The organism is Amycolatopsis mediterranei (genome assembly GCF_026017845.1).
Lineage (GTDB): Bacteria > Actinomycetota > Actinomycetes > Mycobacteriales > Pseudonocardiaceae > Amycolatopsis > Amycolatopsis mediterranei.
In genome coordinates this window covers 1,226,835-1,342,177 of record NZ_CP100416.1, presented here as the reverse complement: position 1 = coordinate 1,342,177, position 115,343 = coordinate 1,226,835, and the positions used below count along the sequence as shown (strand labels likewise).

The 115,343-nt window shown below is 72.2% G+C and carries 99 protein-coding genes, 1 other RNA gene and 1 pseudogene (1 of these 101 only partly in view); 25 read left to right on the top strand and 76 right to left on the bottom strand.

Features of this window, described 5'->3' with window-relative positions:
* Positions 1 to 12: 12 nt before the first annotated feature.
* Positions 13 to 741, top strand: a complete 729-nt coding sequence (locus ISP_RS06435; protein WP_013227204.1) for a GntR family transcriptional regulator — start codon at positions 13 to 15, stop codon at positions 739 to 741.
* Between the two features lie 69 nt (positions 742 to 810).
* Here the strand turns inward: ISP_RS06435 and ISP_RS06430 are convergent, their stop codons facing one another.
* Positions 811 to 1,716 carry a DUF1963 domain-containing protein gene (locus ISP_RS06430; RefSeq protein WP_013227205.1) on the bottom strand — a complete coding sequence of 302 codons (906 nt, stop codon included), beginning with the start codon at positions 1,714 to 1,716 and terminating at the stop codon, positions 811 to 813.
* A 318-nt stretch (positions 1,717 to 2,034) separates the two neighbouring features.
* Here ISP_RS06430 and ISP_RS06425 point away from each other — a divergent pair, with 318 nt between their 5' ends.
* Entirely contained in the window at positions 2,035 to 3,489 is a 1,455-nt protein-coding gene (locus ISP_RS06425; RefSeq protein ID WP_230468382.1) for a hypothetical protein, read from the top strand.
* A 35-nt stretch (positions 3,490 to 3,524) separates the two neighbouring features.
* On the opposite strand, the pseudogene ISP_RS06420 reads toward ISP_RS06425, so the two are convergent.
* Together ISP_RS06420 and ISP_RS06415 are read right to left on the bottom strand one after the other, a co-directional pair.
* A pseudogene (locus ISP_RS06420) lies at positions 3,525 to 3,684 on the bottom strand (IS630 family transposase); the annotation flags it as partial.
* Between the two features lie 75 nt (positions 3,685 to 3,759).
* Positions 3,760 to 4,599 (bottom strand): hypothetical protein, encoded by an 840-nt coding sequence (locus tag ISP_RS06415; protein WP_013227207.1) that lies wholly within the window; start codon positions 4,597 to 4,599, stop codon positions 3,760 to 3,762.
* Positions 4,600 to 4,653: 54 nt separating this feature from the next.
* Here ISP_RS06415 and ISP_RS06410 point away from each other — a divergent pair, with 54 nt between their 5' ends.
* Positions 4,654 to 5,112 (top strand): GNAT family N-acetyltransferase, encoded by a 459-nt coding sequence (locus ISP_RS06410; RefSeq protein ID WP_013227208.1) that lies wholly within the window; start codon positions 4,654 to 4,656, stop codon positions 5,110 to 5,112.
* A 72-nt stretch (positions 5,113 to 5,184) separates the two neighbouring features.
* Here the strand turns inward: ISP_RS06410 and ISP_RS06405 are convergent, their stop codons facing one another.
* The 8 genes from ISP_RS06405 to ISP_RS06370 form a co-directional block, all read right to left on the bottom strand.
* A complete protein-coding gene (locus tag ISP_RS06405) occupies positions 5,185 to 5,673 on the bottom strand; it encodes a hypothetical protein (protein ID WP_013227209.1) in 489 nt (162 codons plus the stop codon).
* A 100-nt stretch (positions 5,674 to 5,773) separates the two neighbouring features.
* On the bottom strand, positions 5,774 to 6,370 hold the full coding sequence (locus ISP_RS06400) for a hypothetical protein (RefSeq protein ID WP_013227210.1): 597 nt from the start codon (positions 6,368 to 6,370) through the stop codon (positions 5,774 to 5,776).
* The gene (locus tag ISP_RS06395) at positions 6,367 to 12,837 is read right to left on the bottom strand and encodes an RHS repeat-associated core domain-containing protein (RefSeq protein WP_014467256.1); all 6,471 of its coding nucleotides are present in this window, start codon (positions 12,835 to 12,837) and stop codon (positions 6,367 to 6,369) included. Before ISP_RS06395 ends, ISP_RS06400 begins: the two co-directional genes overlap by 4 nt.
* A 399-nt stretch (positions 12,838 to 13,236) precedes the next feature.
* Positions 13,237 to 14,754 carry a GMC oxidoreductase gene (locus ISP_RS06390; protein ID WP_013227212.1) on the bottom strand — a complete coding sequence of 506 codons (1,518 nt, stop codon included), beginning with the start codon at positions 14,752 to 14,754 and terminating at the stop codon, positions 13,237 to 13,239.
* 34 nt (positions 14,755 to 14,788) lie between these two features.
* A complete protein-coding gene (gene rfbA / locus ISP_RS06385; protein WP_013227213.1) occupies positions 14,789 to 15,670 on the bottom strand; it encodes a glucose-1-phosphate thymidylyltransferase RfbA in 882 nt (293 codons plus the stop codon).
* Between the two features lie 447 nt (positions 15,671 to 16,117).
* Entirely contained in the window at positions 16,118 to 17,794 is a 1,677-nt protein-coding gene (locus tag ISP_RS06380; RefSeq protein ID WP_013227214.1) for a non-ribosomal peptide synthetase, read from the bottom strand.
* The gene (locus ISP_RS06375; RefSeq protein ID WP_013227215.1) at positions 17,779 to 18,510 is read right to left on the bottom strand and encodes a thioesterase II family protein; all 732 of its coding nucleotides are present in this window, start codon (positions 18,508 to 18,510) and stop codon (positions 17,779 to 17,781) included. The genes ISP_RS06380 and ISP_RS06375 overlap by 16 nt, the downstream gene beginning before the upstream one ends.
* Positions 18,511 to 18,558: 48 nt before the next feature.
* A complete protein-coding gene (locus ISP_RS06370) occupies positions 18,559 to 20,025 on the bottom strand; it encodes a condensation domain-containing protein (protein ID WP_013227216.1) in 1,467 nt (488 codons plus the stop codon).
* Between the two features lie 217 nt (positions 20,026 to 20,242).
* On the opposite strand from ISP_RS06370, the gene ISP_RS06365 reads away from it, so the two are divergent.
* Positions 20,243 to 20,692: an enediyne antibiotic chromoprotein gene (locus ISP_RS06365; protein ID WP_013227217.1), complete on the top strand. Its 450-nt coding sequence runs from the start codon at positions 20,243 to 20,245 to the stop codon at positions 20,690 to 20,692.
* Between the two features lie 75 nt (positions 20,693 to 20,767).
* Here the strand turns inward: ISP_RS06365 and ISP_RS06360 are convergent, their stop codons facing one another.
* Entirely contained in the window at positions 20,768 to 21,937 is a 1,170-nt protein-coding gene (locus tag ISP_RS06360; protein WP_013227218.1) for a nucleotide disphospho-sugar-binding domain-containing protein, read from the bottom strand.
* Positions 21,938 to 22,170: 233 nt separating this feature from the next.
* Between ISP_RS06360 and ISP_RS06355 the strand changes: the two genes are divergently transcribed.
* Positions 22,171 to 22,386, top strand: coding sequence for a hypothetical protein (locus ISP_RS06355; protein ID WP_013227219.1), 216 nt, complete (start codon positions 22,171 to 22,173; stop codon positions 22,384 to 22,386).
* A gap of 99 nt (positions 22,387 to 22,485) precedes the next feature.
* On the opposite strand, the gene ISP_RS06350 is transcribed toward ISP_RS06355, so the two are convergent.
* The 7 genes from ISP_RS06350 to ISP_RS06320 all read right to left on the bottom strand — a co-directional run bounded on the left by ISP_RS06350 (position 22,486) and on the right by ISP_RS06320 (position 29,609).
* Positions 22,486 to 23,538: a tryptophan 2,3-dioxygenase gene (locus tag ISP_RS06350; RefSeq protein WP_230468383.1), complete on the bottom strand. Its 1,053-nt coding sequence runs from the start codon at positions 23,536 to 23,538 to the stop codon at positions 22,486 to 22,488.
* The gene (locus tag ISP_RS06345) at positions 23,538 to 24,566 is read right to left on the bottom strand and encodes a methyltransferase (protein ID WP_014467257.1); all 1,029 of its coding nucleotides are present in this window, start codon (positions 24,564 to 24,566) and stop codon (positions 23,538 to 23,540) included. The genes ISP_RS06350 and ISP_RS06345 overlap by 1 nt, the downstream gene beginning before the upstream one ends.
* Positions 24,567 to 24,586: 20 nt before the next feature.
* Positions 24,587 to 26,008 (bottom strand): NDP-hexose 2,3-dehydratase family protein, encoded by a 1,422-nt coding sequence (locus ISP_RS06340; protein ID WP_013227222.1) that lies wholly within the window; start codon positions 26,006 to 26,008, stop codon positions 24,587 to 24,589.
* 98 nt (positions 26,009 to 26,106) lie between these two features.
* Positions 26,107 to 26,748: a response regulator gene (locus ISP_RS06335; RefSeq protein ID WP_013227223.1), complete on the bottom strand. Its 642-nt coding sequence runs from the start codon at positions 26,746 to 26,748 to the stop codon at positions 26,107 to 26,109.
* A complete protein-coding gene (locus tag ISP_RS06330) occupies positions 26,745 to 27,923 on the bottom strand; it encodes a sensor histidine kinase (RefSeq protein WP_013227224.1) in 1,179 nt (392 codons plus the stop codon). The genes ISP_RS06335 and ISP_RS06330 overlap by 4 nt, the downstream gene beginning before the upstream one ends.
* 8 nt (positions 27,924 to 27,931) lie before the next feature.
* Positions 27,932 to 28,765, bottom strand: coding sequence for an ABC transporter permease (locus ISP_RS06325; RefSeq protein WP_013227225.1), 834 nt, complete (start codon positions 28,763 to 28,765; stop codon positions 27,932 to 27,934).
* Positions 28,758 to 29,609, bottom strand: coding sequence for an ABC transporter ATP-binding protein (locus ISP_RS06320; RefSeq protein ID WP_013227226.1), 852 nt, complete (start codon positions 29,607 to 29,609; stop codon positions 28,758 to 28,760). The genes ISP_RS06325 and ISP_RS06320 overlap by 8 nt, the downstream gene beginning before the upstream one ends.
* Positions 29,610 to 29,771: 162 nt before the next feature.
* Here ISP_RS06320 and ISP_RS06315 point away from each other — a divergent pair, with 162 nt between their 5' ends.
* Positions 29,772 to 30,533, top strand: coding sequence for an NAD-dependent epimerase/dehydratase family protein (locus tag ISP_RS06315; protein ID WP_013227227.1), 762 nt, complete (start codon positions 29,772 to 29,774; stop codon positions 30,531 to 30,533).
* Between the two features lie 43 nt (positions 30,534 to 30,576).
* On the opposite strand, the gene ISP_RS06310 is transcribed toward ISP_RS06315, so the two are convergent.
* From ISP_RS06310 to ISP_RS06285, 6 genes are read right to left on the bottom strand one after another with little or no spacing between them, the layout of a single operon-like run.
* Positions 30,577 to 31,725: a class I SAM-dependent methyltransferase gene (locus tag ISP_RS06310; protein ID WP_013227228.1), complete on the bottom strand. Its 1,149-nt coding sequence runs from the start codon at positions 31,723 to 31,725 to the stop codon at positions 30,577 to 30,579.
* Between the two features lie 7 nt (positions 31,726 to 31,732).
* Positions 31,733 to 34,801 (bottom strand): AMP-binding protein, encoded by a 3,069-nt coding sequence (locus ISP_RS06305; RefSeq protein ID WP_013227229.1) that lies wholly within the window; start codon positions 34,799 to 34,801, stop codon positions 31,733 to 31,735.
* Between the two features lie 36 nt (positions 34,802 to 34,837).
* Positions 34,838 to 36,022: a nucleotide disphospho-sugar-binding domain-containing protein gene (locus ISP_RS06300; RefSeq protein WP_230468954.1), complete on the bottom strand. Its 1,185-nt coding sequence runs from the start codon at positions 36,020 to 36,022 to the stop codon at positions 34,838 to 34,840.
* Positions 36,022 to 37,224, bottom strand: a complete 1,203-nt coding sequence (locus ISP_RS06295) for a nucleotide disphospho-sugar-binding domain-containing protein (protein ID WP_013227231.1) — start codon at positions 37,222 to 37,224, stop codon at positions 36,022 to 36,024. Before ISP_RS06295 ends, ISP_RS06300 begins: the two co-directional genes overlap by 1 nt.
* Before the next feature lies 1 nt (position 37,225).
* Positions 37,226 to 38,353, bottom strand: a complete 1,128-nt coding sequence (locus ISP_RS06290) for a glycosyltransferase (protein ID WP_013227232.1) — start codon at positions 38,351 to 38,353, stop codon at positions 37,226 to 37,228.
* 43 nt (positions 38,354 to 38,396) lie between these two features.
* Positions 38,397 to 39,557, bottom strand: a complete 1,161-nt coding sequence (locus ISP_RS06285) for a nucleotide disphospho-sugar-binding domain-containing protein (protein WP_013227233.1) — start codon at positions 39,555 to 39,557, stop codon at positions 38,397 to 38,399.
* A 136-nt stretch (positions 39,558 to 39,693) separates the two neighbouring features.
* On the opposite strand from ISP_RS06285, the gene ISP_RS06280 reads away from it, so the two are divergent.
* Positions 39,694 to 40,827, top strand: a complete 1,134-nt coding sequence (locus ISP_RS06280) for a glycosyltransferase (RefSeq protein WP_013227234.1) — start codon at positions 39,694 to 39,696, stop codon at positions 40,825 to 40,827.
* 224 nt (positions 40,828 to 41,051) lie between these two features.
* Here the strand turns inward: ISP_RS06280 and ISP_RS06275 are convergent, their stop codons facing one another.
* From ISP_RS06275 to ISP_RS06255, 5 genes are all read right to left on the bottom strand, one after another.
* The gene (locus ISP_RS06275) at positions 41,052 to 41,861 is read right to left on the bottom strand and encodes an ABC transporter permease (RefSeq protein ID WP_013227235.1); all 810 of its coding nucleotides are present in this window, start codon (positions 41,859 to 41,861) and stop codon (positions 41,052 to 41,054) included.
* Positions 41,858 to 42,835: an ABC transporter ATP-binding protein gene (locus tag ISP_RS06270; RefSeq protein ID WP_014467261.1), complete on the bottom strand. Its 978-nt coding sequence runs from the start codon at positions 42,833 to 42,835 to the stop codon at positions 41,858 to 41,860. Before ISP_RS06270 ends, ISP_RS06275 begins: the two co-directional genes overlap by 4 nt.
* Positions 42,835 to 43,665, bottom strand: a complete 831-nt coding sequence (locus ISP_RS06265; RefSeq protein WP_013227237.1) for a class I SAM-dependent methyltransferase — start codon at positions 43,663 to 43,665, stop codon at positions 42,835 to 42,837. The genes ISP_RS06270 and ISP_RS06265 overlap by 1 nt, the downstream gene beginning before the upstream one ends.
* A gap of 10 nt (positions 43,666 to 43,675) precedes the next feature.
* Positions 43,676 to 44,854 carry a nucleotide disphospho-sugar-binding domain-containing protein gene (locus ISP_RS06260; protein ID WP_013227238.1) on the bottom strand — a complete coding sequence of 393 codons (1,179 nt, stop codon included), beginning with the start codon at positions 44,852 to 44,854 and terminating at the stop codon, positions 43,676 to 43,678.
* A 176-nt stretch (positions 44,855 to 45,030) separates the two neighbouring features.
* Complete coding sequence (locus ISP_RS06255) at positions 45,031 to 46,176, bottom strand: nucleotide disphospho-sugar-binding domain-containing protein (RefSeq protein WP_013227239.1); 1,146 nt, start codon at positions 46,174 to 46,176, stop codon at positions 45,031 to 45,033.
* 230 nt (positions 46,177 to 46,406) lie between these two features.
* Between ISP_RS06255 and rfbH the strand changes: the two genes are divergently transcribed.
* Positions 46,407 to 47,714 (top strand): lipopolysaccharide biosynthesis protein RfbH, encoded by a 1,308-nt coding sequence (rfbH, locus tag ISP_RS06250; protein WP_013227240.1) that lies wholly within the window; start codon positions 46,407 to 46,409, stop codon positions 47,712 to 47,714.
* 487 nt (positions 47,715 to 48,201) lie between these two features.
* Positions 48,202 to 50,055 carry an AfsR/SARP family transcriptional regulator gene (locus ISP_RS06245; RefSeq protein ID WP_013227241.1) on the top strand — a complete coding sequence of 618 codons (1,854 nt, stop codon included), beginning with the start codon at positions 48,202 to 48,204 and terminating at the stop codon, positions 50,053 to 50,055.
* A gap of 163 nt (positions 50,056 to 50,218) precedes the next feature.
* On the opposite strand, the gene ISP_RS06240 is transcribed toward ISP_RS06245, so the two are convergent.
* The 18 genes from ISP_RS06240 to ISP_RS06155 form a co-directional block, all read right to left on the bottom strand.
* Positions 50,219 to 51,331 (bottom strand): nucleotide disphospho-sugar-binding domain-containing protein, encoded by a 1,113-nt coding sequence (locus ISP_RS06240; RefSeq protein ID WP_013227242.1) that lies wholly within the window; start codon positions 51,329 to 51,331, stop codon positions 50,219 to 50,221.
* Positions 51,332 to 51,362: 31 nt separating this feature from the next.
* A complete protein-coding gene (locus ISP_RS06235; RefSeq protein WP_013227243.1) occupies positions 51,363 to 53,720 on the bottom strand; it encodes a PEP/pyruvate-binding domain-containing protein in 2,358 nt (785 codons plus the stop codon).
* Entirely contained in the window at positions 53,717 to 54,703 is a 987-nt protein-coding gene (locus tag ISP_RS06230) for an NAD(P)-dependent oxidoreductase (protein WP_013227244.1), read from the bottom strand. Before ISP_RS06230 ends, ISP_RS06235 begins: the two co-directional genes overlap by 4 nt.
* 5 nt (positions 54,704 to 54,708) lie before the next feature.
* Positions 54,709 to 55,092: a SchA/CurD-like domain-containing protein gene (locus ISP_RS06225; protein WP_013227245.1), complete on the bottom strand. Its 384-nt coding sequence runs from the start codon at positions 55,090 to 55,092 to the stop codon at positions 54,709 to 54,711.
* Positions 55,093 to 55,108: 16 nt separating this feature from the next.
* Positions 55,109 to 55,828 carry an SDR family NAD(P)-dependent oxidoreductase gene (locus tag ISP_RS06220; RefSeq protein WP_013227246.1) on the bottom strand — a complete coding sequence of 240 codons (720 nt, stop codon included), beginning with the start codon at positions 55,826 to 55,828 and terminating at the stop codon, positions 55,109 to 55,111.
* A gap of 10 nt (positions 55,829 to 55,838) precedes the next feature.
* The gene (locus tag ISP_RS06215) at positions 55,839 to 56,267 is read right to left on the bottom strand and encodes an anthrone oxygenase family protein (RefSeq protein ID WP_230468384.1); all 429 of its coding nucleotides are present in this window, start codon (positions 56,265 to 56,267) and stop codon (positions 55,839 to 55,841) included.
* Between the two features lie 134 nt (positions 56,268 to 56,401).
* Positions 56,402 to 56,707 carry an antibiotic biosynthesis monooxygenase family protein gene (locus ISP_RS06210; RefSeq protein WP_013227248.1) on the bottom strand — a complete coding sequence of 102 codons (306 nt, stop codon included), beginning with the start codon at positions 56,705 to 56,707 and terminating at the stop codon, positions 56,402 to 56,404.
* Positions 56,704 to 57,036: an antibiotic biosynthesis monooxygenase family protein gene (locus tag ISP_RS06205; protein ID WP_013227249.1), complete on the bottom strand. Its 333-nt coding sequence runs from the start codon at positions 57,034 to 57,036 to the stop codon at positions 56,704 to 56,706. The genes ISP_RS06210 and ISP_RS06205 overlap by 4 nt, the downstream gene beginning before the upstream one ends.
* A gap of 11 nt (positions 57,037 to 57,047) precedes the next feature.
* Positions 57,048 to 57,782: an SDR family NAD(P)-dependent oxidoreductase gene (locus tag ISP_RS06200; protein WP_013227250.1), complete on the bottom strand. Its 735-nt coding sequence runs from the start codon at positions 57,780 to 57,782 to the stop codon at positions 57,048 to 57,050.
* 19 nt (positions 57,783 to 57,801) lie between these two features.
* Entirely contained in the window at positions 57,802 to 58,251 is a 450-nt protein-coding gene (locus ISP_RS06195; protein ID WP_013227251.1) for an anthrone oxygenase family protein, read from the bottom strand.
* 4 nt (positions 58,252 to 58,255) lie between these two features.
* Positions 58,256 to 58,723 carry an SRPBCC family protein gene (locus tag ISP_RS06190; RefSeq protein WP_013227252.1) on the bottom strand — a complete coding sequence of 156 codons (468 nt, stop codon included), beginning with the start codon at positions 58,721 to 58,723 and terminating at the stop codon, positions 58,256 to 58,258.
* A gap of 1 nt (position 58,724) precedes the next feature.
* Positions 58,725 to 58,970 carry an acyl carrier protein gene (locus ISP_RS06185; RefSeq protein WP_013227253.1) on the bottom strand — a complete coding sequence of 82 codons (246 nt, stop codon included), beginning with the start codon at positions 58,968 to 58,970 and terminating at the stop codon, positions 58,725 to 58,727.
* A gap of 24 nt (positions 58,971 to 58,994) precedes the next feature.
* Positions 58,995 to 60,233, bottom strand: a complete 1,239-nt coding sequence (locus ISP_RS06180) for a ketosynthase chain-length factor (RefSeq protein ID WP_176742108.1) — start codon at positions 60,231 to 60,233, stop codon at positions 58,995 to 58,997.
* The gene (locus ISP_RS06175) at positions 60,230 to 61,489 is read right to left on the bottom strand and encodes a beta-ketoacyl-[acyl-carrier-protein] synthase family protein (RefSeq protein ID WP_013227255.1); all 1,260 of its coding nucleotides are present in this window, start codon (positions 61,487 to 61,489) and stop codon (positions 60,230 to 60,232) included. Before ISP_RS06175 ends, ISP_RS06180 begins: the two co-directional genes overlap by 4 nt.
* Positions 61,486 to 61,905: a cupin domain-containing protein gene (locus ISP_RS06170; protein ID WP_013227256.1), complete on the bottom strand. Its 420-nt coding sequence runs from the start codon at positions 61,903 to 61,905 to the stop codon at positions 61,486 to 61,488. Before ISP_RS06170 ends, ISP_RS06175 begins: the two co-directional genes overlap by 4 nt.
* The gene (locus ISP_RS06165) at positions 61,905 to 62,201 is read right to left on the bottom strand and encodes a TcmI family type II polyketide cyclase (RefSeq protein ID WP_014467263.1); all 297 of its coding nucleotides are present in this window, start codon (positions 62,199 to 62,201) and stop codon (positions 61,905 to 61,907) included. Before ISP_RS06165 ends, ISP_RS06170 begins: the two co-directional genes overlap by 1 nt.
* 176 nt (positions 62,202 to 62,377) lie before the next feature.
* A complete protein-coding gene (locus tag ISP_RS06160) occupies positions 62,378 to 62,932 on the bottom strand; it encodes a PadR family transcriptional regulator (protein WP_013227258.1) in 555 nt (184 codons plus the stop codon).
* A gap of 123 nt (positions 62,933 to 63,055) precedes the next feature.
* Positions 63,056 to 64,534, bottom strand: a complete 1,479-nt coding sequence (locus ISP_RS06155; protein WP_071831502.1) for a peptide MFS transporter — start codon at positions 64,532 to 64,534, stop codon at positions 63,056 to 63,058.
* A 174-nt stretch (positions 64,535 to 64,708) separates the two neighbouring features.
* Here ISP_RS06155 and ISP_RS06150 point away from each other — a divergent pair, with 174 nt between their 5' ends.
* Positions 64,709 to 65,725, top strand: a complete 1,017-nt coding sequence (locus ISP_RS06150) for a methyltransferase (RefSeq protein WP_013227260.1) — start codon at positions 64,709 to 64,711, stop codon at positions 65,723 to 65,725.
* The gene (locus ISP_RS06145; protein ID WP_013227261.1) at positions 65,722 to 67,317 is read left to right on the top strand and encodes an FAD-dependent monooxygenase; all 1,596 of its coding nucleotides are present in this window, start codon (positions 65,722 to 65,724) and stop codon (positions 67,315 to 67,317) included. Before ISP_RS06150 ends, ISP_RS06145 begins: the two co-directional genes overlap by 4 nt.
* A gap of 64 nt (positions 67,318 to 67,381) precedes the next feature.
* On the opposite strand, the gene ISP_RS06140 is transcribed toward ISP_RS06145, so the two are convergent.
* Both ISP_RS06140 and ISP_RS06135 read right to left on the bottom strand, forming a co-directional pair.
* Positions 67,382 to 68,947 (bottom strand): FAD-dependent oxidoreductase, encoded by a 1,566-nt coding sequence (locus ISP_RS06140; protein WP_013227262.1) that lies wholly within the window; start codon positions 68,945 to 68,947, stop codon positions 67,382 to 67,384.
* Positions 68,944 to 69,927, bottom strand: a complete 984-nt coding sequence (locus ISP_RS06135) for a tyrosine-protein phosphatase (RefSeq protein WP_230468385.1) — start codon at positions 69,925 to 69,927, stop codon at positions 68,944 to 68,946. The genes ISP_RS06140 and ISP_RS06135 overlap by 4 nt, the downstream gene beginning before the upstream one ends.
* A gap of 229 nt (positions 69,928 to 70,156) precedes the next feature.
* Between ISP_RS06135 and ISP_RS06130 the strand changes: the two genes are divergently transcribed.
* From ISP_RS06130 to ISP_RS06115, 4 genes are read left to right on the top strand one after another with little or no spacing between them, the layout of a single operon-like run.
* Entirely contained in the window at positions 70,157 to 71,023 is an 867-nt protein-coding gene (locus tag ISP_RS06130) for an LLM class flavin-dependent oxidoreductase (RefSeq protein ID WP_013227264.1), read from the top strand.
* Positions 71,020 to 71,676: an SDR family NAD(P)-dependent oxidoreductase gene (locus ISP_RS06125; RefSeq protein WP_013227265.1), complete on the top strand. Its 657-nt coding sequence runs from the start codon at positions 71,020 to 71,022 to the stop codon at positions 71,674 to 71,676. Before ISP_RS06130 ends, ISP_RS06125 begins: the two co-directional genes overlap by 4 nt.
* Positions 71,677 to 71,684: 8 nt before the next feature.
* Positions 71,685 to 72,896 carry a cytochrome P450 gene (locus tag ISP_RS06120; RefSeq protein ID WP_013227266.1) on the top strand — a complete coding sequence of 404 codons (1,212 nt, stop codon included), beginning with the start codon at positions 71,685 to 71,687 and terminating at the stop codon, positions 72,894 to 72,896.
* The gene (locus ISP_RS06115) at positions 72,890 to 73,843 is read left to right on the top strand and encodes a Gfo/Idh/MocA family protein (RefSeq protein ID WP_013227267.1); all 954 of its coding nucleotides are present in this window, start codon (positions 72,890 to 72,892) and stop codon (positions 73,841 to 73,843) included. Before ISP_RS06120 ends, ISP_RS06115 begins: the two co-directional genes overlap by 7 nt.
* 78 nt (positions 73,844 to 73,921) lie before the next feature.
* Here the strand turns inward: ISP_RS06115 and ISP_RS06110 are convergent, their stop codons facing one another.
* The 3 genes from ISP_RS06110 to lysX form a co-directional block, all read right to left on the bottom strand.
* A complete protein-coding gene (locus ISP_RS06110; RefSeq protein ID WP_013223116.1) occupies positions 73,922 to 74,512 on the bottom strand; it encodes a DinB family protein in 591 nt (196 codons plus the stop codon).
* Between the two features lie 73 nt (positions 74,513 to 74,585).
* On the bottom strand, positions 74,586 to 75,152 hold the full coding sequence (locus ISP_RS06105; protein ID WP_014466640.1) for a hypothetical protein: 567 nt from the start codon (positions 75,150 to 75,152) through the stop codon (positions 74,586 to 74,588).
* 63 nt (positions 75,153 to 75,215) lie between these two features.
* Complete coding sequence (lysX, locus tag ISP_RS06100; protein WP_013223114.1) at positions 75,216 to 78,539, bottom strand: bifunctional lysylphosphatidylglycerol synthetase/lysine--tRNA ligase LysX; 3,324 nt, start codon at positions 78,537 to 78,539, stop codon at positions 75,216 to 75,218.
* 238 nt (positions 78,540 to 78,777) lie between these two features.
* On the opposite strand from lysX, the gene panB reads away from it, so the two are divergent.
* Positions 78,778 to 79,647, top strand: a complete 870-nt coding sequence (panB, locus tag ISP_RS06095) for a 3-methyl-2-oxobutanoate hydroxymethyltransferase (protein ID WP_013223113.1) — start codon at positions 78,778 to 78,780, stop codon at positions 79,645 to 79,647.
* A gap of 8 nt (positions 79,648 to 79,655) precedes the next feature.
* Here the strand turns inward: panB and ISP_RS06090 are convergent, their stop codons facing one another.
* Together ISP_RS06090 and ISP_RS06085 are read right to left on the bottom strand one after the other, a co-directional pair.
* Positions 79,656 to 80,504 carry a cytochrome c oxidase assembly protein gene (locus ISP_RS06090; protein WP_013223112.1) on the bottom strand — a complete coding sequence of 283 codons (849 nt, stop codon included), beginning with the start codon at positions 80,502 to 80,504 and terminating at the stop codon, positions 79,656 to 79,658.
* 1 nt (position 80,505) lies between these two features.
* Positions 80,506 to 81,432: an undecaprenyl-diphosphate phosphatase gene (locus ISP_RS06085; RefSeq protein ID WP_013223111.1), complete on the bottom strand. Its 927-nt coding sequence runs from the start codon at positions 81,430 to 81,432 to the stop codon at positions 80,506 to 80,508.
* Positions 81,433 to 81,910: 478 nt separating this feature from the next.
* Here ISP_RS06085 and pip point away from each other — a divergent pair, with 478 nt between their 5' ends.
* Complete coding sequence (gene pip / locus ISP_RS06080) at positions 81,911 to 82,855, top strand: prolyl aminopeptidase (RefSeq protein ID WP_013223110.1); 945 nt, start codon at positions 81,911 to 81,913, stop codon at positions 82,853 to 82,855.
* 12 nt (positions 82,856 to 82,867) lie between these two features.
* On the opposite strand, the gene ISP_RS06075 is transcribed toward pip, so the two are convergent.
* The 5 genes from ISP_RS06075 to ISP_RS06055 all read right to left on the bottom strand — a co-directional run bounded on the left by ISP_RS06075 (position 82,868) and on the right by ISP_RS06055 (position 88,293).
* Complete coding sequence (locus tag ISP_RS06075) at positions 82,868 to 83,665, bottom strand: ABC transporter permease (RefSeq protein WP_320109496.1); 798 nt, start codon at positions 83,663 to 83,665, stop codon at positions 82,868 to 82,870.
* An 8-nt stretch (positions 83,666 to 83,673) separates the two neighbouring features.
* Positions 83,674 to 84,504 carry an ABC transporter permease gene (locus ISP_RS06070; RefSeq protein ID WP_013223108.1) on the bottom strand — a complete coding sequence of 277 codons (831 nt, stop codon included), beginning with the start codon at positions 84,502 to 84,504 and terminating at the stop codon, positions 83,674 to 83,676.
* Between the two features lie 75 nt (positions 84,505 to 84,579).
* Complete coding sequence (locus ISP_RS06065) at positions 84,580 to 85,782, bottom strand: ABC transporter substrate-binding protein (protein ID WP_013223107.1); 1,203 nt, start codon at positions 85,780 to 85,782, stop codon at positions 84,580 to 84,582.
* 10 nt (positions 85,783 to 85,792) lie between these two features.
* Positions 85,793 to 86,863 (bottom strand): ABC transporter ATP-binding protein, encoded by a 1,071-nt coding sequence (locus ISP_RS06060; RefSeq protein ID WP_034286312.1) that lies wholly within the window; start codon positions 86,861 to 86,863, stop codon positions 85,793 to 85,795.
* Between the two features lie 8 nt (positions 86,864 to 86,871).
* A complete protein-coding gene (locus ISP_RS06055) occupies positions 86,872 to 88,293 on the bottom strand; it encodes a gamma-aminobutyraldehyde dehydrogenase (protein WP_013223105.1) in 1,422 nt (473 codons plus the stop codon).
* A gap of 110 nt (positions 88,294 to 88,403) precedes the next feature.
* Between ISP_RS06055 and ISP_RS06050 the strand changes: the two genes are divergently transcribed.
* Both ISP_RS06050 and ISP_RS06045 read left to right on the top strand, forming a co-directional pair.
* Positions 88,404 to 89,138 (top strand): FadR/GntR family transcriptional regulator, encoded by a 735-nt coding sequence (locus ISP_RS06050; protein WP_013223104.1) that lies wholly within the window; start codon positions 88,404 to 88,406, stop codon positions 89,136 to 89,138.
* A 34-nt stretch (positions 89,139 to 89,172) separates the two neighbouring features.
* Positions 89,173 to 89,901: a cache domain-containing protein gene (locus tag ISP_RS06045; protein ID WP_013223103.1), complete on the top strand. Its 729-nt coding sequence runs from the start codon at positions 89,173 to 89,175 to the stop codon at positions 89,899 to 89,901.
* On the opposite strand, the gene ISP_RS06040 is transcribed toward ISP_RS06045, so the two are convergent.
* Both ISP_RS06040 and ISP_RS06035 read right to left on the bottom strand, forming a co-directional pair.
* Positions 89,877 to 90,275 carry a hypothetical protein gene (locus ISP_RS06040; RefSeq protein WP_230468718.1) on the bottom strand — a complete coding sequence of 133 codons (399 nt, stop codon included), beginning with the start codon at positions 90,273 to 90,275 and terminating at the stop codon, positions 89,877 to 89,879. The two genes, ISP_RS06045 and ISP_RS06040, sit on opposite strands and share 25 nt — an antisense overlap.
* A 25-nt stretch (positions 90,276 to 90,300) precedes the next feature.
* Positions 90,301 to 91,764: a PucR family transcriptional regulator gene (locus tag ISP_RS06035; protein WP_013223101.1), complete on the bottom strand. Its 1,464-nt coding sequence runs from the start codon at positions 91,762 to 91,764 to the stop codon at positions 90,301 to 90,303.
* Between the two features lie 101 nt (positions 91,765 to 91,865).
* On the opposite strand from ISP_RS06035, the gene gabT reads away from it, so the two are divergent.
* Complete coding sequence (gene gabT / locus ISP_RS06030; protein WP_013223100.1) at positions 91,866 to 93,221, top strand: 4-aminobutyrate--2-oxoglutarate transaminase; 1,356 nt, start codon at positions 91,866 to 91,868, stop codon at positions 93,219 to 93,221.
* Complete coding sequence (locus ISP_RS06025; RefSeq protein WP_013223099.1) at positions 93,218 to 94,645, top strand: aldehyde dehydrogenase family protein; 1,428 nt, start codon at positions 93,218 to 93,220, stop codon at positions 94,643 to 94,645. Before gabT ends, ISP_RS06025 begins: the two co-directional genes overlap by 4 nt.
* Here ISP_RS06025 and ISP_RS06020 read toward each other — a convergent pair.
* Positions 94,617 to 95,393, bottom strand: coding sequence for a helical backbone metal receptor (locus ISP_RS06020; RefSeq protein ID WP_013223098.1), 777 nt, complete (start codon positions 95,391 to 95,393; stop codon positions 94,617 to 94,619). The two genes, ISP_RS06025 and ISP_RS06020, sit on opposite strands and share 29 nt — an antisense overlap.
* A complete protein-coding gene (locus ISP_RS06015) occupies positions 95,390 to 96,796 on the bottom strand; it encodes an RNB domain-containing ribonuclease (RefSeq protein ID WP_013223097.1) in 1,407 nt (468 codons plus the stop codon). The genes ISP_RS06020 and ISP_RS06015 overlap by 4 nt, the downstream gene beginning before the upstream one ends.
* Before the next feature lie 126 nt (positions 96,797 to 96,922).
* On the opposite strand from ISP_RS06015, the gene ISP_RS06010 reads away from it, so the two are divergent.
* Positions 96,923 to 97,867, top strand: a complete 945-nt coding sequence (locus ISP_RS06010) for an ATP-binding protein (RefSeq protein ID WP_013223096.1) — start codon at positions 96,923 to 96,925, stop codon at positions 97,865 to 97,867.
* Here ISP_RS06010 and ISP_RS06005 read toward each other — a convergent pair.
* The 12 genes from ISP_RS06005 to ISP_RS05950 form a co-directional block, all read right to left on the bottom strand.
* Positions 97,864 to 98,049 carry a hypothetical protein gene (locus ISP_RS06005; RefSeq protein WP_013223095.1) on the bottom strand — a complete coding sequence of 62 codons (186 nt, stop codon included), beginning with the start codon at positions 98,047 to 98,049 and terminating at the stop codon, positions 97,864 to 97,866. The two genes, ISP_RS06010 and ISP_RS06005, sit on opposite strands and share 4 nt — an antisense overlap.
* 3,176 nt (positions 98,050 to 101,225) lie before the next feature.
* Positions 101,226 to 102,212, bottom strand: a complete 987-nt coding sequence (locus ISP_RS06000) for a C40 family peptidase (RefSeq protein ID WP_413462983.1) — start codon at positions 102,210 to 102,212, stop codon at positions 101,226 to 101,228.
* A 17-nt stretch (positions 102,213 to 102,229) separates the two neighbouring features.
* Entirely contained in the window at positions 102,230 to 102,832 is a 603-nt protein-coding gene (locus tag ISP_RS05995; protein WP_013223092.1) for a hypothetical protein, read from the bottom strand.
* Positions 102,833 to 102,835: 3 nt separating this feature from the next.
* The gene (locus ISP_RS05990; protein WP_013223091.1) at positions 102,836 to 104,920 is read right to left on the bottom strand and encodes a hypothetical protein; all 2,085 of its coding nucleotides are present in this window, start codon (positions 104,918 to 104,920) and stop codon (positions 102,836 to 102,838) included.
* Positions 104,917 to 107,871, bottom strand: a complete 2,955-nt coding sequence (locus tag ISP_RS05985) for an ATP-binding protein (protein ID WP_013223090.1) — start codon at positions 107,869 to 107,871, stop codon at positions 104,917 to 104,919. Before ISP_RS05985 ends, ISP_RS05990 begins: the two co-directional genes overlap by 4 nt.
* Before the next feature lie 3 nt (positions 107,872 to 107,874).
* The gene (locus ISP_RS05980; RefSeq protein ID WP_013223089.1) at positions 107,875 to 108,411 is read right to left on the bottom strand and encodes a hypothetical protein; all 537 of its coding nucleotides are present in this window, start codon (positions 108,409 to 108,411) and stop codon (positions 107,875 to 107,877) included.
* Between the two features lie 12 nt (positions 108,412 to 108,423).
* Positions 108,424 to 108,690, bottom strand: coding sequence for a hypothetical protein (locus ISP_RS05975; RefSeq protein ID WP_004562703.1), 267 nt, complete (start codon positions 108,688 to 108,690; stop codon positions 108,424 to 108,426).
* 457 nt (positions 108,691 to 109,147) lie between these two features.
* Entirely contained in the window at positions 109,148 to 110,002 is an 855-nt protein-coding gene (locus tag ISP_RS05970; protein ID WP_013223088.1) for an SCO6745 family protein, read from the bottom strand.
* Positions 110,003 to 110,222: 220 nt separating this feature from the next.
* Positions 110,223 to 110,627: RNase P RNA component class A (gene rnpB, locus ISP_RS05965), an RNA gene on the bottom strand.
* Between the two features lie 20 nt (positions 110,628 to 110,647).
* Positions 110,648 to 111,883: an NAD(P)/FAD-dependent oxidoreductase gene (locus ISP_RS05960; protein WP_013223087.1), complete on the bottom strand. Its 1,236-nt coding sequence runs from the start codon at positions 111,881 to 111,883 to the stop codon at positions 110,648 to 110,650.
* On the bottom strand, positions 111,880 to 112,692 hold the full coding sequence (locus tag ISP_RS05955) for a ferredoxin (RefSeq protein ID WP_013223086.1): 813 nt from the start codon (positions 112,690 to 112,692) through the stop codon (positions 111,880 to 111,882). Before ISP_RS05955 ends, ISP_RS05960 begins: the two co-directional genes overlap by 4 nt.
* Before the next feature lie 8 nt (positions 112,693 to 112,700).
* Positions 112,701 to 113,369, bottom strand: coding sequence for a DUF4142 domain-containing protein (locus tag ISP_RS05950; RefSeq protein ID WP_013223085.1), 669 nt, complete (start codon positions 113,367 to 113,369; stop codon positions 112,701 to 112,703).
* A 248-nt stretch (positions 113,370 to 113,617) separates the two neighbouring features.
* Between ISP_RS05950 and ISP_RS05945 the strand changes: the two genes are divergently transcribed.
* The 3 genes in view from ISP_RS05945 to ISP_RS05935 are tightly spaced (at most 31 nt apart) and all read left to right on the top strand, a layout consistent with a single transcriptional unit that may run on beyond the window.
* Positions 113,618 to 114,196 (top strand): sigma-70 family RNA polymerase sigma factor, encoded by a 579-nt coding sequence (locus ISP_RS05945; protein WP_013223084.1) that lies wholly within the window; start codon positions 113,618 to 113,620, stop codon positions 114,194 to 114,196.
* Positions 114,193 to 114,600 carry a hypothetical protein gene (locus ISP_RS05940; RefSeq protein WP_013223083.1) on the top strand — a complete coding sequence of 136 codons (408 nt, stop codon included), beginning with the start codon at positions 114,193 to 114,195 and terminating at the stop codon, positions 114,598 to 114,600. The genes ISP_RS05945 and ISP_RS05940 overlap by 4 nt, the downstream gene beginning before the upstream one ends.
* 31 nt (positions 114,601 to 114,631) lie before the next feature.
* A protein-coding gene (locus ISP_RS05935; protein WP_013223082.1) for a helix-turn-helix transcriptional regulator crosses the window boundary here: on the top strand, positions 114,632 to 115,343 show its 5' portion. The gene runs 2,114 nt beyond the window's last position; 712 of the gene's 2,826 nt are visible here — the first part of the coding sequence; its start codon is at positions 114,632 to 114,634; its stop codon lies beyond the right edge, outside the window.

Below are 115,343 nucleotides of genomic sequence, written 5' to 3'. Positions count from 1 at the left end.
TAGAGTGACGCCATGGCAAGTGAGACGTTGAAGGGCCTGACGCCCGACACGCTGGCCGACCGCGCCTACCGCGCCATCCGCGACGCGGTCACCACCGGCGAGCTGCGGCCGGGCCAGAAGGTCACCGAGCGCGGGCTCGCCGAGCGGCTGTCGGTGAGCCCGACGCCGGTGCGGGAGGCCATCCGGCGCCTCGAGCAGGACGGTCTCCTCGAACGGACCGGACCGCGGACCGTCCAGGTCGCCGCGTTCGGGGACGCCGCGATCCAGGACCTCGCCGAGGTGGAGGTGGCCCTGCGGGGGATGGTGGCCCGCTTCGCCGCGCGGCACGCGACCACGGCCCAGCTGGACCACCTCGACGCCGTCCTCGACGAAGCCGACGACCTGCTGATCGTCATCAAGCAACGGCAGCAGGCCGGGCAGGACATCGCCCGGCACCTGGACCGGCTGCTCGACGCCATGCAGCGTTTCAACGAAGTCGTCGAGGCGTGCGCCCACAACCCGGTGCTGGTGCGCCTGCTGGGCCAGACGCGGGTGTTCTCCTGGCCGGAACGGCGGGCGCGCCTGATCGAACGCATCGCCGGGAACGACCGCTTCGGCCTCGATCGCTACGGCAGCCACCGCGCGCTCGTCCGCGCGTTGCGGGCCGGCGACCCGGCGGTGGCCGAAGCGCTCGTCATCGAAGACGCCCGTGGCGGGCTGGGAGACCTGCTCGCCGCGCCGGCCGCCGTCGCCCCGGCGTGACCTGCCCACGCAAAGCGGACGGCGGAGGCGCGCCGCCCTTCCGCCGTCAGCTCACTGCGTCGGCATCGTCTACTCCGTGAACATGGTCAGCGACCGGGCCAGGTCGAAGCGCCGGGCGGCCAGGTCTTCATGGCGGATCAGGAAGCGGCCGACGTGGACCTGGTCCTCCAACTGGAACTGGGCCAGCGGTATCCACTCGCTCATCAGCCGGACGGTCTCTTCCTCCACAAGCCGGTCGCGGTTCGGCGAGTCGTGCGCGATCGCGTCCTCCGCCATGCCGTACTCGGCGTTTTCGCCGATGCCCAGCTCCATCGAATAGCCGCCGAGGTAGAGGTCGGCGCCGGTGGTCACCGGCGACCAGAGCTCCTTGAACAAGCTGCGGAGATCTTCGAGGTGGGCGGTGTCGCCCACCTGCAGCTGGACGACGTCCGACTCGAACTCGAGGTTTTCGGGTTCGTCGAACCAGCCCGGCATCTCCGGCTGGACCAGAGCGACCAGGTCGGACGGCGGCCGCAGGAAACCCGATTCGAACCAGTCCTCGTCATGGGGCGGCGCCTGTTCCACCTGCACGGTGGCGGTGCCGGCCGGAAGGTGCACGACCCGTGCGAACTCCTGCTCGTCCGACGCGTGCAGAGCGTGCTCGTGCGCCAAGAAGAACAGCAGCGACCCGTCCGCCGGGAGCTCGAGCCCCTCGGCCCGCGGCAGCTTCGCGCAGTCGAGCGAGGCGATGAACGGCAGCGGCAACCGGCCCAGGCCGCTGATGTCGGCGTACGGCCATTCCGTGCCGGCCGGCAGGCGGGGCAGTCCGCCGTTCTGTCCGACCACGCCACCGTGCCGCTCGGCCGATCCGATGCCGTACCGGTTGGCGTTGCACACCCAGATCGCCACCCGGAGAAAGCGGCCGATCCGGTCGGCCGCTTCGGCCGGGATGCCGCGCTCGATCGCCGTACTCCGAAGCTGTTCGAGATGGTTCATGGCCGAGCACTCTCGCACATCCGCCGGTGCTCATCCGACCAGGCCAAGCGGAAGAGCAAACCGCGTGGGCTCCGCGACGGCCGAAAGGTACCCGCGTTGCCGCCTGAGCTTGCGCCGGAAGAACATGTTTCCAGGCTATCCCGTCCGCATGGGTCCGAGTAGCGGATGGTGCCGCAGTCGATCTTCGTTCAGATTTCTGACACATCATCGTCAATTGATCCCTGGTTCGACCGGCGTCCGCGAAGAAGGCTCAGGCTGCCCCCGCGGTCGCCTGAAAGGGCAGCCCCACGGATGTCCTGCGCCAGTATTGTGGTCGAGGTGGACCACGCGCCGGGCGACCGTGTCGGTCGCCGAGATCTCGATGTGTTCCGGATCCGTCGCCGAGCGGAGTCCGGGCAGGTGGTCGCCGCGCCGAATCCGGTTCGGACGCGGGAAGCCTGGCGACCTGACGGCTTGGCCCGCCTGCAGCGAACCGCCGGCAACGAGGCGGTCGCAGCGATGGTCCGGGGCGCGTCTGAAGCGCGGCACCAGCCCGCCGCGGTCCAGCGCTACGAGGCGTTTGAACACGCGACCGAAGGGGACCGCACGCCTGGATCGCGAACCGCGACCGCCGGTGAGAGTGACGATCTGCTGTACCCGCATCCGGGTGTTCGGCTGACCTCCGGCGAGATCGACGCCTTGGCCGACATGTACGGCAGCCCCGACGACCTCTTCAGCGCATCGCCCGATGAGATTCGGGCGGTGGTAGCTTTGGTCCATCGCCAGCAGGCCCGACCGGGATCGGTTCAGGAGTCGGAATGGGACGCCGCAACCGGCGGCCGTTATACGCGGCTGAACCTGCGTAACGCCGCACACTTCGGCCCCAGCAATTCCGCTCTCGTGCCCGTACCGGCGGGCGCTTCGCCCAGCAGCGTGGACAATCGGGAGAATTTCCGGCGCTATTACAGCGAGACGATTATCAATGCGTCCGAGGCATTTCACCACCTCGGCCTGCCCAGCGCCGAACACACCCAGCGGTTTCTCAGCCGGGCGACGATCTCCGCCGGGTTCGCGGAGCACTACCTGCTCGACGCGTTCTCCGCCGGGCACCTGTTCAACAAGGAGGACTTCACGGCGCTGGCCCAGCGCAACCTGAACGCTCTGCCGCGATCGCAACAGCAGGCGTTGCTGCATCGCGTCGGCCACGGGGTCCTGGCCAACCCGGGCGCCCGGGCCCTGCTCGGGCAGTACGAGGCGGTCGAGCTCACCTTCGGCTTCCTTCCGCGTCCGAACTTCGACAACGAAACCGCGTTCAACACCCTGCTCGAGCGCCTCTACGATGATCCCGACGGTAGGCAGGCCGTGCTGAGCGCACTGGTCAAGGTGGTGCACGACCGGCTGGACCACAACGACGCCGGCGGCGGAGCGATCGGCGTGCCCGTGGAGAACAACCTCGGTGCCTGGGTCCTCAGCGGCGACAAGACGCTGGCCACGAGCCCACAAACCCAGCAGATGATCGAGCGGGCGATCACGGAGTTCCGGACCCGGATGCAGCCGTACTTCGCCGGCCCGACCCCGCCAGGCACGGGCAGCGGTTACGCGCCGGGCAGCGAAGAGGTGATCGCGTTCTTCCCGCGGACCACCGCGGACTCGACGCGCATGATTGCGCAGTTGATCCGGGATGTGACGAACCCGGCCGGAGGCATGGCCAACGCCCTGGTTTCGATCATCATCGAGGAGTTGCCCTCACTACTGGAGGGATTGGTCCGGCACGGGGACATCCACCGCGCATAGCCGGTGAGTAGCCCGGAGTCACCAAACCTGCACAGCGCCACCGTGGCGTCCCCGATGCCGAGGTGGCGGCCCCGCAGCCGGCTCGACCGGTGCCTGACCGCCAACGCCTCCGGTGGCGGCTCGAGCGTGGCCGCGATGATCCCGGCTCGTCTACGGTTTCGATAGGCCGGGACGCGGCTCGTCGTCCACCCCCGCCGGGCCGTTTCCGCGGTTCCGTGCCCGCCCGCGACTCCAGCAGCGCCCGGTCCTCGTCACTGACGACGCGCGACACTAGGTGGTCGGGACGGGCAGCAATTCGTAGCCGACGGTCGACAGCGTTCCGTCCGGCTGGGTGAGCACGGCGGTGCCGACGATGTCTCCGGCGTCGTTGATGCCGGTGGCGCCCGCCAGCCGCACGTTCGGGGTCGGTGCGATCAGCGAGTTGAGCTCGGTCGCGTGGCCGTTGCGGTAGACGAAACCGTTGCCGAGGCCCGACACGTCGGGGGAAACGGGGTCGTCGCCGACGATCACGCCGCTCGTGTTGATCGCGGTGGCGTGCGCTGGGCCCGGGTTGACACCACGTGGCACGTTCAGGTCGATCGCCTTGCCGCCGCTGAACTTCACCGCGTGTGAGTCGAGGAGCGAACTGCCGGCGGGCGACGCCGAACCCACGGCCTGGCCGGCGGTGTTGATGGCCAGCGCCTCGCTCCAGGCGCCCCCGTTGAGCCGGCCGAGCGTGCTGATCTTTCCGTTGACCCACGCCACCGCCGCCTGGTTGCCGCCGGGCAACGTGCCGCCGGCGACCGCGGCACTGCCGACGACCACTCCGTTGCCGTTCTCGCCGAGGGCCTCGGTGTCGTCGGAGTCACCGAGCGGCGGCAGGGTGGTCACCGTGGTGCCGTTCCGCAGCCACGGCGTGATCGAGGCGCGGCCGCCCTGCCAGCCCACGATCTGCTGATTGTCGTTGATGCCGAACGCGTCCGCCGACCCGGTGGGATTCACGCCGAGATCCGATCCGGCGCCGCCGGGGCCCGGCCAGATCGCCGGCCGGGTGATCTCCCTGGCGGGAAACGCCAGGTTTTCCAGATAGTTCCCCACAATCACGCCCTGGTCGTTGATGGACCGTGGCACGGCGTTCTGGTTGCCCGTGCCAGGGTCGAGGTCGGTTCGGGGTGTACTGACGGTATGACGATCACACCTCGCACACTGCGCGTCGCCGGTCCCGATGATCTGGCTGCGGTGTTACCGCTGGCCGTCGAATTCTACGCGGAGGACGGTTTCGCCACGGGCGAGCACGCGCTGCGGCGCAACCTCACGGCGCTGCTCGCCTCGCCCGCGGCGCGAGTCGCCGTGGTGCACTCACCGGACCGGCTACTCGGCTTCGCCGTCACCACCACCAGTTTCGGTCTGGAAAACGGGCTGATCGCCGAACTGGAGGGCCTGTTCGTGCTCCCGGCAGCCCGGCGCCGCGGATTGGCCGGCCGGCTCATCGAGGACAGCGTCGCCTGGGCACGCGAACAAGGTTGCCGGCACCTGGAGCTCGTCATCGCGCCGAACGGCCGCGATGCCGGGCACCTGGTCGACTACTACCTCGCCCACGGTTTCCGAGACGACGGCCGCCGCCTCCTCAGCCGCTCACTCTGATTCCCGCCACCCGCACATACCGCCGAGCGGTGGCCGGCCTCTCGGGTGCAGAGCCCTCGAGTCTTTTCCCGACTACGCGTCGTCCCAGATCTTCATCGCCTGCGGCTCCGGCGCGAAGTGGTTCCGGACCTCCTTCGTGGCCAATATCGGCAGCAAACTCAGCAGCACGAGTCCCTGCACGCCCTGGATCACGCGGTACCACACCGGGAACTGCGAGATGAGGATCAGATAGGCGAGCGCGCCCGCGCCGATGATCGCGACGGCGACGAGCCGGTAGTAAGTGCGTCGCAGGCCGAGTTTCAGCCGCGCGACGAAACGGACGTAAACGACCGAGACGACCAGGATCGACAGCGGCCGGATCCAGAGCGTGCCCTCCAGCACCCCACGCGTGGCCGCCTCCCGGCCCGGTGCCACCTTCCCGGCCTCGACCATGTGCTGGACCTGGTAATCGAGTACGGAACTCTTGAACACGAAGGTCAGCACCGTGAGCAGGACACTGATCCCCACGTTGATGTACAGCAGGACGACGATCGGTCTGAGCGTGCGCTCGACAGTAGCCATGGAACTCCCCCTCTTGCGGTCTCCGAGAGGATACCGGGACCCGACGGACGGAATGAGCAAGCGCACGGTCGATGAGGGATGAGTTGTCCCTCCGCGCGGTTCACCGCCCCAACACGCGCTCGCGATCCTTGATCAGCCAATCCACCGTGACCGTGCGACCGGTGAAGCAATCGTGGAACGACTCCGTCACCGGGTCCAGTTCGACGCTCGCGTCCAAGACGCTCGCGGTCGCCGCTTCGTACTCTCGGCGGGCGCCGGCGTCGTCGCCGGCCGCGTGCAGGGCCCAGGCCAGCCTCTGGTGGTTCAACACCCACGCCGGCTCCGCCGACACCGAGAGCCGCAGGAGGGCGATGTCGGGCGGCAGCTTCGGGTCCAGCCGGCGGCGTGCCTGGTCGAGCAGCATCGGCGCCGCACCCAGCTCCTCGCCTCGGTCGATCACCCCGGCGAGCATGGCCGCCGCCTCGGCGATGTTCTCGTCGAGGAGCCAGTAATGCAGGCAAACGTAGCTGTGCAGCAACACAGCGCGCGGTTGGCCGGGCTCGCGGACCAGCACGTCCAGCGCGAGCCGGTCCGCCTCCTCGTCGTCGCGCAGTGGCAACAAGGACAGCTGCGCCAGGTCCAGCGCCGCCGCGGTGTTCGCGGGGTCGGCCCGGAGGAGGTCTTCCAGCCGGGCCGCTTCCCGTTCAACCGAGGTCATGGGGTGTAAGCCGTTCCGATCTTGAAGACGCCGTCCATCATCCTGCCCCTGATGTGCACCAAGTGCCCGTTCACCATACGCTCGATCTCGTTGCCCTTGCCGTAGATGCCGTCCGGCACGTCACCGATGCTGTCGATCATGTCGGTCATCGCCTGGTCCTCGCTGCCGCAGCTGTCGACCAACGGCCCCAGCTTGTGGTCGTTGCGCTTCGGCCGGAACACGTGGTCCATGTTGTCCGGATGGTGCGCGTCGTCCTGTGACTGCTGCCGTTTGGACGGACCGGCGTCTCCGTCACCCGAATCGTCGAAGTCCCAGTTCGGCCCGGAACCGCCGGAGGCGACCATCGCCGCGCCCGCCGCCGCCGACACCGCACCGATCCCGAACATGGTCATGCCCGCGCCCGCCGACACGGCCCCGGCCCCGGCCAGCGCCAGGCCGCCGCACGGCTCCAGCACGAAGCAGCCGACCGCCGCCGCGGCGATGCCGGCGACCATCAGTCCCGCGCCGAGGCAGCTCCAGAAGCTGCACTTGCCGGTGGGGTCGGTGTAGTTGACCGGGTTGTCGCCGGCGTAGGCGTACGGCGCCCGGGTGGTGTCGACCATCGGGTCCAGCGTCAGGAACAACGCCGTCGCGGGGTCGTAGTAGCGGGCTCGCAGGTACACCAGGCCCGACTCGGCGTCGGTGTACTGGCCGGTGTAGCGCAGCGGGGTGCCGGCGCTGCCGGTCGCCGTGACCGTTCCGTACGGACTGTAGGAGTAGGTCGCGGCCACCGCGCCGGTCGAGTCGAGCAGCCCGATGGTGGAGCCGACCTGGTCGTGCACGAACCAGAAACTCGCGGCGCCGATCTGCTCGATGGGCAGCCCGCCCGGCCCGTACAGGTAGCTGTTCACCCCGTCGGACAGGAGGTTCTGCGTCGGGGCGCTGTCCCACACGAAGGTCGTCGTGACCCCACCGACGGTCTTGCCGGTCCGCATCCCGTCGCCGTTGTAGGCGTAGGCGGCGGAGTTCGCCCCGGTGTACGACGTGAGCTGCCCGGCCTGGTTGTAGCCGTAGGTCGTGGTACCGGCCTTGGTCCGCTCCCCCAGCACGTCGAACGTGTCGGCGGTGAGCTGGCCGGCCGCGTCGAAGGTCTGGGTCGTCCCGCCGACGGTGACCGGGTTGCCGGCGGCGTCGTAGGCGAACCCGGTCGACCCGGCCGAGGTGAGCTGCTCCCGCGGTGAATAGCCGAAGTTCTGCGTCACACCGGAGACCGTGCGGGACGAGGCCTGGCCGACCGGGTCCCGCCCGTAGCTCGCCGACAGGGCCGGACCGGCCGTGGTCCCGGTCAGCAGATCGTTGTCGTCGTAGGAGTTCGCGACGGTGACGCCGTCCGGGTAGGCGGTGCTCGCGACCTGGCCGTCCGGGGTGTAGCCGAAGGTGGTCGTGTTGCCGTCCCAGTCGGTGACGGTCTTCAGCCGCTCGGCGTTGTCGAACGTCCGGGCCACCGGCGTGGCGTGGCCGGGATAGGTGATCGACGTCTGGTTGCCGGCACTGTCGTAGCCGAAGGACACGCTCGCGCCGGAGCCCTGCGTCTGCGCCACGATCTCGCCGAAGGTGTCGTACGCCCAGGTCGACTTGCCGGTGCCGTCGGTCATGGACAGCCGTTGCCCGACCTGGTCGTAGGTGTAGCCGACGTTCGGCGTCACGCCGTCGGAGAAGGTTTCCGAGGTGGGCCGGCCGGCGTCGTCGTAGCCGAAGCCGGTACTGCGACCGGCGGCGTCGGTCACCGAGGAGATCCGGCCTGCCGCGTCCAGGTGCGTTGTGGTGGCCCGGTTGCCGGGGTCGGTGCGCACGGTGCGGCGCCCCTGGCCGTCGTAGCCGTAGCCGGTCTTGCCGCCGAGGCCGTCGGTGAAGCCGGAAACGGTGCCGTCGGGGTTGTAGTCGGCGACCTGCGTGGTGTTGTCGGCTTGGGTGACCTTCACCATCCGGCCGGCCGGATCGTAGGCGTAGCCGGTGACCCGGCCGTTGCCGTCCGTTGTGGACGTCTTGTTCCCGTCGGCGTCGTAGGTCGCCGAGGTCACGTGCCCGAGCGGGTCGGTGGTCTTGGTGACCGAGCCGAACGGGTCCCGGTCGAAGGTGGTGGTCTTGCCGCTCGCCTGGGTGACCGAGGTCGTCCAGCCGGTGGCGGTGTCGAAGCCGTACTGGGTCTTGTCGCCGGCCGGGTCGGTGACTGTCGACTTGTCGCCGAAGGCGTCGTAGGTCGTGGTGGTGGTCTTGCCGTTGGCGTCCACGGACCGGGTCAGGTCGGCCGGGTGCGCTGCGTCGTCGTAGAACGACTTCGCGGTGCGGGTGGGTGCGGGCCCGAAGTTGCCGGTGGTGGACTCGACGACGTTGTTGGCCTGGGTGACGGTGGTGGAGGCCGGCTGCAGCGTGTTCGGGTCGTAGGTGGTGACCGTGGCGACGCCGTTGGGGTCGATCGTCTCGACCAGGTCGTCGTTGGTGTCGTAGGCGAAGTTGGTGGTGGACCCGAGCGCGTTCGACGCCGACGTCTTGTTGCCGTGGTCGTCGTAGGTGAACGTCTGGACCTTGCCGTCGGGGTCGGTGGAAGTCGTCACGCCCAGCGTCACCGGGTCGTAGGTGTAGCTGCTGGTGCCCGCGTCGGGCGTGCCGTAGCCCTTGGTCTCCGAGACCAGCAGGCCGTTCTGGTAGGTGTCCAGTGTCCGGTGGCCGGCCGGGTCGGTGACCAGCACCTGGCCCCCGGACTGGTAGCCGAAGGTGGTGGTGTGGCCGTTCGGGTCGGTCTGGCTGGTGACGCGCTCGGCGCTGTCGTAGACCATCGACGTGACCGCGCCCGCCGCCCCGCCGTAGTTCCTGGGCGAGCGCATGGCGGTCATCAGGTGCGCGGAGTTGTAGCTGTACTGGGAATGCCCGCCGCCCACGTCGATGACGTCGGTGAGGTCGCCGTCGGTGTCGTAGACGTACGAGACCGTGCGTCCGGCGGTGTCGGCCAGACCGGTGACATGAGCACCGGTCCAGGTCAGCGTGTACTGGCGGCCGGCCGGGTCGGTGACGGTCGACAGGTGGCCGCCGCCGTCGTAGGCCAGGCTGGTCTGGTACGGCGGGTTCGCCTTGCTGCCGGCGAGGTCCGTCTCCGCGGTGAGCCGGCCGCCGGCGGCGTCGAAGGTGAAGATCTCCTGGCCGCGCCGGGTGTAGACGTAGCTGGAGCCGCTCTTCGCCAGCACGGCGTCGAAGCGCGGGACGGCCGTCGTGTACGTACCGGACGAGTCGACGAAGGCGACCTGGGAGCCGTCCTCCTGCGTGATCGTCACGTTGCCGTTCGCGGCGGTGGTCGCGTTGAGGTTGTACGAGTCCGTCCAGCCGCGGCCGAAGGGCCCGTCGACGGCGAGGGATCCGTTGGGGCCGTTGGGATCCGCGATGCCCTCGGCGTAGCTGCGGGTGAAGCTGAGCGGCATGCCGCGACCCGGCGTCGTCAGGTCGGTGAACTCCTGGCCGAAGTAGCCGGTGGACGTGTCGACCGGGTCACCCGCGGTCCGCCGCGCGCAGCCGCAGGCAATGAAGGCCGGGTTGGATCCCCGTGGGGCGTCGATGACGCCCACCGGGCCGCCGATCGGCTGGCCCGGCGTGCCGCCCTGCGGCACGAACGCGACCGCGTCGAAGGCCACGTCGAAGTCGGAGTAGCCGAAGCCGCCCTGGTCGACCGAACTGCCGTTGTTGGTCAGGGTGACGTTGCCGCCGTTCTGCATGGCGAACGTGCCGATGGTGACCCACTGCTCGGAGTTCCAGGCCTGGTTGACCCGGATCTTCCACGGGGAGACCCCGCCGCCGGGGTTGATGTTGTAGACGACGTTGGTCGCCTGGGCGCCGAGGCCGGGCAGGTGCAGCTTGACCTTGTAGTACTGCAGGGAAGGCAGGTTCGGCGTCCACACCCCGGTGTTGATGAGCGCCGGGTTCGAGCCGTTCTCGGTGTGGGAGAACAGGACGCGGCCGCCGAGGCCGGTACCGAGCTGGTGGGTGTCGATCGCGCCGATCGGGTCGCCGGCGGAGCTGGTGCCGTAGGTGTAGCTGAACGTGCCGTTGTCCGACCAGTTCGCCGACCCGCAGCCCTGCAGGTTGAGCCGGTTCGGCTCGTCGTCGACGATGATCGAACCGCTGGGCACCTTCGAGGTGTCCTGGCCGCACGTCGGCGGGTTCTGCGTCGGGTTCGCCGGTTCGGACCCGCCCGACACCGCGTACGGGCTCGTCGCGCACGTCGTGGCGCAGGTGGGGATCCACGTCACCGGGTTGTGCCACCAGCACTGGAAGTCGTCGAGCATGCAGTGGCTGGCGCCGGGGTTGGACGTGTTGGTGGCGTTGGGGTCGCACTGGTTGGCCGACAGGGCGCACATCGCGGTGTACGGCGCGGGCTGGACCCAGTGCTGGCCGCCGTTGTACGTCGGTTTCGGGTAGGCCGGGCTGCCGTAGCGGATCAGCGGGCTCGCGGTCCAGCCCAGCACACGCTCCTGGTACGGCCAGCTCGCCGGGTGGGCCGCGTCGGCGTAGGTGTCCTGCAGGTACGGGTCGCGGTTGGGCGGGTAATCGAGGTTGGCCGGGTTGTTCGTCCAGCCCAGGCCCCAGGTGCCGTGCGGGCCGGTGCAGGACGGCCCGGGCGTGCAGCCGGTGGTGTTGCCGTTGGCCGCGTTCGGCTGGATGCCGGAGTTGTACGCCCAGGCCGCGAAGTACCAGTTCTCCAGGTAGCGCGGGTCGGCGTTGTTCGCGGTGATCCCGTCCGCGTACAGCTGGTTCCAGGTGCTCTCCAGGATCTGCAGGCCGGCGGCGATGTTCTCCTGGTAGTCGACCGCGACCTTCCACTGACCGTGCTCGGACAGGGAGTGGTCACCGATGTGCATGCCGTCGGTGACCTGGCTGATCCCGTACCCGCAGTCGGAAGCGGCGTAGTTGATGGAGACGATGTCGCCGCCGGCGCCGTAGTAGCTGGCGATCAGCGGGTCGCCCGCGGTGCCGGCCGGGGCGTGCCACGACGCCTGGGACCAGTTCGACTCCTGGGCCATGATGCCCTCGAAGATCGACCGCGGCACGGTGTTCGTGCCCCCGGACGGGTGCGAGAGCGGGATCAGCGGGAAGTCGCTGTTGGGTGCGTACCCGACGAGTCCCATGTTCGCGAAGTTCGCCGGGCGCGTGTACGCGCTGCCGGTCAGCAGGCCCTGCTCGGCCAGCTGCACCGCCCAGTTGACCTGCGCCGGGTTCGGCTGCATGACCTGGCGGTTGGCGTTCAGCGGCGGCACCGCGCACTTCGGCGACTGCGCCTGCGTGGTGTTCGGCGCGGCGTTGGCCGCCGGAGCCGCGTCGGCCTTCGGGCTCAGGCGGTTCGCGTGCGGTGACTGCCCCGTGGTTCCCGGAGCCGCCGAGTACGTGGGGACCGCCGTGGCGGCCCGGGCGGAGCTCGGCGGGACGGCCGGCGAGAAGACTTTGCCCGTCTTCGTCGCCAGCACGGCGGTGGTGGTTTTCTGCCCATCGGCGTCCGGCCCGAGAAGCGCGTCACCGTCGAGCGATGCCGTCGAAGCTCCCCGGGCGAGAGGGGTGTCCCCGACCGCCGTGATGCCGGCCGCGGCCAGCACCCCGGCGTCGGCCGCGGTGGCGCCGGACAGGATGGCGTGCCCGGCGCGACCCTGGGACAGCTGCACGCGGGTGAGGTCACCGGTGCCGAGGGTCGTGACGGCACCGCCGTGCTCGTGGGCCGCGGTCGCGACCTTGGCGCCGGGTGCGGTGTGCAGGAAGCTCACGCCGCCGTCGGCCGAGGGGCGAACGTCGTACACCGCACCGGTGACGGAGGCGATGACGGCCGGGCTTCCCATCGCGGGCACGGAAACCAGCCGGTTGCCCGCGGCACCGACGATGCCGGTCCGGGTGGGCACGGCCGAAGTGATCTGCCCGGGCGCGGTGACCGAGCCGGTGATCTTCCCCGCGGCGAGGTCCGCGGTCAGCAGCTTGGTCTGCTGGTCGATCGCGACGGTGAACACGGCCTCGTCCCCGGCCCCGCAGCCGGGCGAGTAGTACTTCAGCCCGACGCCGCCGGCGAGCGCGTGCACCGTGCCGGAGGCGAGGTCGACGGAGTAGGCGAAGGCCCCGTGGTCGCGGGCGTCCTGGATGTTCACCGCGGAAGCGGGCAGGATGGCCAGCGCGGCGAACCGGCCGTCGCCGGAAAGGCATTGGTAGCCGGTCCAGGAGGAGTCGTCGAAACCGGCGGGATGGATCAGCGCGGCTTCACGCCAGGCGAACCCGCTGCTCTCCCGGCCGGCTTCGAGGTGGTAGCCCTGCGCGTCACCCCATCCGTCGACGGCGATGTCCGCGGAGTTCGCCGCGTTCGAACCGAAGTCGGCCGGTTTCGCCGGCGCCGCGGGACCAGGCCTCGCGGCGGGCGACGCCAGCGCCGGTACGGGCGAAACCACGCCGGCCGTCAGGGCGACCACGCTCAAGAGAAGGGTGAGAACTCGGGCAAATCGGAGCGAAAGCCAGGTAACGGATCTTTTGTGCGCGCCGACGAACAAACCGGGCATCGGAACCTTCCCCCAGGCAGCCTGCAAGAGGCGCTCAAGTCAGCCTGCCCGGGAATCCGGAGCCGCAGACGAAATCTAACGCGCCTCGAGACGACGCCAATCAGCCGTTGGAGTGAAGTTTTCTCGACGGATTCAAAACATGTGATTCATATACATTAATTCATCTTTACCTTTCGCGTGGTCGGCAGCACCTGTCCGACGGGCCGGGCACCGGAAAGGGCAACCCCGTGGAACGGCACCACGCGGAACGAGAAGCGCATTCCCCCAGCGGGACAATTGAGGAACTCACCGCCGGGACCCACGTCCGCTGACTCAGGGACGCGGATCGCCGCCGAGTTCGGCCGCGATCCGCGTCGCCGCCCGCCAAGCCAGCGCGACCGTGGTGAGCGTGGGGTTCGACGCGGTCGCGGTCGGGATGACGCCATTGCCGCCGACGTACAGGTTCCGCACGCCCCAGACCTTCAGGTCGGGGTCGCAGACCGAGCGCCCGTCGTCGGTCGCTCCCATGCGGACGGTGCCCTGGTAGTGCAGTGACGCGCCGCCGGCCGCCAAGGCGGGCTCTTCGGCGAGGGTGCCGACCAGCTCCGCGCTCCGGTGGGAGAGGCCGCGCATGGCCTCGATCGTTTCGAGGTCGCGGGCGGTGTGCGAGTAGCGGATGGACATGCGCGGCATGCCGTAGTGATCGGTCTCGGTTTCGCTGAACTCGACGGCGTCGCTGCGCTGCAGGTCCTTGGCGCCGTACCAGCTGACGACGCCGAGCCGGTCGTCGATGCGCCCGCCGGCGCCGAACCCGTACGGCGAGTTCGCGATCGACATCACGCCGCCCTGGATGGGCCGGTCGTCGGAGAAGGGGATCAGGACGTAGCCGAGGCCCTCGATGCCGGCCGCCTCGCCGCCCACGAAAGCGTCGTCGAGGCGGACGAAGGACACCATCTGCAGGTGGTCGTTGAGGTAGCGGCCCAGCGCGGGCGGGCGCACGCCCGAGGCGAACAGGACCTGCGGGGTGCGCAGACCGTCGGCGCAGACGACGACGTGCCGGGCCCGGACCACCGACACCTCGCCCGTACGCCGGTCCTCGAGCTCGGCCCCGGTGGCGACCCCGTCCTCGACGACGACCCGGCGCGCCAGCGTCTCCGCGCGCAGCTCGAAACCGGGTGCGGTCTCCTCGAGGTCGCCGAGGATCGCGCCGGTGCCCGAGAAGCGCAGCTCGGCGCCGTCCCACCGGGCGGCGATCGGCATGAAGCCCACCGGTGGCAGGCCCGGCCCCTCGAACGCCTCGGCCATCCTCTTGCGCAGAGCACCGGCGACGCCCTGGTCGCTGCCGAAAGCCGTCACGCCGAGCAGGGCTTCCGCGTGGTCGAGCGCGGCGTCGAGTTCTCCGGTCGCGATGCAGGGGACGCGCTCGGACTGCCGCGGGCGCGGGCATCCCCCGGCCCAGTGGACGCCCATCCCGCCGACACCGCTCGCCATGCTGGCGGCCGGCAGCCCCACCTCACCGTCGGCGAGCACGGGCCGGGGGTCCACGAAGAACAGGCCGGGCAGCACGACCTGCCGGAACTCCATCGACGGGTCGGCGCCCTCGGCGATGCCGGCCAGCGCCGTCGCCCGCTCGATCCCGGCGTCCGGTCCCTGGGTGAGCAGTTCCGCGGCCCGCCGCTCGGCACGCGGCAGGTTGTGCGTGTGCTCGCCACGCCGTCCCGGCAGCCGCGGACCGACCTCGGCCATCAGGATCCGGGCACCCGGCACCGCGTCGCCGATCGTCCGCGCGTAGGTGGCGCCCGCCGGGCCGCTGCCCACGATGAGGACGTCGACGTCGGGAGTTGCAGTCATCTCGGGAAGCCTTTCGCTCACCGCGCCACGACGCTCAGGGCGCCACGGACATCGATTCCGCCACGCTCATCACGTATTCGCCGTAGCTCGACTTCGCGAGCTTCTCCCCCAGGGCGTGGCAGTGGGCGGCGTCGATGTAGCCCATGCGCAGGGCGATCTCCTCGACGCAGGCGATGCGGACACCCGTGCGGTCCTCGATCACGCGCACGAATTGACCGGCCTCCAGCAGCGAATCGTGGGTGCCGGTGTCCAGCCAGGCGAAACCCCGGCCGAGGTCGACCATCCGCGCGCGGTGCTGCTGCAGGTACCGGCGGTTGACGTCGGTGATCTCCAGCTCACCGCGCGCGGACGGCTTCAGCGAGGCGGCGATGTCGAGCACGTCGTTGTCGTAGAAGTACAGTCCGGTGACCGCCCGGTCCGACCGGGGCCGGGCCGGCTTCTCCTCCAGGGAAAGCAGGTTTCCCGCCGCGTCGACCTCGGCCACGCCGTAGCGGTGCGCGTCCTTCACCCGGTAGCCGAACAGGACGCAACCGTCCAAATCGGACTTGGCCTGCTCGAGCACGCCGGAGAAGCCCGGGCCGTGGAACAGGTTGTCGCCCAGGATCAGCGCGACCGGGGAATCGCCGACGAAGCGGCGGCCGATGACGAACGCCTCGGCGAGGCCGTTCGGCTGGTACTGGAGCGCGTACTCGATGTTCAGCCCGAACTGCTCACCGGCGCCGAGCAGCCGGCGGAAGCTGGGGAGGTCCTCGGGCGTCGAAATCAGCAGGATTTCGGTGATGCCCGCGAGCATCAGCACCGAGAGCGGGTAATAGATCATCGGCTTGTCGTACACGGGAAGCAGCTGTTTCGACGTCGCCTGGGTGATCGGGTGCAGTCTCGAGCCGGTCCCGCCGGCGAGGATGATGCCTTTCACGGTCTCTCCAAACCTGGTGCACGGAGGGCACACTGTGCCAGCGGCTCGTGGAAGATGGCTCAAACCCCGTCCGAGCGGAGTCCAAGCATCGCCGGCATGGGTACTGTGCCGATCGGTACTGACCCGACCCCCAGCCACGGCCGATGACTTTCGCAGCAACAGTTACGTGCCGTCTGGGGGTCGGCCTACTTTTGGCCGGCTCAGTACCAGCCACGAGCCGTCCCCCGCCGGGCTCCGGCGCGACCTGCGGCAACGGGTCGCGGAGCTGGCGGCGGCACGAAGCGACCTGCTCGCCGGCCCCTCGCCGGGCGCCACCGAACAGCAGCACGCCAAGGGAAAGCTGACCGTCCGCGAGCGGCTGGAGATGGACCTGGCCGCGTCCGCGGGCGCGCGCGTCCGCGCGCGGCGCCGGCGCCCGGACGGCGCCTGCTTGGGTGCGGGAGAGCTTCACCGCCCCGGGCTCGTGGACACGGGGCTGATCAGCGCCGTCAACGCACCGAGGGTCTGGTGCCGCAGCACCGCCGTGGGGGTGAGCGGGATCCCCGCACCGGCAGCCAGCTCCGCGACCCGGACCGCCAGCAACGACGTGCCGCCGAGGTCGAAGAAGTTGTCCTCCTCGGCGACTTCGTCCAGCTCCAGCAGGAACCGCCAGATCCCCGCCAGCCGGTCACCCGGCGTCCCCTCGAACACCGGCGCGGCGAGGGCCCGGCGGTCGAGTTTGCCGCGGCGGTTGACGGGCAGCGCGGTGGCGGTGCGGATCACGGCGGGCACGCAGTACGGGGGCAACGTACCGGCGAGGTACCCGCGGAGCTCGGCCGCCGTCGGTGGTGGCCCGTCCGGGACGACGGTCGCGACGAGACGGACGTCGCCTGCCGGGTCGGTCTCGGCCGTGACGACGGCCTGTGCCACGGCCGGGTGCCCGGCCAGCGCGATCTCGACCTCGGCGGGCTCGACCCGGTACCCGCGGATCTTGACCTGGTCGTCGAGCCGGCCGGCGAACACGAGATCGCCCGACGGCAGCCGCCGTCCGGCGTCGCCGGTGCGGTAGCCGCCGTCGGTGAAGCGCTCGGCGGTCAGGCCGGGACGGCCGAGGTAACCGCGGGCGATGCCGGTGCCGCCCAGCCAGATCTCGCCGGTGGCGCCGTCCGGGACCGGGGCGCCGTCGGCGTCGAGCAGCCGGATCTCGGTGCCGTCGATCGGTCGGCCGATCGGCACCGGCGTGTCCGGCCAGCACCGCGCCCGGGCCGCGTCGATCGCGAACACGCAGCGGCCGACCACGCCCTCGGTCGGGCCGTAGTGGTTGTACAGCAGGGCATCCGGCGCGACCCCGGCCCAGGACCGCAGGAGATCGGGCGGGAGGGCTTCCCCGCCGATGACGTAGGCGGCACTGCGCAACCACCGTCCGTGCGCCTCGGGCAGCAGGAGGCGCAGGTGCGTCGGCGTGAGCCGGACGAAGCCGTGCGGACGCTCCATCGCCGACAGCAGCTCGCCGAATCCGGCGCCTTCCGGCAGCAGGGTGATCGACTCACCGCGGACGAGCGGGACGAACAGGCTGGTGAAGGAGAAGTCGAACGACAGCGGCGAATGCAGGATGCTCCCGGCCGCCGCGCGGGGAAGCGTGCGCGCGGCCCAGCCGACGTAGTTGGTGAGCCCGGCGTGCTCGACCTCGACGCCCTTGGGCTTCCCGGTCGAGCCCGAGGTGTACAGGACATACGCCAGGTCGCGCGGCTCGGGAAACGAAGTCAACGGCCCGGTGGGGGCCGCGGACGCGAGCGGCAGCACCGGCACGCCGGCCACCGGTGGGTGGCCGGCGGTCGCCAGCACGGCCACGGCGCCGGAGTCTTCGATCTGGTGCGCGACCCGGGCCTCGGGCAGGGTGACGTCGACCGGGACGAAGGCGCCACGGGCCCGCAGCACGGCCAGTATCCCGATCACCGCTTCGATGCCGCGGGGTGCGCAAACCGCAACGCGCCGGCCCGGGGCCACGTCGAGCGTGGTGGCGAGCGCGTCGACCCGGGCCACGAGTTCGCCGTAGCTCACCCGGGTGCCCCGGCACTCCAGCGCGAGCGCGCCGGGCGCCTCCTTCGCGCGGTCCGCGATCTGCTCGATCACCGTCGCGGGCACGGGAGCTCCTCGGACACCAGGCCGGCCAGCTCGGACCAGGCCCCGTTCGGGAAGAGCTGCCGCGCGCGGACGCCGGCCAGCCGCAGCGGCCGGGTCGTCTCGCGCTGCCAGTCCGTCCACCGCGCCGGCGTGGCCGCCAGGTCCTCCTCGGTGGCCACGACGGTGACCGGCACCGGTAGCGGCGGCTCGCTCTCGTACGCATAGGACCGGCTGAGCGCGAGGTCGGCGAGCACCGGCGGCGCGAGCACGGCGAGCAGGTCCGGATCGCCCAGGATCCGCGGATCGGTGACGCCGTTGCCGGCGAGCTCGGTGCGGAGGTCGCCGATCGGGCGGGGGCCGGTCAGCCGCCCGGGCGCTTCGCAGGAGGCGACCACGAGCCGTCCGGGCAGTTCCCCGCCGCGCCGCCGCAGCTCGCGGACCAGCTCGAAGGCGAGCAGGCCGCCCGAACAGTGTCCGAACAGGACCGTCGGCAGATCGGGCAGGGCGTGCAGGTCGTCCGCGAGGCCCGAAACCGCCGCGGCCAGATCGGCGGGCGGCGGGTCGTCGAGCCGGCTTTCGCGGCCGGGCCAGCGCACGGCCAGCAGTTCGGTGTCTGGGGGCACCAGGTGCCGCCACTCGCGGAACGGCCCGGCCCCGCCACCCGCCCACGGCAGGCAGACCAGCCGGGCCCGCGGCTGCGCCGGCCGCGTCCAGCGCGCGATGCTCGTACCGGGCATGTGCACCTCTCCTGTCGGTTCCGGAACGGGACGGACGCCGTCGGCGGCTCAGTGCGCGGCCGCGCCGACACCGAGGTCGCGCCGCTGCAGCCGTCTTGTCCACGCCGTGGCAAGCCGCCGGGCCTCGCCGTCGCTCAGCACGTCCGTGCGGTACCGCAGCTGGGCGCGGGCCTCGGGCTCCGGCCAGACCTCCAGCGCGACGTCGTGCCACGTCTTCGCCGCGCTCAGCCGTTCCCGGCCCGTGCACCGCACGCCGGGGAGGCCGAACTTCGCCACCGCGTAGACGTGGAACTCGAAAGTGGCCTGCAGCAACGGAGATCGCGGCACACCGGCCGGCGGCTGGTAAAAGGCGCTGATCGGCATCGGCGGGGACGCGAGGGCGGCCCGCAGCCGCTCCGCCGCGGTCTCGACCAGTTCGCCTGCCGGCGCGGCGGCGTCCGGGAACCGCACGGCCGCCGCCCACGGGAAACAGCCGATGACGTTCTCGACCTCGGGCACCGAGCGCCCGGCCACCGGCACGTTGACCAGGACGTCACGAGCGCCGGTGACGTCGTGCAGCGCGCCGGCGTACGCGGCCAGCAGTTCCGCGGCGGTGGCGCTCCGCCCGCCGGGAAGGGGCACCGGGACGGCGACGCCCGGACCGACGTCGTCCCGGGCGCCGCCGAACGGCAAGGCCGTGGCGCCGGCCAGCTGCTCCCGCCAATAGCGCCGAGCCCCGCGGAGCTCGGCGGCCTGACGGCTTTCCTGGACGGCGATGGCGCGGTAGTACGAGGTCGGCGGTCGCTCGGCGGGCGGTTCCCCGGCGGCCAGCGCGGTGTAGGCGGTGGCGAGGTCCCGCAGCAGGATCTGCTCCGACCAGCCGTCGTAGGCGGTGTGGTGCACCGAAATCGCGAGCAGGAAGCGGCGGTCGCCGAGCTCGGCGAGCCGGGCCCGGATCGGGATCTCGTTCGCCAGGTCGAAATCGCGGAGCAGGAACCGGCGGGCGTCGGCGGCCGTGCCGGTCCCGACGGTGCACACCGGGCCCACCGAGCCGGGCGGGTCCACCACCGGCCGCGGGCCGGCGAGGATGCGCGTGCGCAGTGCGTCGTGCCAGGACGTGACGACGTCGAGGGCGCCGGCCAGCGCACCGGTGTCGAGCTCGCCCTCCAGCCAGTACAGCCGGCGCAGCAGGTGGGCGTCGTCGCGCGGGTCGTCCAACGCGACCCGGTAGGCCATGAACTGGCTCAGGGGCAGCCCGTAGTCCCACCGGCCTTCGGCGGTCCCGGCCGATTCCCGGACGGGCAGGGCGTCGACGACCGCCGCGATCGCCGCCGGCGTCTGCGCGCGCAGCACCCGGGCCGCGGGGACGTCGACGTCGTGGCGCACCGAAAGCCGGTTGGCCAGCTTGATCGCGACGAGCGAGGTCGCGCCGAGGTCGAACAGGTTGTCGCCGGGGGCGACCGGCTCGCCGAGCAGCGACGACGCCACCTCGAGCACGGACGCGAGTGCCGATCGCTTCGCGTTGTCCTTCCCCACGGATCTCCCCCCGTCAACCAGCGCGGTGCACGTCGTGAGCAAGGTATGCGGGCTCGTTGGAGTCCTGGTCGACCGCGGGTGGGTCGACCGTGCGACCGCGGGCGTCGTCCGGTCGAAGGACCTGGGAAGTCGATCGTTAGCACCTCGCAAGATCCGCGCGCACCGGGACAGAATCGACCTCGTCCGCATCGCCGAACCATCCGGAGGGAACCACTTCATGTCCGCTCGCACCCCGATCGGAACGAAAGCGGTCGTGGCCGCCGGGTTCGCCGTGGCCCTCGCCTGCACCGGAGCCGCCACGGCCTCGGCCGCGCCCGCGGCCCCGGCGCTGGCCGCGAGCCCGAGCAGCGACCTCGCCGACGGGCAGGTCGTGGACGTGTCCGGAACCGGCTACACCGCCGGCTCGACGATCGTCCTGCTGGAGTGCGACGCCGCCCAGCCGGCCGGCCGGGCGTGCGACAAGGCGGCGCTGGTGGCGACCGTCGCCGGCGCCGACGGCACGCTGGCCGCGAAGCTGACCGTGCACCAGGCGTTCCAGGCGGTCGATCTCAGCACCGGCGCGGCCGGGACCACCGTGGACTGCGCGACCGCGCACTGCGTGATCGCTTCCGCCGACACCAGCAACACCGGTACCGAGGGCGCCGGCGTCTCGATCACGTTCGGCTGACCCGCCGTGAGCCCGGTGCCGGTCACGCGCTTCTCCCCCCAGCAAGCCGTGACCGGCACCTTCCCGGAAAGTGGTTCAGACCATGGAAGAGGTCAGGGAGGTCAGGTGGGCAGCCATCTCGTTGGGCGTCGGCAGCTGCCGCATCGCGTCGCGCACGCTCGCGGTCGCCGCCGAGAAGGCCGGGTCGCCGAGCATCCGGGCGGCCTTCTCGCGCAGGACCTCGTCGGTCGCGTCCGAGGGCAGCACGAACTCGCCACAGCCGTTCTCCGCCAGGAGTTCGGCGTTGAGCGCGGTGTCGGTCATCTGGGGCACCAGCAGCTGCGGGGTGCCGGACGCCAGTGCGGTCATCACCGTGCCGAGCCCGGCGTGCGAGATCACCAGGTCGCACCGCGGCAGCAGGGCGTTGAACGGGACCCCGGACACCACCCGGACGTTGGCGGGCAGCTCGCCGATCAGGTCGGCGTCCGCGGCGGTCACCGCGGCGACGACCTCGACGTCGAGCCCGGCGACCGCGCGGACCACCTGGCCGGTCACCACCATCTTGCGGTCGAACCGGCCCGACGACGTCCCCCAGGAGACGCAGACGCGCTTGCGCGGGCTCGGCTCGTGGAGCCAGTCCGGCAGCACTCCGGGGCCGTTGTACGGCACGTACTGCATCAGGAGGCGGGAGCCCGGCGACGCGATCTGCAGTTGCGGCGGGCAGGGGTCGACGCTGACGGCAGCGAGCGACGGGACCTCGTCGAGGCCCCAGTGCGCCCGCACCTCGGCGAGCGCTTCGGCTTCGAACTCCCGGAACAGCCCGGCGTAGTCGATGCCCCAGGTGTGCCGGATCGCGGGCACGCCCAGCAGGTCGGCCACCATCGGGCCCGCGTAGGTCCAGGCCTCGTACAGCACCACGTCCGGGCGCCAGCGCCGGGCGAAGTCCAGCAGGCCGTCCATCATGGTCCAGCACGCGGCCACGCCGAGCCGGCAGTTCTGGGTGCCGTGGCGGTGCATGTCGCGCCAGTGCGGCGGGTTCACGCCTTCGGCGTCGGCGAGCCGGCGCAGGAAGCCGCCCATCATCGCGCCGGCGTCGACGCTCTCGCCCACCGCGGCGGCGGGCAGGCCCGAACGCAGCACGGTACCGGCGAGTCCCGGCTGGGTGGCGACCACGACCTCGTGGCCCTGCGCCCGCAGGGACCAGGCCAGTGGCACCAGCGGAAAGTAGAGGGTGTTCCAGTTCCACGTCGTGATCAGCACGCGCACGTGACGTTCATCCTCCGATCCCGGCCGCCGACAGCGCTCCGAGCGTCGGGGTGGCCGCTCGAACCGGCGTCCAGAACGGGTGGCGCGCGGTTGCCGTCCGGTTCGGAGCCGGGGCAGGATGATCCCCACCCGGACGTCCGGCAGATCCAGTGAATTCCCTGTGACAACCGGGGCTTCGCCCCGGGCCGGGGGCTCCGCCACCCGAACCCCCGAAAACGAAGAAGGAGTGCACCATGAGCAATCCCCGGCGCGAGGGCACCACACCCGCCAAGCGCTTTCCCGCAGGCGCCGTTCTGGGCTCCGCGATGCCGCTCGCCCTGGTCTGGGTGATCCTCTACGTGACCGGCGCGGTCGACTCGGGCGCGCTGATCGGCATCGGGGCCGCGATCGTCGTGCTGGTGCTGTTCATCTGGGTGGCCGCGAGCATCCGGATGCGCCGGGGCCGCTGACCGCGCTCCGCCCGACCGGAGGGGCCGGCTCGCCCGAGCCGGCCCCTCCGGTCGGGTACCGGCCGTGGCCGGACCGGGCCGCGCAAGGCCGGAAACCGGTCACAGGCAAGCGAACGCCGCGAGGTCGACTTCCGGCACCGGCGGCGCGTTCTTCGTCACGAACCGCTTCAGGTACGCCCAGCCGTCGGTGCCACCCGAGCCCTTGCTGTCGGGCAGGTACTTGCGGGCGAAGCCGTAGTGCCGGCCGCGCCAGACGAGCAGGACGCGCTCGGCCACCGCGCACAGCTCGTCCAGCTCGGGACGGCCCAGTCCGGCCACCACCCGGCGCAGCGGCTGCACCTCCACGTGCGGTTCGCCGCGCAGGCACGACAAGTGCGGGAAGCGCGCGAAGATCTCCTCGCGGCGCGGATCGTGGCCGTGCACCACCAGTTCCATCAGGTGGTAGTTCATCGACTGCACGGCGCTGGCGTCACCCGTCTCGGCGCGGAACGACATGAACCGCTCCGGTGTGAGCGTGGTCAGCACCTCGAAGATGCCGTTGAGCAGGTCGGCGAACAGGCCGAGCTGACGCAGCCGGAACGCCGACCCGGCCGGCAGGGCGAGCCGCCGGACCAGGAAGAACACCAGCTCACAGGCCTGCACGGACCTGAGGAACACGTGCTCCTCGTGCTTGTCGGACTGCGGGAAGCCCGAACAGCCCAGCAGCAGGAACGCCCGCGTTTCGTCCACCGGCAGCTCCCCCACCCGGCTGCGCGGGGTCGCGGGCAGGTCGGCGACGCGCGCGGTCAGCCCGGTCAGCAGCTCGACGCGCTCGGCGAGGTACGGCAGCTCCGGCAGCGCCCGGCGCTCGAGGTCGAGCAGGTCGGCCAATGTGAGCCGCAGCGCCAGGGCCGCGGCCGCCACCGGGTCGGGCGCGTCCGCCAGGAACCAGTCGTGGACGTGCAGGCTGGTGTAGCGGTAGTACTCCGGAATCGGCCGCGGGCTGAACGGCCGGGTCAGCAACCGCAACGGCAGGTTCGCTTCGGTGGGCTCGGCGGCGGCTTCCTCGTGCCACCGTCCGAAAAGGTCCCGTTCGGCGGTGGTGAGCGCGAACCGGCCGGCTCTTCGCTGGGCCGCGACGATGTCCGCGCAGACCCCGGTGAAGGCGGCCATCACGCCCGGCCCAGCACGAGGTGCTTGTCGCGGGTGCCGCGCCGGACCTCGCAGCCGTGGAAGCCGGCCGCTGTCAGCAGCTCGACGTATTCCGCGGCGCTGCGGTGCCGGCCTTCGGTTTCGACGTGCATGGAGAGGTTCATCGCCGCGGTGGCGAGCGGGCCGACGCCGTCGTCGTCGAACAGCCGCTCCATGATCAGCACCAGCCCACCGGGCCGGCACGCGCGGCGCGCGGCGGCCAGCAGCTCGGCGCACGTCCCGTCGGCCCAGTCGGACAGGATGTAGCCGAACGCGATCCGGTCACCCTCGGGCAGCCGGTCGCGGAAGAAGTCACCGGGCGTGAACCCGAGCCGTCCGGCGAGGCCGAAGCGCTCGCGCGTGCGGGCGACGGCGGGGCCGACCGCCGGCAGGTCGAACACCGTGGCCGTCAGCGACGGCGCGGCCCGCAGCGCGGCCACCGCGAACGGGCCGCTCGCCCCGCCGACGTCGACCAGGTGCGTCGCGGTGTCCAATTCGGACAGTGCGGCCAGCTCCGCCGAGACGCCGTGGCTGAGGTCCCACATGGCCTGCAGGAACCGCTCGGTCGCGGCCTCGTCGTGGTAGAGCGCGTCGAACGGCCGGGTGCCGTCCGGCTTGCCCCGTTCGAGGAAGCCCGCCACCTCGCCCATCCGCCCGGCCGTGCTCTCGACCAGGTGGGTGACGAACCCGCCCAGGTAGTCCTCGGCGCCGGAGTCGACGAACGGCCGGAGGTCGGCGGGCACCACCCAGCCGTCCACTGCGGACTCGAGTAGGCCCGCTCCACCGAGCACCACGAGGATCCGGTGGAGGGTCTCCCGGTCGAGCCCGAGCTTTTCGGCCACCACGGTGGACGGTGCGGGCGCGGGCAGCAGGGCGTCGAACACACCGTGGGCGCAGGCCAGCTGCACCGCGTGCGTGACGTACAGCCCGTAGACAGCACGTTCGAGCCGTTCGGGGAACACGGGTTCGACCTCCTGGTCGGCAGCGTCGGCGAGGTGGGCACTTTTCACGTGGCAGTGCCGTGCCGGGGTCAGCAGAGGGCGCGCATGCAGGCCAGCAGGCTGCGCGCTTCGACGTTCAGGTAGCCGCTGTGCGGGATGAGCGCCGACAGCTGGGCGAGGCTGGCCCAGCGGAAGCCCGGCGGGGTCGCGGCGAACCGGACGTCGTCGGCGACCTCCACGATCCGGTACCGGTTCTCGGCCCGGTAGAACCGGCCGCCTTCCTCCGAGAGGACGACGTCGTACTTGACGTCCTTCCCCTGCACCGTGCGCACGTGGTCCAGGAACGCGGGACGCCGTTCCGGCGCCAGGTGCAGGTAGTTGTCCGGCATGCACTGCACGGTCGGGCCCAGTTCGACGATGTCGGGCGTGCCCGCCTCGACCCTGGCCTGCAGCAGCACTTCCAGGTACCCGCGGGCGCGGCTGGCCACGAAGGCGACCAGACCCGTGCCGCACGGCGCGATGAGCGGCTGGGTCCAGCTGCGGACCTCGCGGCCGGTGGCCGTGACCGACATCGCGACGACCTCGAAGTAGCGGCCCTCCTCGTGGGCGATCACCCGCTCGTCCCGGTGCCAGCGGCCGACCGACCGCAGGGGCGCGAGTTCCGCGGTGAGCTCGCAGTCGCCTTTGACGTGGTTGAGCCAGTTCTGGAGGCCGGCGGGTTCGGGGTCCTGCCGGAAGGACGCGACGACCGCCGGGCCCAGCTCGCCCGCGCGCCGCTCGGGCGGCCGGGCGGTGGCGTTCATCGGGAGGCAGGCCAGCACGGTGCGGCTGTCCATGTTGACCATGTTGTCCTGCCGCAGCAGCTCGTGGACCTGGCCGAGGGTGAACCACCGGAAGCCCTCGTGCAGCGGCACGTCCTCGGTGGTCTCGACGATGATGTTCCGGTTGCGCTTGCGGAAGAACCGGCCACCCTGCTCCGAGTGCAGCACGTCGACGAGCACGGTGCCGCGGCCGGGTTCGGTGAAGTGCTCCAGGTACTTGGTCGCCGCGCCGCCGTGGAGGCGCAGGAAGTTGCTGCGGGTGGCCTGGACGGTCGGGGAAAGCTGGATCACGTTGACGTTGCCCGGCTCCATCTTCGCCTGCATCAGCAGGCAGAGCACCCCGTCGATCTCCTTGACCAGGATGCCGAGCACCCCCACCTCGGGCTGGTGGATGATCGGCTGCGTCCACGCCGGCACGACGCCGGCGGGGTCGTGCACGTCGAGACCGCGGATCGTGAAGAAGCCGCCGGAGCGGTGGCCGAGGTCGCCGGTGTCCGGGTCGAACGACCAGCCGTCCAGCTCGGCGAACGGGATCGCCTCGGTCGTGAAGCTGCCGCGCGCGGTCCGTTCGGCCAGCCAGGCGGTGACTTCACCGTGCCCGCCGAGCGTCGGCGTGCTCAGCGTGGCCGCCGATTCCAGGAACCGGTCCAGCATGTCCCGCTGAACGAGAGTGGAGGGAGAAGTCACCACCGGTGCACCTTCCTTCGGAAGAAGTTCAGGTGCCCACCCTCGCCGGGGGAACTCGAATCACCCTCGAATACAGGGCGTGGCGACGGTCCTCAATGTACTCAGCCGGGGAAGACGCCCCGTTGCATCGCGACCGTGACCGCCGCCGTGCGGTCGCCGACCTCGAGCTTGGCGAACATCCGCACCAGGTGCGTCTTCACGGTCGTCTCGCTGATGTGCAGCTCCCGGCCGATGTCCGCGTTCGTCAGCCCCCGGGCCACCAGCCGCAGCACCTGGGTTTCGCGCGGGGTGAGCAGTTCCGGCTCGGCCGGCGCCGGGGCGGGACTGCGCAGGTGGTTCACCAGTTTCGCGACGATCGCCGGGGACAGCACGGTTTCCCCGCCCGCCGCGGCGCGGACCGCCGCCGCCAGCTCCTCGGGGGTCGCGTCCTTGAGGAGGTAACCCGAAGCGCCCGCCTCGACGGCGTGCACGATGTTCTGGTCCGTGTCGTAGGTGGTCAGGATCAGCACGCGGCAGCCCGGCACCTCGGCCACGATCCGCGCGGTCGCCGCGACCCCGTCGAGTTCCGGCATCCGCAGGTCCATCAGCACGACGTCCGGCCGGAGCGCGGCGGTCACGGCGACCGCCTCGGCCCCGTCGGCCGCCTCGCCGACGATTTCGAAGTCCGCCTCCATCGCGAGCAGCCCGACCAGGCCCGCGCGCACCACCGGGTGGTCGTCGGCGAGCACGATCCGGATGCTCAACAGCTGACCTCGATCTTGATCGTCGTGCCCGAACCGGGCGTGCTGGACACCGTCATCATGCCGGAGACCTGCTCGACCCGCGCGCGCATCCCCGCCAGGCCGAAGCCCGAAGGACCGCCGGTCACGAAGCCGCGGCCGTTGTCGGCGACCTCCAGCTGCACCGACCGGGCGTGGTAGCGGACCCGCACGCGCACGCGGGTGGCGTGGGCGTGCTTGCGCACGTTGGCCAGCGCCTCCTGCACCGCGCGCAGCAGCACCACCTGGACGTCGGTGGACGGCGCCCGCGGCTCGCCGAGCACTTCCGCGCTCGCTTCGATGCCCAGCTCCTGCCCCAGCCGGGCGACGACCTTGCCGATCGCCACGTCGAGCGGCGACGCGCTCAGCCCGGCGGGCCCGGACGCGCTGATCACGGCGCGCACTTCGGCCAGGTTTTCCGTCGCCGTCTTCTGCGCCAGCGCGAGCCGTTCGTGCGCCCGCTCCGGGTCGGCGGGGATGGCCGCGTCGGCCGCGCGGATCAGCATCAGCAGGCTGGTCAGGCCCTGCCCGACCGTGTCGTGGATCTCCTGCGCGAGCCGGTAGCGTTCGGACTGGACGCCCGCCTCGTGGTAGGACTCGGTCAGTTCACTGCGGACGTTCTCCAGCTCGGCGATCAGCTCCCCCCGCCGCCGGTTCTCGGTGAGCAGCTGGGTCACGAAGAAGCCCACGAGCAGTGCGAACAGCCACACGGTCGCGGTCTGCACGGCAACGTCGGAAACCGCGCCCGGCGTCCAGCCGCGCCGGCCGAGGATCAGGACATCACTCGCCAGGGTGACGGCGAGGCAGGCCCACACCGCGATCCGGATGGGCTGCAGCAAGGCGAACGCCGCGGGCAGGAGCACGTACAAGGCGATCGACATCAGCCCGTCGACGGCCACCATCCCCAGCGTCCCGGCGAAAGCCAGCGCGAGGAAGAGCCAGCCGTACCCGGCCGGCGCCGTGCCGCCCAGCGCGGGCGCGCCCACCACGGCGTAGGCGACGCCGATGAGCGCGACCACGGCGTAGACGAACCAGGGGTCGCGCTCGAACGCGGCGAGCACGACGAGCACGACCCCCATCAGCGCGAAGGACGCGTGCCACCCCAGCAGGATCCGCAGCAGCCAGCCCTGCCCGCTGGCGTCCTTCTCCGCGGATGTCACCGGAGCCTTCACCCGTCGTCGCGACCCTTCCAGCGGAACGTCGTCAGGCACAGGACCAACCCAAGCACGCCGTACCCGGCGAGCACCAGCGCGACCCGCCCGTGCCCCCAGGACATCCCGGGCTCGTACTGCTGGAAGGCGTCCGGCAGGAACACCGAGCGCATGCCCTGGCAGAGCCACTTGAGCGGGAACACCGCGGCGATCTTCTGCAGCACGTCGGGCAGCTGGTTGAACGGGATGAACACGCCGGAGATGAACTGCAGGGTGATCACCGGCAGGAACACCATCGCGCCCGCGCTCGCGGCGGGCACCACGCTCGAATAGGCGAGGCCGAGCAGCGTGCACGCGACGATGCCGAGCACGTAGACCCACAGGAACGTCAGCCAGTGCGCCGCATCGGACGGCAGGTGCAGGCCGAAGAAGAGGGTGCCGACCCCGAGCAGCACCACCGCCTGGCCGAGGCTGGACACCAGCACGACCGCGATCTTGCCCACGAAGTAGGCGCTGCGCGGCATCGGCGTGCCGCGCAGCCGCTTCAGCGTGCCGTTCGCGCGCTCGCCCGCCACCTGGAGCACCATGCTCTGGAACGAGGTCGACAGGATGCCGACTCCGAGCATCCCGGTGACGTAGATCTGCTGGGCGTCCACGCCGGTGTCGCCGATCCGGCCCCGGAAGATGCTCGCCAGCAGCACCAGCATGATCACCGGCAGGGCGAAGGTGAAGATCACCTGGCCCTTCTCGCGGAAGAACTGCTTGATCTCCAGCGAGCCGCGCGCCAGCCCGATCCGCCACGCGGGCACGGGGAGCCGGACCGCCCGGTCCGCGGCTTTCGTCTCAGTCACCGGCTGCTCCGATCATGCTCAGGTAGACGTCTTCGAGGGTCGGCCGCCGGACGGCGAGGCCGGGGATGTCGTCGCCGAACCGCGCGGCCAGCTCCAGCACGGTCCGCGTCGGGTTCGGGCTCCGCACCTCGTGCGGACCGTCGGCGTCGGTCCAGGACACGACCGCCTCGAGCAGGTGCCGTCCGCCGAGGCGCGCCGGCGTGTCGACGTCCACGATCGCGCCCTTGCTCAGCACCCCGACCCGGTCGGCCAGGTGCTCGGCTTCGTCGAGGTAGTGCGTGGTCAGCAGGATCGTGGTGCCCTCTTCGCGCAGACCCGCCACCAGGTCCCAGAACTGCCGCCGCACCTCGGGGTCGAAGCCGGTGGTCGGCTCGTCGAGGAAGAGCAGCTCCGGACGGCCGACCAGGCCGAGCGCCACGTCGAGCCGCCGCCGCTGGCCGCCGGAGAGCTGCACGGCCCGCTTGTGCTCGTGGCCGCTCAGCCCGACCGCGTCGACCAGCTCGGCCGGGCGCCGCGCGTCCGGGTAGAACGACGCGAAGTGCGTGAGCACCTCGAGCACCGTCAGCTGCGCGTAGTCCTGCGAGTTCTGCAGGACCACGCCCACCCGCGTGCGCCAGGCGAGGCTCGCCTTGCCGGGATCCTCGCCGAGCACGTCGATCTCCCCGGCGTCCCGGTCGCGGAAGCCCTCGAGGATCTCGGTCAGCGTCGTCTTGCCGGCGCCGTTCGGGCCGAGCAACGCGAAGATCTCGCCCTGTTCGACATCGAGATCCACGACGTCGAGCGCTACGGCGTCCCGGTACTTCTTCCGCAGGCCGCGCGTCCTGATCACGGTGTCCTTCAGCATGGCGGCCAGCCTAGCCACCCCGGTTCGCACCGGGCGAGGTGCGAACGATCGATCCGCGGTGTCCTCCGTTCGAAGGACAAACCGCGTGAGCCGCATTGGACGGGCCTTCGAGTCCGCCGCCCGACGATCCGGGCTGGGCCGGCCCGGACCGAGAGGAGCACCGTGGAGATCATCGGACGCGGTTTCATGGCCAAGAACCTGCACGAGCACGGCATCGACCATCCGCGCACGGTCATCCTCGCCACCGGGGTCGCGACCACGACCGTGACCTCACCGGACGACTACGGCAAGGACGCGGCGGGGTTGTACGACACCCTCCGCCGCTGCCGCCGCACCGGCGAGCGGCTGGTGTACCTGTCGACGGCGTCGGGCGCGATGTACGGCGCGGCCGACTGCCCGACCCGCGAGGACGACGTGGTCTTCCCGCCGCTCGCCTACGGCCGGCACAAGCTGGCGATGGAGGCCGTGGTCGCCAGCTCCGGGGTGGAGCACCTGATCCTGCGGATGACCAACCTGGTCGGCCACAACCAGCGGGCCCACCAGCTGCTGCCGTCGCTGGTGGCCCAGGTGCGGTCGGGCCGGGTGCGCGTCTACGAGCGCGCGCACCGGGATCTGCTCGACGTCGAGCACGCGATCTCGATGATCGACATCCTGCTGGCGCGCGGGGTGACCGGGCAGGTGGTCAACCTCGGGTCCGGGGTGGCGGTGCCGATCGACGACATCATCCGGCACATCGAAAACCGGCTCGGCCGGTGCGTCGAACGCGAGTACTGTCCGCAGCCGCCGCGGACGACCTCGGCGGTGCCGGTCTCGCTGGCGAAGCTGACCCGGCTGATCCCCGACGTGGTGACCCGCTTCGGCCTCGGCCCGACGTACTACGAGCGCGTCCTCGACCGCTACCTGGCGGCGCCGGTCCTGACCTGACGCCGGTGTTCCCCTCGCCGTGCGGCGAGGGGAACACCGGGGATCACCAGTGCGGAGCGCGGGGCATCCACCGCGGGATGCCGCCTTCGGCGTTGCGGCCCTTCTCCAGGAACGCGATGTTGTGGTAGACGTGCATGCCGACCAGCCCGGCCTCGCTCGCCGACGGCTCGCCGTCGGTGTCCCGCTCCTGGTGGTGCAGGTCGTCCAGCAGCGTCTTCAGCAACCCGAGCATCGTCGTGGGCACCCCGAAGTCGCGGTCGTCACCGCCGTAGCCCGGCAGGTACGAGGTCCACAGGTCCTCGATCACGTAGAAGCCCCCGGTGCGCACGTGCGGGAACAGCGCCCGGAACGACGTGAGCACGTGTTCGTTGATGTGGCTGCCGTCGTCGATCACGATGTCGAACGGGCCGTGCTCCTTGGCCAGCGCGTCGAGCTGGGCCGGGTCGTTCTGGTCACCGCGCACCACGGTCAGCCGCGGTCCGGAGAACCGGGACTTGTCGAAGTAGTCGAGCCCGAACACCGAGGACCGCGGGAAGTAGCGGCGCCACATCTTCAGCGAACCGCCCCCGGACTCCTCGTCCTCGTAGCCGCCGACGCCGATTTCCAGCAACCGCACCGGTTCCTCGCGCAGCGGCGCGAAATGCCGCTCGTAGTGCTGGGTGAACCAGTGCGTCTGGCCCCACTTGTCCGAGCCGTACCGGACGGCCAGTGCCCCCAGGTCCGGGGCCCGCGCCGACAGTGCCGCGGTGAGGGTGGCCGACGCCGCGGCGATGGAGGGCTGGCGTTCGCGGGGCGGGAAGTGGGCGTCCATGGCGGTCGTCAGTTCGTAGGCGCGGGCGGCCGACGAGCGCCCGCGCGAGGGACCCCACAGTTCGGTGATCAGGTCCTCGGCGTCGTACCGCAGCCGGACGTCGCAGGCGGGGTGCAGTCCCGGCAGCACGCGCACCGGCTCGCCGGCTCGCAGCACCCACGTGTGGTCCGCGGACTCGCGGCCGTCCGAAACAGACAGTCCGATGTGGATTTCCAGCGGGTTCGCGGGCGGGTCGAGCCGCAGCGTCCACTCGGCCACCGCGAGCTCGGCGACCCGGGCGAGGCCGAGCGCGTCCAGCCGGGCCCGGATCTCGTCCGGGCGTCCGCTCGCGGCCCGGATCAGGGCTTCGATGTCGGGCGTAACGGTCTTCTCGGCAGTCACAGTCTTTTCAAATGTCACAGTTTTCCTCCAGGGCACGGACGACCTGCGTCACGTGGTCGATGAGCCGGTCGGCGAGGCCACGGGCCTGCTCCTCGCCGATCGCGTCGGTCCGGTACCGCAGCACCCCGCCGACGGCCGGGTGCGGCCACAGCTCCAAAGTGATCTCCGGCAGGGCGTTGCGCGGCGGCACGCGGACCAGCTCGGCCCGCGCGTCGCCGAACCGCACCGCCGCCGGGGGCATCTCCTCCTGCAGCAGGTAGGCCTGCAGCAGCGGATGCCGCTGGTGGCCCTCGGGGATCGCCGGCATCACCGCGGTGAGCGGCACCAGCGGGGGCCGCATCACCTCCTGCAGCTGCCGCGCGGCCGCCGCGGCGAGCTCGGCGGGGTCGTCGATCCCGGCGGGCGGGCGCATCGGGACCATGCTCGCGAGGCACCCGATGACGTCGCCGGCTTCCTCGGTGAACCGCCCGGTGGTCGGCAGCGCGACCGCCGGTGACGGCTCGCCGGTCAGTTCCCGCAGGAGCAGCACGTAAGCCGTGTAGAAGATGGCCATCACGGTGCCGCCGACCGCGGCGGCGGCCCGGCCGACCGCCGGCAGCAGCACCTCGTCGATGTCGAGGACGACCTCGGCCGCCGGCCCGCCCCACGGCCGGGGGCCGGGCAGCGGGAAGCGCAGCTCCGGCGCGTCGGCCATGGTCGTCTGCTTGGTGTAGACCGCGAGCGGGTACCGGTCGCGGTACTGCTCCCACTGCTCGGCCGAGACGCGGTAGTAGCTGCCCGGCCAGTCGGCCAGGCCGGGCCGTCCGGCGACGAAGGCGTCGTAGGCGCGGACCAGGTCCGCGGCGAAGACCTGGCCGGACCACCCGTCGAACGAGATGTGGTGGATCCCCACGGCGAGCACCGATTCGGTGGCGGACACCGGGTAGTACGCGGCCCGGATGGGGAAGTCGGCGCCCAGGTCGAACGGGCGCATCACCCAGACGCACGCGTCCCGGACCGCGTCCACCGTCGTGGCCGCTGGGCGGTCGGTCAGCAACCCGGCCAGTTCGGCGGCCGGGTGGATCCGCACCTTCGGCGTCCGGCCGCCCTCGGCGAACCGGGCCCGCAGCACCTCGTGCCGGGCGACGACGTGGTCGAGCGCCCGGCCGAGCGCGGCCCGGTCGACGGCGCCGCGGACCCGGTAGATCACCGGCACGACGGCTTCCTCGAGGTGACCGGCCTGCTTCTGGGCGTGCCAGAACTCGGCGACGGTGAACGGGACGTGGTCCGGCTCGTACGCCGTCTCCGGTCCGGGGTCGTGGTGGCCGGCGTTGCCGAGCTCGAGGGCCGGCGCCGCGGCCACCGCCGCGGCGATGGCCCTCGGGGTGCGCGCGGCGAGGATGTCGGGCACCACGACCAGCCGGCCGAACAGCGCGCCGATCCGCGTGGAGATGCGGATCGCGGTGAGCGAGGTGGCGCCCCGGTCGAAGATGTCGTCGGCGACGCCCACCCGGTAGCCGAGCACCTCGGAGGCGACCTCCCGCAGGGTGGCTTCGAGGCCCACGCCGTCGTCGGCGGACGGCAGGGAGCCGGCACCCGCCGCTTCGGCGAGGGCTCGCTGGTCGAGCTTCCCGTTGGGCAGCTTGGGGAACTCCGCCACGGCGACGACGACGTCGGGGACGAAGCCGGCGGGCAGGACCGCGGCGACGGCCTTGCGCACCAGCTCGGGCGGCACGCCCTCGCCGACGTAGAACGCGGCCAGGCTAGTCTTCACCGCTCCGTCGAACGGCAGCGGCACCACCACGCCCGCGGTGACCCCGGGCACCGCCTCGACGATCCGCTCGACCTCCTCGGCTTCGATCCGGACCCCGCGGACCTTGAGCTGCCGGTCGCGACGGCCGACGAACACCAGCCGGCCCGCTTCGTCGAGCCGCGCCAGGTCGCCGGTGAAGTACGCGCGGCGGGGCACCCCGTCGAAGGCCAGCGTGGCGAACCGCTTCGCCGTCTCGGCTTCGTCGCCGACGTACCCGAAGCACACGCCGTCGCCGACCGTCACGATCTCGCCGGCCTGCCCGGCCGGGACGATCCGGCGGTCCTCGTCGAGCAGGTACACCGAGGTGTTCACCGACGGGGTGCCGATCGGGACTTCGTCGCCGAAGTCCGGGTCCGTGGTGGAGAACGCGGTGGTGCTCACCGTGTTCTCCACGGGCCCGTAGGCGTTGACCACCCGCAGGCCGGGATGCGCGCGCAGGCACCGCTTCACGTGCGCGGCCGAAGCCCGCTCGCCGCCGACGAACAGCACCCGCGCGCCGGCGAAGCACTCGACGTCGTCGTCCACCAGCGCGTTGAACAGCGTCGATGCCATCGCGATGAGCGTCACGCCCTCGCCGATCCGCGCGCGCACCTGCGGGCCGCTCAGGTGCCCGCTGTCGTGGAGCACGGCGGTGCCGCCCTTGATCAACGGCACCCAGAGCTCGAACGCGAACACGTCCCACGCCGGGTTCGCCTGCTGGAGCGAGACGATCCGGCCGTCGTGGCCGTGCCGCCGGTCGAGGGCGGTGCGGGCGACGCCGCTGTGCGGCGCGAGCGCGGCCTTCGGCACGCCGGTGCTGCCGGAGGTCAGGAACACGCAGAACGGCGCCGTGCCGTCGAGTCCGTGTGCGGGCACCGGTGCCGCGCCCGGCAGTGCGTCGATGTCCAGTGTGGACACCCCGGCGAACGGCTCGTGGCTCAGCAGCAGCTTCGCCCCGGTCCGCTCGATCAGCTGCCGCACCCGGTCCAGCGGCCAGTCCGGGGGCGCACAGGCGTAGGCGGCGCCGGTGCGCAGCACGCCGAGCAGCACCGCGACCAGGCGCGGGGTGCGCGGCGCCCGGATCGCCACGATGTCACCCGGGCCGACCCCGGCCGCCGCCAGCGCCGAGGCCGCCACCGCGGCGTCCGCCACGAGCTCGGCGTAGGTCACTTCGGTGTCCCGCCAGCGCAGCGCCACCGCTTCGCCGCAGCGCTCGGCGGTGCGCGCGACCAGCTCTTCGATGCGCGCGCCCCCGGAATAGGCCTCCCGGGGGCCGTGCAGCACGGACAGCGTCTCTGTGGTCATCTGTTCCTCCTTGGCGGCCATCCTCGGCACGCTGCCTCAAGCGGCGGTCGACGCCGCTTCGCGCAGCGGCAGCCGGGCGGCGATCTGGTTCGGTGTGGGCAGCTCGTGCAGTTCGGCCGAAAGCTTCCGGGCGCCGTCGTCGAGGGAACCGGCCAGGACGGCGGCCACCTTTCCGGTCAGGAGCTCCTCGAAACCGTCGCCGGGGAAAACGAAATCGGCCGCACCGGCCGCGGCGAGCTGACGGGCGTTGAGGATCAGGTCCGCGCGCTGGGGCACGACGACCTGGGGTACCCCGGCGGCGACCGCCGTCAAGAGCGTGCCGAGCCCGCCTTGGGAGACCACCGCGTCGCAGGTCGGCAGCAGCGCGTGGAACGGCAGACCGCGCACGACCCGCACGTTCGGCGCGACCGCCTCGATCGCGTCCCCCTCGGCCGCCGGCACGGCGGCCACCACCTCGGCACCGAGCCCGGCGAGGGCTTCGACGACCCGGCCGGTGACGACGAGCTCCTTGTCGAACCGCCCGTTCGACAACCCCCAGGTGACGCAGATCCGCTTGCCGCGCCGCGGTTCGGTCAGCCAGCCGGGCAGCACCCCGGGGCCGTTGAAGGGCACGTACCGCATGGGCAGCCGGGTCACCTCGGGCACGCCGGGGACCGGGCCGCCCGCCACCACCTGCACGCTCGGCGGGCACGGATCGACGGTGACCTCGCCCAGCGGTTCCACCCCCGGCAGGCCCCACCGGGCGCACAGGTCCGCCAGCGCTTCGTCCTCGAACTCCCGGGTGAGGCAGGCGTAGTCGATCCCCCAGGTGTGCCGGACCGCGGGCACGCCGAGCAGCCGCGCCACGATCGGCCCGGCGTAGGTCGTCGCCTCGAACACCACCAGGTCCGGCTGCCACGCGCGGGCGAAGCCGTGGAGCCCACCGGTCATCGCCTCGGCCGCCGCGACCCCGAGCCAGCAGTTGCGCGGCCCGAACCGGCGCATCTGCGCCCATTCCACGAGCTGGGCGTCGTGCCGCCGCGACCGCTGCACGTACTGCCCCATCATCGCGGCGGTGTCGACGTCGGCGCCGACCGCCACCGCGGGCAGGCCGGTGCCCCGCACCGCGGGCACCAGTCCCGGCTGGGTCGCCACGACCACCTCGTGCCCCGCCGCGCGCAACGACCACGCCAGCGGCACCATCGGGTAGAGGTGGGTGGTCCAGTTCCACAAGGTGAACATCACCCGCACGCGCCGCTCCCTTTCACCCCGGCCAGTTCCGGCAACCCGGCGGCCACTTCGGACAGTGACGGCTGCGCGGCGGCCTCCTCGGCCAGTGCCGCCGCGGCCTTCTCGTGCGTTGCCGAACCGAGCACCCGCAGCACGGCGGCCCCCACGGAATCCACGGTCGCGGCGTCGAGCGGGACCAGCTCGCCCGCGCCGGCGTCCGCGATCGCCCGGCTGTTGAGCACGTGCTCGCCGAAGTGCGGCACGCACACCTGCGGCACGCCCGCCGTGACGGCCGAGGCGACCGCACCGGCGCCACCCTGGGAGACGATCAGGTCGCAGCTGGACAGCAGCAGGTGCAGCGGCAGGTTCTCGGCCACCCGGACGTTCGCCGGGAGCACGCCGAGCCGCGCGCGGTCCCGGGGCGACACCGCGCAGACGACCTCGGCGTCGACCTCGGCGAAGGCGCCCAGCACCCGGTCCACGCCGAACGCGCGCTCGCCGAGCACGTGCGCGATGGTGCCCCAGGTGACGCAGATCCGCTTGCGGCGCGGGGGGTCGAGCAGCCAGCGCGGGACGGTGCCGGAGCCGTTGAACGGCAGGTGCCGGGCGAAGAGCCGGCGCACGTCGTCGCGGCGCTGGAGGCTCGGCGGGCACGGGTCCAGCGTGGCCGCCCCGAGCACGTCGAGGCCGTCGAGGCCGTCGAGGCCGAGCGCGGCCCGGTGGGCGGCAAGCGCCCGCGGCGCGAACCCGGTGAGGTACGAGCTGTAGTCCACGCCCCAGATCTGGCGCACCGCGGGCACTCCGCACGCGGCCGCGGCGAGCGGCCCGGCGTAGGTGACCGCGTCGAACACCAGGAGGTCGGGTTGCCACCGGCGGACGAGCGTGACCAGGTCGTCCTGCATGACCTTCGCGATGAGCGCGTAGACCGCCAGCGGCTGTTCACCCGCCGCGCGGGCGGCCGCCCAGTCGGTCAGCTCGCCGGCCGCGGCCTCCTCGGCCAGCGGCGAGGCCCAGTAGTACTTCTCGATGATCGGCAGCACGTCGAAGTCGGCTCCGACGGCGGCGGCAGGCAGACCTCCGCGCGTCACCCCGGCCACCGCGCCGGGCGGCACCGCGACGAGCACCTCGTGCCCGGCGGCCCGCAGGGACCACGCGATCGGCGTGAGCCAGAAGTAGTGCGTGGGCCAGGCCCACGAGGTCAGCAGGACGCGCACGTCAGCCTCCCACCGCGGCGAGCAGCCCGGCGCCCGCCGCGGCCGGGTCCGGCAACGCGCGGGACTCCTCGCGCAGCGCGACCGCGGCCTCGGTGAACGAGGGGTCGGCCAGGAGCTCGGCAAGGACGTCCCGGATCGCGTCGACGGTCGCGCCGTCGGCGCCGACCCGCGCCCCGGCCCCGGCGCCGGCCAGCTGGGCCGCGTTCGTCTCCTGGTCCGGGATGAGCGGCAGGCACACCTGCGGCAACCCGGCGAGCACGGTGGTGAGGGCACTGCCCGATCCCCCGGGGTGGACCACCAGGTCGCAGCCCGGCAGCACCAGGTTGAGCGGTTGCATCACGACGGTCTGCCAGGTCTTCGGGTACTCCGGGCCGAACGCCTCGGCGCCCGAGGTCGCGAACACGACGTCGAGGCCCAGGTCGGCGGCGGCGGCGAAGACGAGCGCGGGGAGCGAGCCGGCCGCGCCGAACTTCCCGCTGGTCGTCCCCCAGGTGACGCACAGCCGGGGCACCGCTCGGCAGTCCAGAAGCGTGCGCTCGTAGACCGCGGTGCCGTTGTAGGGCCGGTAGGCCATCCGCACCGGGGTGTAATCCACCGGCAGCTGCAGGCCCGGCGGGCACGGGTCGAGCGTCGGGGTGTCCCCGCTGACCACGCACGCGCCGGCGCCGAGGCGTTCGTACAGGCCGGCGAAGGCGGTCTCCTCGAACATCCGCAGCGGGTAGGTGAAGTCGATGCCCCACAGGTGCCGCACGGAAGGCACCCCGAGCGCGGCGGCGACGGCGGGGGCGGCGTAGGTCGTCGGGTCGTGCACGATGACGTCCGCGCGCCAGTCGCGGGCGAACCGGAGCAGGTCGCCGGCCATCGCGTCGGCGACCGGGACGAACATGTCGAGCGGGGTCCGCCGCTCCCGGCGCGGTTTCGCACCGTCCATGAAGGACTTCATCCGCGGCGCGAGGTCGACGTCGGCGCCGATCCGGGCCACCGGCAGTCCGGTCCGGGCCGCCACCGGCACCAGCGACGGCGGGCAGGCGAGCACGACCTCGTGCCCGGCGAGCCGCAGTCCCCACGCCGTCGGGACCATCGGGAACAGGTGCGAGGGCCAAGCCCACGACACGAACAGCAAGCGCATACGGCCTCCTCGGCCGGCGACGGCCGTCGGGTGGATCACGGGGTCACCGGCTGCCGGCCAGCGTGCGCAGTGCGCCGACCGTCTCGTCGAGCGTGGCCTGCGCGGCCACCTCGGACCGCAGCCGCCGGGCGGCACCGGCGGCCGCCTCGTCGGCGAGGACCGTTTCCAGCGCGGCCCGCACCGACTCCGGGTCGTCGTCTTCGACCAGGACACCGGCGCCGGTGGCGGCCAGCCGCTGGGCCGGCACGAGATCCGGGAAGTACTCGGGCACCACCACCTGCCGCACGCCGGCCGCGACACCGGTCATCATGGATCCGGCGCCGCCGCGGGAGATCAGCACCGCGCTGCTCGGCAGCACCAGGTGCAACGGCAGGTTCTCGACCAGGCGGACGCCGTCGGGCAGGTCCGCGCCGAGTGCGTCCGTGTTCGGTACCGCGACCACCAGGTCGAGGTCCGGCCGGGCGATCGCCGCCACGAGCGCCCGCAGCCGCCGCGCCGCGGCGGCCCATTCGTCCGGTCCCTTGAACTGCGGCGAGACGCCCCAGGTGAGCACCACCCGGGGGTGGCGCGGCTCGGTCCACAGCCAGCCCGGCATGGCGCCGGTACCGTTGTAGGGCACGTACCTCGTGCGCAGGACGCGGCCGGGCACGTCGACCTGCAACGACGGCGGACACGGGTCCACGGTGACGGTGCCGGCCGAGTCGAAGCCGCCGATCCCCAGTTTCCCGCACAGCTCGGCGAAGGCCAGGTTTTCGAAGGCACGGGCCGGGGAATGGAAGTCGACGCCCCACAGCACGCGCACGTGCGGCAAGCCGAGTTTCGCGGCCACCAGGGGCGCGGCGTAGGTCGTCGGCTCGTAGAGCACGAGGTCCGGCGCCCAGTGGCGGCAGAACGCCTCGAGGTCGCCTGCCATGTCTTCGGCGAGCGCGACCGACAGGCCGAGCCGCTTGCCGGTGCCGCGGCCCGGGGCGGGCCCGGCCTCCGGGCCCGGCCGGATCGGGCGCATGGCGCGGGCCAGCAACGCGGTGTGGTCGCCGTCGCCACCCACGGACACCGCGGGCAGCCCCGCGCCGGTCACCGCGCCGGCCAGCCGGGGCTGCGTGGCGAACCTGACGTCGTGTCCCGCCGCGCGGAAGGCCCACCCGATCGGGACCAGGGGCCGCACGTGGGACGGCCAGGCCCACGAGACCAGCAGCACGCGCACGTCGGTTCACCTCCGCCCAGTAGGTCCGGCCACCGTCGCGAGACCGGCTGGAGTCCGGGTCCAGGATGGGTGGGCCGGCGAGCGGCGGCGAAGCAGGTTCGAGCCGTTCCCGAGGCGGGGAAGAGACCGTGCGGGCATGCGAATTCTGTTCTGCACGTGGGCGTGGCCGACGCACTACCAGCCCATGGTGACCCTGGGCTGGGCCTTCCGGGCCGCGGGCCACGACGTCCGGGTCGCGAGCCAGCCGTCCCTCGTCCCGGTGATCCGGGCGTCCGGGCTGCCCGCGGTGGCCGTCGGGCGGGACGAGGAGATCGAGCCGGCGGTGGCCCGGCTGCTGGCGGCGGACCCCCGGGTGCGCGGCTCGGGCAAGGAGTCCCGCACGGTGTCCGCGTACGCCGGGATAGCGGAGAAGATGGCCGGCCCGCTGCTGGCGCTGATGCGGTCGTGGCGGCCGGACCTGGTGGTGTTCGAGGAGAGCACCTACGCCGCGGCGCTGGTGGCGACCGCGCTGGGCGTGCCCGCCGTGCGCCACCTGTGGGGCGTCGACATCCTCTCCTACCTCCGGTCCTTCGAATCCGCGGCGCTCGCGACGACCGCATCCTCGCTCGGGTTGTCCACAGTGGACGTGGCGGGTGCGGTGACCGTGGACCACTGCCCGCCCGCCCTGCAGGTGCCCGGCGACTTCACCCGGCGGCACATGCGCTACGTCCCGTTCAACGGCGCGACGGTGCTGCCGGCGTGGGCGGCCGGGCCGCGGACCCGGCCGCGGATCTGCGTGACCTACGGCACGACCAGTTCCCAGCTGGCGTTCTACGAATGCGTCATCGACCGGCTCGTCCACGCGGCGGCGGGGCTGCCGGTCGAGGTGGTGGCGACGGTGGCCGGCAACGACCTGGCCGCGGTCGGCCCGGTCCCGGACAACGTCCGGATCGTCGAACGGATCCCGCTGCACACCCTGCTGCCCAGCTGCGACCTGCTGATCTCGCAGGCGGGCCCGAGCACCGCACTGACGGCGGTGTCCTGCGGAACCCCGCAGCTGATGATCCCCCAGCTGCCCGACCAGCGCCTCATCTCGACCCTGGTGTCGGCCGCGGGCGCGGGCAGCAAACTGGACCTCGCCGAGGCGGACACCGAGACGATCCGGACGGCGGCGGCCGAGATCCTCGGTGATGCGGCGTACCGGGAAGCCGCGGCCGGGCTGGCGCGGGAGAGCCGGGAGCAGCCTAGTCCGGCCGAGGTCGTCGACGGGCTCGTCGCCCTGGCTCGATGAGCACGGCTCGCTGAGTTCTCTGCCGCAGCTTTCTCTGCCGCAGCCGGGCGGGTCCGACCTCCCCCGCCCCTCCGGTGGGATTTTCAGCCGCCGGCCGGCGGCTGAAGAGAAGGCTGGGATGAGGGGCGGGGGGAGGCCTGGTGACGTCGTGGTCGGCTTGCGTTGCCGGGCGCCGGTTCGCGTCGCCATGGACCTTACGGCTTGCGGCCGGCCGCCGTGGGCGCTCAGCCCAGTACGGCCCGGTGGAATGCCCGCAGCCCGAACCAGCCCACGCCGGCCGTGCCGCCCAGGAGCACCAGCAGCACCACCCACGCCGACAGGTGCGGTACGTCCGGGGTCAACGCCGCCCGCAGCGCCTCGCTCAGGTACACCACCGGGTTCGCCAAGACCGCGATCTGCAGCCAGCGCACCGAACCCAGCGCCGCCCACGGGTAGTACACGCAGCCGAGCATCATCAGGGGGATCATGATGATGCTGAACAGCACGTTCACCTGCGCGGGTTCCACCACCGAGCCGAGCAGGAGGCCGAGGGCGGCGGAGAACACCGAGCCCAGCAGCAGCATCAGCACCAGCAGCGGCCAGTCCGAATAGGACAAATCGGGGGCCTGGCCCGGCGCGTGCAGGAACGTCACGATCGGCAGCACCAGCACCGCCGCGAACAGCGACTGCACCGCGCCGCTGACGATTCGCTCCACCCCCACCGCCCACACCGGGACCGGGGTGAGCAACCGGTCCTGGATGGACTTCGGGTAGGACAGTTCCGTGATCAGTGGCACGGTCACGCCGAGCAGGCCGGCGAACAGCATCGAGTTGGCGAGGATCCCGGGTGCCAGCACCGTGCCCGATGTCCCGCCGATCCCACCGGAGATCGAGGGCAGCACGTAGGAGAACACGAACACCGTCAGCAACGGCTGGACCAGCACCCGGCCGAGCAGGCCGCCGAGCTGCTTGCGGAACACGACGTGGACGTCCCGGGCCAGGAAGGCGAAGAACACCCGGGCCGGGGACACCGCCGGCGTTCTGATCGTGGTCATGCCCGGTACGCCCTTCCGGTCAGGCTGAGGAACGCGCTTTCGAGGCTGGGCCGGGCCGTGGTCACGTCCAGCAGCCGGCGGCCCGCCGCGGCACCCAGGTCGACCAGCTCCGCGATCAGCCCGTCGGTCTCGGGCGTGGACACCCGGACCGAAACGCCGTCCCGCACCACCGGCAGCGAGCCGAAGTCCATTCCGGACACCGGCCCGTCGTAGGTCGCGGTCACCAGCGACACCCCGCCCGCGGAGGCGATCAGCGCCGACACTTCGTCGCACACGAGCACACGCCCGCCGTCGATGATCGCCGCCCGGTGGCAGAACCGCTCGGCCTCCTCGATGTTGTGCGTGGTGAGCACGATCGTCTGGCCCGAGGCGTGCAGCTCGCCGAGCACGTCCCAGACGTTGACCCGGCTGTGCGGATCGATGCCCGCGGTGGGTTCGTCGAGGAACAGGATCTCCGGACGCTGCACCAGCGCCCGCGCGATCATCATCCGGCGCAGCTGCCCGCCGGAGAGCTGGTAGAACATCGCGCCCCGGCGGTCGCCGAGGCCGAACTGCTCCAGCAGCTCGTCCGCGCGCCGCCGCGCCGCCGCGCGGGTGCCGCCCCAGTACCGGGCCCGGTAACGCAGGTTCTCCTCGACGGTCAGCTCCCGGTCGACGGAGTTGGTCTGGCTCACCAGGCTGATCCGCCGGCGCACCTGGACCGGCTCGCGCGCGGTGTCGAAGCCGGCGATGCGCACGCTGCCGGCGGTGGGCCGCACCAGTGTCGTCAGCATGCCGATCGTGGTCGACTTCCCGGCGCCGTTCGGGCCGAGCAGGCCGAAGAACTCCCCCGCGCGGACGTCGAGGTCGATCCCGGCGACCGCCTCGACCGGGCCCCGTTTCGCCGGGTAGACCTTCCGCAGCCCCGTCGCCGTCACGACGGAGGCCGTCCGCCCGGCCACGACGGGCCGGGCGGGGGTGCGCAGTCCCGCCATCACACGGGCTTGCGCAGCACGAGCGACTGGCTCATCACCGGGTACATCGCGGAGACGAGCACTTCCGGCAGCGACTTCACCACGTGCTCGAAGTCGAACTCCGGCGTGCCGAGCAGCTCCCGCGGGTCGCCGGTCTCCAGCTCCAGCCCGCTCGCCTCGATCAGCGCGCCGACGTCCTGGTTGATGCCCCACATGTTCTTCTCCAGCACGCCGAACGGCCGGAGGTCGAGGAAGGCGTCCACCGTCAGGACCAGCTTGCCGCCCGGCTTCAGCAGCCGCGTGCTCGCTCGCACGATGTCGGCGCCTTCGGCGAGGTCCACGTGCTCCAGGACGGACAGGCACAGCACCCGGTCGAACGACTCCGGCTCGAGGTCCGCGTCCTGCAGGCGGGCCGCGACCAGCTCGACGTCGGTCCCGAAGGTGGTGTTGAGCAGCTGGTGCTCGCGCGGCGACAGCGGCAGGTAGCCCGGGTCGGTCCAGACGTTGTAGTCCTCACGCGCCGACGGGTCGACGTTGACCACCGAGCAGCCTTCGAGCGCGGCGACGAACTGCAGGCCGCTCAGCCCGCTGCCGACGTCGAGCACCCGCATGCCCGGGGTGAATTCCGCGGCGGCGAACGCCCACGGGTACTCGTGCACCCGCGTGCCGCTCGCGTACTGGAAGGCGAACGGGCCGTACTCCGGGTTCGCCGGGTCGGCCAGCGCCTCCAGGGGCCGCTGCTGCGGCCGCTTGCCCTCGGCGAGCAGCCGCGCGGACCGGTGTCCGTAGGGCGCACCCCACTTCTCGTTCCAGGCTGCGAACTCGGCGGGAAGATCCTTGCGTGCCAGCATGGTTCACCTCTCAGACGGCGGCGTGCTCGCGTGCGGCCAGACGTTCCAGCACCGGCACGATCTCGGTGGGCGCGGGCTGGGCGTTGGCCTCGTCGGCCAGCCGCCGGGCGTCGTCGCGCCACTGGGGGTTCTCGAGCAGGTCGGTGACCAGCCCGCGGACGGTGTCGGGCCCGGCGTCCTCGGGCAGCAGCACCGCGGCCGCCCCGGTCGGCGCCAGCTGGTTCGCCACGAACGCCTGGTCGGGGAACTGCGGCACGATGAGCTGCGGGACACCGTTGACGACCCCGGTCATGGTGGTCCCGTTGCCGCCCTGGTGGATCATCAGGTCGCAGCTCGGCAGCAGCAGGTGCAGCGGCAGCGCGTCGACCACCCGGATGCCGTCGGGGATCGGCCCGAGGTGTTCGCGGTGCGAAGGCGCGACGGTGACGACGACCTCGGCGTCGATCCCGGCGACCGCCTCCAGCATCTGCCCGGCCAGCACCAGGTTCGGGTTCACCTTCGCCAGGGTGGTGCCCCAGGTGATGCAGACCCGGCGCCGGGACGGCGGCTCCAGCAGCCACTCCGGCACTTCGGCCGGCCCGTTGTAGGCGATGTAGCGCATGAGCTGCTTGGGGTAGTCCGTCGGGAGCTGGATGCTCGGCGGGCACGGGTCGACCGTGAGTGTCCCCTGTGGACTGAACTCGGTGACGCCGAAGCGTTCGGCGAGCGGGCGCAGGAGGACCGGCTCGATGTCCCGGCCGCGGTAGGCGATGTCCGGCGCCATCAGCACCCGCACGTTCGGCACCCCGACCGCGGCGGCGGCGATCGGCCCGGCGTAGGTGGTCGGGCCGTGCACGACCAGGTCCGGCTCCCAGGCGCGGGCGAACTCGACCAGCCCGTCGACCATGGTCTCGGCGATGTCGACGAACATCCGCAGCGCGCGCTCGCCCTTGGGTTTGCGCAGCTGCTTCCACAGCTCGACGGTCGCCGGGGCGTCCCGGTCGATGTGCATGGTGTCGCGGGTCAGCTGGCTGAAGTCGCAGTCCTCGCCGACTTCGACGGCGGGCTGGCCGGACATGGTGATCGCCTCGGCGAGCGCGGGCGGACCGGCGACCCGGATCTCGTGCCCCGCGTTGCGCAGCGCCCAGGCCAGCGGAACCATCGGGTAGTAGTGCGGGGGCCACGCCCACGCGGAGAACAGCACGCGCATTCGCGTACTTCCTTTCTAACGCCGGATATTGCTGACTGTGTCGATCGTTCCTGATCCGACCACAGTCACGGCCGAATGACTTTGGGAGCAACAGTTGCGTGCCGCGTGGGGGTCGGCCTCCTCTTGGTCCGATCAGGAACTTCGCAGCCGGGCTTGGGGCACGGCTGGAGGATCGCTCACCTCCCGGCGAGCGACCGCAGCTCCGCGACGAGGTCGGCGGGGGCGGGCCGGTCCTCGTTCTCCAGCCGCGCCCGGCGCGCCGCCGTCGCGAACCCGCTCCGCTGCAGCACGTCGAACACCGCACCGGCGACCGCCGCCGCGCTGAACTCCGCGGCCGCCAGCGCGCGGCCCGCGCCCGCGGCTTCGAGCCGCCGCGCGATCGCCAGGTGGTCCGGCAGCTGCCCGACGGCGACCTGGGGCAGCCCGGCGGCGAGCCCGGTCAGGACACTGCCCGCGCCGCCCTGGGACACCAGCACGTCGCAGTGCGCGAGGACCTGGTCGAGCGGCGGGTCGACGAACACCGACACGTTGGGCGGCAGCTCGCCGAGCAGCGCGCGCTGCCGCGCCGAGATCGCCAGCACGACGTTCACGTCCAGTTCGGCCACCGCGCGGGCGGTCTCCCCCGCGAGGAAGTACTGCGGGTCGAGCAGCTCCATCGTGTGTCCCCAGGTGACGCACACCCGGGGCCGCGACACCGGGCCGAGCACCACCTCGGCCCGCTCCGGACCCGAGCACGGCAGGTAGCGGACCAGCCGCCGCGGCAGGTCGCCCGGAGCGTGCAGGCACGACGGTGTCGGGTCGATCGTGGTGCCGGCGAGCGGGTCGACCGGCCCGACACCGAGCCGTCCCCCGATCGGTTCCAGCAAGCCGGGCAGGAACCGGGCGGCCCGCGCCACCAGGTCGGGCCCGTAGAGGTGGCGGACCGACGGGATCCCGAGCGCGGCCGCCACCAGCGGCCCGGCGAACGCCGTCGGTTCGGCGACCACGAGGTCGGGTCGCCAGGCCTGGGCGAACCGCACGGCGTCGCCCGCCATCTCGCCGGCCAGCCGCGCGAACAGCTTCAACGCCCGGGGCACCCCGTCGGCCGGCGGCTCCGGCGCGGGCCGGGCTTCGGCGGGCAGGACGAACTTCCGGAACTCCGGCAGCACGTCGAGGTCGGGGCCGGCGGCGACCGCGGTCAGCCCGAGCTCGGTGATCGCCGGGCCAAGCGCGGGCTGCCCGAGCACTCTGACCTCGTGCCCGGCTCCGCGCAGCGCCCACGCGAGCGGGGCGACCGGATGCAGGTGGGTGCGCCAGCCCCACATGACGAACAGCACACGCATCGCCCTCGGCCGCCGGCCGCCAGTGCTCACACTTCCTCCAGCACGTCACGTCCGCAGCACCCTTGCCCGCGGGCGAGCCATCCGATCACGGCCACACCGGATCAAGGTGCCATCGGGCCGCACTGGATTCGCCGTCCAGCCGCCCGCTCGCGAGCCGGGGTCGAGCGGGTCTATAGCCGCCATCGCGACACTTCGGCGGATTTCCGTCACCCGAGCGCAGGGGATACGACATGGCCGATTCAGCGAGATCGCTCCTGCTGGAGCAGGTCCGCGGCTACCACGACGCAGAGGCCCCCGGGCCGCAGAAGTTCGTCCCCGGCGAGACGCCGATCCTGTCCTCGGGCGCGGTGCTCGACGCGGACGACCGCGTGGCGCTGGTGACGGCCGCGCTCGACCTCCGGATCGCCTCCGGCCGGATCGCGGCCAAGTTCGAGTCGTCGTTCGCCCGGACCCTCAAGCGGCGCAAGGCGCTGCTCACCAACTCGGGCTCGTCGGCGAACCTGCTGGCGATCAGCGCGCTGTGCGCGCCCCAGCTCGGCGACGCCCGGCTGCGGCCCGGTGACGAGGTGATCACCGTCGCGGCCGGGTTCCCGACCACGGTGAACCCGATCCTGCAGCACGGCCTCGTCCCGGTGTTCGTCGACATCGAGCTCGGCACCTACAACACGACGGCCGAACGGGTCGAAGCCGCGTTCTCGCCGCGCACCCGCGCGATCATGATCGCGCACACCCTCGGCAACCCCTTCCCGGTCGCGGAGATCGCCGAGCTCGCCGAGCGGCACGGGTGCTACCTGATCGAGGACAACTGCGACGCCGTCGGGTCGACCTACCAGGGCCGGCTGACCGGGACGTTCGGCCAGTTCTCCACCGTGTCCTTCTACCCGGCCCACCACCTGACCATGGGCGAGGGCGGCTGCCTGCTGACTTCGGACCTGAAGCTGGAGCGGCTGGCGAGGTCCCTGCGCGACTGGGGCCGCGACTGCTGGTGCGAGCCCGGCGAGGACGACCGCTGCCTGCGGCGGTTCGACTTCTCGCTGGGCACGCTGCCGCCGGGCTACGACCACAAGTACGTGTTCTCGCAGCTCGGGTACAACCTCAAGAGCACGGACCTGCAGGCCGCGCTGGGACAGAGCCAGCTGGCGAAACTGCCCGGCTTCATCGAGGCGAGGAAGCAGAACTGGCGGCAGCTGCGCGAAGGCCTCGACGGCATGCCGGGCCTGCTGCTGCCCGAGCCGACCCCGGGCAGCGACCCGAGCTGGTTCGGGTTCGTGATCACGGTGCGCCCGGACGCGGGCTTCACCGCCGGCGAGGTGATCGCCCACCTGGAGGCCAACGCGATCCGGACCCGGCGGCTGTTCGCCGGCAACCTCACCCGGCACCCGGCCTACCTCGACCGGCCGCGCCGCATCTCCGGCTCGCTGGCCAACAGCGACATCGTCACCGAGCGGACGTTCTGGATCGGCGTGTACCCGGGCATCACCCCGGAAATGATCGAGTTCGTCATCGGCACCCTCAAGGAGTTCGTCGCCACCCACTGAACGAGCCTCCCCGGCGCCTCTCGGAACTCCTCAAGTTCCGAGAGGCGCTTTCTTTTCGTATTGTGACGACTTAAGATAGAATTGATGTTCACGGCGATCTTTGCCGCCGCGAATACCGGGAGTGTATTTGTATTCACTGCTCGTGACGCCCCCGAGCATCCGGATAAAACGGATCTAACGGGAAATACGGACGAATACGCGCGAATCCTCGAAACCTCGGGTCGTCGCTGCTCACCGGGACTTCACCGGCCCCCCAGCCGGCCGTCCTGGAGGTCTCCCCACCAACGTTTGGTCGTCCCGGGGAAATCTTGACACCGCCACCAGCGGGGAATACTGTCAGCCACACGGTGCGAAAGTGCTAAATCTGGGGTGAGGAAAGCCTTTTTGCGCCGAACTGGGGATGGGGTCGGCTATTTCGCCGTTCCGTCGGATAGTCGAATCACCGTCCTCCGGTCACATGTTCTTATGCCTACCGCTGGGGGAAGTCATGAGATTCAATACCCTGGGCACCTTCGAGGTGACCCACGAAGACCGGCTGCTCACACCGACCGCACCGAAGCAGCGCAGCGTCCTGGCGCTGCTGGTCCTCTGCCACGGCGGCCTGGTGCCGGTGACCTCGCTCATCGAAGAGATCTGGCCGGAGAACCCGCCGGCGAGCGCACTGACCACCTTGCAGACCTACATCTACCAGCTGCGCAAGCTGTTCTGCGCCGCCGGCAACAGCCACGACGGCGTGCTGGTGACGAAACCGCTGGGCTACCTGGCCCGGATCGCGCCGGAAAGCGTCGACGCCGACGAGTTCGAGCAGCTGGCCGGCACCGCCAAGGACGCGCTGGAGGCGGGCGACCCGCTGCGCGCCTCGCAGCTGCTCCACCGGGCGACCGCGCTGTGGCGGGGCGACGCGTTGTGCGACGTCCAGCGTGGACCGCTGCTCGACGCGCACGCCGCGAAGCTCAACGAGGCCTGGTTGCAGGCGCTGGGGATGCGGGTCGAGGCCGACCTGCAGATCGGCAGGCACCACCAGCTCGTCGGCGAGCTGCGCGGGCTGATCGCGAAGTACCCGCTGCACGAGGACCTGTACGCGAAGCTGATGCTCGCGCTGTACCGGTGCGACCGGCGATCGCAGGCGTTGCAGGTCTACCACGAGGTCCGGCGCTGCCTCGACGACGAACTGGGTATCGATCCCTCGCCGAACCTGCAGCGGCTGCACCAGAACGTCCTCTCGGACTCCCCCTCGCTGCGCCAGGTGACGCCGGCGGTGCGGGCGGGGACTGCGCCGGCGCCGCGGAACATCGTCCAGGCGCAGCTGCCCGCGGACCTGTCGGACTTCACCGGCCGGACCGCCGAGCTGGCCGAGCTGGACCGGCTCCTCACTCCCGAGGGGTCGGCCGGCCGGACGTTCGCGGTGACCGGGATGACCGGGGTGGGCAAGACGGTGCTCGCGGTGCGGGCCGCGCACGCGGCCCGGTCGCGGTTCCCGGACGGTCAGCTGTTCGCCGAGTTCGGTCCGGACACCGAGCCGGTCGACGTCCTCGGCGGGTTCCTGACCGATCTCGGCGTCCCCGCGGCGGACGTGCCCGCGGGCGAGGCCGAGCGCGCCAAGCTGTTCCGCAGCAGGACCGCCGGCGGCTGCGGGCTGATCCTGCTCGACAACGTCTCGTCGGCCGCGCAGATCCGGCCGCTCCTGCCCGGCGGCCGCTGGGTGGTGCTGGCCACCGGACGGCGGCTCACCGGCTCCCTGCCGGGGGTGGTGCCGATGCTGCTGGAGCCGATGTCCACCGACGACGGTGTCACGCTCATGTCCAAAGTGGTCACTTCGCGGAACATCCTGCACGAGCGCGGCACGGTGGCCGCGGTGGTCCACCGCTGCGGCGGTCTCCCGGTGGCGCTGCGCGCGCTGGGCGAGCGCCTGTCGGTCAACCGGCACTGGCCGGTGACCAAGCTGGCGGCCCGCGTCATCGGCGACGACGGGCTGCGCCCGGAGCTGCAGGCCGCGGGTGTCGACCTGCACGGGCCGTTCCGGGAGGACCTCGCCGCGCTCGAGCCCCGGGACCGGCAGGTGCTGACCCGGCTGTGCGAGTCCGGACTGGACTGCTTCACGGCGAAGAACGCGGTCGCGGTCGTGGAAGGGAGCGAACGCGAGGCGGAGGACGCCCTCGACCGGCTGGTGGCGGCGAACATGCTGCGGGTCCGGGTCCAAGCCGAGGGCCCGGAGTTCCACTACTCCCTGCCGCCCCTGTTCAAGGACTTCTGCACCGGGACGGAACGACCGTCGCACCTGCTCCAGGTGGTCGCCACCATCCCGCGCGAAGCTGAGACCGGGATCGCCGTCCCCGGCTGAACCGGTGACCGGGCCCGGCGGAGTGGTTTCGTGGAGGACCACCCCGCCGGATCCGGCGAACCGCAGGCCGGCCGCCCGGAGCGGCGAACACGGTGATCGGAACGGCCGACACGGGGTACTCCCGGCGTGTCGGCCGTTCCCGTCGGGGTGCCGGCCGCCCGTCTCACGGGACCAGGAACTCCAGCTGCGCCACCACCGCCGCCGGAGCCGGACGCGAACGGTTCTCCGCCGCGATCTCGGCCGCCCGCCGGGCGTAACCCGCGTCCGCGAGTACGCCGGACGCAGCCGAAGCCACCGCCTCCGGGGTGAGCTCCGCCGCCGGGAGCAGGACGCCGGCGCCCGCGGCCGCCACCCGTCCGGCGTGCGTGACCTGGTCGCCCTTGAACGGGACCACCAGCTGCGGCACCCCGCAGGCCGCGGCCGTGAGCACCGTGCCCGCGCCGCCCTGGTGCACGACCAGGGCGCAGCCGGGCAGGATCGTGTGCAGCGGCACCGATTCCAGCACCCGGACGCCGGCGGGCAGCTCGCCCAGCAGCGGCCGCTGGCCGCGTGCCACCGCGACGAGCACCTCGGCCCCGCAGCGGAGGAGCCCCGCCAGCGCCACCCGGACCGGGTCCAGGTTGCCCGTGGTGCCCCCGAACGAGGCGCCCCAGGTCAGGCAGACGCGGGGACGGCCCGCCGGGGCGGCCGATCGGGGGATCACCGCCGAGCCGTTGTAGGGGATGGTGCGCAACGGCCACGCCGGACCCGGGGTCTCCAGCTGCAGGGCCGCCGGGCACGGATCGATCGTCACCGTGCCCGCCGGGTCCGGCTCGCCGAGGCCCCACTCGTCCCACAGCGGGGCCAGCAGGGGCCATTCCCCCGCGCGCTGGGCGTAGGTGTGGTCGACCCCGTAGAGCAACCGCGCCGACGGGATGCCCGCCACCGCGGCCGCGACCGGGCCCGCGTACTCGCGCGGGTCGAACAGGACGACGTCCGCCCAGTCACGGGCGAGCGCCACGAGCGCGCCGGCCCAGCCCTGGGCGGTCAAGCGGAACATCCGCATCGTCCGCTCGGTGCGGTCGCCCGTGCGGGGGTCGAACCCCTGCCAGGCCACCGTCCCGTCGACGTCCTCGCCCAGGGGCAGCACGGGGAGCCCGGTGCGGCGCGCCGCGGCCGCGAACGACGGCGCCGCCGCCACCCGCACCTCGTGCCCGGCGGCTCGCAGCCCCCAGGCGAGCGGCACCATCGGGTAGAGGTGGGAGACGGCGGGATAGCTGGTCACCAGGATTCGCATGGGACACTCCGGGGAAGAAGGACGTGGCCGGTCACGACGCGTCGAGGACCTCGACCGCGCCGGTCGTCCCGTCCACGGTGACCAGCTGGCCGTCGCGCAGGACCTCGGTCGCGTTGCCGGTCGCCACCACGGCCGGGATGCCGTGCTCGCGCGCGAGGATCGACGGGTGCGAGAGCAGCCCGCCGGTGTCGGTGATCAGTGCGCCGATGCCGCCGAACAGCACCGACCACTGCGGGGTGGTCTCCGGGCAGACCAGCACGTCGCCGGGGCGCAGCTTCGCGAACTCGCGCTCGCTGATCACCACCCGCACGACGCCGGTGTACCGGCCCGCCGACGCCGCCGTCCCGCGCAGCAGCCGGTCGCCCGCCGCCGCCCGGTGCCCGGCGCCCAGCTCGGACACCGAGTCGATCCACAACATCGGCTCCAGCACCGCGCGATCGGCCGGGGCCAGCTCGGCCAGCACCGCCTCCCGATCGGGCCCGCTCTGGTACTCGCCGTAGGTCTGCGGGCCGAGGTGGGCCTGAGACCACGCCTGCTGGCCGGCGCGCAGCGACACCAGATCGTGCTGCGCCGCACCGGAGGCGAAGCCGGTGCGTGCTTCGTCCAAGGTGAGCAGGAAGATGTCGTCGACGTCGGCCAGCCGTCCGCCCGAGACCAGCCGGGCCGCCAGTTCGCGCAGCGCGTACCGGACCTGCGCCCAGGCGACGTGCGCCTCGAACCCGGTGTCGTCGCGCAGCGGGAACGCGCGTTGCGCGCGGGCCAGCGCGCGTTCGAACCGGGCGAGATCCGCGCCGGACAGCCGGGCGCGAGCCGCCGCGACGGTCTCCTCGCGCTCGGCGAGCGCCGCCGCCGCGGCGGCCTCCGGGTCGGTGCCCGCGTCGAGCCGGTCCCGGATCAGGCTCAGCACCAGCCGCGGCTGTTCCGCCAGCGACGGCTCGGCGAGGTCCGCGCCGAGACAGCGCTGGCCGTACTCGACGAGGTAGGCCTCGAACGCTTCGGCGAATTCGCCGGCCGGCTCCCGGAGCACGCCGGGGTCGCGCGCGGCGAGGCGGGCCAGGCGGGTCAGCTCTCGCGCGGGCTCGGCCGCTCGGCCGGGGAGTCCGGTCAGCATCGGGAGGATCTCCGCGGCGCCCCAGCCGAGCAGGTCCCGGCAGACGACGCCGAGTTCGCCCCAGACCATGCTGGACACGCCGCCGACGAGGAAGTGCAGCCGCTGTGCCTCGTAGGCCAGCTCGACCCGCCGGTCCAGTTCCGCGGCCAGCTCCGGCCCCGGCAGCTCGCCGAGGACCACCGACCGGACTGCGGTCAAGGCGGCGTGCAGGCCCGGGAGCCACTCGGCGTACCACCGGTCGACGATCTCGCCGTGCTTGTCGGCCCGGCCGGCCGCGACCACCTCCGCCGCCCGCTCGCGCACCGCGTCCACCGAGGCCAGCGGCACGATCCGCACGTAGGACCAGCCGCCGAGGTTCCGCACCTCGACCCGCTCGCCGAACGCGTAGGTGAACAGGTTCGAGCTGGTCCGGTTGACCGCCCGGATCAAGGTCGAGGTGTTCATCGGTGACAGCGGCTTGAGCGTGTACCCGCCGCGGAGCCAGAACCCCGGCGGCACCTCGAACTCGATCGCGACCGGCTCCGGCCCCGCGGCGGGCAACGCCGTGATCGGGCGTGCCTGCAGCAGGACGACGTCGTCGCCGTCCCACGCCCATTCGATGTCCTGTGGCGAGCCGGCGTCAGCCTCGACCCGCCGCGCGAGGTCCGCGACGCGGCCGGCCTGCTCCGCGGTCAGCACCCCGTGCGGCCCGCGGACCAGGGCGGGCGCGTCCGTGACGGCCCATTCGTCCGGCACGACCCGGCCGGAGACCAGCTGGTCGCCGAGCCCCGGCACGGCGTCGACGCGGACCGTGCCACGCGCGCCGGTGACCGGGTCGGCGCTGAACGCCACCCCGGCGGCGACGGCCGGGACCAGGGGCTGCACCAGCACGGCCAGCCCCGGCCGGTCCGCGCGGCCGCGGTACTGGCGCAGCCGGGCCGCGTCGGCCGACTCCCAGCAGGTGCGCACGGCCGCGACGAGCTCGTCGAACCCGGACACGCCGAGCACCGTTTCGTACTGCCCGGCGTGGGACTGCTCGTCCCCGTCCTCGGCGACGCCCGAGGACCGCACCGCCAGCGGCACGTCGCCGAAGTGGCCGGCCACGGACCGCAGCGCGGCCAGCACACCGGCCGAGAACTCGCCCTCCTCGAACGCGGCGACGGTGAGCACCAGCCCCGGCGGCACCGGGAACCCGGCCTGCCGCAGCCGCGCCAGCCGGGCGGCCTTCCGCCCGGCCTCGGCCGGCTCGAGGCCGGGCTCGTCCAGCGACCGGACGAGCGCGGGCCGGGTGAGCGTCACGCGGAACCTCCCGGGGTGTCGATGAGGATCGCGGCGTCCGCGTGGTTCCCCGGGTCGGCGGCGGAGCCCGCGTCGTCGAGGTCGGTGCGGACCGCGGCCGCCCGGCGGCCGAGGTCGGTCGCCTCGTCCGCGACTTCGATGAGGATCGCGGCGTCCGCGTCGCCCGCTCCGGCCGCGACCACGGCCTCGTACGCCAGCGCGGCCGCGGTCAGCACCGGCGTGCCGACGCCCGCTTCGGCCGCCGCGCCGGTGCCCAGCCTCAGGTCCTTGGCCATCAGCGCGGACCGGAACGCGGCCGGCTCGTACCGGCGCGAACGCATCAGCTCCGCCCGGAACGACAGGACTTTCGAGCTGAAGCCGCTGGCCCCGATGGCCGTCAGCAACCGGTCGCGGTCCAGCCCCGCCGCCACGCCGTAGTTCACGGCCTCGGCCAGCGCCGCGACCTGACCGCCCAGCAGGAGGTTGAACACCAGCTTCGTGGTGGCCGCGTTGCCGATCGGGCCGAGGTAGGACACCTCCCGGCCGATCGCGTCGAGGACGTCACCGGCCGACTCGACTGCCGCCCGCGCGCCGGCGGCGAGCACCCGCAGCTGCCCGGCCGCGGCCTGCGCCGGGTTGCCCAGCACGCAGGCCTCGATCCGGGTGACCCCCTCGTCCGCGAGCCGGGCGGTGAGCGACCGCGAGTACCCGGCCGAGACCGTCGAAGTATCCACAATGGACAAGCCGGCGCGGATCGCCGGCCCGGCCGCGGCCAGCACCGCGTCCACCGCCGGCTCGTCGGCGAGGCTCAGCAGCACGCGGTCGGCGCCGGCCACCGCGGCTTCGGCCGACTCGGCGAGCTCGGCCCCGCGGTCGAGCAGCGGGGCCGCCTTGGCGGCGGTGCGGTTGTGCACCAGCACCCGGTAACCGTGGTCGAGCAGGCTCGTCGCCATGCCCGAGCCCATCACGCCGAGGCCGAGCACGGCGATCGTCTTGGTGTCCATCGGCCTCAGCCCGCGGCGAACGCGGCCGGCGGCACCGAGATCTGCGAGATGCACCGCATCAGGCTCTTGGCGAAGTGCTGCCGGAAGCCTTCGGGCGTCTCGGTGTTGCGCTCCGAAGCGAGGTACGGCTTCAGCTGCTCCTCGACCAGGTGCACGCCCTCCTGGCGGGCCATGTGCCTGCCGATCTGGGCGAAGTCGCCTTCGTAGTGGATGAACCGGACCAGCTGCGCGTCGCGGATGAACACCGCGGTGCCGAGGAGCCGGCCGACCTCGGTGCCGCTCTCGTCGCGCATGATCGGCGAGTCGGCCCGCTTGAAGTTCGCGAAGATCCCGGCGATCTCGTCTTCGAAGCCGGGCTTGATGTCGTAGGTGATGGCCGCGTAGGGCATGGCAAAGCCTCCTGGTTCACATTCCGCCGTCGACGGCCAGCAGCGCGCCGGTGACGTAGGCCGACAGGTCACTGGCGAGGAACAGCACCGCGCCGGCGACCTCTTCCGGGGTACCGAGCCGGCCCAGCGCGGTCATCCGCTTGACCCGCTCGGCGACCGGCGGCGGAAGCTCGTCGCCGGTGTCGATCACGCCCGGCGCGATCGTGTTGACCCTGATCCCGCCGAACTCTTTGCACAGCGACCGGGTCAGGCCGATCACGCCCGCTTTCGCCGCGGTGTAGTGCGCCGCGCCCGCCATCCCGCGGAACGCCACCGAGGCACCCACGTTGACCACGCTCGCGCCCTCGGCCAGCAGGGGCACGCACGCCTGGGTGACCAGGAACATCGACGTCAGGTCGGTGTCGATCAGCCGGGTCCACCCGGCCGGGTCCAGCTCGGCCAGCGGGGCGTGCCCGTGCACGCCCGCGTTGTTCACCAGCACGTCCAGGCCGCCCAGCTGCGCCTTGCAGGTCTCCGCGACGCGCGCCACCTCCGACGCGACGGTCACGTCCGCGCGCACGACGCTGCCGCCGAGCTCGGCCAGCTCCCGCCGCAGCGACTCCGCGGCGGCGGTGTCCTCCCGGTGCACGGCGACCACGGTCGCGCCGGCCGACGCCAGCCCGAGCGTCACGGCCCGGCCGATCCCGCGGGTGCCGCCCGTGACGAGCGCCCGCTTGCCCTTCAAATCCAGTTCCACGATTTGCCTCCTATCCGGTCGCGACCACGGCGATCGCGTTGACCAGCAGTGCGGCGATCGCGAGACCGGTCCGCAGCAGGTTCCAGTTGCGCCACCGCGGGCGCGGGTCGTCCCAAGTGGACGGAACGGTTTCGAGCGTTTTGACCGACCGGTTGATCGGCACGTTGGCCAGGTGCGAAACCGCGGACACGCCGAGCAGCAGCACCGCCGCGAGTCCGAAGAGGACCGACGCGCCGGCGATCGCCAGCACGGCGTCGGCCACCACGGTGCCCAGCACGGTCAGCGGCATCACCGGGTCGTAGTTCTTCCCGATCAGCCGGTGGGCGGCCACGTACTGCTCGGGCTCCATCCCCCGGAATGCGGGCACCACGCTGAGCGCCACGCAGAACAGCACGCCGGCCGCGATCCCGCTGCCCGCGAGCACGAGCACCTCGAGCACGGCAACCACAATGGACTCCTAGTGTCGCATGCAGTGAATGACTCATTCCTGGCGTCCGACGCCATGAATGAGTCATTCACTGCATCGGACCAGCCGCCGCCAGGAGACTGTCGACGAACCTCAGCCGCGCGACACTAGTAGCTGGCCACGACCTGGTAGAGACCGAACGCGCTGCCCCGCGAGGCGTCCTGGTAGGGCCGCAGCGGCGAGGTCGTGCCGCGGTGGTCCGGTCCGGTCTCCCACTTCCGGAAGGCGTCCAGGTCGGCCCACTCGCTCATCACGACGAACGAGCGGGCCTCGCCCAGCGACTGCATCAGCTCGTTGCCGAGCAGGCCCGGCGTGCCGGACAGTTCGGCGCTGATGCGGTGGTAGGCCTCGGTGACGCCGCCGGTGTCGCTCTCCGGCGCCGCCGCGTAGATCAGCACCCGGACCCGGCTCACGCGGGAGCCCCGGCGCCGGCGCCGACCAGGTTGTGCACCACCCGCATCGTCTGCATGGAGCCCTTGCTGCGGTACGGGTGCAGCTTGCCGCGGTGCACCACGTGCTCCTCGCTGCGCTCGTACTCGCGGAACAGCTCCTCGCTGACCCAGTCGCTGACGATGTAGTAGACGCCCTCCTCCTCGTCGCCGCGGGAGAGCCACTGGCCGAGGTTGGCGCGCTGGCCGGTGATCGTGCCGGCGCTGTCGTACCAGACCTTCTCGAACTCCTCGCCCTTGCCGGGCAGGACCTCCATCCGCAGCATGACGCGGAAGACCTCGTTGTCGGCCATCGTGTTCCCTTTCAGATTCCGCCGTCGACGTGGACGGTCTCGCCGGTGATGTAGGACGACAGGTCGCTGGCCAGGAACAGCACCGCGTTGGCGATCTCCGCCGGGCTGCCCAGCCTGCCGATCGCCGTGAGCTGGTGATAACGCTGCTTGACTTCGTCCGGCAGCGGGCGTTCCGGCGTCTCGATCACGCCGGGCGCCACCACGTTGACCCGGATCCGGCGGCCACCCAGCTCCTTGGCCAGCGACCGCGCGAGCCCGATCAGCGCCGACTTCGACGCCGTGTAGTGCGCCCGCAGCGGGATGCCGACGGTCGCCACCCGGGAGCCGATCAGCACGATGGACGCGCCGTCGGACAGCAGCGGCAGCGCCTTCGAGATCAGCAGGTAGGCCGCGGTCAGGTTGGTGTCGAGGACGCGCTTCCACTCCTCGAGCGGCAGCTCGGCGAACGGGATGTGGCTGATCGCCCCGGCGTTGCTGACCAGGACGTCCAGCCCGCCCAGCCGCGTGCGGCACTCCTCCAGGAGCGTGTCGACCTGGTCGGGCCGGGTGACGTCGGCGAGCACGACGTGGTGTTCCCCGCCGATCTCCTTGAGCTCGCGGGACATCCTGGCGGCGGCCTCTTCGTCCGACCGCCCGCAGGTGACGAGGCCGGCGCCCGCCCCGGCGAACGCGTGGGACAGGCCGCGGCCGATCCCCCCGGTCCCGCCGGTGACCAGCACCCGTTTGCCGTCGAGCCTGATGCTCATGTCTCTCCTTCGAAGGGGGTCAGTACAGGACGGCGATGCCGTCGGCGAGCAGCGCGGCCGCCATCAGGACCGTGCGGGCGGTGTTCCACGCCTTCCAGCGCGCCCGCGGGTCCCGGCTGGGCCAGTCCGGGGGTTCGGCCGCCGGGTCGAGCTTCAGCACGAACCGGTTGATCGGCACGGCCTTGGCGACCGACACCGCGATCACCGACGCGACGAGCACCGCGGCGACCACGAACCAGGCGCCCGAGGGCGCGGTGATCGCGGCGACCACGTTGGCCAGCAGCGCGACCGCGTTGATGATCGGCATCGCCGGGTCGTACCGCGGCTGCAGGTACTGCACCATTTCGACGTAACGCCGGTAGGACAGCACCTGCATCATCGGCGCGAGCCCGACGGTGGTGCAGAACATGTCGCCCGCGGCGATCCCGCCGCAGACCAGCGCCAGCAGCGCGGCGATCTGGTAGCCCATGAGCTCAGACCGGCACTTCGGCTTCGCGCGCGGCCTGCTCGAGGAGCTGCTTGATCCTCGCCTGCTGCCGGACGCTGTTCCCGTTGATCCGGGCGGCCATCGCGTGGTCGTCGAGCGGGGCGCCGGGCTTCATCTCGAAGTCCTGCACCCAGCGCAGCCGCACCCCGCCGGCGACCTCGGTGTACTCCCAGAACAGCGTCATGTACTTGAACGGTCCGGTCTCGACGCGGTGCGAGAGCGTGGTGCGGGCCGCCTCGTCGAGGCGCCGTTCGGACACCCACGCCCACACCTTGCCGTTCTCGTCTGGGTGCAGCGCGAGCCGGAAGGTGATCCGGTCGTCCCGGCGGTCGAGCACCGTGGCCTCGCCGTACTCGTCGAACAGCTCGGTCCACGACTCGACGTCGTTGGTCCGCTGCCAGACCAGCTCCATCGGCGCCTCGATGAACACGCTGTTGTCCGTGTGCGCGGCCATCTCAGGCGATCCCGACGGGGTTGTTGATGTAGCCCAGCAGCTGCCGCAACGTCATCGACTCGGCGGTGACCTCCTCGGGGATACCGCGCCCGGAACGCTGCTGCAGCCGCGCCGCGATCTCGAGCACCGCCAGCGAGTCGTAGCCGAGTTCGGCCATCTCGACGTCCAGGATGTCGCCGTCCAGGTCGACGGACTCGTCGGTTCCGCACGTGCGCAGGACCTGTTTGAGATCTTCGAGCGTGAGCACGTTCTCCTCCTTCGTGGTCAGGGATCAGCGGGTGAGCACGAGCGCCGAGTTGAACCCGCCGAAGCCCCGGGCCAGCACCAGCGCGGTCCGCACCCGCGCGGGCCGGGGCTCGGAGACCAGGTCGAGGTCGTGGGCGAGTTCGGTGACGCCGACGGTCGGCGGCAGGACGCCGTCGCGCATGGCCAGCAGCACGCAGGCGACGTCCAGGGACGCGCCGCCCGCGGCCAGCCGCCCGGTCATCGTCTTCGGCACCGTGACCGGCACCCCGCGGGCGCCGAACACCCCGGCCAGTGCCGCGGCTTCCTCGGCGTCGCGCTCTCGCGTCCCCGCGCCGTCGGCGAACACGACGTCCACATCGGACGGCCGCAGGCCCGCGTCCGCCAGCGCGCCGGTGATCGCCCGGAGCAGCCCGCCGGGGCGGCCGGAGCCCGGCCGGGGATCGAACGTCGCCGCGTACCCCGCGACCCGTCCGTACACTTCGGACACTCCGCGGGCGCGGGCGGAGCTTTCGTCCTCCAGCACCAGGATCGCGCCGCCCTCGCCCGGCACGTGGCCGGAGGCCCGCACGTCGAACGGCAGGTACTCGCCGCGGGTGAACTGCCCGCCGGCGCTTTGGCACACCAGCGCGTACGGCGACAGCGCCGCCTCGGTGCCGCCGGTGACCACGGCCTTGGTGCCGGTGCGCAGCATCCGCCGGCTTTGCGCGAGCGCGTCCAGGCCGCCCGCCTGCTCGGCGACGACGACCCCGCAGGGGCCGCGCATCCCGTGCCGGATGGACAGCTGGCCGGTGGTCGCCGCGTAGAACCACGCGATCGACTGGTACACCGACACGTATTCCGGGCCGGCGCTCCACAGCCGCTCGATCTCCCGCTGGCCGAACTCGTTGCCCCCGGACGAACTGGCGGTGATCACGGCGAGGTCGTAGTCGTCGAAGTCCCGCTCACCCCCGGCGCCGATGCCCGCGTTCCGCAGGGCCTCCTCGGTCGCGGTCATGGCGAGCCGGGTCCAGCGGTCGGTCTGCACGGTGATCCGGTTGGGCAGGGACTCCGCCTCGTCGGACACCGCACCGACCTGCGAGACCGGGTAGCCCGTGGCGTCGAACCGGGTCACCGGCGCGAGCCCGCTGCGCCCGGCCAGCACGTTCGCCCAGAAGTCCTCGACGCCGACGCCGTTGGGCGCGACCACCCCGATCCCGGTGATCACCGGGGCGGCCGCCGCCGTCTCCGATGTCGGCACAGTCGTCACAGTGGTCACAGTCGTCATACCGGCTCCCGGGTCAGGACAACGGCCGTCTGGAACCCGCCGAAGCCGCTGCCGACGGTGAGCACGGTGTCCAGCCCGGTTTCCCGGGCGACGTTCGGCACGTAGTCGAGATCGCATTCCGGGTCGCGCTCGTGCAGGTTCGCCGTCGGCGGCACGACCTGGTGCTCCAGCGCCAGCGCGCAGGCCGCGACCTCCAGCGAGCCGATCGCGCCGAGCGAGTGCCCGATCATCGACTTGATCGAGCTGACCGGCACGCGGTAGGCGTGCGCGCCGAGGCTGCGTTTGACCGCGGCGGTCTCGTGCCGGTCGTTCTGCTTGGTGCCCGAACCGTGGGCGTTGACGTAGCCGACGCGGTCGCCGGGCAGGCTGGCCCGGCGGAGAGCGACGTCGATGGCCTCGGCCAGCTCGCGGCCGTCGGGTTTCAGCCCCGTCATGTGGTAGGCGTTCGCCCTGGTCGCGAAGCCGGAGACCGCGCAGTAGACGTGCGCGCCGCGTCGCCGGGCGCTCTCGGCTTCCTCGACGACGAAGACGGCGGCCCCTTCGCCGAGCACGAAACCGTTGCGCGTGCGGTCGAACGGACGGGACGCGCGCGCGGCGTCGTCGTTGTCGGGGGACGTGGCCTTGATCGCGTCGAAGCAGGCGACGGTGATCGGCGAGATCGGCGCGTCGGTGGCGCCGGCGAGCATGACGTCGGCCTCGCCGGACTCGATGAGCCCGGCCGCGTGGCCGATCGCGTCGAGCCCGGAGGTGCAGCCGGTGGAGATCGTGGCGACCGGGCCCTGTGCGCCGCAGCGCCAGGCGACTTCGGCCGCGAAACTGCTCGGGACGAGGTACTCGTACAGCTGCGGGGCGGCCTTGGCGGGGTCGACCACCCAGTCGCGGGCCCCCGCGGAGACGGTGAGGTACTCGTTCTCCAGCCCGATGGTGGCGCCGACGGCGCTGCCGATCGTGACGCCGAGCCGGTACGGGTCGAGCGCACCCGGGTCCAGGCCGCCGTCGACCACGGCTTCGTCCGCGCAGACGAGCGCGAACTGCGCCGCGCGGTCGAGGCGCCCGGACTCCTCGGCGGTCAGGCCGTTGAGCTCGCCCTCGAAGTCGCACTCGGCCGCGATGCGCGAGCGGAACCGGGAGGCGTCGAAGGCCGAGATCGGCCGGGTCGCGGTGCGGCCTTCGGTGAGCAACGCCCAGAAGGCCTTGGTGCCGATGCCGCCCGGGGCGACGACGCCGATGCCGGTGATGACCGCGGTCCTCGTCACGGTGCCCCCACGGCCGGCTGGGCCTCGGCCGGCGCCGGCAGCTCCTCGGTGTCGACGTGGCCGAGCTCCGGGCGCGGGGCCAGCGGGCACAGGTGGAACACCGCCTCGGCGGGCTCGCCGGTGTGGTTCTCCACCCGGTGGCGGGCGTTCTTCGGCACGACGAGGCCTTCACCCTCGTACAGGACGTAGGCCGCGCCGTCGACGCGGGCGGTCAGCTCGCCGCGCGTGACGTAGAGGAACTCCTCGGAGTAGGGGTGGTAGTGCTCCGAGACGAACTCCCCCGGCTGCAGGGTCAGCACCCCGAGGAAGCCGGTCGTGGCGCCGGCGGTCTTGGGCCCCAGGACGACTCGCAGCTCGCCGCCGCGGCGGCGGTTGGGCTCGGCGTCGGCGTAGGAGGCGATCTTCAGCTCCCCCATCAGACGGCCCGCCAGCTGTAGAAGCGGTGCGCCATCGCGTCGGCCGGGCCACGCCAGGTCTGCGGGTCGTACGGGGTGATGAACGCGTCGAGCTTCGTGTTGATGTCGGTCCACAAGGGACTCTTGCGGGCCTTGGCGAGCCCCTCGGCCAGCGGCCGTTCGGCTTCGATGAGGTGGAAGTACAAGCCCTGGTAGGAGAACAGCGAACGCGCCGTCACACCCACCGTCGCCGGGAGCTCCCCGGCGTCGGACTCGCCGAATATCCCGGCCACCGATTCCGCCGAGTCCGGATCCATGCGTGCCACGATGAGAGTGCGTTCCACCCGTGCCGCCCTTCCCTGAAGCGAGGTCCCGATGTTTTCGCGGGCAGGGACGATGTTCGTCGGCCGCATTAGAGAACGGTTCGAAATCCGGTCGCACTTTTGCCGGGCCGCGATTTCACGCGGACCGGACGCGGAATCGGCGGCGCCGCTCAGCCCACCCGGGCCGGATCGCCGCTCATCGTGGCGAGCACGCGGCGCAGCCAGTCCAGCTCGGCGTGCCCGACGGCGCACAGGTAGTCCAGCTCCATGACGCGCTTGAACTCCAGGTGCGGGCCCGCGGCCGCCAGCTGGGCGGCGTACTCGGCGAGCCGGCCTTCGAGCCGGATCCGGCGCTGCCGCAGCGCCGACACCTGCAGGTCGGCGTCCAGGTTCCCGAGCAGCGACAACGCCGCGCCGAAGGCCGGGATCTCCTCCGGCGTGGTGACCAGGCGGGACAGCTGCGTCGCCATCTCCTCACCGCCGTCGGGGGTGATGCGGTACACCGTCCGCTCCGGGCGGCGCCCCTCCCGGGTGGTCTCGACCGGCTCGATCAGCCCGTCGGCCTGCAGCCGCTCGATGGCCCGGTAGATGCTGCGCGGCAGCCCGGGGATGATGTTGTCCTTGTGCCGCTGGCGGATCAGCCGCAGCATCTCGTACGGATGCCGGTCGCCTTCGTTGAGAAAGCACAGCACGGTCAATGCGGCGAAATCCCGCGTTCGGTTCACGGCACTTCCTTTCCGAAGTATTTCGTTCCGCACTATTTCACCGGCCGGATTTTCGAGGCACGGGAAGGCGGACAATGGGAGGAGCGCCGATTCCGCGGGGAATCGGCGCTCCTCGGGCGGAACTCAGCGGGCCGCGACGGCCACCGCGGGCGCGGCGGGTGTGCCCGTGACGGGCACGGCGAGCCGGGCGGTCAGCGACCGCCGGGCGAGCACGAGCGCGAGCCCGGAGCCGAGGCCGGCGCCCGCCAGCACGAGGTAGTAGACCGGGCGCGGGAGCACCGCGGACAAGTGCACGAGCTGGCTGCCGATGCCGGCACCGAAGGCCGAGCACATCCAGTACAGCCCCATCGTGCGCCCGGCGAAGGTCGACGGCGCGACGTCCACCGAAGCGCTGAGGCCGACCGGCGCGAGCACCACCTCGCCGAGGGCGAGCAGCAGGTAGACCGCGATCAGCCACCAGGGTGAGACCAGGCCGCCGGCGGCGAGCCCCGATGCGGCGCTCATCAGCAGCATCGACCCCGCGGCGGCGGCCAGCCCGATGGCGATCTTCACGGGCAGCGGGATGCGCTCGCCCGCGCGGGTCCACAGCACCGCGAGCACCGGCGCGAGCACGAGCATGAACAACGGGGTCGCGGAGGCGAACCAGCCGGCCGGGATCGTGAACCCGCCGAGCCGCCGGTCGGTCGCGTGCTGGGCGAACAGGCTGAGCAGGGAGTTGCCCTGGATGACGAACATCCAGAACAACGCGGTCGCGGCGAGCACCCAGCCGAACGCCGTCACCCGGCTCCGCTGCGGCACGCTCAGCGCGGGGCTGCGGCGCAGGACCAGGAAGTAGGCCACCGGCGCGATCAGCGAAAGCAGGCCCATCGCGATCACGACGTGCATCAGGGTGAACGTGCCCGCCAGCACGTCGGCGGCCGCCGGCACGGCGACGACGCCGGCGGCGATCCCGGCGATCAGGGCGGCCTTGCGGCGCTCGGCCGCCGAGGCCGGGTGCCCCGGTTTCCGCCCCAGGTCGCCGAAGGACCGGCTGCCCAGCACGAACTGCGCGACCCCGAAGGTCATGCCGACGCCGGCGGCGGCGAACCCGAGGTGCCAGTCGACGGTCTCCCCCAGGAACCCGGTCACCAGCGGCGCGACCAGTGCGGACAGCTGGATGCTGACGTAGAACAGCGAGAGCGTCGACTCGCGCTGCGCGCTCTGGCCGGGTCCGTGGAACCGGCCGAGCAGCGCGAGCATGTTCGGCTTGAGCAGCCCGGTGCCCGCGGCGATCAGCCCGAGCCCGAGCCACGTCGCGGCGGCGGCCGGGACGAGCATGGTGAAGTGCCCGAGCGCGATGCCCGAGCCACCGATCACCACGGCCCGGCGCTCGCCGAGCACCCGGTCGCCGAGCCAGCCGCCGGGCATGGCGGCCATGAAGACGAGACCGACGTACGCGCCGAAGAGCGCGGCCGCGGTTCCCATCGGCAGGCCGAGCCCGCCGCGGGCGGGTGGGGCCGCGGCGTAGAGCGCGAGGATCGCGATCATGCCGAAGAAGCTGAAGCGTTCCCACATATCCGTGAGGAACAACGTGACGAACCAGCGTGGGCGACCTAGGACCATGCGGCGAGCATGCGGCGGTCGCTTCGAGCACTGCTGGAGAAGGACTCGCGGCCTCGCGCGCGCGGCCGGCCACGCGCGCGAGGCCGGCCGGAACAACCGCACCGCACGCGGACCCGAGTCTTTTTCGAGCGCCTGGTGGTGTTGTTCGGCCCGACGCCCCGAAAGGAGACCGATGTGAGCGGTCCGTCCACTTTGAACGACATCAACCGGCTGGGTATCGCGTTCGCCGAAGCGAAGGTCGTGCTGGCCGCCGTCGAGCTCGGCCTCTTCACCCGGCTGGGGGCCGGGCCCGCGACCCGGGACGAGCTGTGCGCCGCGCTCGGGCTGCACCCCCGCGCCGCCCGGGATTTCCTGACCGCGTTGACCTGCACCGGGCTCGTGCACCACGAGGACGGCAAGTACGCGGCGAGCCCGGCCGCCGACACCTACCTCGACAAGACCAAGCCGACCTACGGCGGCGCGTTCCTCGAACGCGCGAACCGGATGATGTACCCGGCGTGGGAGAACCTCTCCGGGCTGCTGCGCACCGGCGAACCGCAGCTGGCCGGCCGCGAAGACCAGGCCGCCGCCTTCGAAAAGATGATGGGCAACCCCGATCACCTGCGGAACTTCCTGCGGATGATGGACGCCGTTTCCGGGCCGCTGGCGCCGGAACTGGCGACGAAGTTCGACTGGAGCGCCCACCGCACGGTGCTCGACGTCGGCGGCGCGCGCGGCAACCTGCTCGCGCAGGTGCTCAAGGCCCACCCGCACCTGACCGGGACGGTGTTCGACCTGCCCCCGATCGAGCCCATGTTCGACGAGCACATCGCCGGCTTCGGGCTGACCGACCGGGCGCGGTTCGCCGGCGGCGACGCGTTCACCACCGAACTGCCCGCGGCCGACGTCGTCGTCACCGGGCACGTCCTGCACGACTGGGGCCCGGCCGAGCGGACCGAACTGGTGCGGCGGATGGCGCGGGCGGTGAACCCGGGCGGTGCGCTGCTGATCTACGACATGCTGCTGGAACCGGCACCGGCCGACCCGTGGAACACGCTGATCAGCCTCAACATGCAGCTGCTCTCGCCCGGTGGGTCCGAGTACACCCTCGCCGAGTGCGAGGAGTACCTCGCCGCGGCCGGGCTGTCCGATGTGGACACCGTGCGCCTCGGCGACCACGACACCCTCGTCATCGCCCGGAAGCCCGCATGAGCTCCGCACGGGTGCCCGTCCTCGTCGTCGGCGGCGGCCCGGTCGGCCTGTCCACCGCGCTGTTCCTGACCCGGCACGGCATCGCGCCGACACTGGTGGAGCGCCGGGACTCCACGTCGTGGCTGCCGCGCGCACCGGGCATCCAGGCCCGGACGCTGGAGATCTTCGCCGCGGCGGGCCTCGAGCGGGCGATCCGCGCGCTCGAGATGGGGGACTCCCACCCGTACTTCGAGGGCGGCATCCTCCGCACCCCGACCCTGGCCGAGATCGGCACCGCCGAAGTCGTCGAGTCGCCGTCTCTGGACGGCGCGGAGATCAGCCCGCAGCGGGTGATGGGCTGCGGCCAAGACCGCTACGAGCGCGTGCTGGCCGAGCACGCCCGCGCGGGCGGCGCAACGCTGGAGTTCGGCACCAAGCTCGTCTCCTTCACCGCCGGTGAGGACGGGGTGACCGCCGAACTGGAGTCCGTCGCCGACGGCACGCGGCGGACGATCGAAGCCGATTACCTCGTCGCCGCCGACGGCGCGAGCAGCTTCGTCCGGCGCACGCTCGGGATCACCCAGGAGGGGCGGGGCACGGTCTTCCACGCCCTGAGCATCTACTTCCGGGCCCCGCGCCTGGAAAGCGTGATGCACGACCGCAAGTTCATCCTGTGCTACGCCACCAAGGGCCCGACGGTGATGACGCTGTCCCGGCTGCACGGGTGCGACCCGTGGGCCGGCGCCGCGCTGTACGACCCGGCCGAGGAGTCACCGGCCGACTTCACCGAGGAGCGGTGCGTGCAGGTCGTGCGGGACGCCGCCGGGGTGCCCGACCTCGAGGTCGAGATCGTCGGCACCGTGCCGTGGGAGGGTGCCCAGCGGGTGGCCACCACGTTCCGGGCCGGGCGGGTGCTGCTCGCCGGGGACGCCGCGCACGTGCACCCGCCCGCGGGCGGGTTCGGCGCCAACACGGGCATCCACGACGCGCACAACCTGGCGTGGAAACTCGCGGCCGTCCTGCGCGGCTGGGGCGGGGACCGGCTGCTCGACAGCTACGACGCCGAGCGGCGTCCACTCGGGACGGCCATGGCCGACCAGGCGTTGCTGCGCAACCGGATCCGGCACGGCCACGCCTCGGCGGCGGACCGGGCCCGGATGGTCGACGACATCATCGTCACCCTCGGCTACCGGTATTCGTCGTCGCCGGCCATCGCGGTCGAGGACGACGACGCCCCGGTGCTCACGCCGCGCCTGGAGCTGACCGGGCAGCCCGGCACCCGGGCCCCGCACGTGTGGCTCCGCCGCGACGGGAAGCGCGTTTCGACGGTCGAGCTGTTCTTCGGCTCGTACGTGCTGCTGGCCGGCCCCGACGGCGAGAAGTGGCACGACGCGGCCACCGTGGTCGCCACCGAAACCGCGGTGCCGTTGCGCTCGTTCCGGATCGGCCGTGAGCTGGTGGAGGACGAGGGTGCCGACTGGGCGAAGGCCTACGGGGTCGCGCCTGACGGCGCGGTGCTGGTGCGTCCGGACGGGTTCGTCGCGTGGCGCACGACGGAGGCCGGGCACGACCCGAAGGCCACCTTGCACACGCTGCTGGAATCCCTGGTCTGACCGTTCCCCGAAACAGCTGAAGCGCCTTCGCCGGTGGATTCCGGCGAAGGCGCTTCAGTGCGTTTCAGACCGTCACCGGCTCCCGGCAGTGCAGGGCCGCCAGCACGTCGCCCAGGTCCTCGGGTGTGAACCCGGATTCCTTGCGCCAGGCCACGAACCCGTCCGGACGGACCAGCAGCGCCCCGGTCCCGGTGATGCCGTGCCGGGCCTGCCCGGCGCCTTCGAGCACGAAGGACCTGAGTCCGGTGTCCACCTTCGTGCCGGTGAGCAGGACGTACTCGCGTCCGTAGCGGTCGAGGGTGGACCCGCTGCCGAGCAGCAGGTGCGGCGCCCGCGTGCCCGGCTGCCCGGTCAGCTCCGCGGGCTCCAGCGCCACCGGTCCGTCGCCGTCGGCGAACGGGCCCGGGTAGCGGTACCCGAACACCGCGGCGTCGTAAGGCACCGGTGCGTGCCCGGCGGGCGCGGCCACCTTGGCCCCGCCCCGCGCGTTCATCAGCAGCAGCGCCTGCCCCAGGGTGAACTCCGCGACCGGACGGCGCTCGGCGTCGTAGGTGTCCAGCAGCGCCTCCCCCGCCCGGCCGCTCAGCACGTGCGCGAGCTTCCAGGCCAGGTTGTGCGCGTCCTGGACGCCGGTGCCGGCGCCGAACGCGCCGGTCGGCGGCATGACGTGCGCGGCGTCGCCGACGAGGAACACCCGCCCGGCGCGGTAGGTGTCCGCGACGAGCGCGCCGACTTCGTAGCCGAGCACCCGCACGCCGTTGTCCAGCTGCGGGACGAGGGAGACCGGCAGATCCGGCACGCCGGTCGCGGCCCGGATCGCGGCCACGCAGCGCTCGTCCCCGAAGTCCTCGATGTGCTCGCCGCGCTCGGGGAAGTACGGGGTGTTGAACACCCAGCGCCGGTCGCCGCCGTGCGGGAACAGCACCGTGCCTTCGGCGGGCGTGGTGAGGTGGCACGACGCGACGAACCGGCCGTTCGCCGGGTCGTGGCGACCGCGCATCGGCCCGGACAGGTCGGCGTCGAAGACCATGCTCGCGACGTGGCCGATCCGGCCGGGACCGTGCCGTCCGATGCCGAGCAGCGACCGCACCGTGCTGCCGTTGCCGTCGGCGCCGACCACGTACGCGGCCCGGATCCCGCGCTCGCCGTCCACAGTGGACACCGCGGCGGTGACCCCGGTTTCGTCTTGGTCGAGCCGGACGAGCCGGTGCCCGAACCGCACGTCCGCGCCGAGTTCCTCGGCCCGTTCCCGCAGCACGTGCTCGAGCCGGTCCTGGTCGATCATCCCCCAGCCGGACGGGCTGACCTCGGCACCGCCGCCCGCGTCGGCGGGCGGTCGCTGTTCGGTGCGGCTGAGCTCCTCGCCGGCCAGGGTCACCGCGCGCAGGAGGTACACCGAGGGCAGTTCGCTCACGTAGCCGCCGCTGTCGGTGACCGCGGACGCGAGCCCGACCTGGCGGAGCAGCTCCGCCGTCCGGGGGTTGATGCTGCGGGCCCGCGGGTGGATCAGCGTCCCGGAATGCCGCTCCACCACGGCGGTGCGCACGCCGAGCCAGGAGAGGAAGGTGGCGGCGGCGAGCCCGGTCAGGCCGCCGCCGGCCACCAGGACGTCCACAGTGGTCGTCTTCACCGCGGGGCCTCCAGCAACGCGTGCCGCAGCTGCCGGGTCAGCCGGTCGGTGACGCCGAGCGCCGCGAGGTAGGCCGGGAACGAACCGTAGTCGCGGGCGACCTGGTCGTAGGCCGCGTCGAGGTAGGTGGCCACGGTGCCGGAGGACATCAGGTAGTCCTGGCGGATGACGTCGTCGGGCACCCCGAGCACCTTGAGCAGGATCACCGTCATCCAGCCGGTGCGGTGGTTTCCCCCGGTGCAGTGGTAGAGCAGCGGGCGCTGACCGGCGTCGGCGATGTGGGCCAGCGCGTCGACGAACTGGTGGCCCAGGTTCGGGTTCGAGACCAGCAGCCGGTAGTTGTCCATGATGGGGTCACCGGTGGACGGCGGCGTGTTGGGGTCCGGCGGCACCGCTTGATCCGGGTCGCCGACCGGTTCCGCGACGTGCGTGACGCCTGCCGGAATCGGGTCCGGGCCCTCGGCGGCCGCTTCCGCGCTCGAGCGGAGATCCACGTCGTCCTTGATCCCCAGGCCGGCGAGCTCTTCGCGGCCGGTCGCGGTGGCGGGCGTCAGCCGCGCGGTGCGGAAGATCGTGCCCCACCGGATGCGCAGACCGTCCGCGGCCGGGTAGCCGCCGAGGTCGCGGGCGTTCTTGACGCCGTCGAGGTCGACGAGCTTCGCGGCCACCCCCTCGCCCAGCCGCGCCCCGCCGGGCACGATGGTGAAGTACCAGCGGGACGCCGGCGCCAGGCCGGTCACGGTCACCGCCCCCGTGGCGTCCTTCGCGACCAGCACGCCGTCCTGCGCCTTTTCGATCGGGTGGGTGGCGGCGTACACCGACACCGAGCGGACGTCGTTCGCGGGTGACCAGCTCAGCTGGTAGCTGCCGTCGGCGGCCCGCACCGCCGTGGCACCGGCGATCGGCAGCGGCCGCGGATCACAGGCGAACGCGGAAGCACCGCCGGTCAGGACGGCGGTGGCGGTGAAGACGGCCGTCACCACCCCACCTCGCCGCAAGGACAAGCGCAACATAACGGTCTTCTTCCTCTGGGTCGGATCAGGAACACGTGCGGGACACGCGCGCGGCCCCAGGCTCGTCACCACCGGTCGAAGCGCGTTGGGACCCGGCTCGACGGCCGGCCGGGAGTCCCAGCCGGGTCCCAACGAGGTTCGAGTCCGCGCGCCGACCATGCGAGGCGAAGCTGCCACCGGAAGACTGGAGACCGGCATGCGGATCGGGGTCGGCCTGCCCGCGATGGTTCCGGGCACCCGCGGCGCGGACCTGCTCGGCTGGGCCGTGACGGCCGAGGCGAGGGGCTTCTCGACGCTCGGGGTGCTCGACCGGATCGTCTACCCGAACCACGAGCCGCTCACCACGCTGGCGGTCGCGGCCGGAGCGACGCGCCGGATCCGCCTGTCCACGACGGTGCTGCTCGGCGCGACCCGCAACCCGGCCGTGCTGGCCAAGCAGGCGGCGACCCTGCACGAGCTGTCCGGCGGGCGGCTGGAGCTCGGGCTCGCCGCGGGCGGGCGGCGCGACGACTTCGACGTCACCGGCACGTCGTTCACCCGGCGCGGCCGGAACCTGGACGAGCTGATCACCACCGTGCGCCGGACCTGGCGCGACGGCGAGATCGGCCCCACCCCCGCGACGCCCCCGCCGGTGCTGCTCGGCGGGCACTCCGAGGCGGCGGTGCGGCGGGCCGCCGCGATCGCGGACGGGTGGATCTCCGGGAGCGGCTCGGCCGAGCCGTACGCCGACCGGCTCACCCGGCTGCGCAAGGCCTGGGCCGACGCCGGCCGCACCGACGAACCCCGGCTGGTCGCGCTGGCCTACTTCGCGCTCGGCCCGGACGGGAGCACGCTGGCCCGCGCCTACCTCGGCGGCTGCTACCGCGGGATGGGCCGCTACGCCGAGCGGGTCATCGGCGAAACGCTGCTCACGCGGGAGGCGCTCGCCCGCACCGCCGCCGAGTACGCCGACGCCGGCTGCCAGGAGCTCGTGCTCTTCCCGTGTTCGGCCGAGCTCCGCCAGCTCGACCTGCTCACCGAGGCCCTGTCCGGTACGGGTCTGCTCGGTGCGGGGCTGTCGTGAGGGCGCTGGTCACCGGGGCGGGGCGCGGCATCGGGCTCGCCGTCTGCCGTCACCTCGCCGACGCCGGCTTCGAGGTCGTCGCGTCGGCGCGGCGCCTCGCCGACGCCGAGGCCGCGGGAACCGGCCGGGCCGTGCGGCTCGACGTCACCGACGCCGGCTCGGTGGCCGCCGCGCTCGATCAGGCCGGCCCGGTCGACATCCTGGTGAACAACGCCGGGGTGCTCCTCGACGCCGGTGCGCCGCCCGAGTCCGTCCCGCCCGAGCTCGTCGCCGAAACCCTGGCGGTCAACGCGCTCGGCGCGCTGCGCGTGTCCCAGGCCGTGCTGCCGGGCATGTTCGACCGCGGCTGGGGCCGGATCGTCATGGTGTCGAGCGGCACCGGGGCGTTCAGCCACGGCCTGTTCACCGGCGCACCGGCCTATTCGGTGTCCAAGACCGCGCTGAACGCCGTGACCGTGCTGCTCGCGAACTCCGCGCGCGGCCGGGGGGTGCTAGTGAACGCGGTCAACCCCGGCCGCGTGCGCACCCGCATGATGCCCGAGGCCGACGGGGACCCCGCGACCGCGGCCGCCGACATCGCCTGGGCCGCCACGCTGCCCGGCGACGGGCCGACCGGCACCTTCTTCCGTTCCCGCGAACCGATCGATTGGTGAGGATCCCGATGACCGAAGCCGTGACGGCACTGCCCGCGTTCCCCTTCCGCGTGCGCACCCCCGGGGAAGCGCTCGACGAGTACGCGAAACTGCGCGCGGAGGCGGCGGTGACCCGGGTCCGGCTGCCCGGCGGCCACGAAGGCTGGCTCGTCCTGCGCCACGCCGAGGTCCGGACCGTCCTCACCGACCTGCGGTTCAGCAAGGAAGCGATGACCAGGCCGGACGCGCCGAGGCTGATCCCGGTGCACCGCGGCTCGCGGTCGCTGGTGAACCTGGACCCGCCGGACCACACCCGGTTGCGCAAGCTGGCCTCGCGCGAGTTCACCCAGCGGCGGGTCGACACGCTGCGGCCGCGGATCGAGGAGATCACGGCGGGCCTGGTCGACGCGATGACCGGCAGTGCGCAGACCACCGCCGACGCGGTGACCGCGCTGGCCCTGCCGCTGCCGATCACGGTGATCTGCGAACTGCTCGGCGTCGAACCCGCCGAACAGGCGCAGTTCCGGCAGTGGGGCGACAAGGTGCTCACCGTCGGCGGACCGGGCGCGGACGCCGACGCGGCGCGCGAGGCCGCCGGCGCGCTCATGGGCTACCTCACCGGGCTGCTCGAGCGCAAGCGCGCCCGGCCGGGCGAGGACCTGCTGACCCGGCTGCTGCAGGCCCAGGAGGACGGCGACTCGCTCGACGACGGGGAACTGCGCACGCTCGCGATGACGATCCTGATCGCCGGCTACCACACGACGGTCAGCGCGGTGTCGCACCTTCTCGTGCACCTGCTGGAAGATCCGGCGCGGTACCAGTCCATCGTGGACGATCCGGGTCTGATCGGCACCGCCGTCGAAGAGGCACTGCGCTACAGCCAGGTCGCCGGCGGGTTCGGCTCGATGCGGATCGCGCTCGAAGACGTCGAGCTCGGCGGGGTGACGATCCGGGCGGGCGAGCCGGTGATCCCGCTGATCAACTCCGCGAACCGCGACGAATCCGCGTTCGCGGCGGCGGACGAGCTGCGGCTGGACCGCACCGACAACCCGCACCTGGCCTTCGGCGCGGGCATCCACTTCTGCCTCGGTGCCGCCCTCGCCCGGCTGGAACTGCGGGTGCTGCTGGAAACCCTGGTGGCCCGGCGGATCCCGCTCGCACTGGGCGTCCCGGTGGACGAGCTGTCGTGGCACCTCGCGACCGCGTTCCCCCGCCCGGCCGAGCTGCCGATCCGATGGTGACCGCGCCGAGGTTCGGCATCCTGGGCTGCGCCGACATCGCCGCGCGCAAGACGGTTCCGGCGATGGCCACCGCGGGCCTGCGGGTCACCGCGGTGGCGAGCCGGTCGGCGGCGAAGGCGGCGGCCTTCACCGCCCGGTTCGGCGGCGAGGCCGTGACCGGCTACGCGGCGCTGCTGGAGCGGCCGGACGTCGACGCGGTGTACATCCCGCTGCCGATCGCGCTGCACCAGGAATGGGCGGAGGCGGCCCTCGAAGCGGGCAAGCACGTGCTGGTGGAGAAAACGGCGACGATCGGGACGGCCGCGGCCGCGCGGCTGGTCGAGCTCGCGACCGCGCGCGGGCTGGTGGTGATGGAGAACTTCGCGTTCCCCCACCACTCCCAGCACGCCGAGGTGGCGGAGCTGGTGACGAAGGGCGTGGTCGGCGAGCCCCGCCTGATCACCGCGGACTTCGGCATCCCGCCGACGGCGCCGTCCGGGATCAAGTACTCCGGCGCCCTCGGCGGCGGCTCGCTGCGCGAGACCGGGTGCTACCCGATCCGGGCATCCTGGCCCTACCTCCGCACCCCCGAGGTGGCCGGCGCGGTGCTCGTGCGCTCCGGCGAGGTGGACGTGTCCGGCAGCGCGCTGCTGAGCGACGGGGAGGTGGCGGCCCAGTGCTCGTTCGGGTTCGTGCACACCTACCGGAACGCGATGTCGGTGTGGGGCAGCGAGGGCCGGCTGACGCTGGACTGGGCGTTCACCCCGCCGGCCACGACGCGCCCGGTGCTGCGCCTGGAGTCCCAGGACGTGCGGGAAGAGCGGACGCTCCCGGCGGACGACCAGTTCCGCAACGTCCTGCGGCACTTCGCGAGCCTGATCGGCGACCCGGCCGGACGCGCCTGTGAGTACGAAACGCTGCTGACCCAGGCCCGGCTGCTCGAAGAGGTCGTCGCGCGGGCGTCGTGACCCGCCTGTGCACCGGGGTCGGGGGGGGGGGGGGGCGCCGCGGGGCCCCCCCCCCCCGGGGCCGGGGCCGGGGCCGGGTCAGGCTGGTTGGGACTGTGGGGTCCAGGGCTTGATCCAGGGGGACTCCGGCCAGCCCTCGGCGGCCGCCATGAGGGGCATGGCCGTGCCGCCGTCGATGTGCTCGCGGATGATGTCGGCGTGGCCCGCGTGGCGGGCCGTCTCCTGGATCAGGTGCAGCAGGACCCAGCGGACCGACCACGCGTCGACGTCCGGCGGGAACCACGGGACGCCTTTGGGCACCGGGACCGCCTGGCCCAGGTCGTCGATGCCCGCGATGACCTCCGCCGTGCGGGCGGCCACCTCGTCGTACCGGGCCAGTGCGCCTTCGAGGGTCTCGTCCTCGCCCAGGCGGTGCGCTGACTCCCACTCCGCCACGGCCTCGCCGAACGGCTTCTGCGGCACCTGCAGCACCGTGTCCATCCAGCTGTACTCGGTCGCCGCGACGTGCTTGATCAGGCCGCCCACCGACAGTGCGCTCTTCGTCGAGGTCAGTCTCGCCTGTTCGTCGGTCAGCCCGTGGGCCGCCAACCTGAGCACGTACCGCTGCTGCTCCAGGAAGCTCAGCAGCCCGTCACGCTCGTCGGCCACCGGGCGCACGTTTCCCGCCATGTCGATCCTTCCGCCAAGAGATGCTTACGGGCGATCGTGCCACCCACCACCGACATTTCCGGCGGGAAACCGGCTATCGATGCGCGTGCCGCGGCGCCGGCTTGACGAAAGCGTACGTGCCGCCGATGGCGTACAGGGCCGCGCGGACCACCAGCTGCGCCCGCGTGAAAACGCCTTCGTAGGCGTCCAGCTGCCGAGCGAGCACGACGGCCAGCCAGGTCGCCAGCACCAGCACCAGGCCCACGACCGCGAGCGCGCGCCAGCCCGGCGGCCACCACAGGATCAGGCTGATCACCCCGGCCACCAGGACGACGCTGAGCAGCGCCGACAGCAGGTCGCTGCGCTCGGGGTAAAGGGCCTGCAGCAGCGCGAGCGCGCCGAACGCGCTCACCGAGATCGAACTGAGCCGCGCGGACCACTGGACCGGCCCGAGCCGGTGCAGCGGGGGCCCGGCGAGCAGGAACGCGACCCCGGACACGGCGAGCAGGACCCGGAACACGGGCGGCCCGGTCAGCAGCGCCTCGGCCGGGTCCCGCACCGGGGAGACGCCGGTGGGCAGGAAGAATTCCAGCAGCCAGCCCGAATACGCCAGGACGGCCACCCCCATCAGGAGGGCCGAGGCGATCCGAGCCGTGCGCACGAGGCAGAGCGTAAGCGACCGGCCGCGCCACGGCCCGTCGCCGTGACCAGGTCCACCGACTCGTTATGCCTGCGGTCGGACGAAGGGGAACAGGACCGTCTGGCGGATGGAGGCACCGGTGAGCATCATGAGCAGCCGGTCGACGCCCAGGCCGAGCCCGCCGGTCGGCGGCATCCCGTGCTCCAAGGCGAGCAAGAAGTCTTCGTCCAGCTCCATCGCCTCGACGTCACCGCTGGCCGCGCGCAGCGACTGCCCTTCCAGCCGCCGCCGCTGCTCGATCGGGTCGGTCAGCTCGGTGTAGGCCGTGCCGACCTCCGACCCGAACGCGATGAGGTCCCAGCGTTCGGCCAGCCGCGGGTCCACCCGGTGCTGGCGGGTCAGCGGCGAGACGTCGGTCGGGTAGTCGGTGTAGAACGTCGGCAGCACGGTCGCGCCCTCGACGAGGTGCTCGAACGCCTTGAGCACGAGGTCGCCGTGGCTCGGGTCCTCCCCCACCGGCACCCCGGCGGCCACGCACAGGCGGCGCAGCTCGGCCACCGGCGTCCCCGGGTCGATCTCCTCGCCGAACCTCGCCGAGACGGCTTCGTGGACCGGCACGACCGGCCAGTCGCCGGAGATGTCGTACTCGACGACCTTCCCGTCGGCGTCGGGCCGCCGGACGACCTGAGCCCCGTACGCCGCTTCGGCCGCGTGCTGGACCAGTTCGCGGGTCAGCGTCCGCATCGTGTCGTAGTCCGCGTACGCCTGGTACGCCTCGAGCATCGTGAACTCGGGGTTGTGCGTCGCGTCGACGCCTTCGTTGCGGAAGTTGCGGTTGAGCTCGAAGACCCGCTCGACGCCGGCCACGCACAGCCGCTTCAGGTACAGCTCGGGCGCGATCCGCAGGTACATCCGCATGTCGTAGGCGTTGATGTGGGTGACGAACGGCCGGGCGTTGGCGCCGCCGTGCACCGTCTGCAGCATCGGCGTCTCGACCTCGAGGTAGTCGGCGTGGTGCAGCCGGTCGCGCACCGCGCGGACCACGGTGGACCGCAGCCGCAGCATGTTCGTCGAGTCCGGGTTGACCGCCAGGTCGAGGTAGCGCTGCCGGACCCGCGTCTCCGGGTCGGTGAGGCCCTTTCGCTTGTCGGGCAGCGGGTGCAGGCACTTCGCGGTGACCGTCCACTCGTCGACGAGCACCGAAAGCTCGCCGCGCTTCGACGTCACGACCTGGCCGCTGACGCCGACGTGGTCGCCGAGGTCGACGCCGGTCCGCCAGCGGGTCAGGTCCAGCTCGCCGGCCTCCAGCATCAGCTGGATCTCGCCGCTGAAGTCCTTGACGCGGGCGAAGCACAGGCCGCCGAGGATGCGCAGGTTCAGCACCCGCCCGGCGATCCGGACCCGGTGCCCGGTGGTGGTGTCCGGCGCCAGGTCGCCGTACTTCGCCACGACGTCCCCGATGTGGTCGTCGCGGCGGAAACCGACCGGGTACGGGTCGATGCCGGCCTCGCGCAGCTTGTCGAGCTTGGCGATGCGGACGCGGACCTGTTCGGGCCGCCGCCAGGCCTTCGGCGCCGGTGCCGCCGCCGACTCCTCGATCTCCTTGACGCGCGCGACGAAGTCCTCGCTGACCGTCTCCAGCCGCAGCGACCGCGCCCGTCCGGTCGGGACGAACCCTTCGAGCGCGCCCGCGACGATGCCGACCCGCGGCAGCCGCCGGGCCGAGGAGTAGCAGAGGAACCGCGGCTCCCAGTCCGGCCCGTACTTGGCGTTGGACCGGTACAGCGACTCCAGCTGGAAGAACCGCGAAAACACGCTGAGGATGCCACGCCAGGCCCGCAGCACCGGGCCGGCGCCGATCCGCTCGCCCTCGGAGAACACCGCGCGGAACATCGCGAAGTTGAGCGAGATCCGCTGCGCGCCGAGGACCTGCGCGGCCGCGACCGTCTCGGCGATCATGTACTCGTTGAGGCCGTTCTCGGCGTCGCGGTCGCGGCGCATGAGGTCCAGCGAAAGCCCGCGGCGCCCCCACGGGACGAACGACAGCAGCCCGCGCAGCTCGCCGTGGGCGTCGTAGGCCTCGACCATCACGCTGCGGCCGTCGCTGGCGTCGCCGAGCCGGCCCAGCGCCATCGAGAACCCGCGTTCGGTCTCGGCGCCGCGCCAGGCCTGCGCCCGGGCGAGCAGCTCGGTCATCTCGGCCTCGGGGATCTCGCCGTGGCGGCGGACCCGCGAGGTGTAGCCGGCCCGCTCGATGCGCTTGACGGCCTGGCGCACCGAGCGCCGCTCCGGGCCGGCCAGGCTGAACTCGCGGACGTCGAGCACCGCTTCGTCGCCGATTTCCAGGGCACGCAGACCCGCCCCGGTGTACGCCTTCGCGCCGCGTTCGCTCGCCCCGAGCACGCCCGGGGTCCAGCCGTACGTGCGCGTCTCGTCGAGCCACGCCCGGACCGCGTCGGGCCACGCCTCCGGGTCGCCGACCGGGTCGGCGCTGGCGACGCTCGTGCCGCCGAGGACGCGGTAGGTCACCGCCGCGCGGCCGTTCGGCGCGAAGACGACGCTCTTGTCGCGCCGGGTGGCGAAGTAGCCGAGGGAGTCGTCCTCGCCGTGTTCGGCGAGCAGCCGGCGCAGGCGGAGCTCGTCCTCGTCGGTCCGCAGGGCGCGGCTGCGCACGCCGCGGAAGAGCAGGTACAGCGCCGCGGTGGCGACCGCCGTCGCGCTGAGGTCGAGGAACAGGTCCAGCCAGCCGGGCCCTTCGCCCACGCCGATCCGGCGCAGCTGCAGGTTCTCGCCCGTGGCGTGGTTGACGACCCAGGCGAAGCGCTCCCACGTGTCGCCGAGGTGGCCGGGGAACGCCTCGGTCAGGCCCCACCCGACCAGGATGACCACGGCGATGCCGCCGAACAGCATGCTCAGGCCGTCGCGCCAGGCGCTCGGCGCGAGGCGGGCCGGGAACGCCGGGCGCAGCGCGAGCAGGAGCACGATCAGCCCGACCGAGACGGCGTCGGCGATGGTCAGCACCCACAGCTGCGCGGGGATGTGCCGGACCTGCTTCGGGCCGAGGGTCAGCACGTCGGGTGACCAGAGCAGGGTCGCCTGGAGGGCCAGCGTGAGCAGCAGCCCGCCGACCTGGAACAGCACCAGGGTGTACAGCGCGGCCTTCTTGCGGCGGCGCAGGGCGGCTCCGAGCACCACCAGCAGCAGCACCATGATCAGGCTCTCGCTGGTCGGCACGCTCAAGCCGGAGAAGGCCATGTCGATGCCGTTGAGCACGCGGCCGTGCGGGCCGCCGGTGAAGAGCAGGATCACGGAGAACACCGCGGCCAGCTGGACCACGGTCGCGGCGATGCCGCCCGCCTTCGCCTTCCAGGCGGGGAGGCGAGGGCGCGAGCTCGCGAGGTTTCCCATGGGTGGTTTCGTCGCCTTTCGCGGCCGGTCGGGGGTCATGCCCTCTTCTTGACGTAAGTGAACCCGGGTTGGTTGTCCCCGGACATCAACCTGAAGGCTGACGGCCCGTCCTCCCCGGGGGTGTGAAGCTTGTCGCACGCGGTTGGGGCCGGTCCGGGGGCGTGTCACTCTTTGAGACGCCTCTGTTCCACGACCCGGGGACCTCGACGAGGCCTCGAGGGAAGGACGGTCGACGACGATGTCTGCCAGCGCCGAAGAACCCGCCCCCTACGGCACCGGACCCGCCGCTCCCGCGGCACCCGCCCCGGGCCGGAAGGTCCGCGTCCACCACCTGCGTGAGCTCAAGGAACGCGGCGAACCGTGGCCCATGCTCACCGCGTACGACATGTACACCGCCGCGCTGTTCGACGAGGCCGGGATCCCCGTGCTGCTCGTCGGCGACTCCGCGGCCAACAACGTCTTCGGTTACGACACGTCGCTGCCGGTGACGGTCGACGAGCTGCTGCCGCTGGTCCGGGCGGTCACCCGGTCGGTCAAGCGGGCCCTCGTGGTCGCCGACCTGCCGTTCGGCTCCTACCAGCTCTCGCCGCAGCAGGCGCTGGAGACGTCGGTGCGGTTCATGAAAGAGGGCCGCGCGCACGCCGTGAAGCTCGAGGGCGGGCGGCGGTTCGCCGCCCACGTCGAGGCGCTGACCTCGGCCGGCGTGCCCGTGATGGGCCACATCGGCTTCACCCCGCAGAGCGAACACAACCTCGGCGGCTACCGGGTGCAGGGGCGCGGCGAAGCGGCGGACGTGCTGCTCGCCGACGCGCTGGCGCTGCAGGAGGCCGGGGCGTTCGCGGTGGTGATGGAGATGGTGCCCGCCGAGGCCGCGAAGCGCGTCACGGCGGAGCTGAAGATCCCGACGGTCGGCATCGGCGCGGGCCCGGACTGCGACGCCCAGGTGCTCGTCTGGCAGGACATGGCCGGGCTGCGGCGTGGCAAGGCGCCGCGGTTCGTCAAGCGCTACGCCGACGTCGCGACGGTGCTGCAGGACGCGGCGACCGCGTTCGCCGAGGACGTCCGCCGAGGTGAATTCCCGGCGCCGGAGCACGCGTTCCACGACTGAACCCCGGGTCACCGGCGCTGGAACCGTTCCGCGAGCGCCGGGTCGTTCTCCCACCACAGGCCGGTCTCCGGCGCTGCGTCCAGCTGGCCGTCGATCTGCTTCGCCCGCCGTTCGTCGTCGCGGGCCCACCGCACGAACAACGCGACGACGAACGGCAGGCCGGCGACGTCGCCGCCGATCCACAGCACGCCCGCGCCGATGATCTGGTCGGTGCGCGGATCCGGGCCCCAGCCCGGGTGCGCGGCGGCGTAGTGCGCCGGGGCGAGCAGCGGGCCGAGCCACAGCACCAGGCCGAGCGCGCCGTCGAAGACGACCTCGGCGAAGGCGATCCACACCGACACCAGGTGCGGGTCCTCCCGCGGCGTCGGATCGAGGCCCAGGCGCGTCCAGAAGTACGTGAAGCCGGCGAGCACGAGCCCCAGCCGGACCAGGCCGTCGACGAGCGGTGAGCGCAGCGTGAGGTCGTAGAGCGGCGTCAGGTACAGCACCAGCACCGGGGCGACCAGGACGGCCGTGACGACCGGCGGGAACGTCAGCGCGCGGGCGAGCGGGCCGCGGCCGTGCCGCCGCAGCCACGGGACCTCGGCGGTCTCCAGGAGCAGCCGGACGGGCGCGCCCAGGGCGAGCAGCAGCGGCGTGATCATCAGCAGCGTCACCGTCTGGACCGCGCGGACCCAGAAGAACGTCGTGTCGTAGACCGCCAGCGGTGAGCACGTGACGACCAGGATCGTCGCGAGCCCGGCGAGGAACGCCGTCGTCCGGCCCGGCGGCCAGCCGCGGCGGCGGGCCGCGCGGACGTAGAGCGTGCCCGCAGCGAGTACGCCGAGGACCGCCGGGGCGTCGAACGTCAGCGGCACGTCAGACCGCGAAGAAGATCAGGCTGCCGATTCCGGCGACCGCGCAGTAAATGGCGAACGGGGTCAGAGTACGCGTTTCGAAGTATCCGGTGAGGAATCGGACAGAAATGTACGAAGCGACCCCGGCGATGACGCTGCCGACGAGGGCGGGGCCGAGCGAAGCGTGGTTTTCGGGGGCGAACAGCGTCGGCATCTTGAGCACGCCCGCGGCCAGGATCACCGGCGTGGCCAGCAGGAAGGCGAACCGCGCCGCATCCTCGTGCCCCAGCCCGCGGCGCAGGCCGGCGACCATCGTGATGCCCGAGCGGCTGATGCCCGGCAGCAGCGCGAGGATCTGCGCGGCGCCGATCAGCACCGCCTCGCCGACCCCCAGCTTCGCCAGCCGGACGTCGGTGGCTTCCTCGACCGAGACCGCGCGCATGACCAGCGTGTCTTCGGTGGAAAAGTCCACTGTGTCCGCTTCCGCCGCGGGCTTCTTCCGCGAGAACTTCTCGGCGGCGTACAGGACTCCGCCGTTGAGCGTGAGGAAGATCGCCGCGGGCACGGGCTTGCCGAGGAAGTCGCGCAGCAGGCCCTCCAGGAGCAGGCCGGCCAGCCCGACCGGGATGGTGGCCAGCACGAGCAGCCACGCGAGCCGCTGGTCGGGAGTGCGCACCTCGCGCCGGCGGATCGACGTCCACAGCCCGCCGATGATCCGCACCCAGTCCTTGCGGAAGAACAGGACCAGCGCGAGCGCGGTGGCGACGTGCATCGCCACCAGCACCGCGAGGTACGGCGAGTCCTTGCCGATGCTCAGGTCCCGCTGCCACGAGCCGCCCAGCCAGGCGGGCAGCAGGATGCTGTGCCCGAGACTCGACACCGGAAACAATTCCGACACCCCTTGCAGTGCGCCGACGACAATCGCCTCGAGATAGGTCACCGCGGACATTTCGTACCCCTTTTTCCAAATCCCGACACCGGAAAGTACCCGGCCTTTCGTTAGCGCCGGGCAAGGGGGACGCGCGCGCTCAGCGTCATCACAGCTGTCATTCACATACATGAACATCAGTCATGTTCTTGACTGGTGTTCGGCTCGTGGCTTAGCGTTTAGCCCGTCGCCGCCACGACGAAGCATCGAACCTCGACGAGGAGGACGGAATGCGTGTGCGGATCGCCGGCCGTCGTGACCACCCCGACGGCCTTGCCCGAGGCACCCGGATCTGGCAGGCAGTCAACTCCCACCTCGAAGAATGCGCGGACGCGGCCGTGAGCCGCTGACGCACCCGGACCGGGGACCCGCTCAGCCCGGCGGCGGGGGCGGGTCCCCACCTTTCTTGGTCGTCGTCCCGGCACTCGGCGGCGGGGCGTCGGGGCGACGGCCAAGGCCCTACGGCACAGTGATTTCCCGATACGGCACAGTGACTCGCATGGACGAGCTGTACCCGCCGATCTCCCCGCGCGCCGAGGGATTCCTCGAAACCGGCGACGGGCACCGGATCCGGTGCCAGGAGGCGGGCAACCCGGCCGGGAAACCGGTCGTGGTGCTGCACGGCGGTCCCGGCAGCGGGATCGCCCCAATGGCCCGGCGGCACTTCGACCCCGCGGTCTACCGGATCGTCCTGTTCGACCAGCGGGGCTCGGGACGATCGACGCCGGACGCGGACGATCTCAGCGCGAACACCCTGTGGCACCTGGTCGCCGACATGGAACTGCTGCGGGACCGGCTCGGCATCGAGCGCTGGCAGCTCTTCGGCGGCTCGTGGGGCGCCACCCTCGCGCTCGCTTACGCCGAGACGCACCCTTCGCGCGTCAGCGAGATCATCCTGCGCGGGGTCTTCACCGTGCGGCAGAGCGAGCTGGACTGGATCTACCGCGGCGGCGCGGCCCACCTGTTCCCGCGCGAGTGGGAAGCGTTCCTCGCCCCGCTCCCGGCAGGGCTCCGGCAGGACCCGCTGGCGGGGTACGCGGTGTTGCTCGACGACCCGGCCGAGGAGGTCCGCCACCGCGCGGCGGTGGCGTGGAGCACCTGGGAAGGCGCGACGGTTTCGGTGCTGCCGCAGGAGTCGTTCCGCCGCCAGTACGCGGACCCGGCGTTCGCGTGGCCGTTCGCCCGGCTCGCGGTCCACTACTTCACGAAGGGCGCCTGGCTCGACGACGGCCGGCTGATCCGCGACGCGGGCAAGCTCGCGGGCATCCCGGGGGTGATCGTCCAGGGCCGCTACGACACGGTGTGCCCACCGGTCACGGCGTACGAGCTGCACCGCGCGTGGCCCGGTTCGGAGCTGAAGCTGCTCGAGGGAGCCGGGCACGCGGTGACGGACCCGGGCGTCCTGGCGGCACTGCGAGCGGCGACGGACTCGTTCCGCGAGTAGCGGCGAAACCGCCTAGAGGCGGCCACCCGAAGCCGTGTCGCCGGAGAGGCGCTGGGCCAGGTACACCGGGACCGTCGAGGCCACGATCAGCACCGCCGCCACCACGTTCACGATCGGGGCCTGGTTGGGCCGGAACAGGTTGTCGTAGATCCAGATCGGCAGCGTCTCCATGCCCGTGCCCAGGGTGAACGTCGTCACGATGATCTCGTCGAACGACAGCGCGAAGGCCAGCAGGCCGCCCGCCAGCAACGCCGATCGCAGCATCGGGAACGTCACCAGCCGGAACGTCGTGAGGCCGGTCGCGCCGAGGTCCATCGACGCTTCCTCGAGGTTGCCGCCCATCCGGCGCAGCCGCGCGACCACGTTGTTGAACACCACCACGATGCAGAACGTCGCGTGTGCGATGATCGCCGTCAGCAGGCCGAGGTCGATGCCCAGGATGGTCCGGAACGCGTTGTTCAGCGCGATGCCCGTGACGATCCCCGGCAGCGCGATCGGCAGGATGATCAGCAGCGACACCGGGTTGCGCCCGAAGAACCGGTAGCGCTGCAAGGCGAACGCGGCCATCGTGCCGAGCACCAGCGCGATCGCCGTCGCCGCCAGGCCCGCCTCGACGCTCGTCCGCAGCGCGTGCAACGCCCCTTCGTTCGACGCGGCCCGGCTCCACCACTCCAGGGTGAACCGCGACGGCGGCCAGCCGAACGTCGTGTCCGCGTTGAACGAGTCGAGCAGCACCACCACCAGCGGGAAGTAGATCACCGCCAAGCCGAGTCCCAGCGCCGTCCACAACAACACCCGGGAAGTACGCACGCGAGCTCCTAGAGGTTGTCGAGCGCGCCGGTGCGGCGCACCGCGGCCAGATAGCCGAGCATGATCACGACCGGCACCGTCGCCACCGTCGCCGCGAACGGGAGGTTGTTCGCCGCGCCGATGTTGTCGTAGACGACGTTGCCGAGCATCTGGGACGTGCCGCCGACGATCTTCACCGCGATGTAGTCGCCCAGGGACAGCGAAAACGTGAAGATCGAGCCCGCCACGATCGCCGGGAACGTCAGCGGCAGGATCACCGAGCGGAACGTCCTCAGTGAGCGGGCGCCGAGGTCGCCCGAAGCGTCCACCAGGGAATCCGGCAGCCGGTCGAGGCCGGCGTAGATCGGCAGGATCATGTACGGCAGCCAGAGGTAGGACAGCGTGACAATCGTGGCCGTGACGCCGTAACCGGGCGAAATCGAGCTCAGCGCGCCGTTGCCGGACAGCATCGACCGCCACGCGTACGCCTTCACCAGGTAGCTCGCCCACAGCGGGGTCATCACCGCGATCACCAGGATCCGCTGCGCGCGCGGCGAAGCGAGCTTGGCCATCGCGAACGCCATCGGGAACGCAACGACCGCGTCGATCACCGTGACCAGCGCCGCGATCCCGACCGTGCGGAAGGTGATCGTGCGGTAGACCGCGTCGGTGAACAGCGTCTCGAAGTTGCCCAGCGACCAGTCGACGACGACCTGGCCGGTGAAGGCGTCGGTGTGCCAGAACGCCGTGACGAACAGCGCGGCGAGCGCGCCCAGGTAGGCCAGGCCGAGCCAGAGCAGCGGGGCCGAGAGCAGGAAACCCAGGCGCAGCTTGGGTCTCCGGTAGAAGAAGGCGGTCATCTTGCCTCGCAGGATGAGGCCGGACGCGGCGGGCGGAGTGGGGGGACACAGGCCGCCGCGTCCGGGGTTCGGGGGTCAGCCCTTGATTTCGGTCCAGGCGCGGGTCCACTCGCCGTAGTCCTTGCACTTGACGTCCGTGCGGCCGTCGAGGCACTGCGGGATCGGCGTGGTCCAGTACGCGATCTTCGCCGCGTACGCCGCGTCGCCGGCGTGGTAGGTGTCGCAGAGCGTCTTGTCCGACATCTCCGCGCACGCCTTCGTGTTCGCCGGCGCCTCGCCGAAGTACTCGGCGACCTGGGCGTTGACCTTCGGGCTGATGATGTGGTCGAGCCACTTGTACGCGCACGTCTTGTGCGGCGACTTCGCCGCGACCATCCAGGTGTCCGACCACCCGGTCGCGCCTTCGCTCGGCACGGCGGACTCCAACGGCGCGCCTTCGCCCTTGGTCAGGTTGACCGTGACCTGCCAGGCCGTGCCGACGACGGCGTCGCCGTTCTTCAGTGCCTGCGACTCCTTGAGGTAGTCCGACCAGTACTCGGACACCAGCGGCCGCTGCTGCTTGAGCAGGTTCACCGCCGCGGTGAACTGCTTGTCGTCGAGGGCGTACGGGTTCTTGATGCCGAGGTCCGGCTGGTGCGCCTGCAGGTACAGCGCGGCGTCGGCGAGGTAGATCGGCGAGTCGTAGGCGATCACCTTGCCCTTGTAAGGCGAGTTCGCGTCGAACATCACCGACCACGACGCCGGGGCCGGCGTCACCTTGTCGGTGCGCCAGGTCAGCAGGTTCGCGCCCCAGCCGTGCGGGATGCCGTAGGAGACGCCGCCGACGCTGTTCCAGGACTTGTTCTTCAGGAACGGCTGGACGTCGGCGTAGTTCGGGACCAGCGCGGTGTTCACCGGCTCGGCGTCCCCGGACGCGACGAGCCGCAGCGACGCGTCACCGGAGGCGGACACGACGTCGTACTGCCCGGTCTTCATCAGCGTGACGGCCTCGTCGGACGTGCCGAACGGCTTGACGTTCACCTTGCAGCCGGTCTGCTGCTCGAACGGCGTCACCCAGTTCACCTTCGGGTCGTTCGAGCCGTTCTCCGCGTACCCCGGCCAGGCCAGGACGTTCAGCTGGCCTTCCGGCTGCCCGAGTGCCTTCAGCGCCTCGAGCTTCGGCGGCGTGAACCCCTGCGCACCCGGCGGCGCGGACGAGTTCGAGCCCGACGTGCCACATGCAGCCAACAGCAGGCTAACGCCGAGGATCCCGGCCAGCCGCGTCTTCCTGTTCTTCATGGCAACCCTTTCACTGACCAGGGACCTGGAAGCTGTGTTCGTTCCGCCAGCTCAGCCGGACGCGGCCGTCGGCAAAAGCGGCGTCATCGGTGTTCTGCCGGACGACCGAGAGCTGCCCGCCGGCGTCGAGCGCCACGGCGTACCGCACGGTGGCCCCGGCGTACACGACGTCGGTGACCGTGCCGGTGGCGCTGGTGTCGCCCGGAGCGGCGGGTTCGGAGAGGTTGCCGTCGATGCGGATCTTCTCCGGCCGGATGCTGAACAGCCCCGGCCGGCCGATGACGCTCTCGGCACCGCGGCCGCCCAGCAGGTTGGACGTCCCGACGAACCCGGCGACGAACGCGCTCGCGGGCCGTTCGTAGACCTCCTCGGGCGGCCCGACCTGCTCGATCTTCCCGTCGTTGAACACCGCGATGCGATCGCTCATGGTGAGCGCCTCGTCCTGGTCGTGGGTGACGAAGACGAACGTGATGCCGACGTCCCGCTGGATCTGCTTGAGCTCCAGCTGCATGGCTTGGCGCAGCTTGAGGTCGAGCGCGCCCAGGGGTTCGTCGAGCAGCAGCACCTTGGGCCGGTTGACCAGCGCGCGGGCCAGGGCGACGCGCTGGCGCTGGCCACCCGAGAGCTGCGCGGGCTTGCGGGAGCCGTAGTCCTCCAGCCGCACGGTCTTCAACGCCTCGAGCGCGCGCTCCCGGCGTTGCCGCTTCGGGACGCGCTTGACGCGCAGGCCGTACTCGACGTTCTGCTGCACGTTCATGTGCGGGAACAGCGCGTAGTCCTGGAACACCGTGTTGACGTCGCGCTCGAACGGCGCGAGCCGGCTGACGTCGTGGCCGTCGAGCTCGATCGTGCCCGCGGTGGGCAGCTCGAAGCCGGCGATCAGGCGCAGCACCGTCGTCTTGCCGGAGCCGGACGGCCCGAGCATCGAGAAGAACTCGCCCGGCGGGATGTCGAGGTCGACGCCGTCGACCGCGTGGACGTCGCCGAAGTGCTTGCGCAGCCCGGAAAGCCGGATGGCCGGGCGCGCGCTTTCGGGTGCCACGGGCTCTTCGCGGGTCTCGGACGGTGCTTGGTTGGGCATCGCGACCCTCACAGTGCGCTCATGACGTGCTTGACGCGCGTGTAGTCCTCGAGACCGTAGAGGGAGAGGTCCTTGCCGTAGCCCGACTTCTTGAACCCGCCGTGCGGCATTTCGGCGACCAGCGGGATGTGCGTGTTGATCCAGACGCAGCCGAAGTCGAGCTTCGCGGCGGCGCGCATCGCCCGCTGGTGGTCGCGGGTCCAGACCGAGGACGCGAGGCCGTACTGCACGGCGTTGGCGGCCTTCAGCGCTTCTGCCTCGTCGGAAAAGCGCTGGACGGTGATGACCGGGCCGAAGATCTCGTTCTGGCTGATCTCGTCGTCTTGGCGGACGCCGGAGACCACGGTCGCTTCGTAGAAGTAGCCTTCGTCGCCGATCCGATGTCCTCCACAGTGGACGGTCGCGTGGGCGGGCAGCCGTTCGACGAACCCGGCCACCTTTTCGAGCTGGGCGGCGTTGTTGAGCGGGCCGTACGCGACACCTTCCTCGTCCGGCTTGCCCGTCTTGGTGTTCTCCGCCTGCCGCTTGAGCGCGGCGACGAAGGTGTCGTGCACGTCGTCGGCGACCAGCACGCGGGTGGCCGCCGTGCAGTCCTGGCCCGCGTTGAAGTACCCGGCGACGGCGATGGCCTCCGCGGCCGCTTCGAGGTCGGCGTCGCCGAAGACGATGACCGGTGCCTTGCCGCCGAGTTCCAGGTGCACGCGCTTGACGTCGTTCGCGGCGGATTTCGCGACTTCGATGCCCGCCCGGACCGAGCCGGTGATCGACACCATGGCCGGAATGTCGTGCTCGACCAGCGCGCGGCCGGTGTCGCGGTCGCCGCAGAGCACGTTGAACACGCCCGGCGGGAGGAACTCGCCGGCGATCTCGGCGAGCAGCAGCGTCGACGCCGGCGTGGTGTCGGAGGGCTTGAGCACGACCGTGTTGCCGGCGGCGAGGGCGGGCGCGATCTTCCAGATGGCCATCAGCAGGGGGTAGTTCCACGGCGTGACCTGCGCGCAGACGCCGACCGGCTCGCGGCGGACGAACGACGTGTGGCCTTCCAGGTACTCCCCCGCGGCTCGGCCCTCGAGCACGCGCGCAGCCCCCGCGAAGAACCGGACCTGGTCGAGGACCATCGGGATTTCTTCGGCCATGGTCAGCGCAATCGGCTTGCCGGTGTTCGCGGACTCGGCACGCACGACCTCCTCGGCGCGGGCTTCGAGGGCGTCAGCGAGCTTGAGCAGCGCGAGCTGCCGCTGGGCGGGGGTCGTCGTGCGCCAGGTTTCGAACGCGGTCGCGGCGACCTGCAGCGCGTTGTCGACGTCCTCGGGCCCGGCGATCGGGGCGGTGCAGAAGGGGCGTCCCGTGACGGGGTCGACGATCTCCGCCGTCCGGCCCGACTTGGACTCGACGTAGGCGCCGCCGACGTAGTGCTTCAGCTCCTGCACGCTCACTCCTCGGTGCTGACGGGAGCTAAAACATATGACTCCATATGTAATAGGACAAGGGGATGAGGCAAGATTGGTGCGAACGGGTAGTCCGACCGGCGAGGATCACGATGCGCAAAGGCATGTCGCACAGCGCGCGATCCGCCATGTTCGCCCCGCTCGGCCAGGTCGGGCGGGCGGAGGCGGTGGCGGCGCGGCTGGTCGACGCCATCACCCTCGGCCTGCTCGCCGACCAGGAACAGCTGCCCAGCGAAGCCGACCTGGCCGCGCAGTTCGGCGTCTCGACCGTGACGGTCCGGGAAGCGCTCGTGGCCCTGCGGCAGCAGGGTCTGGTCGAGACGCGGCGCGGGCGCAGCGGCGGCAGCTTCGTCCGCGCGCCGGCCAACCCGCCCCCGGACGCGTGGCGCGCGCGGCTGCGCGAGGTGTCGCTGTCGGACCTCCGGGACGTCGGTGACCACTACCTCGCGATCGCCGGGGCCGCCGCCAAGCTCGCCGCCGAGCGCAGTTCCCCCGAAGACGTCGCCCGGCTGCGGCTGGCGACCGACGACCTCCGCACGGCCCGCGGCCTCGACTTCACGCGGGCCGAGCGGCAGTTCCACCTGGAGGTCGCGGCGGCCGCGCAGTCGCCGCGGCTGACGCACGAAGAGGTCCACCTGCAGAGCGAGCTCGGCGGGCTGCTGTGGCTGCCGCTCGGGCCCGCGGCCCCCTCCTGCGAAGAACACGCGGCCATCACCGCCGCCATCGACGCCGCCGACGGCGAGCTGGCCCGCAAGCTGACGGAAGAGCACCTGCTGCGCGCGCTCGACCGGCTCGCGGACGTGCACCTCGCCTTGCTCACCCCGTAAACTCCCGCACACTCCGCGCATCGAGGTGAGCACCGTGAACGACACCCGCACGCTGGCCGGCGACGAGGTCGTCGAGCAGGTTTCCGCGTTGGTGGAAGGGGTTTTCGAGCGGCTCAAGCCCGTGCAGGCGGCCGCCGAGTCGGTCCTCGCGAACACGCCGGCCGCCGCCGCGCTGCACCGGATCCGCCCACAGGTCACGGAGGCGCTGGGCGGCCTGATCATCGGCGCGGGCTTCGTCAGCGCGCCGCACGTGCTCGCCGACTCGGAATTCGGCTTCGAGTGGTGGACGGCCGGGTCTCCCCCGGCCCAGCTGTTCATCAGCCTCGACCCGGCGAGCGAGAACTTCCTGGACTACACGCGCCAGTCGTGGTTCACGGTCCCCCGCGACACCGGGCGGCGGCACATCAACGGCCCGTACGTGGATTACCTGTGCACCGACGAGTACACGCTGACGTTCACGATCCCGGTCGTCCGCGGCGGTTCGTTCGCGGGTGTGGTGGGGGCGGACGTCTACGTGCGCGAGTTCGAACGCGCGGTGCGTCCCCGGCTGCGCTCCCTGGGCCGCGGCGCGGCGTTGCTGAACGCGCAGGGCCGGGTGATCGTGTCGAACAGCGTCCGCCGGCCGACGGGATCGCTGGTGCGCGAAGCCGACGTCCCGGCGTGGTGGTCGGCGGGGGCAGCGCCCGGGCCGGGGCTGCGGCGGTGCGGGGATTCGCCGATCGTCCTGGTGACCGGGGCTCAGGGCCCGCCCATCAGCGCGTAGCCGACGAAACAGCCGGGACCGGCTCGCACGAGCACCGTGAGCGGTGTCTCCGCGGGCAACGGACGGGTGACGAACACGGCGTGCGGTGCCCCGAACAACGTGCTCACCTCGTCGACCTGGGTCAGGGACGTTTCGTCGCCGCCGAACCGGGCCGGCGGCACGCAGGGTGGCTGGTCGGTGGCACACCAGCCGGCCCCGGCGCAGGTCGCGGAGCTGTGGTAATCCCGGCCGGCGTGGTGGATCCGGTACGGGAGCCCGTCGGCGCCCGGCAGGGCGTACCCGAAGTGGTTGGCCGTCGACGGCAGGAACGCGAACCCACCCGCCGCGAGCACCACGAGGACGACAGCCACCGCAGCCGCGCGTTTCCCGGTCACCTACCGAAGACGCCCGTCGTGGTGCTCAGGTTTGCAGCGCCACCCAAAGTTCCGCGCGGACGCCCGGTGAATCCAGATCGCGGCCCAGCAGCTCCTCCGCCTTGGTGATCCGGTTCCGCAGCGTGTGCCGGTGCACCCCCAGCCGCGCGGCCGCCACGTCCCAATGGCCGTGGTGCTCCAGCCAGCAGCGCAGCGACTCGACGAGGTCGCCGCGGCCGGTTTCGTCGTGGCGGCGCAGCGGGGCGAGGAGGTTCTCGCCGTAGATGCGGGCCACGACGGGGTCGATGAGCGAGAGCAGGCCGCGGGCCGAGTGCTCGGCGTAGGTGACCAAGGGCTTGCCCTCCGCTTCGGCCGCGCGGGCCGCGAGGTCGGCTTGCTCCGCTCCGGCCGCGAAGTTCTCGAGCGGCACGGGGTCGGCCAGGCCCGCGTACATCGGCCCGACGCTCGCGGCCGCGGCCAGCGCGCGGTCCAGCACGTCGCCGCCCGAGCGGCCGGCCACCAGCACCGCCGAGCCCTTCTCGGCGAAGAACAGCCCAGGCTCGCCCTCGAGCGCGTCGCACACTCGGCGCCGCTGTCCGGGGCCGCCCACCAGCGCCACCAGCGCCCACGGCGGTTCCGGCGGATCGCCCCAGACCGTCGTCAGCACGCCGAAGGCCAGCTCGTAGCGGCCCTCCGCCAGCAGGTCGACCAGGCCGGTCCGCAACGACCGCCACGCGTGCGTGAGCCGGAGATCCTGTTCCAGGGCCAGGGAAAGCAGGGCGACCGCGGTGTTCACCACGTGCCGGCCGGCGGTGTCGAGCGGCTCGGCCGTGCCGACCGCGAGCGCCCGGCGCACCCGCGTGGGCAGGGTCTGCAGCACCACTTCGTGCCCATCGAGCTCGAAGACCCGCGTACCCGAGCGAAGCAGCTTCAGTTCTTCGCGCACTTCGCCGGCGTAGGACTGTGCGATCGCGGGAGCTGCCCCTTCGACGCCGCCGAGGTCGAGCAGCAGCGCCCAGCCGTCGACCAGCTTCGCCAGCTTGCGCAGCACGGCCGCCGGGCCGCCCTTGCCGACCGCCGTGCGGGTCAGGTCCTGCTGGGCGCGGCCGATGCGGACCGTCGTCGCGTACTCGTCGGCCGCCACCGCCCGCGAAACCGCGCGGGTGATCGCGATGAACGGCGTCTTCCGGGGCACCTCCAGCACCGGGAGGCCCACCTCGGCCGCCGTCGCCACGAGGGCCCGCGGGACTTCGTCGTGGCTCAGCCCGACACCGAAGCCGAGGCCGGCGACCCCGGCGTCCACGAGCCGGCGCACGTAGGCCGGAGACGTCTGTTCGTCCAAGGCCAGGCCGGTGGTCAGCAGCAGCTCGCCGCCTTCGAGGAACGCCTGCGGGTCGGTCAGCTCGGTCGGGTGGACCCAGCCGATCGGGCGGCCCAGGACGTCTTCGCCGGTCAACACCCGCAGCCCCAGCGGGCGCTCGGCGGCCAGCCCGGCCAGGGTGAGTGCCATAACGGCCAATCCTACGCGCCGACTTGGCCGGAACGGCCAGCTGACGAGCGCCCGGGAGCCGCTCATCCTGAGGACGTCCACCGACTTCCCAGGAGCACGCCGTGACCGCAAGCACCACCGCCGGGCCGCAGGCGCCGGCGCCCCGCCAGCGCAGGCTGCAGACCGAAATCCCCGGCCCCCTCTCGCGTGAGCTGCAGCAGCGCCGCGCCGCCGCCGTCGCCGCCGGGGTCAGCTCGGTGCTGCCCGTCTACGTCACCTCCGCCAGCGGCGGGCTGCTCACCGACGCCGACGGCAACGTGCTGATCGACTTCGGCTCCGGCATCGCGGTGACCAACGTCGGGCACTCCGCGCCGGCGGTGGTCGACCGCGTCCGCAAGCAGGCCTGCTGGTTCACCCACACCTGTTTCATGGTCACGCCGTACGAGGGGTACGTCGAAGTCTGCGAAGCGCTGGCCGAGCTGACCCCCGGCGACCACGCGAAGAAGTCGGTGCTGTTCAACTCGGGCGCCGAGGCCGTCGAGAACGCTGTCAAGATCGCGCGGGTCGCGACCGGACGCCAGGCCGTCGTCGTGTTCGACCACGCCTACCACGGCCGCACCAACCTCACGATGGGCATGACCGCGAAATCCGTGCCCTACAAGCACGGGTTCGGCCCGTTCGCGCCCGAGCTCTACCGGGTGCCGGGCTCGTACCCGTTCCGCGACGGCCTGTCCGGCCCCGAAGCGGCGGCGCTGGCCATCGACCGGATCGAGAAGCAGATCGGCGGCGACCAGGTGGCCGCGGTGGTCCTGGAGCCGATCCAGGGCGAGGGCGGCTTCATCGAGCCCGCGCGCGGCTTCCTGCCCGCGATCGCGGCGTGGTGCCGCGAAAACGGCGTCGTGTACGTCGCCGACGAGGTCCAGACCGGCTTCTGCCGCACCGGTTCGTGGTTCGCCTCCACCGACGAAGACGTGGTGCCGGACCTGATCGCGACGGCCAAGGGCATCGCGGGCGGCCTGCCGCTGTCCGCCGTCACCGGCCGCGCTGCCTTGCTGGACGCCGTCGGCCCGGGTGGTCTCGGCGGGACCTACGGCGGCAACCCGATCGCGTGCGCCGCGGCGCTCGGCTCGATCGAGACGATGAAGACCGAGCACCTCGCCGCGTCGGCCAAGCGCATCGAAGGCGTCGTGCTGCCGCGGCTGCGGGCGCTGGCCTCGGAAACGGGGGTCATCGGCGACGTCCGCGGGCGCGGCGCGATGCTGGCCGCGGAGTTCGTCAAGCCCGGTTCGGCGGAGCCGGACGCCGACCTCACCAAGCGCGTCGCGGCGGCCTGTCACCGCGCCGGGGTCGTGGTGCTGACCTGCGGGACCTACGGCAACGTCGTCCGGCTGCTGCCGCCGCTGTCGCTGGCCGACGACCTGCTCGACGAGGGCCTCTCGGTGCTCGAACACGCTGTCCGGACGGAGGTCCGCGCATGACCTTCCCGTTCTGGGTAGCCGGGAAGCCGGTGACCGCCGGCGCGATCGCTTCTGTCGAGCATTCTTACGACGGTTCCTCCGCCGGGTCGCACTTCGTTCCTTCTCCGTCGGACGTCGAGGCCGCGGTGCGGGCCGCGGCCGACGTCGCCGACGAGTTCGCGACGCTGCCGGCGCACGTCCGCGCCGGGGCGTTGGACCACGTGTCCCGTTCGCTGGGTGAGCGGTCCGAAGAGATCGCTTCGCTCATCACGGCGGAGTCGGGCAAGCCGCTGAAGTGGGCGCGCGGCGAGGTGGGGCGCGCGGTGTCGACGTTCCGCTGGGCGGCGGAGGAGGCCCGCCGCTTCTCGGGCGAGCTGCAGCGGCTCGACACGGACCCGGGCGGCACCGGCCGCTTGGCGCTGGTGCGGCGGGTGTCACGCGGCCCGGTGCTGGGCATCACGCCGTTCAACTTCCCGCTGAACCTGGTGGCGCACAAGGTGGCCCCGGCGATCGCGGTGGGCGCGCCGATCGTGCTCAAGCCCGCGCCGGCGACCCCGCTGACGGCGTTGCTGCTGGGCGAGATCCTGGCCGGCGCGGATCTGCCGGCGGGGTCGTGGTCGATCCTGCCGGTGGGCAACGAGACGTCGGCTCGCCTCGTCGAGGACCCGAGGCTGCCGGTGGTGTCGTTCACCGGCTCGGTCCCGGTCGGCTGGGCGATCCGCGACCGCGTCCCGCGCAAGCACGTGGCGCTGGAGCTGGGCGGCAACGGCGCGGTCCTGGTCTGCCCGGATTGGCCGGACCTGGATTTTGCGGCGCAGCGGATCGCGACGTTCGCGATGTACCAGGCGGGGCAGTCGTGCATCTCGGTGCAGCGGGTGTACGCGCACACCTCGGTTTTCGACGCGCTGGCCTCGAAGGTGCTTGCCGAGGTCCGGGCGTTGCGCACCGGCGACCCGCGCGCGGAGGGCGTGGACGTCGGCCCGCTGATCAACGTCGACGCCGCTTCCCGGGTTTCGTCGTGGATCGCGTCGGCGGTGTCCGCGGGTGGCCGCCTCCTGACGGGCGGTTCCCGGTCGGGGGCGACGGTCGAGCCGACGGTGCTGGCGGACGTCCCGGAGGACGCGTCGGTGATGGCCGAGGAGGTGTTCGGGCCGGTGGTTTCACTGGTCCGGGTCGCTTCGGTGCGCGAGGGGATCGAGCGGATCAACGCGTCCCGGTTCGGGTTGCAGGCGGGCGTGTTCACCCGCGACGTCCCGACGGCGTTCTCGGTGTCGGCCGCTCTTCGCGTGGGTGGCGTGATCGTCGGGGACGTGCCGAGTTTCCGGGCCGATCAGATGCCGTACGGCGGGGTGAAGGACTCGGGCGTGGGCCGCGAAGGCCCGGCGTCGGCGATGGCGGACTTCACGGAGGAGCGGGTCACGGTCCTGACGGGATTGACGCTGTAAGAGCGGCGTGCGCCTCGACCAGCGACGGTCCGTACCAGGTGAGGTGGCGGCCCGAGACCAGGACGTACCGCGCGTCCGGGAAGTGGTCCGGGCCGTCCTCCTCGGTGAAGAGGTACGGCTCGTCCGGCAGCACCAGCAGGTCCGCGTCCGTGCTTAGGTGCGCCCGCAGCTCCTCCACGTCCGGCCGTGGATAACGCTCCCCCGCAGTCGCGTACACGTTCGCCACGCCCACCCGGCGCAGGACGTCGCCCGCGAACGTGTCGCGGCCCAGGACGATCCAGGGCTTGCGCCACACCGGGACCACGGCGTGGAACCGGACCGGCCGGACCTCACGCCATATCTCCTCTGCCGCGACCAGCCAGTCCGGCTCGTCCAGCTCGTACGCCTGCGTGAGAATCCGCCGCAACGAGCCGAGTGCGGCCGGTACCGAAGCCGCCGCGGCCATCACCCACACCGGGATCCCGTTGGCCCGCAGGCGTTCCACGTCCTCCGGGCGGTTCTCCTCCGCGTTGGCCAGCACCAGGTCCGGCGCCAGGTCGAGCACCCGGTCCAGCTTCGGGTACTTCGACCCGCCCACCCGCGGCACGTCCAAAGTGGATGGATGCGTGCAGTAGTCCGTCGCGCCGGCGAGGCGGCCGGGCGCGCTGACCTCGACCGCTTCGGTCAGCGACGGCACGAGCGACACCACCCGCGAAGCCGGTCCGGACAGCGGCACCGGCTCACCGAGATCGTCGACGAAGTAGGTCATGCGCGTTCGAACGACACCTTCCGCTTGCCGACGTCGACCGCGGTCAGCCGGACCGCGATCCGCTCGCCCGCGGTCAGCCGCTCCCCCGCGCACTTCGCCATCACCGTCGGGTCCTCGACCAGGATCTCCGCCTTGTTCTCGTCCGCGCGCAGCACCACCGCGCTGAACTCGCCGCCGACGTGCTCGGCCAGCACCCACGCCTCGACCTGGTCGATGCACGCGCGCTCGACCTTCGCCGCGAGGGTGTCCGACGCGCTCATCCGCGCCGGGACGTCTTCGAGCGCCGCGCGCACCCACTCCGGAACCTCGCGGCCGGCCGAGACGGCGAGGCAGATCTCCGTGGCGAACCGGTCGACCAGCCGCCGGATCGGGGCGGTGACGTGCGCGTACGCGCCGCCGATGCCCGCGTGCGTCGTCAGCGCCGGCAGCTCGCCGTCGAACGCGGTGTAGCCCGCGCCGCGCAGGAGCCGCGTCGTGTCGGCGTAGAGCGCCATCGAGGCCGGCTGCCCGGGGTCCAATCGGGACAGGAATTCCGAAACGGTCGCCTCGGGCGCCCACGCGATGCCCAGCGCGTCGGCCGAGCGGCGCAGCCAGTCGACGGCCTCGGGCTCCGGGTCGGGCAGCGTGCGCAGGACGCCGATCCGCGCGTCGAGCATGATCCGCGCCGCGGCCATCCCGGTGAGCAGCGAGATCTCGGCGTTCCAGGCGTCGACGGCGGTGCGCGGGCGGCGGGCGAGCACCCAGCCGCCGTCCGGGTCGCCGGTGATTTCCTGTTCCGGCAGCTGCAGCTCCACCGCGCCGCGCCGGACGGCCAGCTCGCGCCGCCGCCGGCCCAGCTCGGGCAACGCGGCCACCGACGGGTGCGGGTTCGCGGCTTCCAGCGCGGCCTGCACCGTCTCGTAGTCGAACTGCTCGGTGGACCGGACCAGCGCGCGGCGGACCCGGGTCGCCGTCGGCTCGCCGGCGTCGTCGGTCTCGATGGTCCACAGCACCGCGGGCCGGACCTCGCCGGGCAGCAGGCTCGCCGCGCCTTCGGACAGCACCGGCGGGTGCAGCGGGACGTTCCCGTCGGGCAGGTAGAGCGTCTGCCCGCGCCGTCGCGACTCGCGGTCGAGCGCGCCGCCGGGCGGGACGAACGCGGCGAGGTCGGCGATGGCGTAGTGCACGCGGAAGCCGTGCGCGGTCTTCTCGACGACCATCGCCTGGTCGAGGTCCTTGGCGCCGGGCGGGTCGATGGTGACCAGCGGCAGGTCCGTGGCGTCCTCCCGGGGACCCGCGCTGGCCAGCGGATCCAGCACCGCCGCCTCCGCTTCGGCCAGCACCTCGGGCCCGAACGACTCCGGCAGCGAAAATTCGGCACGCAGGGGGCCGAAGTCCCCGCCCGCCGAGTGTGTCCTGATCACGAGGGGAGGCACCCCCCAACCCTAACCGCTCCGGGTCCGGAGATCGCCCGATCGGGCGCGAGCCGGTCGGGTGTACGTTGCCGAGGTCAAAATGAAAACCGTCATCATTACCGAAAGGGCTTTCCCGTGAAGATCGCGTTCGTCGGCAAGGGCGGCAGCGGCAAGACCACGTTGTCGTCGCTGTTCGTTTCGTACCTCGCCGACGCCGGCTTGCCGGTGCTCGCCATCGACGCCGACATCAACCAGCACCTCGCGGTGGCGCTCGGCGCGACCGAGGAGGAAGCGCTCGCCTGGCCGACGCTGGGCGACAACATGGCGCTGATCAAGGACTACCTGCGCGGCGACAACCCGCGCATCCCGGACGCGGCGTCGATGATCAAGACGACCCCGCCGGGACGCGGGTCGAGGCTGGTCCGGCCGTTCGAGGACAACCCGGTGTTCGCGGCGTGCTTCCGGCAGCTGGGCGGGGTGCGGCTCGGCGTCACCGGCCAGTTCGACGAGGACGACCTCGGTGTCAAGTGCTACCACTCGAAGGTGGGAGCGGCGGAGCTGCTGCTGAACCACCTGGTCGACGTCGACGGCGAATACGTCGTGATGGACATGACGGCGGGCGCGGACGCGTTCGCCTCGGGGCTGTTCACCCGGTTCGACGTGACGTTCCTGGTCTGCGAGCCGACGGTCCGGAGTGTGGGCGTGTACCGCCAGTACGCGGACTACGCCCGCGATTTCGGCGTCCGGCTCGTGGTGGTGGGCAACAAGGTGACGGACGCCGACGACGTCGAATTCCTGCAGGACCAGGTCGGTTCGGCGCTGCTGGGCTGGATGTCGGCGTCGGGGCACGTCCGGGCGGCGGAGCGCGGCACGGCCCGGCCGATCACCGAGCTCGAGCCGCGCAACCTCTCGACGCTGCGTTCGATGCACGCGACGGTGGACGCCGAGCAGCGCGACTGGGCGCGCTACCAGCGTCAAGCGGTCGAGTTCCACCTGCGAAACGCCCGGGCCTGGGCGGGCGCCGACCTCGTCTCGCAGGTGGACCCGGAGTTCGTCCTCAGCCCGCGGCTGACGGTCTAGTCATCTTCTTCGGCATCGGCCCGCCGGGTGCGCTCCCGGGCGATCTCGAGGGCGCGCCGGGCGGTGGCCTCGTCCGGGTACGGGCCGAGCAGGTCGACGCTGCGGCTGCGTTCGAGGTGCTCGACCTGGTGGGTGCGGGTGTTGTAGTACCACCCCTGGTCCGGGTTCGGGTCTTTGGACATGATCCCAGGTTCGCACCCTTGGGCCGGTTTTTCAGCGCTTGTACCGGTAAGGGATCTCGGTCGGCTGCCCGGTGGGGCCGAAGTCCTGGGGTTCTTCGGGCTCTTTGGTTTCGGTGAATTCATCGAACCAGCCCCGCGCGGTACCCCGGGGCGGGGTCTCGGGCTCTTGCCGCGAGGGCTGCGGAAGAGGGGTGTCGCGCCCGGGGAAGACGGGCCGGGCGTTGGGCGCCGGAGGCGGAACGGGCGGCATGGTCCCTGGGCCCGGGAAGACGGGTCGAGCCGGAGCGGCATGCCGGGCGGGGAACGGCTGGGGGGTTGATTCCGGCCCGGGAAAGACCGGCTTGGGACGTGCGGGTGGGGCGGGGCTTGGGGCGGGGTGAGGAACCGGCGGGGTGCTGGGTGCCGGGGTGGTGCCTTGTGCTGGGTGGGGAACCGGCGTGGTGCCGGGTGCCGGGGTGGTGCCTTGCACGGGGGCTGGGGTGCCGGAGGCCGGGGTCATGCCTTGCGTGGGAGCTGGCGTGGCGCCGTGGGCTGCGGGAGTAGCGGCCGGGCTGGTGGCGGGCGCGACCGGGGCCCCTGCTGGGCCCGCACTGCGCGCGGAGCCCTGCCAGTTGATGGGCACCGCGGGCGAGCCGGCCTGGCCAGTGCCAGGCGCCATCGGGGACCTTGCCGGGCCGGGACCTTGCGCCGGGCCGGCCCCCTGGTGGGTACCTGGTACCGCGGAAGAGTCAACGCCAGGCGCGGAGCTGGGCACCGGCGCGGAACCGGCGCCTTGCGCAGGGGCAGCACCTGGGCCGGCGCCGTGCGTCGGCGCCGGGTTGAGGCCCGGTGCGGAGCCCGGCACCGGGCCGAGACCGGGCGCCGGCAGCTCGACCTGTCCCCAGGGCGGCTTGGGCAGATGCGAGCCGAGCATCGGTGGTTGCGCCTCCGGAGAAGCGGGCCGAGGCACTTCGCCCGGCGCTGTCGTCGGCTGGGAAGCCACATCCGGTGCCGTCGGGGGTTCGGCGGCCGAAGCAGCCGCCGGCTGCGGAACCGCATCGGGGGCAGCCTGCGGTTCGGCGGCCGGTTGCGCGACGCCCGGTGCAGTCGGCGGCCGCAAAATGGCACCGGGTCCCTGCGGTTCGGGAGCCGGTTGCGGGTCGCCCTGGGGGGCTGGGGGCTGCGAAGTCGCAGATGGCACTTCCTGCGGCGCGGTGGACGAGCTTGGCCGGGAGTCAGACCCCACCGGCTGGACCGGTTCCTGATCCACCGCAGTGGGCGCGGCTGCCTCGGGGCGGCCTTCCTCGGCCTCCGGAGGCTCGGGTGCAGCCGCCTCAGTCGGGGGCTCGTTCGACGACACCTCTTCGGCCGCCGCAGGTTCCGCCGTCTCCTGGCGAGCAGCATCCTGTAGCGCCGGTTCGGCGGATGGCGATTCGGCAGCTTCCGACTGGTCGGAGTTCTGCAGCGCCGATTCTGGCGCAGCCTCGGACCAGCTCACGTCCCGCGGCGCCGATCCGGCGGTCTCTGGCCGCTCCGCCTCTCGCGACAACGATTCGCCCGCTGTCGAGGCGAGGACCTCTTGCCGATCCGCAGGTTCGCCCGATGCCGGTACTGCCGCCTCCGCATCGCGTGGCGCCGGCTCACTCGATGCCGAAGTAGCGACCTCTGGCTGGTCGAAGTCCCGGGGCATCGACTCGGCCGGTGACGGCGCGGCATCTCGCCGATCCACATCTGCCGACGCCGGTTCGCCCGGGGCCGCAGCCTCCTCCGGCACCGGTTCGCCCGAGGCCGGTGCGACGGCGCCTGACCGGTCCGCATCCCCCGACACCGACTCGCCCAGAGCCGACGCGGCAACGCCTGGCCGATCCACGTCCCGCGACACCGACTCGCTCGATGCCGACCCAGCAACATCTGAACGGTCCGCATCCCGCGACGCCACCTCGCCCGAGGTCGCGGCAGGGGGCTCCAGGTGATCTACATCTTGCGGAGTCGAAACCGGTCCCGCTTCCGGCCGCGCCTCCGCTTGAGGGACCTCTGCCACCGCGGGCTCGCTCACCGAAGCCGCAGCCTGCTCAAGCGACGACGACACCCCACGCTCGGACGCCAGGCTCTCGGATCCAAGCGCCTCACTAATCGGCGAAACCATGCCCTCAGGACGGGTCGCAGGCTCGGCGGGAACCGGCGAATGAGCCGGAGCAACCGCCGCCGCAGGAGTCTCCGGACGAGCAGACAGCTCCACGCCGCGCTCCTCCGGCTGAGCCGCCGCCGCGTGCCGTGGGGATGACTGTGGGGCCCTCACCGGGCCAGGCAGCTCCGACTCGGCCGTCACCGACCACTGCGGCTCCACCGGCGACGCCGCCGAAGCAGCAGGCGCCACCGAAGCCGACGAAGCCGCAGACCCGGACACCGTCGGAGCCGGCGGCACCGGCTCATAGCCGCGACCCGGCTGCGCCGTCTCCTCCGGAGCCGACCGCGCCCACCCGTGCTGCTCAGGCGTTCCCGGCACCGACTGCGCCGGGGGCGGGTGGGGCACCGTTCGCCACACCGGGGCCGGGCCGATGTTCATCGGGGCCGGTGCCGCCGCCGGGACGTGGCCTGACGGCGAGGCCGCCGGGGGCGCCGGGCGGCCCGCCGGCTTGGGGATCGGGTCCAGGGTCGACACCAGCACCGAGGTGTTCTCGGGATCCTGGACCTTGCGGCCACTTCGCTCGCGGTAGACCATCTCGCCGTCCGCGTCCATCTCGACCAGGTAGCCCGCCTCCGCGAGCTGCTCTTCGTCGAGGTCCGCCAGCTTTTCGTACCGCGATGGCACCACCCGGTAAATCGGCCAGGCCAGGCCCGCGTGCTCCGCGTGGAACTGGGCCAGCAGCGCCGCCATCTGGTGCTGCCACGGCAACGACATGCCCTCGGCCAGCGAACGAGGCAGCACCACGTACCCCGCGTCCACCCCCGGGTAGCCCTGGCCGAGCTGGTCGGCGAGCGGGGTGCTGGACGCGGGACGGGCGCTCTGCCGGGGCGGCTGTGGCGCGCCGAACAGCGCCGCCGGGTCCCGGGGCTCGCCCGCTCCGGGCTTGCCCCGCCTGCCGAATTTGCGTCCCACGTGCTCATCCTCTGCCAGTGCGCGGCCACCTGCTCGTGGCAAGCGCCGCGACGTCGGGTGAATCGGTGCGATCCTGTCCAGGCCCTCGCGACCCATGCTAAACGCCGGGGCGGACCGCCTGCGGCACGAGTTCACGCTCGTCGAACGAGAAGGCCCGGGTGTGCACCGGGACACCGGTCTGCTGCGCCTCGACGACCTTGCCGTTCCCCAGGTACATCATCACGTGGTGAATGGAGGACGGGTCCGACGGGTCGGTGGCGAGGAACAGCAGGTCACCGGGCTGCGCCTCGCGCACCGGCAGGTACGCGCCGGCGTGGTACTGGTCGCGTGAGACGCGCGGCAGGATGATCCCCGCCGACTCGTAGGCCCGCAGCATCAGCCCCGAACAGTCGTAGGAATCCGGTCCCGTGGCGCCCCACACATACGGCTTCCCCTGCTCGCCCAGCGCGAAACTGATCGCCTTCGCGGCGGCCTGGCTGGGCGGCAGCAACGCCCCCATGCCGGTACCGCAGGCGACGACGTCGACGACCTGGCCGACGTTCTGCACCAGCGTCGCCGCCATCGGCTCCCACTTGTGGTAGGCCTCCGGGAAGCCCGAGCGCTCCACCGCCTGCGCCGCTTCGCCGGGCCGCCGGTTTTCCCAGTCCGGCACCGCGAGCAGCACGTCGTAGAACTTGTTGACCGCGTACGTCGGGTTGGTGATCTCGGCGACCGAGCCCCAGCCCATCGACGGCCGCATCTGGAAGATGCCCTGGGAGTCGCGGTCGCCGTAGGTCAGGCTACGCAACCCGGACTCGGCCATCCCGGCCTGGATCGCGACCTGCCACGCGCGCGGCGCCAGCGACCGCTGCTTGCCGATCGAGATGATCACCGCGACGGTGCCGCGCTGCTCGTCGTCCAGCTTCGACGCGTCGACCGTGCCGCGATCGCCCTGGCCGGGCTGCGTCGGCCCGACCGAAGCGTCGCAGCTCGTCAGGGACACGCCCCGGGCCTGCGCCTGCTGGTTGTCGATGACGACCTTGGCGGCGACCGCGGTCACGACCAGGGCGCCGATCGCGAGGAACACGACCAGCCCCAGCCACAACCCCAGGCGCCGCACGGTCAGTGCGCCTGATCGTAGTCGGCGACCCGCCAGCCGGCGTTCGTGCTCACCACCGTGATGGCCAGCTTCGGCCCGTCGGTCGGGATGGTGACCTGGACCGACTTGGCGTACGCCGTACCGGCAACCGGTTCACCGGTGACCTTCTTCGCCGGGATGTTCTCCGGGGCGACCGTCGCCAGCACCGGCAGGTACTCCTCGGTGGTGAACGGCTTCAGCTGCGCCAGCCACTGCTCCGAGGTCATCCCGTCCGGGTGGTTGACCCAGGCCGTGGCCCACTGCTTGGCGACGCGGAGGGCGTCGGCGTTCGGCGTCGTCGGCGTCGGGGTGGCCAGCGGCGTGGACAGCCGGGTCGGCAGGTTGGACGTCGGGACCGGCGCCGCGGCGCCCGGGGCGGTCGTCGTCATCGAGGTGGTCGTCCCCGGACCCGGCGGCGACGCCTTGGCCTGCGGTTTTCCGACGACCTTCGGCAGCACGATGCCGAGCGCGGTGACCAGGATCGCCAGGAAGATCAGCGTCCCCATCAGGTGGCGGGGCGAGCGCAGCGGCCAGCCCCACAGGCGCCGGTAGACCGCGGCGCGGCCGCGGTTGGTGCGGATCGGCATCGGTCACCGCCCCATGACGTGGTCGGTGTCCCGCGGTTCCTCGCGGACCTCGATGCCCCGCGACGGCCGGTACAGCACGAAGACCGGCTTGCCCGCGACGACTTCGGGGTCGACGCGACGCGGCTGGGCGCGCGCGCCCGGCACGCGTGGAGCGTCCTGCGCCGGGAAGTCGCTGAAGCCGGATTCGGGCGCGCGCAGGTCGGACGGCACGACCACGGGCTCGGGCTCGTCGCTCCAGCGCCGGTCGGCGACCGGCGAGGTGTCGACGCGCCGGCTCTCCTCCCGCGTCGTCGGACGGCCGCCCGCGCCGACGACGACGTACTCGCCGCCGTCGCCGTTGGCCGGGTTGTACTGGCCGAACACCGGGGAGCCGGGGCGGCCGGCCGCAGGCAGCGCGCCCGCGGAGCCGCCGCCTCCGACGGCCCCCGGCCACGCACCGGACCAGGCGGCGGCCGGGCGGGACGCGCCCGAGCTGTTGTCGAGGCGCTGGGCGTTGGCGAAGATCGTGGCTTCCGGCCGGAACCGGCCACCGCCGGCGGTGGCGCCGAGCGGACCGCGCTGCTCGCCGTCGACGACGTCGTCGGTGTCGCGCACGTTCTGCCAGAACTCGTCCTGCGGCGACGGGCCGGTCTTGTTGCGCCGGAACCGCGAGAAGATCCCGCCGCCGGGCGACGGCACGGCGGCGCCGACCATGCTGACCGACATTTCGACCATCTGCCACAGCCGCCGCACCGGCCGCCCGACCATGAACAGCAGGACGGTGATCAGCCCGGCGAGCACCATCTGCGTGAGCATGTTCAGCGAGTTGCCGGCGTCGAAGATGGCCTGCAGCAGAAGGGCGTGCACGCCGGCGAGCACGGAGAGCACGACGAGGTTGAAGGCAACCCCGCCGGCGACCTTGAGCGCGCGGCGCAGGATCTCCGGGTGCAGGAGGGCGACCAGGCCGATCAGGGGCGCGGTGAGGGCGAAGAGGCGGATGAGGACCTGGGCGAGGAGGACACTCGCCTTGGCCAGCAACTGGAAGAGCGAGTAGACGAGGGCCTGGCCGAAGGAGAGGAACCCGGCTCCCACGCGGCCGTTGGCTTCGCCGGTGAAGTAGCCGGTGGCGGGGCCGAGCTTGGTGGAGATGTCCTTGTAGGCGTTCTTCTTGCCGTCGATGACCGACTGGTTGCCGTCGTCGCCGTTGCGCAACTGCGCCCACGTGAAGGCTTGTGCGTCGAGCAACGGACGGCCGAACTGCTCGGCCTGCGGCGCGGTCGGCGAACCGAACTCCCCGCGGATCCAGTTCTTGTAGACGATCTCGTTGTGCAGGTTCGTCGGGAGCACGTGCCGCACGACGCGGTTGTCGGCGTCGTCGACGAACCCGGCCTGGATGTTCGTCGTGGTCTGGACGATCGCTTTGTCGATCGGGTCGAAGTACCGCAGCATCGCCAGCGACGACGCGGCCAGCCACACGCCGGCCAGCGCGTACAGCGCCCGTTTGCTGACCGCGGCGAGGTCGCCGCGCCAGATGTTGCGGAACAACATGATCGACATGACCAGCGCGACCAGCCCGAACAGCTGGGCGTAGATGTTGTTGTAGACCTTCTCCGCGCCCGACTTCACCGCGCTGTAGAGCGGGTTGAGCAAGCCGCCCTCGAGCACGGTGTAGTGCAGCGAGTTCGTCGCACCGACGATGTTCTTGCCCAGGTTGAACAGCTGGTTGCCGCCCCAGGTGTCGAGCGTCGAGCCCGGTGGCGTCAGACTGATGCCGGAGCAGTTCGTCTCGAAGGTGTTCCAGACGAACCCGGCGTAGCTGTAGTCGACGTACGGGCTGCCTGCCTCGCCGTGGCCTTCGGCGGGGTCGATCGCGCCGACCATGCCCGCGCCGGGACGCTCAGGGTTGGGGGCCTCGCCACAGGCCGCCGCGCTCGCCGCCGGAGCGGTCGCGATGGCCTGCAAGCCCAGAACGACCATGACGGCGAACATCGTCGCCTTGCGCCCCGGCGTGCGCCGCCCCGGCCGCGGACCTTCCTTGATCCGCCGCTTCAGCGAGTGCCACGCCGCGGCCAACGTCAGCAGGACCGCCAGCGTCAGCACGGTGTTCATGCGGCGTCCCGGCCGGTGCCGCCCTTTCCGCCGGTGCGGGCGTGTTGCTGCTGCCCGTTGGACGGCTGGACGCCGCCCTCCACTTCGCCTGTCTCGGATGCCAAGGGGTCCGGGGCGCCCAGGAGGTTCTCGTCGGCGAGGCCGACCTCCAGTTCCGCCGCCAGCTCGAAGTCCTGCTCCAGCTCGATGTCGTCCTCCGGCGGGACTGCGACGTACGGCTTCTTGTCCTCCGAGGGGAGCGCCAGCTCGTTGCCCGGACGCCGCGACGGTGCCGCGTCCTTCGAACCCGGGGTCGTGTCCATGACCGCCCGCAGGTGGTCCAGGTGCGGGCCGGAGAAGTCGACGCGGATGCGCTCCACACCCCCCGCTCCGTCGCCGAAGATGAACTGGCGGGGCTCGATGTCCCGCTCCAAGCCGCGCTGCTGGGCGCCCGGACGGCGGCCCAGCGCCGCCACGACCTGCTCGTACCCGACTCCGACCGGCACCTTCAGCAGCCGCAGGGCGTCGGCCTGGGCGTCGTCGTCGTCCAGGCGGCCCACGAACACCGAGTCCAGCAAGGCCACGAAACCCTGGATCTTCAGGAAGTCCGCCGGGATCTGGGACGACAGCAGCACGCGGACGTTCCACTTGCGCGAGTCACGCGCGAAGCGGTTCATCAGCACGCGGCCGGTCGGGACCTCGGACAGGAAGAACGCCTCGTCGATCCAGACGCCCTTGCGCATCTCCTTCGGCTTCTCGTACACCGACCGCTGGGTCAGCCACGCCGCCAGGTTCAGCATCTCGACGCCGAGGGACTCCGCGTCCGTCCAGTACTCGCGGGGGACGCCGTCCTTCGGCAGGGTCAGCCCGGCCATCGTCAGGACCGTCAGCCGGTCGTCACGCGTCTCCGAGTACGGGTCCGCGTCCGTCTCCGGGATGAGCAGCGCCATCCGCTCGCGCATCTCGTCGAGGAAGTCGGCGACGACGCCGGCGTGCTCGTGGTGTTCCGAAGAATCCCGACGCAGGGCATCGATTACCTGGCCCGGATCCGCGTCGAAGCGGCCGCCGACGGCGCGGACCGCGCGCAGCAGCACGATCCGCGTCTGCGCCATGCGGGACACCTCGTACGGCAGGACACCGCTCAGGACGTCGAGCACCAGACGGCGCCGCGTCGCGCCGGCAAGGGCTTTCTCGCGGCGCCAGGAGCGCTCGGGGTCGTCCTCGTCCATGAAGTGCTCGATCAGCGGCTCGGCGACCACCCGGTACGGGTTGAGGATCCCGGGCTGGGCGTTGAGCAGGTTGATCGGACGCGCATACGGCCGCAGCTCCGGCAGGTCGCACAGCCGCGACAACGGCCCCGAAGGGTCGAGGATCGTCCAGTTCGCCCCGGCGCGCAGCGTCTTGTAGACGATGCCACCGCCGAGGAACGACTTACCACCACCCAGGCCCGCCACCATGGCCGTCAGGCCGGAGCCGTCGCGGATCTCCTGGGCCATCCACGGGTCCCACGCCACCGGGCGCCGGGTCGCGGTGCACGTCTCGCCGAGCAGGATGCCGCGGCGGTCGCCGACCTCCGCGGTCGCCGTCGGGACCGCCGAGGACGCCCAGACCACCGAGCCGCGGCGCATGTACGCCGCCGAGGCCAGCGGCTCGCCCGGGATGAACTCGCGGGCCATCGCGTACTGGGCTTCGGGGTGCTCGATGGCGATCTTCGGCTTGTAGAGGTCGAGCAACTGCTGGGCCAGGCGCAGCGCGTCGCGCTCGGTCGGGCCGGACACCGCCAGCCGCCACCAGGAGCGGACGCGGGTGGCCAGCGCGGTGAAGCCCGACGTCATCTCGTCGTCGATCTCCAGCACCCGGCCGGCCTGGCGCGACAGCGACTGCGGCGGCTCGAGCTCGTGCTCGTCGGTGTAGTGCTTGACCTGCGAGCGGACCTTGTTCATCTGCCGCTGCAGCTCGCTGGCGACCTCTTCGGGGCGCCGGACGTAGATGCGCGCGGACACCTCGACCGCGGCGGGCAGCCGGTCGGCGTGCTGGATCCACGGGTCGTCGACCTCGGGGATCTGCAGGCCGTGCATCTGCCCGACGGTGAGCACGGCCAGGTGCCGCGAGACGCCGGCGTTGGAGCCGGTGCGGCCGCGGACGGTCACCGTCGGCGCGTACGGGTCGGCGTAGAAGTCGGCGGCGTCGGTGAAGCTGGCCAGGTCCTCGGGCTCCCAGGCCGCGCCCGGCACGGCCGGCATGTTCCGCGGCGCGGGCAGGCCGAGGGAGCACGAGCGGTGCATCAGCCAGGACATCTCCTCGGCGTGCACCGGGCGGCCCTCCAGCCCGGCGCTGCCGATGACCTGGTCGAGGTGCTCGACCTCGGAGTCCAGCGCGGTCAGCTCGGCGTCGACGGCCTCGGGGAGGATCTTGCGCAGCACCGGCGCGGCCCGCTCGACCGCGCGGTCGACCATCCGCCGGGTCTGCACCTGGACGCCGATGTAGACCTCTTTTTCGGCCATCGAGCGGCCCATCAGCTGCTGCTGCTCGCCGATCAGGTAGTCGTCGAAGGACAGCGCGCCCGGGACGTCGCCGGGGCGGTTGTGGGCGTTGTAGACGTGCGCCTCGGCCCACATCCGGATCGGGTACGGGCGGTTCGTCACGCGCAGGTGCAGCCAGCGGCCCTGCAGCTCGGCGTACTGGCCGGCGATGGCCGCGATCAGGTCGCGCCGCTGCGAGTCCGAGCGGAACGACCAGCGCTGCGGCGCCAGCCGGTACCAGGCGTAGACCTCGACGCCGGTGCGGACCAGGTGCCCGTCGATGCTGCGCACCGCGATCGACGGGGTGTACGCGGGAATCGCCTGCTCACCGGGCAGGCGCGCCTTGTTCCCCGAGCCGTTCCGCGACGCGCGGACCTGCTCGGGCGGTTGCCATCCGCCCGAGTGGGTGTCCCGACCCCGTTTTCCTCGGCTACCGCCGCGACCGAACAACGACTACCTCCCGGCCCGAGCCGGGTTGCCCCGGCTCCGGCGCGCTCGTGGTGCTCCCTGGTAAACCGGCGCGGTGGCGCGAGGCGCCCCCGTTGAGGGTGGTGGCGGGGGCATGGGTGGAACTGCACCCGGCAGGCCCCCGTGGTGCTGGTACTGCCGCCTGCGGCGGTGCTTCGGCAGCGGGCGCTCGGCCCGCACCCGGACGCGGCTGGCGCTGACCGCGCCCCCGGTGCCCGTGGTCCGGGCCCGGGGGGTGTTCAGCTCACGGCCCGCCATCGCGACCACCGTGCCCAGCGGGCGCTCGTGGCTGATCTTGGCCGTGAGCAGCCGGGTGATCGCGATGGTGGCGATGAACCCCCACGCCGTCGAAAAGAACCCGAAGCTCCACCCGGCCCAGCGTTCGACGCCGAGGACCACGAAGAACGTCGGGATGCCGATGAGCCAGGCGACGTACCGGGCCCTCCAGGGAAAAGTCGCTTTCGGCGGGCCGAGCCACACGGCGTCGACCCGGTACACCTCGTCATCGGTCCTGATGCGCACGCGGACCCCGTCTCAGCCGGTGAACAGGCCGGCGATCCACTGGCCCACGTTCACGCCCGCGCCGCTGACCGCGAGACCGATGATGGCGAGCGCGATGACCACGCCGGCGAGCCGGCGCATGACACCGGCGTTGTCGCCCTTACCGCCGCCCAGCCACAGGAGCAGGAGTGCGACGGCCAGCAGCACCAGGGGGATGACGTTGTCGAGCAGCCACTGGCGCACGTTGCCCGTGCCCAGTTCGCCGGCGGCCAGCGTGTCGAGGGTGGTCAAGGTCATCATCGCGATACTCCCGGTGCGCGGTGGGGCCCGCGCGGCTCTGGCTCAGGCGGTGCTTCGAACAACATCATGAGGGCTACGAGGGGTAGTGGTCAAAGTGCGCAGCGTACAGACCGGCTGGCTCGTCAACCGGCGTGCTGCGGATGGCACACGAAATCTCCACGCCCACCATCATCGCGGCAAGGGCCCTCGGGTTGAACCCCGGCCACCCATACTTCTCAGTGTGCTGACGAACTCACCCCATTGCCCGGGATTTGCTCACTGTGGGTACTTGCGCTCTGGCCGTTGTGCGGCCTGGAACAGTGTCGCATGACACGAACGGCCGCGTCCCGCGAGTCCGTTCTGTGACGACGGTCCGCCGGTCGGCGGCCATGTCGATCTTCGACGCGAGTGCTGTCCGTCACGGGGTGGCCGATACTTCACAACTTTTTCACTACATAGCGTGATCTTGACCCGTCGATCAGTTCTGGGACCCGCGGAAGACGCCCGCCGGGAAGGCGCCGGCTTCGACGACCCGGCGGCTGAGCCCGCGGCAGAGTTCTTCGAGCCGGGCGGTCCGCTCGGGACCGAGGTGGAGCCACGGCGCCCGCGCGGCGAACTCGGTCGCGATCTCGACGGCGGCGCGGACGGCCTCGCCCGCCTCGGTGAGGCCGCCCTCGGCGTCGAGGATGCCGCGGCCGGTGAGCGCGACCTCGGCGGCCGTCCACTGTTCGTCGCTCCAGCCGCGGGTCAGCTTGGCCGGGCCGGTGGCGAACCCGCGGCCGGTGGCCACGTGGGTGACCAGGGCGTCCAGCCCGCTCAGGCCGTTCAGGACGAGGGCGGCGATGTGGCCGTCGCCGCGGTGCTCGCGAAGCAGGGTGATCGCGTGCCAGAGGACGAGGTGCGGCTCCCCCGGCCAGGCGAGCCCCGCGTGCGCGGCGTAGAGGGGACGTCCTTCGCCGGTGCAGCCGTTGCTCGCCTCGCGCGCGAGTTCGGCGGCTTCGGCGACCTCGTCGCTCTTCACGTGGTCGCCGAGCAGGCGGGTCAGCGCCTGGTCGACGCCGTCGAGCCGCGCGTCCAGGACCTGCTCCGGCGTCGCCAGGGTCCAGGCGCGCGGGATCACGCGGGCGACGACCTCGGGGTTGAAGTTGTAGAAGGTGGCCGCGACGACCTCGGGCCCGACGGCCCCCATGGCCGCGGACCGGCTCGCGAAGTACGGCATCCGCCCCGGCCGCAGCCCGATGCCGGTGAGCGCGGCATCGACTTCGGGCGCGAAGTAGGAGAAAGCGTGCAAGGAATCGAAAGCCGACTTGAACCGCTTCTCGTCACCCGCCATACCGGCACCCTACTACCGGGTAACCACCCGGCGGAACCACACTCGGCGCGCCCAACGGGCCAGCACACGTGACTGGGCGGTCGACACGCGTGATCGAGGGGTCGACACGCGTGATCGAGGGGTCGACACAGCTTCGGCTGCCGGTTCCGCCGTGTCGACCTTCCAGTCACGCGTGTCGACCCGTCGAGCACGGGTGGTGCCCGTTCGAGCACGTGAGGGGCGGACGAGCTGGCATGTAAGCCGGATCCTGTTCCCCGGTCGCCTTGCGGCTCGCGGGGCGGCGGCCATCCATCTCGGCCTGCCGTTGCCGGCAGGCTCCAGCGGCCTACCCGCAGGCTCGGACGGGCCGTCCTCGAACGCCTGCGCAGGAGCCCGGGGGCTCCCTCTTGGCCTTGCTCCGGGTGGGGTTTACCTAGCCGTCCCGGTCGCCCGGGACGCTGGTGGTCTCTTACACCACCGTTTCACCCTTACCCCCGTCCGGCCGAAGCGCGGACCGGGGCGGTCTGTTTTCTGTGGCACTTTCCCGCGGGTCACCCCGGGTTGCCGTTAGCAACCACCCTGCCCTGCGGAGTCCGGACTTTCCTCGGGCCGGGTCGCCCCGGCCCGCGACCGCCCTGCCAGCTCGTCCGCGTGCAGGATCGTAGCTCAGTAGCCGGCCACCGCCCCGGTGTGGTGGCGGAGCCGGAGCTCGGGCGGGGGCTCGGCGGGCGCCGGGTGCTGGCGGGCCAGTTCGGCCGTCCAGTGCAGGACGGCGGCGGGGCTGTCGAGGCCGATCAGGCCGACGAGCCGGCCCTGGCGGACGAAGCCGGTGATGGGCCGGGTGCCCGGGATCGGCGACTCCAGCAGCACGGTGTCGGTCGCCAGCGACGGACGGCCGGCGACCTGGATGCGGACGCCGTGCTGTTCGGACCAGTAGCGCGGCACCGGCGTGTAGGCCGGCGACCCCTGCGGGCCGGCGAGGAGGTTCTGGGCGGCGGCGCGGCTCATCTCGACGGCGTTGAGCCAGTGCTCCTCCCGGTGGGGCGTGGGGTCGAAGCGGAGGTTGGGCCAGCGGGCGACGTCGCCGGCCGCGACGATCGTCGACGAGCCGACGACGTGGCAGGTGGGCCCGCAGACGACGCCGTCGTCGAGCGGCAGCTTGGCGCCGCGCAGCCAGGACACCGCCGGGACGCTGCCCACGGCGACGACCACGCAGGCGACTTCGAGGGCGCGGCCGTCGGCGAACTCGAGGCCGACGTGCGTGGGCGCGGGGCGCCAGCGGCGGATCGTGGTGCCGAGCTCGAGGCGGACGCCGCGGGCGGTGTGCAGCGCCGTCAGCCAGTCGCCGATGTCGGGCCCGAGGACGTCGGCCAGCAGGGACCTCGCCCGGCCGAAGAGGACGACCTCGCGGTTCATCTCGCGGAGGCTGGAGGCGACTTCGCAGCCGATGAAGCCGTCGCCGATCACGGCGACCGGGCCCGGGTTGCCGGCGAGCGCGCGCTGGAGGGCGATCGTGTCGGCGAGGGTGCGGACGACGACCACGCGCGGGTGGCCGTGCGGCGCGCCGGGCATCCGGCGCGGTTCGACGCCGGTGGCGATGATCAGGCCGTCGTAGTGCAGCTCCTCATCGCGCAGGTGGACGACCTGCCGGTTCGGCGAGAGCGCGGTGACCGGCGTGCCGAACCGCCATTCGGCGTCGACTTCGAGCGGGTCGGCGAGCAGCGTGTCGGCCCGGCTGACCGCGCCGGTGAGCAGCTGCTTGGACAGCGCCGGGCGGTGGTAGGCGATGTCGGGTTCGGCGCCGAGGACGACGACTTCGCCGTCGAACCCGAGTTCGCGCAGCCGTTCGGCCGCGCGCAGGCCGGCGAGGCCGGCTCCGGCGATGACGATGCGTTCGCTCATCGGGTGGCTCCCAACAGGTGGATGGCTCTCATGGGGCAGGCGCGCGCGGCGGCCTGGACGTTCGGGACGAGCTGGGCACCCGGGCGCTTCTCGTAGGCGAGCTGCCCGTCGAGGCCGAGCTGGAAGACCTGGGGCGCCTCGGACTGGCAGACCCCGTAGGCGTGGCAGCGCTGGCTGTCGACGTCGACGCGCACGGTGGCCGGCTCCGGGTCGTCCCCGGCGGCCGGTGGCGCCACCAGCCCGGCGCGGGCGAGCGCGGCGGCGGGCAGCACGCGCAGGACCGACAGCAGCACCGGCGGGACGAGCAGCGTGATGCCGGCGAGCCAGACGACGGCGAGGTGCCCGCTCGAGATGGCGCCGAGCCAGGCGTGCACCGCGAGCAGGCCGATGGCCAGGTACCCGGCCTGGTGGAAGCGCAGCCACCGGCCTTCGCCGCTGCTGCGGCGCAGCCCCGCGGTCACGGACACGGCGACGACGAGCTCGAGCCCGGCGATGCCCAGCGCGTGCCGCGGGGTGCCGTCGTAGAAGGGAAGGAGCAGGTCGGCGACGCCGAAGGGGTCGTCCTCCAGGAAGAGGAAGGTCAGCCCGTGCACGGTCCCGGCGGCGAGGGTGAACGCGGCGAGCGCGACGTGGCCGGTGCGGATCGCGTCCTGCCCGCTGAACCGGCGGACCCAGCCGGTGGCGGCCAGGACACCCCAGCACAGCGTCAGGCACATGCAGAGGTAGGTGAGGCGGCCGGACAGCGCGGCGACCTCGGCGATCCCGGTGTCGTGCGGCGACACCGGGATCAGCGCGGCGAAAAGGGACATGGGGCGGCTTACCTCCGGGTGCGCGGCGAGGGCCTGCCGGGGGTTCCGAGCAGGCGGAGCAGGCCGAACGTGGCGACGGCGGCGAGGGCCACGAGAACGGCGGCGACGGCGACGGCACCGCCGTCGAGGGTGTCGTCCTCGGTGGCGGAGACGAGCAGGGACGTGGTTTCGGCGAGCCCGGTGCTCTCGAGGAGCGTCAGGTGCCCGAGCGAGGTGTCGACGGCGGTCTGGGCGAACGCGCGGACGTCGTCGTCGCGGGTGCCCGCCCGGACGTCGGAGGCGAGCCCGAAGAGCGTCCCGTACTCGGCGCGGAGGCGGTTGACGTAGGCGCGGTCGAACGCGTCGCCGGAGTCGGCGGCGATCTCGCCGGCCCAGCCGCGTTCCCGGTCGGTCGGCTCCCCCGGCAGGGTGACGGCGAGCCGGTCGGCGACCGCGCGCAGGGCGACGTCGAGGCGGGCCTGGTCGTCGGCGATGCGGACGGCGACGGCACGCACCCGCCGGTTGGTCGCCCGGTCGGCGGCGAGCCTGCTCGACGGCACGGCCCACAGCGTGTGCTGCTTGAGCCGGGTCAGCAGGGCGCGGTCGGCCTGCTGCAGTTCCCCGGCCGAGGCCGGGATGGCGCAGCCCAGCACGAGCGCGGTCGCAGCGGCCAGCAACGCCACGAATCGGAGCGGCATCCCCGTTGTCCCTTCGCGAAGGAGTCCTCACCTCCTGTTACGGGGAGAAGGTGTGATCCGGTTCTCGCCGTCACCTTTTAGTGACCTGTGACGTGTATCACAAGACACATTGTGAACCACTGAGTGATGACACCCGCCGGCACTGCATCGAATTGAGCGATGAAACTAATACATATGGCCTATTAAGTGATTTTGCGCTACGCTCCGATGACCCCACGGTCCGCCAGTCAGGTGAGGTTGCGAGCTTTATGGAAGCACCGGGAAGAGAAGGTCGCGGCCACGTCGGCTACGCGTCGGCCGCGACTGCGGTCGACATCGGCCCCGCCGCGGGAGACGACCTCGTCCCGCTGCTGTACAAAGACTTCCGCGCCACCCTGTTTGCGCAGGTCCTGAGCCTGACCAACCATGATCGGCAGTGGACAGAGGACGTGGTGCAGGAGACCATGATCCGCGCCTGGCAGCACTCCGACACGCTCGAGCGCGAGCCCGGAATGCTGCGCGGATGGCTGCTCACGGTGGCCCGGCGGATCGTCATCGACGGCTGGAGGAATCGCCGCGTCCGCCCGCAGGAGGTCGCTCTGGAGATCCCGGAAAACGCCGAGTCCACAGATCGCACGGACAGCTCGTTAGCGGCGCTAACGATTACACGGGCAATGCGGGAACTGGACGCCAAATATCAGTCGGTCATCTACGAGACGTATCTCGCGGGAAACACCGTTCGACAGGCGGCGGAAATTCTCGGAATTCCGGAAGGAACTGTCAAATCGCGGTTGTACACGGCGATGCGGCAATTGCGGAAGGCGCTCGGGGAAGTGACGATCCGATGAGCGGGCGGAAGGGGGACGCCGCGGCTTACGGGCTCGGTGTCCACGATGATCCGGAAGAGTTCGAAGCCCACCTGCTGGGCTGCGCCCGCTGCCGGGGCCGGGTCTCCGGGTTCACCCCCGTGGCCGGCGCGCTGGCGGAGGCGGTGCGGCTGGGCTACCTGCCGCCGGGTGACGGTGCGGCCCGGCGCCGGAAGTCGGCCGGGGCGGCGGCCCTGCGGGGGCCGGCGACCGGCCCGCTCCTGCTGCTCGCGCTCGGCGTGGCGGCGATGGCCCTCTGTGCGGCCCGGCCGGCCCCGGAGAAGATCCGGTTCGCATCTGCTGCGTCCATCGTCTCCCCTGGTCAGGTCGTGGCCGGTACCGGCCGTGGTCCGCGGTGTCTCCCGTGGTCGGCCGGTTTCCAGTAGTCTGCCCCAACCCAACATGAAAGTCCTTACGGTGGATACCGAAGTAAATCCCGAGCACCCCGCCAGCGGGGCTTCGGTACCGAAGCGTCCCGCCCCGCGGCTCCCCGGCCGCGAGCCCGAGCTCGGCCGCCTGACCGGGCTTTTCCCGGTCGTGCTGGGCGGCGCGGCCGCCAGCGCGGTGGTGGCCGGCGAGTTCGGCATGGGCAAGAGCGCCACCCTGCGGACCGCCGCGGCGCTGGCCGCGGACGCGGGCTTCACCGTCGCGATGGCCACCGGGTCGCGGCTGGAAAGCCACCTGGCCGGCGGGCTCGTCCGCCAGCTGGCCGACGCGCTCGACGAGCCGGGGGCGTCCCCGCGGCCGCCCGCCGCCGAGCTGTGCGGGTCGGCCGGCGAGAGCGAAGCGCTCGACCTCTTCTTCCGGATCGTCCGCGACGCGACCGAGCGGGGTCCGCTGTTCCTCGGCATCGACAACATCCACCTGGCCGACGCCTGGTCCATGCGGTGCCTGGCCTACCTCCGCAACCGCGTGCTCGACCTGCCGGTGCTGATCGTCCTGACGTCGGTCATCGGCTATCCCCCGCACCGCGAGGTCGCGCTGCTGGACATGGTGGGGAGCACGCCGGTCACGATCACGCTGAACGGCCTCGGCGACGCGGCCGCGGCGGAGATCCTCGGCCTCGCCCCCGGGGACCTGGCCTCCGCCTGCCGCGAGGCGACCGGCGGCAACCCGGTGCTGCTGCAGG

Coding starts and splice junctions, on each gene's coding strand:
- ISP_RS06350 (WP_230468383.1), bottom strand. CDS start 23,538: ATGGCCGCCTTCACCGGGGTCTGCGCGGACATCGTCGCGGCCCAGCGA.
- ISP_RS06025 (WP_013223099.1), top strand. CDS start 93,218: ATGACCTTCCCGTTCTGGGTAGCCGGGAAGCCGGTGACCGCCGGCGCG.
- ISP_RS06110 (WP_013223116.1), bottom strand. CDS start 74,512: ATGGCGGGAAACGTGCGCCCGGTGGCCGACGAGCGTGACGGGCTGCTG.
- ISP_RS06275 (WP_013227235.1), bottom strand. CDS start 41,861: ATGACCACGATCAGAACGCCGGCGGTGTCCCCGGCCCGGGTGTTCTTC.
- ISP_RS06200 (WP_013227250.1), bottom strand. CDS start 57,782: ATGAGCATCAGGCTCGACGGCAAACGGGTGCTGGTCACCGGCGGGACC.
- ISP_RS06290 (WP_013227232.1), bottom strand. CDS start 38,353: ATGCGCTTGCTGTTCGTGTCGTGGGCTTGGCCCTCGCACCTGTTCCCG.
- ISP_RS05990 (WP_013223091.1), bottom strand. CDS start 104,920: ATGAACACCGTGCTGACGCTGGCGGTCCTGCTGACGTTGGCCGCGGCG.
- ISP_RS05970 (WP_013223088.1), bottom strand. CDS start 110,002: ATGGCGGGTGACGAGAAGCGGTTCAAGTCGGCTTTCGATTCCTTGCAC.
- ISP_RS05960 (WP_013223087.1), bottom strand. CDS start 111,883: ATGAGCGAACGCATCGTCATCGCCGGAGCCGGCCTCGCCGGCCTGCGC.
- ISP_RS06430 (WP_013227205.1), bottom strand. CDS start 1,716: ATGAACCATCTCGAACAGCTTCGGAGTACGGCGATCGAGCGCGGCATC.
- ISP_RS06225 (WP_013227245.1), bottom strand. CDS start 55,092: ATGCCCTACGCGGCCATCACCTACGACATCAAGCCCGGCTTCGAAGAC.
- ISP_RS06240 (WP_013227242.1), bottom strand. CDS start 51,331: ATGCGAATCCTGGTGACCAGCTATCCCGCCGTCTCCCACCTCTACCCG.
- ISP_RS06205 (WP_013227249.1), bottom strand. CDS start 57,036: ATGGCCGACAACGAGGTCTTCCGCGTCATGCTGCGGATGGAGGTCCTG.
- ISP_RS05995 (WP_013223092.1), bottom strand. CDS start 102,832: ATGCCGATCCGCACCAACCGCGGCCGCGCCGCGGTCTACCGGCGCCTG.
- ISP_RS06170 (WP_013227256.1), bottom strand. CDS start 61,905: ATGGGGGAGCTGAAGATCGCCTCCTACGCCGACGCCGAGCCCAACCGC.
- lysX (WP_013223114.1), bottom strand. CDS start 78,539: ATGGGAAACCTCGCGAGCTCGCGCCCTCGCCTCCCCGCCTGGAAGGCG.
- ISP_RS06195 (WP_013227251.1), bottom strand. CDS start 58,251: ATGGGCTACCAGATCGCCGCGCTGCTGGCGCTGGTCTGCGGCGGGATC.
- ISP_RS06230 (WP_013227244.1), bottom strand. CDS start 54,703: ATGGACACCAAGACGATCGCCGTGCTCGGCCTCGGCGTGATGGGCTCG.
- ISP_RS06255 (WP_013227239.1), bottom strand. CDS start 46,176: ATGCGTGTGCTGTTCGTCATGTGGGGCTGGCGCACCCACCTGCATCCG.
- ISP_RS06245 (WP_013227241.1), top strand. CDS start 48,202: ATGAGATTCAATACCCTGGGCACCTTCGAGGTGACCCACGAAGACCGG.
- ISP_RS06400 (WP_013227210.1), bottom strand. CDS start 6,370: ATGACCTCGGTTGAACGGGAAGCGGCCCGGCTGGAAGACCTCCTCCGG.
- ISP_RS06320 (WP_013227226.1), bottom strand. CDS start 29,609: ATGCTGAAGGACACCGTGATCAGGACGCGCGGCCTGCGGAAGAAGTAC.
- ISP_RS06165 (WP_014467263.1), bottom strand. CDS start 62,201: ATGGATCCGGACTCGGCGGAATCGGTGGCCGGGATATTCGGCGAGTCC.
- ISP_RS06065 (WP_013223107.1), bottom strand. CDS start 85,782: ATGAAGAACAGGAAGACGCGGCTGGCCGGGATCCTCGGCGTTAGCCTG.
- ISP_RS06355 (WP_013227219.1), top strand. CDS start 22,171: ATGAGCAATCCCCGGCGCGAGGGCACCACACCCGCCAAGCGCTTTCCC.
- ISP_RS06435 (WP_013227204.1), top strand. CDS start 13: ATGGCAAGTGAGACGTTGAAGGGCCTGACGCCCGACACGCTGGCCGAC.
- ISP_RS06190 (WP_013227252.1), bottom strand. CDS start 58,723: ATGGCCGCGCACACGGACAACAGCGTGTTCATCGAGGCGCCGATGGAG.
- ISP_RS06005 (WP_013223095.1), bottom strand. CDS start 98,049: ATGTCCAAAGACCCGAACCCGGACCAGGGGTGGTACTACAACACCCGC.
- ISP_RS06145 (WP_013227261.1), top strand. CDS start 65,722: ATGAGCTCCGCACGGGTGCCCGTCCTCGTCGTCGGCGGCGGCCCGGTC.
- ISP_RS06375 (WP_013227215.1), bottom strand. CDS start 18,510: ATGCCCGGTACGAGCATCGCGCGCTGGACGCGGCCGGCGCAGCCGCGG.
- ISP_RS05975 (WP_004562703.1), bottom strand. CDS start 108,690: ATGATGACCTTGACCACCCTCGACACGCTGGCCGCCGGCGAACTGGGC.
- ISP_RS06365 (WP_013227217.1), top strand. CDS start 20,243: ATGTCCGCTCGCACCCCGATCGGAACGAAAGCGGTCGTGGCCGCCGGG.
- rfbH (WP_013227240.1), top strand. CDS start 46,407: ATGGCCGATTCAGCGAGATCGCTCCTGCTGGAGCAGGTCCGCGGCTAC.
- ISP_RS06270 (WP_014467261.1), bottom strand. CDS start 42,835: ATGGCGGGACTGCGCACCCCCGCCCGGCCCGTCGTGGCCGGGCGGACG.
- ISP_RS05955 (WP_013223086.1), bottom strand. CDS start 112,692: ATGTCCCTTTTCGCCGCGCTGATCCCGGTGTCGCCGCACGACACCGGG.
- ISP_RS06035 (WP_013223101.1), bottom strand. CDS start 91,764: ATGGCACTCACCCTGGCCGGGCTGGCCGCCGAGCGCCCGCTGGGGCTG.
- pip (WP_013223110.1), top strand. CDS start 81,911: ATGGACGAGCTGTACCCGCCGATCTCCCCGCGCGCCGAGGGATTCCTC.
- ISP_RS06305 (WP_013227229.1), bottom strand. CDS start 34,801: ATGACCACAGAGACGCTGTCCGTGCTGCACGGCCCCCGGGAGGCCTAT.
- ISP_RS06115 (WP_013227267.1), top strand. CDS start 72,890: ATGGTGACCGCGCCGAGGTTCGGCATCCTGGGCTGCGCCGACATCGCC.
- ISP_RS06300 (WP_230468954.1), bottom strand. CDS start 36,022: ATGTTCACCTTGTGGAACTGGACCACCCACCTCTACCCGATGGTGCCG.
- ISP_RS06180 (WP_176742108.1), bottom strand. CDS start 60,233: ATGACGACTGTGACCACTGTGACGACTGTGCCGACATCGGAGACGGCG.
- ISP_RS06265 (WP_013227237.1), bottom strand. CDS start 43,665: ATGCTGGCACGCAAGGATCTTCCCGCCGAGTTCGCAGCCTGGAACGAG.
- ISP_RS06070 (WP_013223108.1), bottom strand. CDS start 84,504: ATGACCGCCTTCTTCTACCGGAGACCCAAGCTGCGCCTGGGTTTCCTG.
- ISP_RS06280 (WP_013227234.1), top strand. CDS start 39,694: ATGCGAATTCTGTTCTGCACGTGGGCGTGGCCGACGCACTACCAGCCC.
- ISP_RS05940 (WP_013223083.1), top strand. CDS start 114,193: ATGAGCGGGCGGAAGGGGGACGCCGCGGCTTACGGGCTCGGTGTCCAC.
- ISP_RS06260 (WP_013227238.1), bottom strand. CDS start 44,854: ATGCGCGTGCTGTTCTCCGCGTGGGCGTGGCCCCCGCACTACTACCCG.
- ISP_RS06120 (WP_013227266.1), top strand. CDS start 71,685: ATGACCGAAGCCGTGACGGCACTGCCCGCGTTCCCCTTCCGCGTGCGC.
- ISP_RS06410 (WP_013227208.1), top strand. CDS start 4,654: ATGACGATCACACCTCGCACACTGCGCGTCGCCGGTCCCGATGATCTG.
- ISP_RS06085 (WP_013223111.1), bottom strand. CDS start 81,432: ATGTCCGCGGTGACCTATCTCGAGGCGATTGTCGTCGGCGCACTGCAA.
- ISP_RS06405 (WP_013227209.1), bottom strand. CDS start 5,673: ATGGCTACTGTCGAGCGCACGCTCAGACCGATCGTCGTCCTGCTGTAC.
- panB (WP_013223113.1), top strand. CDS start 78,778: ATGTCTGCCAGCGCCGAAGAACCCGCCCCCTACGGCACCGGACCCGCC.
- ISP_RS05950 (WP_013223085.1), bottom strand. CDS start 113,369: ATGCCGCTCCGATTCGTGGCGTTGCTGGCCGCTGCGACCGCGCTCGTG.
- ISP_RS06050 (WP_013223104.1), top strand. CDS start 88,404: ATGCGCAAAGGCATGTCGCACAGCGCGCGATCCGCCATGTTCGCCCCG.
- ISP_RS06060 (WP_034286312.1), bottom strand. CDS start 86,863: ATGCCCAACCAAGCACCGTCCGAGACCCGCGAAGAGCCCGTGGCACCC.
- ISP_RS06020 (WP_013223098.1), bottom strand. CDS start 95,393: ATGACCTACTTCGTCGACGATCTCGGTGAGCCGGTGCCGCTGTCCGGA.
- ISP_RS05945 (WP_013223084.1), top strand. CDS start 113,618: ATGGAAGCACCGGGAAGAGAAGGTCGCGGCCACGTCGGCTACGCGTCG.
- ISP_RS06155 (WP_071831502.1), bottom strand. CDS start 64,534: ATGGTCCTAGGTCGCCCACGCTGGTTCGTCACGTTGTTCCTCACGGAT.
- ISP_RS06390 (WP_013227212.1), bottom strand. CDS start 14,754: ATGACTGCAACTCCCGACGTCGACGTCCTCATCGTGGGCAGCGGCCCG.
- ISP_RS06130 (WP_013227264.1), top strand. CDS start 70,157: ATGCGGATCGGGGTCGGCCTGCCCGCGATGGTTCCGGGCACCCGCGGC.